Genomic DNA, 115,343 nt, shown 5'->3' on the forward strand with positions numbered 1-115,343 from the left:
AGTAATAACAAACGAAGCTGAAGGTAAGAAATGGGGCTTTGGTTCTCCATTACTATTCCCTAAAGTATCTATACTAGATCCCACTGTTCAAGCAACACTTCCTACAATTCAAACAGTCAATGGAGCTGTAGATGGACTAAGCCACGTATTTGAAGCTTATTTTGGTGGAACTTCTAATACAGATATGGAAGATGAGCTTTCTGAAGGTATAATAAGAACAATAATGAAACATACAAGAGTTCTTATAAACGATCCATCAAACTATGATTCAAGAAGCGAGCTAGCTTGGTCTGCAACTTTAGCTCTTAACGGAATTAACGGAGTAGGTAGAAGAGGAGATTGGTCATCCCATGGAATAGAGCATGGTGTAAGTGTATTTAATGATATAGCTCATGGTTCTGGACTTGCGATAGTTATGCCTGCTTGGATGAAGTATGTTCATAGCTGCTGGCCAGAAAAGTTTGCAAGATTTGGAGAAAATATATTTGGAATCACTGAAGGATCTATTGAAGAAAAGGGATTAAACGCAATAGAAGCCTTAAGAGCCTTCTATAAGGAGATAGGCGCTCCTATAACACTTAAAGAGGTTGGAGTAGCTAAAAAGGATTTAGACTTTATAGCTGACACTGTAGCTAAACAAGGCCCTCTAGGTTCTCTAAAAAGCTTAGATAGAGATGATGTATATAAAATACTAGAAATAGCATTCTAGTAAACCGCATTCTAGAAAAAGATTATATATAAATTATCCAAAACCAATCAAAATATATACTTTTAAAATAAATTTAAAACAGCCTCCAAATTAATTTTTGGAAGCTGTTTTCTATGTAATAGATGTTATATACATACACTATAGTATGCCATAAACTTTGCAATACTATATGTTTTTTAATCTCTCTAATATATCTTCATCAATAAAATTCACATGATTTTTAGTTACTAAATCTTCATACTCGGCGGAACTTATAGGGTATAATATTTCCTTCTTTACCACTAATCCTTCTTTTTTTATGGAGGCATAAAATGTGTCATTGGTACCTATCTTAAACTTTCTTGTATTTTTATTCTTAGCTATTAATAACTTGTTATCCAATACATCTTTTCCAATGAAATGCTTATCAGTTTCTCCAACTATAGTGCACCTATATAGCTTAAGTTCATCCATTAATATTTTACACCTCCATAAACCAGCGTCTATTATATTATCGTAATATATTCTATAAAATATTTAATACAATTAAATATTTAACATAATATTAACAATTATATTTTACACATTTTTTTTATAGATTGCAACTTAAATATATATTTCTACATATTAATACTAATATTCACATCTCTACACGACAACAAATTAATATACAAATTTATATATCAATATTTTTTTCCCATATGCCTTTCCGAATGTATATGAGAAAGCTCTGACAGGAGACATGTTTTTTACTCTTCACTCTTTGAAGCCAAATTTTTATATTGTTTTCATATAAATTAAAATAAAAAAGCTGCTAACAAATCGTTACAGCAGCTTTTTTACATCCAATAATCTTTTCAAGTGCAAGTGGTTATTTTTAAATACTACCTACTAAAATATCTAGTTTAACACAAAAACTCTTATGCCTTAAAGCTTCCAAAAGTATTTCTTCTAAAATCTCTGGCGCCTTTGATAATCATCCTAATCTTTTGTATTTTATTAGCCTCAAAAAGTATAATTTTAATTGTCTCATTTCTAAAACAAGCTTTATCAGTGTCAATATACTCTTTATCAACATTATTATACTTGCTCCATACATAAAATCTATTTCTTGTTATATAATATCTTCTTAAAGGTGAATGATTTGTATATTCTATTCTCTTACCTAATATATATCTTTCTTTAGATACTCCTAATGAATGAAATAGAATTGCATTCTTACATTGTATAAGCTTATATCCATGTTCAATTAATCTTAGACAAAAATCATGATCAACGTAATCTATAAATAATTTTTCCTCAAACTTTCCTACTGCGGTAAATACACTGGTCTTTACTAAATTGCCAGAGGTTATTTCCTCATTTATGTATACGAATTCTTTACTCTGAGTGTAGTTTGCTTTGCTTATATCATTGCCATTTATATAACCCTTCTCTACATATGTCGGAAAAATAGATACAACATTTTCTCTTTCACTTTCTGGAATAGAATTATATATTTCAAACATATTTGCAACCATATTTTTTTCTGCTTCACTGTCATGGTCTAAAGTGATTACCCAAGGGTAGCCCTTTTCAATGGCATACTCAACACCTATATTTAATGCTGCTGCTATACCTAAGTTAACCTTATTATTAATAACTTTAACATTAGAATCTTTTATCGAGTCAAGAACCTCTAAAGTTTTACTATTTGACCCATTATCTACGATAACGACCTCATCAACCTGTGTTTTTATAGCATCTAAACATTTAAATATATCTTCAGCTATATTATAAGTTACTATAATAGTACATACTTTATCCAAAATAATCACCCATTCAATAAAATTAGAAGAGATTTAGTTAAATTTAACATAATCTCTTCCTTGTTTAAGACCTTCTACCATTGCTGTTGCTCTTTCCTTATCACCGCTCATAATATACTTGAAATATTTTATTAGCCTAGATAAATAAAAAAAGCTTCTAGCTTTTAAGAATCCCATTCTTCCAAGCTTATAAGAATATTTATTCATCAATATAACCCTATTTCTATTTCCATACTTAACAGAAAATGCAGATTCTTCTCCACCAGTAGAAGCACTAACCTTGTGGTATATCTTAGCATTAGGATTATACATAATCTTGTATTTCTTTTCAGCCAAGGCAATACAAAAATCCAAGTCTTCTAAATACATGAAATATTCCTTTGGTAAAAATCCAACCTTTTCAAATATTTCTCTCTTTATAAGCATGCAGCATCCAGTCATAAAGTCAATTTGCCTTATTTCCTTGCTACCAGAATCAGCTTCCCCTTGTTGCTCATGAGCACCAGAAAATCTATCCCATTTTATTTTACCGCCGCCAAACCAAATTTTATCGGTTTCTGGGTAGTAATTTATTTGACTTCCAACAATACCTATACTTGAATCTGTACTAAAAGTATTAGCCATCTCAGTTAGGAAATCCGGTTCAACCAAGGTATCGGTATTTATAAGAAGTATATACTCAGCTCCAGCCTTCAATGCATGCTCTATTCCCAAGTTGTTACCTTCTGCAAATCCACCATTTTTACCAGATTGGAGAACAACATATTGTTCTCCAACTGCTCTCCTAATTACTTCCTCAGAGTCATCAGTAGATTTATTGTCAACAATTACTATCTTATAATTTTTATATTTAATCTTTTTAAGACTTTCTATACAGTCCAGAGTATCTCTGGCTCCATTGTAGTTCAATAACACTATATATATTAATGCTTCTTCCATATAATCCTCCTATATTATAGCTTATATCTCTCAGCTATACCTACAAACTTCTTAGGAAGTAAAACTATAAAAGAAAGTACCAAAAGTGGATATACATCATGGAAACCAGAAGAAATAAATATAGCCTTAGCAAATGTTATCCCACAGGTTGCTAAAATGAACTTAAACTCGAAACTTCCCTTATTTTCAAATATATTTCTATAAAAAGATCTTTCACTTAAACCATATATAATTCCTGCTATTATAGCTATAAGAACTACACCAAACCAGCCAAAGTTTAGATATGGTTGAAGAAATAGTCCTCCTCTTAATCCATAATGGTCCTCATATCCTACAAGAGTCTTTGCTGTAAAGTTCCCCCAAGACCACTTTTGTCTATACTCAGATAAGGCCGATGGAACAAAAGACATTGTATCAGCTAGATAGTTCTTACCATTTAAAAATCCTTCAAAATGTTTCTGATCATAATTGTATAGTATAAATGCTCCATCTCTTATATCAGAGAAGGTATTTCCATACATTATTTCCTGCTGCATTTTTTCTTCAAAGTTTTTATCGATTTTATTGCCATGTCTTACAAAAAGCATACCTATTCCAAGCACTAATGTAAGTGCCAAGGCAGAAATTATCATTAGGTTTGGCTTTCTAAATCTATCTTTATTAGAATATATATAGAATAGTGTAAGGTTAACTATTATATCTACAAAAGGTCCTCTACTTCCTACAAGTAGAACTACAATTACACCAAGAATCGATAGACCAATTAAATATTTCTCCTTAGACTTTAAATATCTAATAAACATATACTGCGCTAGAGTAAAAATAATTATATTCAAAGCCAAGTAAATTGGCCTAATCTTGTTATTATCAGATGAATCAAAGATCATTCTGTTGCCAAACAGCGGAATAGCCCAAACTTTCACTATAAGAGCCACCCATAATATCAAGCAAAGTATATAAAACTTAACTATAATCCTATGTTTAATAAGATTATCCTTTTCAATTGCTTTTAAGGAAATTTCCTTTTTGTAGAACAGCTCAAACAATGCCATAGTCAATATAAATATAGCAAAGCCAATACTATTAATTACCATACATTGATTTAAATAATCTATATAGTAAGTTGAATTGAAGCTTCCAAGAGCCTCCCATGCTTTATTATTGTATTGAAGCATAGAAATAAAAAGCAACGCCACTGATGATATAAAAATGAATATATTAAAAGGTGAAAATATATATTTATTCTTTATATACTTATAAACTAGATATGTTAAAAAAATTAATATATCAGCTATCATCAATGATTTTACAGCTATAGTTGAATAATTCATAAAATTAACGAAGTATTCCAATTCAATCACCAACTCCTTTAGGTTTTATCTTATAACTTTCCAGTGGGAAGCGTCCTTGAATTCCTTATACTTAGTATTTATGAATTCTTCTATCTTTTTCTTAAAAATCTCTTCATCAAAGGTTTCTGCATGTGTTCTTATTTCCTGCTTATCAAAGCTTAGTTTCTCGAACCTCTTAACCGCTTCAACCAAGGATTCAGTACTTTGCTCCTCAAAGAATAATCCAGTCTTTCCATCTACAACAGTTTCTAGTGCTCCCCCTCTGCCATATGCTATAACTGGCCTTCCACAAGCTTGAGCTTCTAATGGTGTTATTCCAAAGTCTTCTTCTCCAGGGAAAACAAATGCCCTGCACTTTGCATAATAATCCTTAATAACCTCATCAGACTGCCTTCCTAAAAATTTAATATTATCTTTAGCAATAGCCTCTAGCTTATCTCTTTCCTCGCCATCTCCAATTATAACTAATGGTAGCCCCAACTCATTGAAAGCCTTTACTGCCAAATCTATTCTCTTATATGGAACAAGTCTAGATAGAATTAAGAAATAATCTTCATCTTCATCTACGATATTGAAAAGCTTACATCTTACAGGCGGATGTATAACTACAGACTCTCTTCTATAATGTTTCCAAATACGCTTTGCAACATTTTCTGAATTAGCAATAAAATAATCTACTCTATCAGATGCAAGTTTATCCCACATTCTCATATAATTCATAAAATATTTCAAAAATACCTTTTTAATTTTTTTCATGCTAGTTTTATCTGCATATTCATAATAGAATTCCCAAGCATACCTCATAGGCGTATGACAATAACACACATGCATCGTATTAGGGTTAGTAATAACTCCTTTTGCGCATGATGAACTGCTGCTCAAAACTATATCATATTCATTCAAATCAAAACTTTCAAAGGCCATTGGCATGAATGGAAGATATCTTTGATGACCGTTTTTCACCTTCTTTTGAAGAAAAGAAGTTCTTACATCTATTTTTTGTAATTCTTCGTCTAAGTTTTCTGGATTGTACATGGTGGTGTATATAGGAGCCTCTTTATACAATTCTTTGAAGTTAACAACAACTCTTTCTGAACCTGCCATATTCGTAAGCCACTCGTGCACCAATGCTACGTTCATAAATTACACCTCATTATTCTAAATGCTCTTTAGCAATCTTAATTTCTTGCTCATTTTTCTTTGATGAAATCATTATATGTTCATCTGTTTCTACAATTATTAAATCATTTATTCCATTCAATAATATCTTTTTCTTTGTTAGTACTATATTATTGTTTGACTTAAATGGATATCCACTGGCATTAAATACATTACCATTTATATCTTTATCTGAGTATCTGTCTATACTAGTCCAGTTTCCAACATCATCCCATCCGAAATTACACGGTATAACATATATCCTGTCATACCTTTCCATTATAGCATAATCTACAGATATATTATCAGTCTTATGATAGTTATTGTCTATATATTTCTGAAGTTTTTCTTCCTCAAGTATTGGTACTTCTTTTAAGGCATCATATGTAAATGGAAGGTATTTTTGTACCAGACTAATTATATTCTTAGCTTTCCACAAAAACATTCCACCATTCCACAAGTAATTACCTTCTCGGAGATATCTTTCAGCTTTTTCATAGTTTGGTTTCTCTACAAAAGACTCTACTTTAAATATTCTTCTATAATCACAATTAAAAAATTCATTTCCTACCTTTATGTATCCATAACCAGTTTCAGCTCTACTAGGCTCCATACCCAAAGTAACAATTGCATCTTCTCTCTCATCTAAAAAGTTAGAGGCTATATTTATAGTATCGATAAAGTTAGCTTCTTCTTCTATTAAATGATCTGATGGTAAAACTACTATATTTGCATCCTCATAATACCTACTTATTACAAGAGATGAAAGAGCTATACAAGGCGCCGTATTTCTTCCTTCTGGCTCAACTATAATATTTTTCTCACATATTTCTGGCAACTGTTCCTTAACTAAATCTATATATTTTTCACCGGTAGAAATAAAGATTCTTTCCATAGGAATCAATTTTTTAATCCTGTTTACAGTCATTTGTATCATCGTTTCATTTCCTAATAACTCTAAGAACTGTTTGGGCCTATCTTCTGTTGAAAGAGGCCAAAATCTAGTTCCTTTTCCCCCGGCCATTATTAAAGCACAAATCATACCCATCTTCTCCCTCTTAAAGTATTGTCTAAGAATAATAGTTCCGCATAGAAATGATTAATTACATAATATTATAAACTAGCTTCAACTCTTAATATCCATCCATATCTTCTCATATTCAAATACGGTTTCATTAACAAGTTTATCCCAATTAAAATATTTTGCTCTTTCTATTCCATAGCTAACATATTTATTATACCTATCCTCATCCCCCAATAGATAATCGATCTTATTTGCTAGATCCTGTTCATCCTCAGATTTAAAGGTTAAGCCTTCTTCTCCTAATACTTCTGGTAAAGAAGATGTATTAGCCACTATTGCTGGACATCCACAAGCCATTGCTTCAAGCGGCGGCAGTCCAAATCCTTCATACAACGAAGGAAACACAAACATCAATGCAAGATTATATATCACAGATAAGTCCTTCTCATCTATAAATCCTATAAATTGCACTCTATCAAATAAATTATTGTCTTTTATTAACTTTGTTAGTCCTTCATTAGGGCTACCACCTATAATTAATTTTAAAGTTTCATCACTCTTTATGTATTTAACAGCCTTTACTAATGTTTCTACATTTTTGTGAGGTTTTAAGTTACCAACATAAAGCACGAACTTCTCAGGAAGTTTATATTTAAGTCTCACTCTACTTAAAACATCTTCTTCTTCTATAATTCTAAACTTATCACCAATCCCATTATAGGTAACTACCACATCGCTAGGCTCTAAGTCTACCCAGGACAAAATTTCTTTCTTAGAGAACTCTGATACAGTTAAAATGCATTTACTTTTCTTAGCTGAAGTTCTAACTATATATTTATAGTAATATTTATGAAAAGGCGAATAAAACTGTGGCAATCTTACATGATTAAGATCATGTATAGTCATTACCATATCTGTTTTTATAAAAGGGCTCGCCACAAAGGATGGCGAATGAAATATAGCCTTCCCCCTATACCTATTCAAAATTTTAGGAAGCTCAATCTGCTCCCCAATAGAAAGAAATTTATTCTTCATTAAAATAAAATCTATATCATTAAAACTTCCAAAAAGCTTCTTAGCAATCTCCATATCATTAACTAGAAGAGTATAGTTCAGCTTGTCAAGCTTAATAGAATTAACAATTAATTCATACGTATACCTAGCTATCCCATGAAGCTTCTCGTCAACCATCCTGGCATCAATTATTACGTTAATTTTTTCTTTCATAATAAAACCTTCCAAGTTTAATTTATATAGCCCCTTCTTTTCTTAAAACAGAAACAAAGGTTTTTATAATTATTTTAAAATCTAAAAATAATGATCTATTATCAATATAATACATATCCATTTTAACTCTTTCTTCATAGGTAGTATCACTTCTACCATTAGCCTGCCAATACCCAGTAAGTCCAGGAGTCACAGAAAATAACTTCCCAGCATATTCACCATACTTTTCAATTTCTTTCTTAACTATAGGTCTTGGTCCAACAATACTCATATCACCTAAAAGTATATTTAGAAGTTGTGGCAATTCATCTAAACTTGTTTTTCTTAGAAAGTTACCTACTTTTGTTATCCTAGGGTCATTGTCAAGCTTAAAATTGATTTCAAACTCTCTCTTTTGCTCTTCTGTAAAGTTATTAAAGACCTCTTCCGCATTACTAACCATAGTCCTAAATTTATAAACTTTAATGTTGTTTCCACTTTTTCCTAATCTAGTGTGAGAGAAAAATACCGGACCTTTTGAGTCTATCTTTATTATTATGAACAATAAAATAAATATAGGCGACAAAATTAACAACCCAATTAAAGATAACAAAATGTCAAATATTCTTTTTAATACTATGTAATATAGCTTAGAGTTTATTTCCTCACTATCAGTATTCTTTGGTATATCTAGGTTGTCTGACATTTGCATATAAATCCTCCTAATTTGCTAATAACTTATAAATAGCAAAATAATTAGTATAATTTGTTTAATAATAAAACTAAAAAAACAAATATGTCATTCTCTTATGATATATTAGCAAAAAGACAAGATATCATCTTAAGAACGACTCAAATATGATTATATCATTAAATCTTCCTATGGAAAATAAATAATATTAATTTTAAACGTAATACGTATTTAGTTAAATAAGATATGACTAAAAATTAACATAAAATAATAAGTCACTACATGGGTTACTTTTATATTATTATATATACATATATATTAATTGTCCATAAAAATAATCCAATCTATAGTTTGTTTATACAATTTAGCCAACTATTTATTGTCAATTCAAATAAAATTATAAGTTTTTTTAAAAAATCTAATTTAATCAAATTCTGTAACAATATATTTTTTAATATTTATAAGTTATATATTTGGAACATCGCTAACTCTCTTTTTAAGTAAAATAGCTTTTATTTTTTCAATTATTATAATTTGGGTATCATCCTTAAGTATAAACATCATAGCAATATATATTACACCACCAACTATAACTTGAATTATATTAGCCAAAATTGCCTTATTAATAAAATCCCCTACCTTCATGACTACTATGCACATCACTATTGATCCAACGAGGAACTTCCATGTAGCAAGTACCATTTTTAGCACTGGTAATTGCTTTCTTGTCAATACTAATTGAACAATTGATCCTACAAATTCTGCTACAATAATAGCTACAACAGCTCCTAGAGCTCCAAACTTAGGTATTACTATTAGATTCATGATAAAATTGATGACTGCTGCAATAACAACAGATTGAGTATATTTATTCTCCTGTTTAGTACCAATTAGATACTGAACACCAATAATATTTGCCCAGCTAACTGCGATTATTATAATTGAACTAATAGCAATTAATCCTCCAACAGAACTATAGTCCTTTCCTAAAAACCAGGATACTAATATTTTAGATATAGCCATCACTCCAAAAGCCATTGGAAAAGCTACATATGAAACAATCTTAAAAGCTTGCTCTACAATCTTATTTACTTCTTCTCTTCTTCCTTTACTTATTATATTGGATATCATAGGAAGCATAACTATACCTATAGAAGATATCAAAGAAAGAATAACCCTTACAATCTTCTGGGAGTAATCATAAAAAGCTACCTGTTCATTAGTTGATAGAACTCCAACTAAAGTTCTTGATAGCAACATATAAACTTGTGATGCAATTTGAGGCAAAAACAGACTTATTAAAGGCTTAATTGTCTTTTTTATTATATCTATATCAACCACAATCTTACCAATATTTTTAGGTACATATATCCACATAGTTAAAAAGCTTATTCCATTTATTATTATAGTCAATAGTATGTACAATACTAAATCATCTGAGCTTCTTACAAAAACAAATATACTTACTAAGCCCAATAACTTAGCAATAGAATTTCTTATTACAACTTTCTTAAAATCTTCTAGTCCCATGAATAACCAAGATATATCAAAAAACACCGTTAACATATTAAGCCCTTGGATAATATATACAAACTTATCTTGATTAACAAATGTTCCTACAAATACATAATAGGCTATTAAAGCAAGTAAGCTAGTTATGCCTTGAGTAACATATAAACTCCAAAAATATCTTCTAAGCTTTTCCTTATCATCTCTAACAAAAGCAATCTGTCTATTACCATAAATCTGCATTCCCAAGGTACCAATTAACATAAAATAATTAACAATTGATAATGTATATGAATTTAATCCTAATTGACCTGGCGTAAATATTCTTGTAAGATACGGCATAGTAAGTAATGGAATTATTAAAATTAAAACTTGATATACCGTATTATAAAAATAATTTTTTATTACACTCATTTAAATTTCCTCCAAATTGTTATATCTAGCAACTCTTATATAATATAACTTTTATTCATCTGTAGCAATTAAAAAATATAACATAATTAAGGTAATACATCAGTAATCATATATCTTTTAAGAATGTTTGTCTTTACAAAAAAGTTAAATTAATTTTTGCCAATCTATTTAAAAGAAAAAACTACGACTTAGCGTAGTTTCTTTATCTTTATTAAGTTTAATAGTACATGAAAATTATAATTGTAGTTAATTTGAAAGTAAATAAAAACTTTCATCAAGTTTTTATACATAATGATCCATTACTTATTTCTTTTGTATATTATCAATAAACTCTTTAATAGCAACTTCCCAATCTCTCATTTCATCACCAACAGTACATCTTAGCATCATGTTATCTAAAGATGAAAATTCTGGCCTCTTAGCCGGTCTTACAAATTGCTCAGATGTACATGGTCTAATCTCACAATCTATGCCTGATAACTCAATTATTTTCTTAGCAAAATCATACCAAGTACATTCTCCACTTCCAGTACAATGATAAGTTCCATATTCTTCTGTTCCAATAAGTTTTAAGATATGATGTGCCAAATCCTCTGCATTTGTAGGATTTCCTCTTTGGTCATTCACTACATCTATAAAGTCCTTTTCTTTTCCTAACTTCATCATTGTATACACAAAATTATTACCATTATAACCATAAAGCCATGCAGTTCTTACTATAAAGTATTTACTTGAAAACTGCTTTACAAATTCTTCTCCTGCAAGCTTTGTTTTACCATAAACACTTACAGGTCCTGTTAGATCATATTCTTTTAATGCTTTACTTCCAACTCCACTAAATACGTAATCAGTAGAAATATGTATAAGTTTAGCACCTAACTCTTCGCAAACAATAGCAAGATTTCTTGGTCCTATAGCATTAACTTTAAACGCTATATCTTCATTGGTTTCACAAGCATCTACATTAGTATAAGCAGCACAATTAACAACTACATCAGGTTTAATTGCTCCGATATAATCTCTTGTAGCCTCAAGGTTTGTTATATCAAGCTCCTGAACATCTATACCTATTATTTCTGATGCAACAACTTCAGATGGTACATTACCTAGTTCTGACTTACCACTCTTTATTATGTTAATTATTTGAGTTCCTAATTGGCCTTTTGCTCCTGTTATTAAAATTTTCATAATTATACCTCCAAAATAAATCTCATTTTTAATTATATCAAAAAATATTAGTTATTCCTAACATATATATAATTTCCTAAATAATTAAAAGACTCTATAGAATATTACTTCCATAGAGCTTTAATTATTAAAACAACTTTCTTATCTCACCAGCTATAACATCAGCCTTCTTTTGTTGCTCATCTTGGTTTGCACATCTCTTTGCTTCCTCTGGATTACTTATAAATCCACATTCTATCAATATAGATGGTGTATTTATATTTCTAGTTACATATAATCCATGATCATGTGCCCTTAAATTGTTATAGCCTAAACGGCTTCCAAGTGCATTAACCACATTGTTTGCTAATTGTTTGCTTAACTGTGCCTGAACCGTTGGAGTTGTATCGATCTTTAGATCATCATAGCTCCACCCACCTGGATCAGAACCTGAAACAATACCATCATTGTCAAGACTAGGTCTATAACTGCTATAATGGGTACTAACTCCATTAGTTGTCGAGTTGCTATCACTAACATCATGATGTATACTTACAAAAAGATCAGCTTTTAGATCATTTGCCAGCTTAGTTCTACCTTGTAAACTATCATCAAGTGAATCAGTAGGTCTTTGCCAAGGCTGTCTAGTCATAACCACTGTATACCCCATGGATGTAAGAGTTGCTTGAAGCTTTACTGCAACCTGCATATTTAGTTCTGTCTCCGAGTATATAACTTTGTCTATAGTTCGCTCTGCACCATAATCTTTACCATAGTTATGACCAGGGTCTACAACTATTAACCTTTTACCATTGTATACATTTAAACTCTTTTCCTTTACTGTTCCATCGTTTCCTATAGCAACTACCTTCAGATTATGGATTCCACTTGATTTATCCTGCATATTTAGAGTGTAGTTAAAGCCACTACTCTCTGCTTGATAGTATTTAGGGTAGGCAGCTTTTACATCTGGTCTAGAGAACCCTATGTTAGCATCACCTAAGTAGTTGTTATCCAAATAAACTTTTGCAGATCTTACACCTGAGTAATTAACAGCCCAACCACCTAAATTAACTTGGCCTCTATTCAAGTCCTGACCATCTCTTACTGTGTCTATATTTATTTCTGGTTGAGGTTTAATTATATTTACTTTTCTAATTGCAGTAGAGCTAGTACCATCACTTCCAATTGCTTCTACCTTTACTTCCCTTATCCCAGGACCTATTCCACTCTGCCTTAAAGTAAGAATATATCCACTCTTATCTGCATCAGGATAATTAGGATAAGCTCTTTTTACATCTTCTCTAGATTGTCCTAGTGTTGCTGTTCCTACATTTGCATTATCAACATAAACATTTACTTTTGTTATCCCAGAGGCATTTAAAGCCCATCCTCTAACTAAAAAATCGTCGCTGATAGTAGCATTATCTGAAGGCTCATCTACAGCTATTCTAGGCTCTCCTCTATACACATAGAAGACTCTCTCATCGCTAACTTTGCTGCCATCTGTTCCAACAGCTTCAATTCTAACAACATTTTGCCCTTCATTTAAATCTTTGTTTTCAATTATATAATTTATCCCACTATTTTTACCAGCTGGATATCCTGGGTATGCTGCGTCAATGTCAGTTCTGATTTCTCCTATAGTAGCATATCCCTTAAATGCATTATTTAAGTACACACCTACATACCTAAGTCCTGAAGGATTAAGTGCCCAACCTCTAACCAGTAGGGATTCCTTTGATATATGCGAATTACCTACAGGACTATCTAGATTAGCAAGAGGCTTCCTAACCTTTTTTTCAATATTCTTAGAAGATATCTTTATAGAACCATCAGCTGAAACAGCTTGTACAGAGACCTTATGGTTTCCTTCTTTATATTTAGATAGATCTACAGTAAATGCATAACCTGATATATTAGAGTTTACATAGTTAGGGTAAGCTTTTCCAACATCAGGCCTTGCTAGTCCTAAACTTGCATATCCTTCTAAATTATCATCAATATAAACCTTAACTTCTTTCAAACCTGACTTACTAATCGCCCAACCTCTAACTAACATAGAACCATCAAATGTAGAGAAATTTTCAACTGGATCATCTATTACATTCATTGATTCCTGTGCTTGTTCTGCATATACCTTTGTAGCTGAAAATAGATTAGATATAAACAAAAAAACACAAATTATAGAAAGTACTTTATTTAATTTTCTCATTAGAATTCTCCTATTTATATGCCGGTACCTCAAAATACAATGTAGGATTAGACATCTTATCAATAAGTTTCTTTATATTTGTAGTTTGTGCCTTTGCCCAGTTAACATCAGTTGCATATTCGTGATATACATCCTGATAGTTCCACTTCATTTTATATAATGTATTTTGCTGATATTTTAGACTTGTTATATAATCAGTTGATATAAAGCTAGCTCCACCAATTATTGCACTATCAACTGTGAACCACCCTTGTTTATATGCATATTCTGATCCTAATCTTTCAGGGTCACTGTTTTTAGCACCAATGCCATACATATTATATACAATCCTTGGTTCAACAGTTTGTCCATCAACTGAAGTAACTAAAATACCATTTGCTAACCTAGATAATCCATTATTAGTTTCATGTAATGAATGTGATACTAAGTATATTGGATTGATATTGTATCTCTTACCTCCATCAAGAAAAGCTTGACCTTTTCCATCTAAAATTCCTTGTCCTTTTACTGCATTGTTTAAATTATCTACTGATATTCCTTCAGCATAATTTAACTTCAAGAACATATATCTATAGGTATCATTATTTAAGAAATTATTTACATCCATATAGTATCTAACATCTTCATTGGTAGCAGGAGTATTATCCCAATAAGTATTGCCACCTTTTTGAATTTGTTGATTTACATAATAATCAAATGTATTATCGTATTGCTTATAAGTAACTATTCCTTTTAGGTAGAATGAAGTAAACTTATCTAAAATAGAACCATCCTTACCACATATAGAGATCTTTATATCATGCTTGCCAACAGACATTCCATTTGTAGACAGAACATAATTAAATCCGCTATTTGAACTTTCTTTGTAGTTACTATAAGCACTACCAACATCGTCTCTTCTATAGCCTATTGCTGCATCTCCTACGTAGACTCCATCAATATATACTTTAACTTGAGCTACACCAGCAGCATTTACTCCCCATCCACCTATCAGAACTTGATCAGATAATATGGTACTATTAGGAGCTGGTGAATCAATGTTGGCTTTAGGTTCTGGTTTAACTATATTTATATTGAATTGTCTAGTTTCACTACTTTGATCATTATTGTTAAATCTAATTTGTATTAAATGATTTCCTGGTTTAATGGTATCAAATCCCACCGAGCACTGATATCCACTTTTCAATGAATTATCATAATCAGGGTAAACTTTATTAACATCTGGTCTCATTAGACCTATGGTTCCTTGTCCAACATAATTACCATCAATACTAAGCTCCACTGACTTAACACCTGACGGACTTAAAGCCCATCCTCTTATAGCAAAATCGCTTGTTATATTGCTTCCGTTACTTGGCTCGTCTATCTGATACATAGCACTTCTAATATAATAGTTAAAACTAACAGTATTTGCTTTAGAAGTTCCATCAGCTCCGTTACCTACAACCTTTATTGTATGACTTCCAGGTGAAAGATTTGCAGTATCCACAGTATACTTATATCCACTTCTATCTCCATTAGGATACCCTGGATAAGCAGCTGCTACATCAGGCCTCATATCTCCTAGAGTAGCATACCCTTTAAACATATCATCTAAATAAACTCCTACAGACTTCATTCCTGAGCCATTTAATGCCCATCCTGTAACTAATATGTTTTTTGAAAGATTTATGTTCTGTGTAGGATAGTCTATGTAGGTAATAGGATCCTTTTGAGTTTTTTGAACAGTTACACTAGTAGATTTTTGAGAGTTATCCAATCCTATCTGTTCAACTGTTATCGTATGATTGCCATTGGATAACTTTGCTGTATCTAGAGTTAAACTGTATCCACTTCTATCTCCAGATGGATACCCTGGATAAGCACTGTTTACATCAGGTCTATAGTTGCCAATATATGCATTGCCATTAAAGTTGTCATCTACATATACTCTTACCTCTCTCAAAGCAGCTGGATTTAAAGCCCATCCAGTTACTAAAGTATAGGGTGAAAGCTGGCTATTACTTGTAGGCGAATCTATGCACATCAGCATCGGCTTAGTACTTGAGGCAGCTTCATTTTGACCAGATTGAGTAGAACTCAATGCGTACACTGGTGTAGAATACATGAAAAAAACATAAATACATACAGTAAAGGACAGTACTTTTCTAATCATCCTATTCTTTAAAAAATTCATTAATTATCTCCCCCTTTTTTTTAAAACTTCTTTAATTCTACCTATATTCTTAAGATCATTAAAGAAAAACAAAACAACTATTACGGAATATATGATTAGGTAAGATAAGAATCCAAGATACCACTTATCTATATAAGCGCAAAGTACAAATCCTACACTTAAAATTATACCAGTTATAGTTTCCTTAAACAAACTTATATGCATTGTTTTAACAAAAAAAGCATCAGAATATATATTCCAAATTAAAAAAGCTAATAAAGTGGCCCAAGCTATTCCCACTGGCGTTTTTATAATTACACAAGCTAAAAAGTTACAGATTATGGCCAATACAAATGCAAAGATATTGTTCTTGGTATATTCTTTATTTAACTTCAAAGCTTTATAATAGTTTAGAGCTAATATAGTTATTTGGCCACTAAATAAAACCGTAGGTGTTAGCACTAGGACTAGGGGTAGTGAATCCATATATTTAGGCAAGTAAAGCTGTATTATAAATTTTATAAAGAAAAAAGCTAAAAAAGATAAGGATAAAACTAAATTTAAGCCCTTCTTAATTGTTGAGTATGCTTTTCCTAATTTATCCCCCTCAAGTCTCGCTATATAAGGAAATACCACTGTAGAAAATGAGTTAATTAATAAATAAAATAATGTTATTATGGAATATGCAAATGAATACATCGCAAAATCTCTTAAAGTGAAATACTTTTCTATAAATATTCTGTCTAACCCAAGTATAATCAATGTAATAAGATTACCGATCATCATTAAGAATCCTGAAGAAAAGTTTTCCTTTATATCATCCTTCAAATCCATAATCCTTTGACTCTTAGCTTGCAAGATATCTTTGTTATAGTATAAGAATATGATCAATGTAAATAGATTTGCACCAGTAGTAAGCATTACAAATGCCATATGCACATCTATTTTTAATATAAATAATACAATACACCCTACAATATATAATAGCTTTGATGCTATCATACTATATGAATACAACTTAAACTTCCTAGTAAATTGACTTATAAATGAAAAGAAGGTTGATAGATTCAATATAAATCCATTAAATGCTAACAAATAGAATAAATCTCTCTTTATCGGCTCTTTTATCATTATAAACGAAGCAACAAAAATAATTACTGCTGTTATTAGTTGAAATAATAAAAGAAAGTTAAAATATGTCTTAAACTTCTTTTTCGGAATGTCATCATATTCATAACTACCATAGTTTACAAGAACTCCGTCATTAAATCCAAATTGAAATATACCTACATAGGTAACGTAGAGTGTAAAAATTCTAAAATATGCATATTCATTTATGTTTAGTATTTTTGGAATAACCAATGCAGTTATTACTCCACCTAAAACATTGATAGAATTAGCACCTAAAGTATATGCAAAATCTTTGATATTTTTATTTTTCATAACCAATCCTCTTATTATATATATATAATATTATTCTATAAAGAATTGGGAATACAAGCTGCATACTCATTCCTGCAAATACAATCATATTTGAAAAAGTACTTAGAACAACCATATTGCACATCATACTTATCGCTACTATTCTTAACTTATTGTTTTTTCCAACTAACTTCATATAAATAAATATTACTGCCATAAGATATATAAACTGAAGTATTACACCAATCCAACCTAGATAATAAAAACCACCCATGTATAGAGTTCCAACAATCAATTCTTTCTTTATTAGCTTTACATGATCACTTATCTGAAAAGGTTCTTCTTTTACCAATCTTCTCGCTACTATATCAGGTAAAACTTCTCTAGTTACAAAGTTTTTAATATTAGTTGAATTAATTTCAGTGTTATTATCATCGATATTTAGCTGCAAATTAGCTAAAGGCGAAGAAATATATATATATGACCAAAAAAACGGCTTAGGAATAATCTTATTATTTCTAAAGCTTTCAGACGCCCCTCCTATGTCCAGTATATATTTGCTGCTAAATTTATCGTAAGTATGATCTGATAGACTTACTCTATAGTTTCCAAAAAAACCAAATAGATATAGAAAGGCAATACCTATAACTGCTAATGAAATTATTATCTTTTTATTTAGTAATCTCCTAATACCTATCATACTTAAAAATACAAATAAGCTTCCCAAAAATATATTTATTATCAATCCCCTAGATACAATTAGTAATGCAGGAACATAATTTAATAAATATAAAACTAATACAATTTTGTTTTTAGTAGATAGGAATAAATGAAATAAATATACTCCATAGAATATTGTGAAGCTAAATAGAAATATGTGAAAAGTAGGTATACCTGAAAACTCCAAATAATTTATTTTTGAGTTTAATAGTGGCGCCCCTCCCGCATATATAAATTCCGCAATATAACCTAAGAAAATTAGCACAGATATATATTTAATCTTTTTGTTATATTCTATAGTTTCATACCTTAGCTCACCTTTTTTATGGCTTCTTATACCCAAAAATGCTGAAATAGCAAAAGATAGAACAAAAAATAAAACTGTCCATATTGTTAAACTAGGATAAAGGTTGGACCATCCAAGTAAATAAACAAGTAAAACAGACAAAAAGCTTATAACATATACTAAGAAAGGATTCGTCATATATTTACCCCCTAATCTTTTTTATAAAATCTTCCTTTTTTGTAATCACTAAAGCCTTCTACAATCATGCATAACTTTTTTAACTTATTTTTCTCAAATAGGGTAAGCCTAGCAATCTCTTGAAAAAACAAATTTTTATCATGCTTAACCCATTCTGGGAAGCTTTGCTTATATTTCTTCCATATATATAACCTGTTTCTAGTCATATAATATCTTCTTAAGGCTGAGTGATTACTAGACGTTATATTCTTACCAAAAAGCTTATAAACTTTGGTATCCCCAAGACTATGAAGTAATATGGCATTATTGACTTTCAATATGGCATAATCATTAAGTTTTACCCTTAAGCAAAAATCATGATCTACTAGATCTATAAATAATTTTTCATCGAAATCCCCTATCTTATCAAATACACTCATATCAATAAGACTTCCTGAACTAATTTCAGTTAGCACATATTCATATTCTGTATTTACAGAAACTTGGTTAGCATAATAAGCTTGCTTTTCTACATGATTAGGAACTAAAACTTTAATTTTCTCTTTATCCTTATCATTTAAGCCTTCATAGGTCGCAATCATATTATAAACTAAATCTTTTGTACAAATACTATCTTGATCTAGTGTAATTATAAACTTAAAGTCATTTTTTCGTGCATACTCAATTCCTATATTAAATGCCTTAGCAATGCCAACATTTTCATTATTATAGATAATCTCAATATCTTCCTCAGCTTTAAAACTTTCTAATATTTTTAAATTTTCCGGGTTAGATCCATTATCTACAATTAAAGTTTTCTTCACTTGATTTCTTATTGCCGCTATGCCATCAATTATACCTTGTCCTGCATTATATGAAACTACAACTGCGCATATTGAATCGATATTTATCATAATACTCTCCAATCTATTCTCACAATAAACATATTTACTTTAATAACTATCTTTTTATTAAATGATTAATATCCTCAATACTCGGATGATTGTCCATAAATATCTTTCTCTTTTCTCTGATCTTAGGAATTAGTCTTTTAGCTTCCATAGTGTATTTAAATACGAATCTCTCATACATCAACGAATATATTATCAGCGCAAAGCTTCTACATATCTTTTTTAAAACCTCCATTGGAGGCACCTTTTCGAATTCATTCTTTTCTAAAAGAAGTATATGGTTTCTATGAGAAATCCCCCTTAGGAACTCTGATTGGGTTTTTCTATGTTTAATAAAGTTCAAAACTCCACCTTTAGATCCTCCAAGACCCCTTCCATGAAAGGCTACAGCTTCTGGATAATACATGCACTTAAATCCTGCTAAGTTCAATCTCCAAGAAACATCTATATCTTCTTTGTATGCAAAAAAGTCTTCATCGAAATACTCGTTTTTCACCTTTATATCTTCCAGAGAACTTCTTCTATAGAAAGGTGCTGCACCACATACGCCGAAGATTCTTTCTATAGAGTCATACTGCCCTCTATCCTCTTCGTTTTGACCTCTATCCTTAAACTTTCTATTACTGTAGAACTCAATACCAGCACTATCAATATAATTTAATTTCTTATCGTTTTTAAAATCGTATTTCAACAACTTTCCAGATAGAGCGGCAATCTTAACATCTTTTTCAGCATAGCAATACAATTTGTAGATGAAATCTTCTTCTAAAATAATATCTGGATTTAAAAGCATTATATATTCACCTTTTGAAACTTCTATCCCTTGATTTGCCGCTCCTGAATAACCTTTATTATCACTATTGTTTATTTTCACTATGTTTTCTGCATCATACAATTGATCAAACAGTTCAAAAGATCCATCTTTAGAGTTATTATCTATAAAAATAATTTCTAGATTTTTATAGGTTTGATTAAGTATAGAATTCATACATCTTTCAATATAGTCTTTATTATTAAAATTTATTATTACCAAGCTAACCAATTTATCCATAAGCTTCATCCTTTATTATAATAAACTAACCTCTTTGTATTAAGCTTTTTAAAGCCTTAAAAATACAAAGAGGTTTATTTTGGTGCTAATTTCTACTATCCTATAAATCGCTGGTGGATTCTAGATGATAATAACTAATTAACCCCTCTAATAATTTAATTGTACATCTTATCATAGTACTTTTGATATTCTCCAGAAGTAACGTGTTCCATCCATTGTCTATTATCTAAATACCATTGAATAGTCTTAACTATACCTACTTCAAAAGTAGTTTCTGGGTACCAACCTAATTCTTCTTTTATCTTGTCAGGAGCTATACCGTATCTTCTGTCATGACCTTTTCTGTCTTCAACATACTTAATTAGCTCTTCTGTTACGGATGCATCTACATTGTCATGAACATATGCAACTACAGTCTTTACTATCTGAATATTAGTTCTTTCATTATGACCACCAACATTGTAAACTTCTCCAACTCTGCCATCTCTTACAACCATGTCGATAGCCTTACAATGATCTTCTACATAAAGCCAATCTCTTATATTAAGCCCATCACCATAAACAGGAAGATCTTTATGATTTAAGCAGTTATTTATAAGTAATGGTATTAGCTTTTCTGGGAAATGATATGGTCCATAGTTATTAGAACATCTAGTTATAGTCACTGGCATGTTATAAGTATCAAAGTAAGCCTTAACCATGAAATCAGCTCCAGCTTTACTTGATGAATATGGACTATGAGGATCAAGTGGAGTTGTTTCCATGAAGTAACCTGTTTCTCCAAGAGAACCGTAAACTTCATCTGTTGAAACTTGATGATATCTTACTCCTTCTTTCCATCCATTTTCTCTTTCCCATGCATTCTTAGCACAATTTAGTAAGTTTACTGTTCCTAAAACATTTGTACTTGCAAATATCTCAGGTTCTTTTATACTTCTATCTACATGTGACTCTGCTGCAAAGTTAACAACATAGTCTATATCATACTTTTCAAAAAGTCCTGTTACAAGCTCTTTATCACATATATCTCCTTGAACAAATATATGGTTAGGATTTTCCTGTACATCCTTTAAATTCTCAAGATTTCCTGCATAAGTAAGCTTATCTAAGTTTATAATCTTAACATCATTGTATTTTTTCAACATGTAAAGTACAAAATTTGAGCCTATAAATCCTGCTCCACCAGTTACTAAATAAGTTTTCATATAATTACTCTCCTTTATATTCAAATGGTACATCTAATTCCTTCAATGGCTTTTGCTTTTTATCCTTTTCTGATAAAAGCAACTCTTCTATTCCTTCTAGAGGCCACTGAACTGCTACATCAGGATCGTTCCATAAAAGTCCACTATCATATTCAGGTGCATAGTAATCAGTACATTTGTAATTAAATACGGCTTCATCTGATACTACTAAGAAACCATGAGCAAAACCTTCTGGCACATAAAATTGTCTTTTATTTTCTTCAGTAAGAAGCACACCTTCCCACATTCCAAAGGTAGGCGATCCTTTTCTAAGATCTACAGCTACATCATAAACCTGTCCTTTAGTAACTCTAACAAGCTTTCCTTGAGTATGCTTTGTTTGGAAGTGAAGACCTCTTAAAACACCTTTTTTTGATTTAGATTCATTGTCTTGAACAAAGTCCATCTTTAAACCTGCTTCAAAAAAGTCCTTCTTATTATAACTTTCCATAAAATAACCTCTGTTATCTCCAACAACATTAGGTTGTATTATGTATAAGTCCTTAATCTTTGTTTCAATAAACTTAAACTGTCCCATACAAACTCACCTTCTTAATAAATATTATTTTATCTGTTTTTCTTCTCAATTTCTTCAACAACATCAACAAGATATTGACCGTATCCAGTCTTCATAAGAGGTTTTGCAAGCTCTCTAACCTGGTCAGCACTAATCCAACCTTTTCTAAAAGCTATTTCTTCTAGACATGCAATGTAAGTACCTTGTGTATTTTGTACCGCTTCTACAAAGTTAGATGCTTGTAGCATAGAGCCGTGTGTTCCTGTATCTAGCCATGCAAGGCCTCTTCCTAAAAGTTCTACCTTTAGAGTACCTTCCTGCATATATACTTTATTTAAGTCAGTTATCTCTAGCTCTCCTCTATCAGAAGGCTTTAGATTTTTAGCTTTTTCCACTACTGAGTTATCATAAAAATAAAGTCCTGGAACCGCATACTTTGACTTTGGTTTTTCTGGCTTTTCTTCTAAAGATATAACCCTATCTTCACTATCGAACTCAACAACACCGAAAGCCTTAGGGTTTTGAACATAGTATCCAAATACCATAGCACCCTTTTCTAAAGCTGCTGCTCTCTTTAAATTATCACTAAATCTTTGTCCATAGAAGATGTTATCGCCTAATATCATAGCAACATTATCATCTCCAATAAACTCTTCTCCTATTATAAAGGCTTCAGCAAGTCCATTTGGAGCTTCCTGAACAGCATATTCAATCTTAAGACCTAATTCTGAGCCATCTCTGAATAACTCCTTAAAGTTAACTATGTCTCTTGGTGTTGATATTATTAATATCTCTCTTATTCCAGCAAGCATTAACACAGACATTGGATAGTATATCATAGGCTTATCATATATAGGAACCATCTGTTTTGACATTGCCTTTGTTACTGGATAAAGTCTAGTACCTGACCCACCAGCTAGTATTATTCCCTTCATCTTATATATCCTCCTCAAACCTTGTCCAATATTTTTTATCTAAAGAATATTTAATTCTTTTTTTCGACGATAACTTTTCATATTTCTGCCCTAAAATATTTCCTATATATCTAGTAGCAAAATTAGGTATTAAAATTAATAAAACTTTAAAATTCATTTCTTTTACAGCTCTTAATAACACATGTTTAAACAAAGCCATTCCACTTTGATTACCCTTATAAGTTAGGAATATAGAGTTTATCTTAAAAAACACTCCAGTATCAAAATACCTGTTAAACAATTGTCTTAATGTAAATGTATGTGAGTGATACACCTCTGAATCTGCACAATACTTTATCCTAAATCCATTTTCTATTATTTTATGAGCTAAATACATATCTTCATTTATTATTAGATGCTTTCCGTCGTATCCATTTAATTCTTTGTATACTGAGGTTTTTACAGCTGAAGAAGCATCTGAATAAAAAAAGGTCATAAGACCTAACTTATCAATATCTTCTTTTGATACAATCCTTGATTGTTCAGGGTAATTTTTCTCTCTTATGTATTTCTCTATAGAGTTATTTTCGCATATCTGTCTACTAAAAGCAGCCTCACAAACTCCATTGATTATAGGATTCACTAAATTACTTAACCACTTATCATTTTTCATCATAACATCTTGAGATATAAACACTATGATATCACTTTCTGAATCCATAGCCATAATTTCTCTTGTTCTACTATGTGAAAATTCTTCTTTTTTTATAAGTACATATTCTAAATTAAGTCCTTTTAAAATCTCCAAGGTATTATCAGTTGATTCTGTAAGTGCATATCTAATACTTACATCAAAATCCACTGTCTGAGACATTAAACTGCTATGTAATGAATTTATATAATTACTAGCATTATATAAAGGACATATTATGTCTACTTTCATTTTCATTACCCCTTATTTTTTAGTAAGTTGCTTTATCTACATTGCGCCCTCTTTTTTTATAACCGATACAAAGGTTTTACCGATTATCTTTATATCTAAGATTAAGGACCTGTTATCTACATAATACATGTCCATAGCTATTCTTTCCTCATAAGTGGTATCACTTCTACCATGAGCCTGCCAGTATCCAGTAAGGCCAGGTGTAACAGAGAAAAACTTTGGAGCAAACTTGCCGTACTTTTCTACTTCCTTCTCAACTATAGGTCTAGGCCCCACAACACTCATATCTCCTAGTAATATATTTAAAAGTTGAGGCAACTCATCCAGGCTTGTCTTCCTTAAAAAATTACCTATCCTAGTTATTCTAGGATCATTATCAAGCTTAAAGTTTATAGCAAACTCTTTCTTCTGCTCTTCTGTAAAATTAGCAAAAACCTCATCCGCATTTGAAACCATTGTCCTAAACTTGTAAACCTTTATAGTCTTACCATTCTTGCCAAGTCTGTTATGACCAAACATTGCTGGACCCTTAGAATCTAATTTTACTAAAATAATAAGAATTACAAAAACAGGTGAAAGCAATATAAGTCCAATGAAAGCACTTAAAAAATCAAAGAGTCTTTTTATACATATATACATTAAATTTTCCTTTTTCACACTAATCTCTTCATCAGATACTACTTTTGTATTATCTATCATCTGCATATTGATCCCCCATCTTGGTTACTTTTTTACACATAAACATTATATATGCAATGAGAATTTATGTCCATAATAATAAAACGCCGTCGTTTAATAAACCCAGATAATATTTTACACTATTTAATAACAATAATAAATTATAATTAACATAAAAACCAAACATTCCATCAACAATTATCACGGTTTTTCACATTTTTATACATAACAATATATTATTTTTTTAATCAAATTAAACAACTCATAAAAACATCTTTATAATTTCAAAAGTTTGTATTATAGTCTATAAGTTGGTTTTACACAGTTTACAACCATATCTTTTTATATTATTTAATTATAAACCAAATCATCCACAAATTCACCTAGTTTGAGAATTATATACATTTTTTTTAATAAGTTCACGATTGCTTAACTTGTATCAAAATAAATTATCTGTAGTTTCGTAAACTACAGATAATTTATAACAAATCTAAGCTTCAATCAATTCCTATATCCACCATTCCTATACCAGGTATCTTTATACTCCATTTCTAATTTAGTAACACTGCTCCTCATGGTAATAAAACCTTTCTCTTTTAACTCTATAAGCTCTAACTTTTCTTTTATCCTTTGATTCTCAGAGCTAAGCCTATGGTTATCTATACTGAGCATTATGTTATTTTTCAAAAGTTTCTTTATTGCTCTTTCACTGTCTAAAAGCTCTCTTTCATATAAAAGAATTTGAAAGTATTCATACCTATTCATACCCATCCCCCCTTTATTTTATATAACATTTAGTTATTTATAACCAATTGATAATACATAGCTGTACAAGTTAAGTTTTATAACGCTGAGTTTACAATTCTATTAGCCATATGTGTTAACAACTTTGAGTATTTGGAATATTTTTCATAATAATATAGTATTTTATACAGCTTTTATAGTCAATAAGCTAATTGCTTTCTTAATAAGTTTGTAATAATATGTAAATAATTTCTTAATAATTGGCCTATTTTCTATGGTAATATAACTCTTCTAATATTTTTGTGTAAACTAAATATCATAATTTCAGAACTTCCATTTAGAATACAGAATAAATAATCCTTCTTAGGAGAAAAATATTACGTACTACTTTCTGAGGAGCTGATTATTTTATATGAAATTAGATAGATACATGTCCATCATTCTAGGATTTCCAAAAACCTTATACTTCAATTTTAAATATTTCAATTTTAAAGACGCAGTTAAACTTCCAGTTTTAATCTCTCATAGAGTATATCTGAAAAGTCTTAAAGGTTCTATTGCTATAACCAGCAATATACGTAGTAAGATGATACAAATAGGCTTTGGGGAGGTAGGTATCTTCGATTTTAAGCGACGAAGAACTATAATTGATATAGAAGGGAAAGTAATATTCAACGGAAAGTGTACATTAGGCCATGGCTCAAAAATTTTCGTCTTAGGTGAACTAACCATAGGAAAAAACTTTAATATCAATGCAGAAACTTCTATTATATGTGCAAAAAAAATAACCATCGGAGATGATTGTTTATTTTCTTGGGATAACTTAATCATGGACACTGACTTTCATTATATTAAACAGCTAGAAGATAACATCATAGTAAATGAAGATAAAGAAATATATATTGGCAATAAGGTTTGGATAGGCTGCAGATGTACCATATTGAAAGGTACTGTAATTGGAGATGGATGCATAATTTCAGCAAACAGCGTAACAAGAGGTAAATATGTAGCAACCAACTCTATACTTAGTGGAAGTCCTTGTAAGGTTGTAAAAAGTGATGTTTACTGGACAAGATAAAATTTCTAGGCTGTTTCATTAAATAGACTGTTCATAGTATATTTTAGAATTCATTAAAGCAACAGCCTTATAGATTTATAAATGGTAGTATTATATAATTTAGTAAAACTTTATTACAATATACTTTATTATATCGCTTTATATTACTGATCTATTTCCTAAGCAATTTTATAAGTTTATATCTATACCTTCCTATTATACTAGTTAATAAATGATTGATTTCTTCCTTCAATAAAACTAGAATTATAACATATACAGCTGCACCTATTATGCTTTGTATAAAGGTTGTAAAGATTGCTGGTCCAAGAGAACATCCTATCAATCTTACAGTAACAAACATAAAAAATGCTGCTACAATATACTTAACAATATTAATAATCATAGAACCATCTATGCTTTGCTTTATAAAAAGATATTGTATGTAGGCCACTAAAAATTCAGATATTAAAGTTGCTATGCATGCTCCTTGAGCCTTATACTTTTCTATTAACAGTAGATTTATAATTACATTTGAAATAGCTCCAACGGTTACAGCTACAGTAAATTCTCTTGTTCTGTTAGACGGCAAAAGATAATGCATTCCAAGCACGTTTCCTATAGCTATAAACACTAAGCTAGCAGAAGAAAGTATAAGCAAATAGGAGACTTCATAAAAATCCTTTCCAAAAAACCATGGTACAAGTTCTTTAGAAATAGCTGCTAAGCCAGTAGCCATTGGAATTGAAATATAGGCAATAGCCTTTAGACTTTTATTTAGGTATTCCTTCAATTTGTTATTGTCCCCTTTCGAGAAGGTATTACTCATTCTAGGAAGCATAACGACCCCTAGCGAAGTCACTATACCAAGCACTAAGCGGATGATCTTTTGAGACTGCTCATATAACCCAACCTCTCCAGTATTGGATAGTATCCCTAACATGGTTCTGTCAAGTACAGCGTATATTTGTACAGATATTTGTGGTATAAAAAGCTTTATTGCAGGTATAAAATGCTGTTTCATATCTGTATAAGTCACCATAATAAAACTTACAGTATTAGGTACATACGCCCACATAATCAAATTACCTAAGACAAGCATAAGCCCATTTATAGCTACATATTCATATAAGTCATCATAGCTTTTTATAAACAAAAATATACAAGCTACTCCAATTAATTTTATTAATAAGTTTCTTGTCACAGTCTTTTTAAAATCTTCTAGCCCCATATAAAGCCATGATATATCTAGCGCTGCAGCAACTATGTTTGTTGACTGAATAAGATATATTAAACTATTTTCAGTGTTTATACAAAATATAATTACGTATACTATCAAAGCAATGGCTGTAGTAATAAATTTGAATAAAGTTATGGACCAAAATACCCTAGACATCTTTTCTTTATCATCTCTCACATATGCAATGCTTCTGTTTCCATACAAAGAAATTCCTACAGTTCCTATAATTATAAAGTACTGCACTATAGAAAGAGTATAGCTATATATTCCTATTCCTTGCTTTCCCAATATTCTTGAGGTATAAGGTACGGTTATTAATGGTATAAATAGTGTTACCATCTGAAAGACTAAGTTGTACATAAAGTTTTTTACTAAACTTTTACTCATAAAAAACCTCTATCATCTCTAAATTTTTTATAAAAACTCTCTATATTCTTGAAGTAATCTGAGTTAGCTTTTATCCACTTAAAATCTTTCTCCCACCACCTGAAAGATTTTAAGAATTCCACTTGATCCATGTTATACCTGTACTTTAGGTGCTTTGCAGGAACACCTCCACACACCGAGTAAGGTTCTACATCCTTTGTTACAACAGCACCAGCTGCTACTACTGCACCATCACCAATTGTTACTCCTTCAAGTAACCTTGCACCATAACCTACCCATACATCACTGCCTATTACAACACTTATTTTATTATCAGTATCAACAAATTTATGTTCTTTATATATATCAGCAGCTGTAAAAGTAAAACCCGCTTGCTTTTGTGTAGAGAAAAAAGCAGGATGAGTAGATACGAATTCATTTGTTGGGTGAGTTCCATAAATAACCTCAACAAAAGGAGCTACTGATGAAAACCTTCCTATATTGCAGTTAGCCAAATTGCAATTCCAGCCTACATAACTTCCTAACCCAATAACAGAATTAGTTATATTAGAATTCTTATATACTATTGACCGTCCTTCAAACCTAGTTCTTCTATCTATTTTCACTCTAGAACCAATGGTGCAATGTATCTTTTTTATAGTGAGTTTAAAGTAAATGGTATATATACTATTAATCAACCCTCTAATTATTCTCTTCATATCAATTAGCAACTCCAAGTTAGTTTTTAATTTTCCGGCTATACTTAACAATACTGTTGAAATTAAGTGGTTATACGGGAGATGCTATATATGCCAGCAATTAAAATCATATGATTCTTTTCACAAATCTTGCTGGATTACCTGCCCAGACTTCCTTGCAAGGGACATTTTTTGTCACCACTGAGCCTGCGCCTATAACACTATAATCTCCTATGCTAACACCTTTTAATATAATAGTTCCAGCTCCTATAAAGCATCCCTTCCCAATGATCACAGGCGCTGTTTTGATGTCTTCAAAACCGCTTATCCTTTTTTCGTAGTCAATAGAGTGGAAATCCGTATCAAAAATTCTACAATCTCCACCTATAAAACAGTTCTCACCTATATGTACATATTTAAATGCACATATTGCGGTATTTGAGATACCCACACCCTTTTCAATGACCAATTCCGCATTATCTTTTACAAAAAAGGATGTAAAGGTCTGACCTCCTATAGGATTAGCCGAGTATCTACTTCTTATAGTAACATTATCCTTTATTACTATGTTTCCTAAACCCTGCACAAACAACTTACCATATATCTTAACATTATTTCCCAATGCTATTCCATGCTGTTTTATTGTTAATTTATTTAATACGCTATTCTTTATATTAATAGCTTTTCTCAAGACCTTCATCCAAAGATTAAACATAAGTTAAGCCTCTTATTTAAATAGATTTTTACTTTGCTCTAATATTTCCTTGTAGTTACTCTTGCTCAGTATATATCTATAGGCATTATTGCTATATTTATTAAACTCCTTTTTATCCATGCTTAACAAAGTAACTATAGCTTCAACGAATTCTTCTCTATGGCTTAAGCTGATATCCCAGCCAACTTCTTTATCCCTAAGTTCTCTCCAAGGGGTTTCATCACTTATTATTGGAACACAACCAGCCAGCATAGCTTCCACAATCACATGCCCGTAGTTTTCTCCTAAGGTTGGAAAAAGAAAACCATGATATAAAGCTAAAGTATCTACAACCTCAGATTGGTTCAATTCACCTTTATAACTAACCTTTATATTACCTTTAATAGATTTTATAAGCTCTTCACATTGCTTCCAGTATTCTAAACTTTCTTTTGGGCCGTATATATGAAAGTCTACCTTACCTGTATTAATATACTGCAAGCACTGCAATGCAAAGGCCAAATTCTTTTTCGGTACTAGTCTTGAAATAAACACTAATTTCAATTCATCCTTTTTCTTCTCTTTTTCTATTAATTTATCGGCTAAAGGCTTTTCATGAGGCAGATTAGAAGCCACTCTTATCTTAGCATTGTTATAAAAGTTCAATATGTGTTTTGTTTCTAATTCGCTAGTAGAATGCCATATTACTCCGTTATATAAGCTAGTAAGCTTTGCAAAAAGGATATATCCATACTTCTTTAAAGCCTTTATTTTTAAATGCCCGGGCGAAAAGTCTCCCCTTGGACATACTATTGCATTCTTACACTTTGTAAACCCAAGTTTTCTAAGTATCATAGGCTTAATGGTGAAAGTAGGTGAAAAAAAACCGTTCATATATATATAAGAAAAATCTACTGAGTTCATTATATTTTTATATTCACTAAAACTTATATGTTTTGCATCTATATAGCATATCTTATATATGTCCTTATCAATCCACTTATTTATCTCTATTCCTGCATACCTTTGTTCATCATTAAGATCCCTATCACTGGTCAGTATATAGAAATTAAATTCCTTATATAGATTCTTAACTATATTGTTTATAGATTTCACTGGTCCACCACCTTTAAAACCAGGTAAAAAATAGGAATTTAATATCAATATATTATTAGCCATATCTATACCTCTCTAGATTATCTTTTGTTATATTTTCACTTTGTTGAGTCTTTAATTTGGAACTATAAAACGCACTCTGGTATAAGACCATAAAAAACCAAAAGGTTGGAGTGTTATATTGCCCATTTCTTAAAGAAAAAATCAATATGGACAAAAAGGCCATATTACTTATTATTTTTGAAGAAGATATATCTTCTTTATCTCTAACTCTATATCTGACAAAATACATAATAAATAATGCTATTCCTAAAGCTCCAAATTCTGATATTATTCTAAAGAACATATTTGAAGCATCTACATAGTTTAAATACATATATATTTGGTTAGGATTATAAAAGTTATATATATTGCTCCAATAATTAAATCTATGAGCAAAGAAGCCTACTCCAAATAGAGGGTGTTCAAAAAAAGATTTTTTAACTATGAGATAATTAGATATAATTGCAAACACAGATAAGTTCTGAGTTTGATAAGATAGCTTTAAGGCATTTATAGCTGAAATTCTCTCTCTTATGCTAGGCACATTGATCATTATAAATAAGAAGATAATCCCTAAGATAATTACCTTTAGCTTATTTGATCTGACCTTTTTAACTCTTGATTTCCTAAACAAAAAACTAATTACTAATATTAAAATCGCAAGGTATCCATTCAATGAAAAGCTCAGCATGGAAGCCACCAATATTACTACAACCTTTTTTCTTGTTATAAAGTTTTTATATTTAGTTTTATCAAAAAGAAATCCTATAGAAAAATATATTGCAGGCAATATATAATAAATAAACCATGAAGGTTCCGTAGCTATAGAGGTTATTCTCATAAAAGGCCCTGTTACATTAAAAAGCATATTTATGCCGTATATTTGAAAGTCATACAAGTATCTAAACTTAATTAAGTATCCCAATTCTTGTATTATTCCTATTACACATATTACAAAAGAAAAGTTCATATACTTTTTTACAATACTCTCTACATCATTTACATAAAAGTAAAAGTAGAAGGAAAGAGGATAAACTATCATATTTACTAATTGCTTTTTGGCAAAGTTATCAAAGCTAGAGTAGGAAAAAAGTATAGAAAATATGATAAATACAATAAAAACTATGTACCATAATGGTAACTTTATCTTCTTCTTACTTGAAAGTGCATATATAACGCTAAAGAAAAATAATAAATATATTAAAAGCTGTGACGGATAAAAAGGCAGCTTTTCATCTAGATTTCCAAAGCCATAACTAACGAATATGCTTATAAATATCACATTTAATAAAATCATAGTTTACCTCTTATCGCTGACTTTTTTATATATTTGAACCTCTTTTTTTATGATTTCCTTCCAATCATATCTTTTAGCATTATCCAAAAGTTCCTCAACTTTTATCGGTGACTTTAGTACGTCTATTACCTTCTCAGCAAATCTTTCTTCTAAATTATTATTAACCGGAATTAATAGCCTTTTATCTGATATTACTTCAGGTATTCCACCAACTTCAGCTGCCACGCAAGGCACCCCACAACTATTGGCTTCTATTATGACCATCCCAAAGCCTTCATTTCTACTAGGCAGTATCATAACATCCATTTTATTTATATAGTCAGGCACAAGCTCTGGCGCTACTCTACCAACAAAATCAACCTCTAGCCCTAAGTTATTAAAGTTACTAGATATATCATGTTTTAACTCGCCATCTCCAACAATAACAAATCTAATACTTTTTAATTCCTTGCTTATTAACTCAAATATTCTTGGAAGTCTGTCACTGCCCTTTGTATAGTTAAGATTACCTACATACCCCACTGTTTTATATGTCTTTAGATTATTCTCTTCTTTTGTTTTTAGTTTAAACAAATTTATATCTACACCATTGCCTATAACTAGTATCTTACTAGAATTGATATTATATATATCTATTAGTTTTTCTTTAAGTCCTTCACTGACTAAGGTTATATAGTCTGCATATTCTAACTCTTCTTTTATGGAATTCCTTATAAAAGAAGACTTCCTATATATGCTATGTACATCTGAACCATGTCCTGTAACAATTAGCTTTTTATCATACTTTAAAGCAAGCTTATAAGCAGCAAAACCATGGGGATATAGCCAATGACAATGAATGATATCATACTCTTTTATATTAAGTTTTCCCTCTACCTTTTGTATTATGTTGTTTATATATAAAGTAGGAAATAATCCCTTTAGTATCAAATTGAACATGTTATTTCTTATATATACTATTTGTTTAAAAAACTTATCATTGTTACTATTCACTTTTATATTTATATCCGTCTTCGTTAATCTCTTTATAGCTCTAACAGCATAACTATCAATCTCTACTATATTACAGCCCTCTAATTCTATATTTGAATCTATAGATTTTAATCTTATTAGTCTGTTTATTATTGAATTGTACAGTCCCCCAATCTTACAATTATAAATTCCTGAAATAAAAAGAACTTTCATACACACACTCTCCTAGAAATTCACCTAAGCGAACTTCTTCAGTAGTTTTTGTACATCTTAATTTTCTTAACATAGATTTCCTATAGGTATCCAGCTTCACATTTTTATTAATCTACTTATTACTTATAGACTCAAAAAACTCTTAAACTTAATCTTCATTATCTGTAGGTTTCTTCTCTTCTTATCAATTTTTTTATGATTATATCTAACATTAATAGACTCAATTGCAGCTTCTATATTGGTATGAGTAGCTCCACCTTCTCTATAGTTTGCTATTATGTCATTAGTAAAAGTAAACCTATAGCCTTTATCCTTTAGGCTTAGCATATAATCGTAATCAGCCGCATATCTATATTCAGTGTTATAACCGCCTTCTTTACTGTAAACAGCTTTTCTTATAAAAGTAGTAGGATGGGGAATCATCTTTTCATTAAGAAAGTCATAATTAGTTCGCTCAATTCCATATTCTTTTTCATTTCTTATTACTCTTAAGGTTCCATAAATTATATCCACAGCATTATCTTTCATATGCTGGTTATATATTTTTTCTAAAGCATCGCTCTCATACCAGTCATCACTATTTATTATTCCTACAAAGCTCCCTTTTGACATATTTATGCCTTTATTCATTGCATCATATATACCTTTATCCTTTTCACTTATGTATGCTAGCTTTCCTTGAAACTCTCTCTCATAACTTTTTACTATATCCAAGGTTTTATCCGTAGAACTTCCATCAATAATTATGTATTCATAACTTTTATAGGATTGATTAAGTACAGATTCAATAGTATCTTTAATGGTTTTTTCACTATTATAAGATACAGTTACAATTGAAAAAAAAGGGTCATTATTTTCTTTCATTTTCCTTCCCCTTCATCTTTAACTTCATAAGTTTCTTATTACTTTTGCAGGGTTTCCTGCCACTATAACATTAGCTGGAAAAACACCTGACACAACACTTCCCGCTCCAACTACACAGTTGTCACCAAGTTTTGTTCCCTTAAGTATTATTGAGTTCACCCCAATAAACACATTACTTCCTATAACTATTTCCTTCTTTTTTATAAGTGCTTTATCATCTATTTTTCTTGCCTCAGGATCTAAAGGATGAAAGTCGTTGTCAAGTATCTTCACATTTCCACCAATGTTTGTATAATCTCCAATAGTTATTTTATCTCTAGCATATATTGTTGCTCCTGACATACCAACGTTGTTTCCTATTATTATCTTACCAGTTTCTCTAGCCACTATTATGGTTCTCTGATATAAGCCCACTAGATTAGATAAAAAGCCGCTTTTTATGGTGCAGTTGTCTCCTATTTGAAGCTGAGCTTTTTCTTGCTTAAATATAACTGGTATCCCTATTATACTTAGATTTTTTCCGTATCTAACTCTGTTGACCTTCAAAATAAGCTTATAAAAATTTGTTTTTAGCTTTAACAACACTTTATCCTCCGGTGAGCATCAATTATAATAATAGGTACTTTATTTTAATCCTTGTAGTTCCTCATCTTTAAACCAATCATAAGCTAGATTTATGCCTTCTTTTAAACTCACAGAATGATGCCAGCCTAATTCATGAAGCTTTGTCACATCTGTAAGTTTTCTTGGAGTACCATTGGGCATATTGGTATTAAAAAATATATCACCTTCAAAACCTACTATTTTCTTAATAAGATTTGCAAGGTCACCTATAGATACCTCTTCACCAGTTCCTATATTTACATGCTCTTCGCCCTCATAGTTTTCCATAAGATATACACAAGCATCTGCCATATCATCTACGTATAAGAATTCTCTTAAAGGAGTTCCATCACCCCATATTTCTACCCTATCAGCTAAGCTCTGCTTTGCCTCATGAAACTTTCTTATAAGCGCAGGCATTACATGAGAATTATTTAAATCAAAATTATCATTAGGTCCATAAAGATTTGTAGGCATACAGCTTATAAAATTATCCTTATACTGCCTTTTAAAAAACTTACACATCTCTAAACCAGCAATCTTAGCCACTGCATAGGCTTCATTAGTAGGTTCAAGCAGTCCTGTGAGAAGGTATTCTTCTTTTATGGGCTGAGGTGCCATTTTGGGATATATGCAAGTACTGCCTAAAAACAGTAGTTTCTTTACCTTAAAGTCATGAGCTGCCTTTATTACATTGCACTCCATGATCAAGTTGTCATAGATGAACTCCGCTGGATATATATTGTTAGCATTAATTCCACCTACTCTTGCAGCAGCAAAAAATACATAATCAATTTTTTCCTCTTGAAAGAACTTCCTGACAGCTTCCTGATTGGTCAGGTCTAATTCCTGTCTAGTTTTACCAATTACATTGTTATAACCTTTACTTCTCAAATTCCTTACTATAGCTGAACCTACCAATCCTCTATGGCCAGCAACGTATATCCTTCCTTCTTTGTTCATAAGTATCACCTCGTAGAAGACTTTTATACCTGCACATACAAGGACTTCTTAGCCCTAAACTCCTCTGTAGACATATTAGCTATTTCCTTCATATCTACGTTTACCATCATCTTAACTAAGTCTAAGAAGCTAACCCTTCTATTCCAGCCGAGTTCCACTTGAGCTTTTGTTGCGTCACCCCATAGGAGCTCTACCTCCGCTGGCCTGAAGTATCTTGGATTCACCTCCACCAAAAGACTTCCAGTATTTTTGTCATAGCCTTTTTCATCTACTCCGCTATCTCTCCATTCAAGCTCTACACCAACTTCTTTGAAAGCTAGCTCAGCAAACTCCCTTACAGTATGAGTTTCATTAGTTGCTATAACATAGTCTTTTGGTTTTTTCTGCTGCAGCATAAGCCACATGGCCTCAACATAATCTCCAGCAAACCCCCAATCTCTTTTCGCATCCAAGTTTCCCAAAGACAGCTTTTCTTGCTTACCAGCCATTATACTTGCTACTGCTCTTGTGATCTTCCTAGTTACAAAGGTTTCTCCTCTTCTTGGAGATTCGTGATTAAACAAAATTCCATTACAAGCATATAGGCCATAAGACTCTCTATAATTAACTGTTATCCAGTAAGAGTAAAGCTTAGCTACTCCGTAAGGACTTTTAGGGTAAAATGGAGTTCTTTCACTTTGAGGCGCAGTTTCTGGAATTCCTCCAAAAAGCTCCGAGGTAGAAGCTTGATAAAATCTGCAATCAACTCCTGTCTCTCTTATGGCATCAAGCAATCTTATCGTTCCTATACCAGTTGCTTCTGCAGTATATTCAGGTACTTCAAAAGATACTGCAACATGAGATTGGGCCGCTAGGTTATATATTTCTACAGGCCTTATCTTCTCAATAAGTCGATTTAAGTTGCTCGAATCAGTCAAATCCCCATGATGGAGAAACAATCTTTTATTACCTATAGCCTCATTTTCAAATAAATGATCTATTCTGCTAGTATTTATTGTGCTATGTCTTCTTACTATTCCATGTACCTCATAATCCTTACTTAATAAAAGTTCAGTTAAATAAGATCCATCCTGACCTGTTATGCCTGTTATCAAAGCCTTCTTCATATCAATCATGACCTCCTAAGTTTCTAAAATAGCCTTTTTATACTTAACTATTGATTTCTCTTTTGTAAGATTCTTTTCTAGATACTCTCTTCCATTGATTCCTCGCTTTTTTATAACGTCACTATTGGTAATTATGTCTTTTACTACTTTATACAAGCCTTCATAGTCACCAGGCTCAACACAGATACCACATTGAGATTCTTCGATTATGAGCCTTGCTTCTGAACCTTTTTCTAAAACCCCTATCACTGCTTTTCCTGCAGCCATGACCCCATATAACTTGCTAGGCACCGAGACGCCTTTTATACCTTTTGCATTTACAACCCAATGTATATCTCCAGCATTTAAAGAAAAATTCAACTTATCTTTATCCTGGTAAGGTATGAAGATTACGTTATTTATGTTGTTACTACTAACATATTCAACAAGTTTTTTCTTCACTGCTCCTTCTCCTACAAAAGCAAAAGCCACATCTCTTTCATCTTTAAACCTTCCAATAACCTTTATTATATTTTCCAGATCATAATATAGACCTATATTGCCAGAGTACATTATCACTAGCTTATTAAAAAGCTTATATCTCTCCTTAAAGGCTTTCACCTCTGGAGTATCTTGTGATATTGGAAATATCTCTTTTTCATTAATCCAGTTGTTTATTATTGAAACCTTTGTAGGTATTCCTTTCTCAAACCGTTTACTTAAGGTGTCCTTCATATCTCGTCCTACTAAAATTATCTTACTTGACTTTTTACAACTATATTTGTCAATAGCCCTAGCTATCCCCAGTAGAACCTGGCTTTTAGAATATCCAACTGCTTCCACCTGTTCTGGGTTAAAGTCCTGTATATTGTATATAAGCTTCGCTTTTTTTAACTTGCTTCCAATAACCCCAAGAAGCCCTCCTAGTATGGGCGGCTGTGATATGGTAAATACATAATCCTGTTTACCTATTTTTAACGTTGCCAGCAATGAGTTTAAAAAATATACTATTATGTTTTTTATCCTACTAATTTTATTAATTTTAGAAAACTCAGGTACCCTTACCCTTATAACCTTTAGCTTTTCAAGCCTTTCAAAATAAAATCTTTTGCTTTTGTACTCTGGATCCACGGTGCCTCCATAGCTTGGTACTGCACAAATTACAGTCAAATCAAAATATTCTTCCAGTCCTTCCGTGAGCTCTGTTAAAATCTGTCCCGTTGATGCCACATCAGGATAAAAGTAGTGAGCATATACCAATAAGCTTCTTTTCATTACCTTACCTCACATCTATAAGTTTCTTAATTGCTTTATCTTATCTATACTATGCCTTGGCCCTATAACTATTTGACCTTGATTTTCTATGACATAGATATCACTTAACCCATCTATTATCACATTATGATTATTGGTAATAACTAAATTGTTGTAACCTGATATTGAGTTAACACTTCCAATATATATGTTACCTTCACTATCCTTTTCTCTATACCTGTCTACAGACTCCCAGCTTCCGACATCATCCCAGCCTATAGTGCTTGGAATTACATATATATTGTCACAATGCTCCATAATACCAAAGTCTATTGAAGTGCTTTCAGTATTTCCATAGTTTCTAAACACTATCTCATTAATTTCTTCTTCTCTTGAAGTCTTTATAAGTACTAAAGCTCTATAGGTCTTTGGAAGTAATCTTTCTATAAGAGTTAGAATGTGGTCTGTCTTCCAAATAAACATTCCACCGTTCCAAAGATAGTTTCCTTCCCTTATATACTGTTCTGCTTTTTCTCTATCAGGTTTTTCTACAAATCTTTCTACTTCTATAGCGTTATAATCATCGATATGAACTGTATTCTTCGAAAGTTTTATATATCCATAGCCTGTTTCTGGTCTGTCTGGAGTTATCCCTAGTGTTACGATAGCTTCTGGATAATCCTTTAAGAATGTTTCCCCGGATTTTATTATGCTCAAAAACCTTTCCTCATTGTTTATCAAATGATCAGAGGGAAGCACCACCATTGTAGAACCTGCATAGTACCTATTTATTAAAAAAGCAGAAAGAGCTAAACAAGGAGCCGTATTTCTAGCTTCAGGCTCTAGTATAATGTTTCTATCATCTATTTCTGGCAACTGTTCTTTAACTAAGGATATATACTTTTCGCCAGTACAGATAAATATTCTCTCTAAAGGTATAAGAGGTTTTATTCTGTTAACAGTCATCTGAAGCATTGTCTCTTCCCCTAACAGCTTCAAAAATTGCTTTGGCTTTTCTTCTGTTGAAAAGGGCCAAAATCTTGTTCCCTTACCTCCCGCCATTATTAAAGCACACAACATAATAACTTCCTCCTATACTTTACTTTCTTCCTATAGAGTAGTATTGTAAACCTGCCTCTAAAGCTTCCTTCATCTTATAACAATTCCTACCATCAAACACTACAGGCTTCTTCATTAACTGCGCAAACTTTGAAAGCTCTATACTTTTTATTTCCTCCCACTCTGTGAATATAAAAGCTAAATCAGCATCTTCCAATGCCTCCTCTGGAGTTAAGGCATACTCTATTTCCTTAGGATAAAGCTTTTTAAAGTTCTCTACTCCCGCAGGATCATAAGCTGTAACTTTGGCCCCTTCCTCCAAAAGCCTTCTCACATTAGGTATGGATGGAGCCTCCCTCAAATCATCAGTGCCAGGTTTAAAAGTAAGACCAAGCACTGCTACCTTCATATCCATAAGAGAACCAAACATACTAATAGCTTTTCTTATTAGCTTAAACTTTTGGTTCTCATTGACTTCTACAGTAGCTTTCACAGTTTTAAGCTCGTATCCAAAATCCGAAGCAAGCCAGTGAAGAGCTTTGGTATCCTTAGGAAAACAAGAACCTCCATAGCCTATACCAGCTTTTAAGAACTTTCCTCCAATCCTCTCATCATAAGCCATACCTGTTGTAACATCTTCGATATTGGCTCCAACAATCTCACAAAGATTGGCTATTTCGTTAATGAAGGATATCTTTAAAGCTAAAAAGTCATTAGAAGCATACTTTATCATCTCAGCACTTCTTCTGTTTGTTGAAACTATTGGCTGATTAAAATTTTTATAAAGTTCTTTAAGCAGCTGCTCTGCTTTTTCTGATTCAGTTCCTATTACTATTCTACTAGCATTTAAGGTGTCACTTACCGCTGTGCCCTGAGATAAAAACTCTGGATTTGAAGCTACTTCTATATTTACTTTGTTTTTTAAATTGTTTTTTATAAATGCCTCAAGCTTATCATTAGTTCCTATTGGAACTGTGGATTTTATAACAATCAAGCAATCCTTCTCTACGCTTTCTGCTATTTCTTTGGCTACATCATATATATAACTTAAGTTTGCTGATCCGTCTTCTCTTTCAGGAGTACCAACTCCTATAAAGATAATATCTGCATCTCTATAGGCATTTATGTAATCTAAAGTAAAATCAATTCTTCCCTTCTCATAATTACTCTTTATAAGCTTTTCCAAGTCCTGCTCATATATAGGAGATACACCTTTTTTAAGTAGCTCTACTTTTTTCTCATCTATATCAACACAAACTACACTATGGCCTATCTCAGCAAGACAGACTCCTGTAACTAAACCCACATATCCTGTACCTGCAACTACTATGTTCATCTTCGCCAGTTGACAAAACATTATAAAATTCATTCCTTTTTCATTGAACCCGAGCTTGCTAAAAGCTACTTACGTTTGATGTAGTTCTCCAAAGGCTTAAATTCCCGTACAACGCACGGTACATACTCGTAAATGCTTGATAGTGCTTAATTTACGAGGTGTCAACTTTCTCCTTTCTTAATATTTATAAAATCAGCTTTTCTCTCTCTATACGGTGCTAAACACTCTCAAGGTTCTACCCTATGATTACATCACTTTTGCAATGTATGGGAATCACAATAAGCCCCACCGACCTCAAAAAAATGAGGTTTTTGTAAAGCCATATCATAGTTTCATAAACTTTTTAGATTAAACTATAATTTAATTATTTGCAAAAAAATAAAAGCCATGCATTGCATGACTTAAAATGTTGAAGATTTTATGAAATTTATTTGATTGTAGGCTCTAAAAAAGATAGTTTAGATACTATATACAGATACGTAATAGCACTAATGTTTGCGATTACAACTAGCTTGCGTGCTTGTCCCCAAAAAGCACCTTAATAGTTTGAAGAATAAGTTTAATATCTACTAAGAGGCTTCTTTCTGACACATACTTTATATCAAGCTTCATCCAATCAATAAAATCTATATTATTTCGTCCTGATACTTGCCAGTAACAAGTTAGTCCAGGCCTTACCTTAAGTCTTTCTAACATCCAAGGCTCAAACTTTTCCACTTCCTTTGGTAGGCTTGGTCTAGGTCCAACTAAACTCATATCCCCTTTTAATATATTGATAAGCTGAGGAAGCTCGTCTATGCTAGTCCTTCTTATAAATCTCCCTATCTTAGTAACCCTTGGGTCTTCTTTAATCTTAAACATAGGACCACTCATCTCATTATGTTTTTCAAGCCTTTCCTTAAGTTCTTCAGCATTTACAATCATGGATCTAAACTTGTACATTTTAAATCTTTTACCATCTTGCCCAACTCTCTCTTGAGTAAATATAAAATTTCCCTTCGAATCAATTTTTATTAAAAGAGAAATAATTATAAATATTGGCGCAGTTATAAGAAGGCCCACTGATGCTCCTAATATATCTACAAATCTTTTTATAGCATTATACATTATCCTACCTTCAGTAAATGCCCTAATATTAATAAAATCACCCTTATTCAAGTCTGTTCTTTTATCAAGCTTTGCCCCAATAACCTTTTTTTCTGTAATATCCAACCTAATCCCCCCTTCTACATAATCCCCATCACAACATTCTAATTAACATATATTAACTTTATTATTTCTACTTCTTTAACTAAATTATAATATATACTAACATATTTGTTCTAGCGGGAATTAAAGGTATATTAATTATGGATTATGTTACTTTTTTAAGGTTATTATATTAATCTCAGGAGTATCAAATACTCTAAAAGCTAAAAACTTTGGTCCACTAGAGCCTAAGCCTCGGCTTACATACTGCCTAAAGTTCTTCTTCTCTTGAAGCCCTGAAACTTCTTTTTCGCTTGGTAAAAACCCTTTCACTCCCCCCTTAGGAACATATAATGCGCCAATTAACGGAATTCTAATCTGTCCACCGTGATAGTGTCCTGCAAGCAACAAATCATATCTTAGCCCCTTCAATGCATTATGTAATTTGTACTTTTCTTCAGTGAGAGGATAATGACTTAATCCAATTCTTATATCTTCTTTTTTTATTTTCCTATAATCCTCATTGTCTTCCTCACTAAGAAGCAGATATTGCAGTACCCAAAGTGTATCTTTATCTCTCTTTATAGCATAAGGTTTATCAAGCAATATACACCCATCTTCTTTTAATCTCTTTCCGAAGGAAGTCACTCCATTTTTGTCAAATACCTTTGGGTCGTTATTACCTCCTACAAAAAACACCAAATCCTTTTTCTTTATTCCCTTAATTAAATCTTCAAAAGGCTTCATATTTACTGTTTCTTTATTCACTATATCTCCTGTAACCACTATGATGTCATAGTCAAGTTTATTTATACCATCTACTAATTGCTTTTGATTTTCTCCAAAACTTTTTTCATGTAGATCTGTTATTTGAAGGATCTTGAAATTATTAAAGCTTTGAGGTAGGCTATCTATCTTCGCTGTTTGTTCCTCAACTTTAAATCTATTATTATCATATATATTATAGATAATCGAAAACAAAACTATTGCAATAATAATTGGATACATATATCTTTTATTCACTTTCTTAATCATTATCTTTATAAGTATAATTCCCTTCTTCTTTAAATTTATAGCATATAGCTTAAGTAATTGATAACAAATGCCCTATTAATCAATTAATAGGGCATTTATGTAATAACTTGCATAGATTAATTATTAAATTCATAATTTGAAAACCTTGCTACTTCTTTAAAATTTGCCGCTTCTGCTGCTCCAGTAACTATATATTTACCACACCTAAGCCAAGCATGGGCTAAAAGATTATCCTCATTAGCTTTTCCTACACCTAAATATAAAGTACTGTATATCTTTCGTCTCTTTAACATCCTTTGAGCTACAAGCGCTTGGACAAGACACATGCTTTCCCAAGGAGTGTATCTTACTGCTTTATTTAGTGCAGTTATAACCTTCCTTATTACAGCATATTGTTCTTCGTCTATATATATATCCATAGGTGATTCTTTCTTATAATCTCCCATATAATTTTTTAGCTTCTTAAATGGCAGGTGAAGTATAGCCAGCCTTGCTATACCGCTAAGCAAGAATGCTTCAAAGAATAGAAACTTTTCCTTTAAGCCCATTTTTAAAAAAGCTTTTAGCTTTTTAAAAAACTTGTATAATCTCTGCATCTTTCATACTTCCTAAGAATTCATAGACAGCTTCCCTGCAGCTTTCTTCATCTATTTCATATTCCTGTAGCAATTCAGAAACCACTTCACCAATTGACTTTGGAGCTTGTATCAAGTCCCATATTCTGCTTCCTACTTCGTTAAGTACGAAATATTGTCCCTTATCTAAGTTCATCATTACCTTTTCACCATTAAGTTCAGTAGCATCAATACCTTCAAGCTGTGCTACTTTAGTCTGTAAATCCATATTATCGCCTCCCTTTATATGACCTTTTCATCTTTAATTAATTTATCTTCTAATACAGATATGATTTCATCTATAGTATTTTCTCCTTTAGGTCTGACTATCTTATATATAGGAATCTCCTTAGCAACTTGTACACAATTACTGAAATATTTCCTACTTATACCTGTAAACTCTGAGATTTCTATCCTATATATGTTCTTCATTAAAGTTATTAGCTTTTCACTTCCAAGCACCTCTGAAATCTCTAGCGATGCATTATTCCCTATTGATAGCTCAACTAAGGCTCCTAGCTTAAGAGGTTCTTTGTAGAAACTATCTTGAACCGGTATTATATACTTGTCACGATCATCATTGAGCTTTCTAAAATCAGTATGGCTACCACCTAATTTATTTATTGTATCTTTGCACAGCTTTTGCTGCGGATATGCTGGATGAATAACTATGCCATCCTTACTAATATCTCTAAGAACAGAAACATCATCAGCCATAAACCTATACCCCCTCTGCCTTAAAGCAGCTGTAAGAGTGGATTTACCTGCCCCTGTGTCACCGGTAAAAATAACAGCCTTGCCATCAATAACTATGGTTCCACCATGAATTGCAATCAAATCTCTTTGGTAAAGCAACATTCCAAAGGCACTTCCAAGCAGAAAGGCCTTTACATGCTCACTGTCTGCAGCTACAAAGGGCTCTACAACAATATTTCTTCCGTCATATATGTAATAGGTTGCAATATTATCTATTGAAAACCACATTTCATTTGCATTAAACCAATGATTTATTCCTTTTTCTAAGCTTTCTATTATCTCTCTTTTCATATTTCCATAAGATATTTCTATATCAATATTAGTACCCTCAGTTTCACCAATGTTTATTAGTTCAGGTAGTAATACTTCTGATTCAACATTTAGCCCATATACTCTATAATAACTTTTTTTATAATTATCACTCAATACCATGTATATCCTCTCATATTTTAGAATATTTTATATTATTACATATTAAAAATACTATATATAATCTAGCTATCTACTCTAATAAAAAGAATAAATATATGCCCTAAAAGTAAATCTTTTAGGACATATTATGTTTATCTCCTTAATTGTTAGGAGAATGAGTAGAATGTAAACTTTCCTACAGTTATTGTTGCATCTGGCTTCTTTGTTATTGTTGTTCCATGGTTTGTATTTTCTACACCAAGGTTAACTAACTTAGGGTTCTTCCATGCTTTTTTCATATAAAATCACCTCCTTAAATTGAATTCAAATATTCAAGAACAACTATTTTAGCGTAAAAATACATAAATATTCCTTAAGAGAATGAGTAGAATGTAAATTTACCTACAGTTATTGTTGCATCTGGCTTCTTTGTTATTGATGTTCCATAGTTTGTATTTTCTACACCTAGGTTAACTAACTTAGGGCTTTTCCATGTCTTTTTCATAAAACTTCACTCCTTTCAAAAAAAAACTATATTTATCTTAACAGCAAGACCCTTACCATAGAGTAAAAGTCCTGCTATTAATTACTAAGAGAATGAGAAGAAAGTAAACTTTCCTACAGTTATACTTGCGTCTGGCTTTTTTGTTATTGTTGTTCCATGCATTGTTTTATCTACACCTAAATTTGAAACCTTAGGTGCCTTCCATGACTTTTTAACCATATATAATCCCTCCATAAAAATTTATATATTAACTATGTAGACTTAATTAAATTATTAAATCTATTAGTAAATACCAAAATTAATCAACTTGTGCATAACTTTTGCTTTTCACAAACTTAGCGAATACTAAAGAAATAAGCAGCATTAGTATTGTGTCAGATTTTTCTTCATCAAAAGAATCTTCTATTTTAGAAACTTCTTTATTTATCTTATCAATATCTAAGTATGTCTTTAAACTTTCGTCTTCTGCTATCCTTTTAAACTCTTTTAATACCTCATTCCATTTTGGTTTAAGCCTGTTTAACCAATCAGCACTTTGAAGCCCGTAGGCTGTCTTATTTAATCTAACCTTATCAGGTAATATATCTTTCATAGCTCTTCTTATTAAGATTCTATCTTCTCCATTTCTTACAAACTGGTCGCTAGGCAAACTCAAGCAAAATTCAATAAGCCTCTTATCTCTTGTTGGATCTCTTAATACAAGCCCATAATATAAGGTAATTTTTGTTTCAACTGTAGCTATATGATTCATAGGAAGAGGATCAACTAAACTTTTCCTATATGCCTCTATATCAAGAAACTTATCTGTCAAAAGATTAAAGCCCTTTTGATCAAATCTACTTTCCACATCCCACTTTCTTATTAATTCTGGATTAACCGAAACAGAACTAAATCTATCGTTATCCTTTGACTTTTTAGCTATGAAGTTTCTTATTGAAAAAGGAATAGCTGCTTTTGCTACTACCTTAACTATATTCCTTCTAGGTACATTTATGTCTCTACTTAAAAGTTTAATTTCTTTTGCTAAAGTAAGTAGCTTCCCTTGCTCAATCAGGGTCTTAAAATGAGTCATAAACTCCCCATTCGATATGGTACTATTACCAAACTGTCCATTTAGTATTATGCTACATCCATTTTCAGCAGCTTTTTTAATTATCTCTTTATACCAAAATATGTTTTGGACAATTTTATAAGGTTGTTCTAATATATCTATTATTTCATCTATATCTGTAAGGGAGTCTTTCCCCTCACTTCTACAGTAGTTAACTTCTATATTTTTATATTTATTTACTTCCGACTCAATATATTCGCTCTCATTTACAGTTAGTCGCTTTGTATTTTCCTTATCAAAGCCAACCATAGGTATTGAGCTAAAAGCATGTATAACTTTTTTATCTTTTTCAAGTTCTCTTGCTGCAACGCAAGCAACGGAACCAGAATCTAAACCACCACTTAGCATCATACCTACTTCACCAGTTGTCCTAAGCCTACAACTAACAGCTTCAAAAAATATCTTTTTAAACTGCTCTATACACTCTTCATCAGATTTAAATTTAGCTGGCTTAATATCTCTAAGGGGATTCCAATACTGTTCTATTTCTAGTTTATCATTTGTCACAGTAATACTATGACCTGGAAGGATCTGATATACATCCTTATATACTGTATCAGTAGGCTCAAACTCATGTAGTAAACCATCTAACGCCAGATAGTCCGTAATCCATCTTTCATTAAACTCTATCTTATTATTCATTAACTTCAATAAAGGCTTTATAATAGTTGAAAAAGAAAATCTCTTCTTTACATAACTATAATAAAAAGTCCTTTTACCTACATGATCCCGTGCACAAAATAATTCCTTAGTGACTTCATTCCATATAGCAAAGGCAAAATCTCCAATAAGATACTTGGGACAATTCTTCCCCCATTTTGAGTAAGCTTTAATAATTAGCTCACTGTCACTAATTCCTTGGAATTTATCTTTATCAAGATTAAGTAATTTGAATAGTTCTTCTCTATTATCTATAATTGCATCAGCTGTAATTATCAAGTCTCCATCCTTATATTTATTAGGAAGTACCTCATCTAAAGACTCTTTAGTTACTCTTTGCAATCCACAGCCCATAAAGACGTTATTAGAAGATATATACTCTATAGAATCAATTTTGTATTTTTCAAAGCACTTATTCATACTTTTCCCAAGTTCTTCATCTGACCTAAGGTAATCTGTATTTACAAATCCCCAAATAGCACTCATTAATTTATCCTCCACTTGTAAGAATTATTACATTTTTTTCCATAAAGAAATTATATACACTTTCCCATAATTTGTAAATATATTTTTCTTTTTATTTACATTTTTTACCTATTTGCCTATAATTATTTATAGAATTACATCTTATCAATTAAGGAGGACCAATATTGAGAAAATTATTTAATAAAAGCGTATGGATATTTAAACAAAGTAAGTCAATAATGTTGTATCTGATTATAATTATTGCACTTGGAATCATCAGTTCCTTTGCTAATGTATATAGAGCATTGATCACTAAAAACTTGGTAGATACTGCTGTAAAAGGATCTTTTTCTGCTATTTATAAATATCTAATAATCTTAGGAGCATTGATTTTAGCAGATATACTTCTTAATTCAAGTATATCTATAATCTCAACATACTCCTCAACTAAGCTATCAAACAATCTTCAAAAGAAGCTTTATTCACATATTACCTTTAGCAAGTGGCTCGATACTACCAAATATCATAGCGGTGATTTACTTTCAAGACTTACAAATGATATATCAACCTTGGTAAGCTTATTGGTAACTACTCTACCAAACGTAATATCCCTAGCAACATTGTTGTTTTCATCCTTTTTTATACTTCTGTCCTACGAACCAATAGTTGCGGTTATTACAATAGTTCTCGCGCCAATATCATTACTTTTTAGCCGAATATATGCAAAGAAACTAAAAAATATACATTTAAGGACACAAGAAAATGAATCTAAGTATATAAGCTATATGCAAGAATCAGTGCAAAATATATTGATTACCAAGTCCTTCTGTGTAGAAGCTGATACCTTAGATAAGTTTAGTAAGCTTCAACATAACAAACTAAAACTTTCAGTATCTAAAAGTGGTATTAGTGCTTTTTACAGTGGCTCCATAAGCCTTGGCTACTGGCTTACTTACTTTATAGTTTTTGCTCTTGGCGCTTATAGACTTTCCCTAGGGGCACTAACCTTCGGTACCCTTACTGCGCTGCTTCAGCTTACAGGTAATGTTCAGATTCCACTTTCAGGACTTGCCAGTTCACTTTCACAGTTTATTACAGCCTACGCATCTACTGAAAGGCTTATGGCTATAGAGGCCTTAGAGTTAGAATCTGCTCCTAAAAAACATGACAAACTTGATACATTCTTGCTTCCTATTATCCAGTACGACAATGTCTCCTTTGGATATAAAGAAGCTTTACCTATATTAAAAAATGTCTCTTTTACCCTGTTTCCAGGTGAAATAGTTGCACTAGTAGGACCATCTGGTGAAGGAAAAACAACCTTAATAAGGCTATTGCTTTCTCTTATTAATCCAAAAGAAGGTTCTGCCAAGATAATATGCAATAATGAAGCTATAGATATTTCTCCATATACACGTAACAATATTTCTTACGTTCCTCAGGGAAATACTTTATTTTCTGGAACCATAGCAGATAACCTTAGGTATGGCTTTCCAGAAGCTACAGATGAAGATATAGAGAAAGCTTTAAAAGCAGCTTTTGCTTGGGACTTTGTAGATAAACTGCCAGAAAAGATAAGCACAGTTATTGGGGAGCATGGCAGCGGGGTTTCTGAAGGGCAAGCTCAGAGATTAGTTATAGCAAGAGCATTAATAAGAAGAAAACCCATCTTGCTTCTAGATGAAGCAACCTCTGCACTTGATATGGATACTGAAGTAAATGTCCTTAAATCTATTAAAACCTTAGAATATCATCCTACCTGTATCATAATCACTCACAGGCCATCAGCCTTAGCAATATGCAGTAGGGTACTAAAATTAGAGGATGGAAATATACATGAGATAGATAGAGCTTCTATCCAAGAATCTGCCCTCGAATCATTACAATAAATATTCACATGTATGGAGGCTAAGTTTTGAATAAATATCATTTTAAAAAAATTATACCCTTTGTTTTCCTTACTATATTAATATTGCTTGTTACATTTATCTATACTTATGCTAGATCATACACTAACATAGAATTTTATGTCTCTGAAAATGGTGATGATAAGAATTGTGGTAACAGTGAATATCCATATAAAACTATAGAAAAAGCTGTAAATCAAGCTTTATATGAAGCTCGTAATACAAAAAAAGCTTTAAATATATCAATACTAATAAAAAAAGGGACCTACTACTTAGACAACTCAATAATTGTTGATGGTAAGAATATAAATAAAAATACTTCGCTTAAAATAACTGCCTATAGTAACGACATTGTTAATATTAATGGTGGAAAAGCAATCCCCTTGTCTGAATTTAAGAAGATAAACGATAAACTATATACTTATAACTTTAGCACTATAAATAACAGCTTAAATATGAAAAAAAACTCCTCATCTGAAACATATAGGGTTTATATGAGCCAAACGCCTTCTATATTAGCCAAGTATCCTAATAACAAATTCTTACTAACTGGCAAAATTATAAGCAACGAGCCTGGCCACTACAGCTTTATATGTGATGATCCATATTTATATAAACTTAAAAATCAAAAAAACTTATTTGTATGTGGCTATTTATACTATGATTGGAGTTTTTCATCTATCAAAGTTGATAATATTGATCTTTCTAAGAAAGTTGTAACTCTTACAGGAAAACTCCCTTATGGCATAAAAGAAAATCAAAGATTTTACTTTTCTAATTCACCTAAATTATTAGATAATGAAGATGAATATTATATAGACTATAACACTAATACTGTTTATTTAATTCCTCCCAAAGATACTACATCAAGCAGCACAATTCAGATAGCTTTTTTAAAGCAGCCAATGTTGCAAGTATTAAATATGAATAACCTAGAAGTATCAAATTTAAACTTTTCAAACTCTAATGGTGATGGTATTACACTTAAGAATTGCTCTAATTGTACTATAAAGACATCAAAAATCTATGATATATCTAATAACGCTATTTTTATAGAACAAGGTAATAACAATCAAGTGAGCAATTGCTCTATATATAACATAGGAGAAAGTGGAATCATCGCAAACGGTGGAAATCGTAACTCTCTAAAATCTTGTAATTACAAGATTGATAATAATGAAATATATAACTTTGCATACATTAAAAAAACCTACTGCCCTGCAATAAATATTGGTGGGGTAGGAATTACAATTAGTAATAATAAAATTCATGATAGTACTCATAATGCAATTATCTTTGGAGGTAACGACCATACCATTGAAAAAAATGAAATTTATAATATAGCTACAGAAACAGATGATGTTGGTGCAATAACTTCTAGTAGGGATTGGACCTATAGAGGAAACAAGATTATGTACAATTATATTCATGATATAAAAGGTTCTATAAACAAGGTTGGCGCCTTCGGCATATATCTTGATGATTGTATGAGTTCAGCTGATGTTTATGAAAACACAATAGAACGTGTATATTGTTCAATGATGATTGGTGGCGGAAGAGATATTTATATTAGAAATAATACAATAACTGACTGTACCAAGAGTATCGTGTTTGATGATAGAGGTACAACTTGGATGAACTTGGATCAACTATACAATAACTTAAAGGCTGTACCATATTCTAGCTCCTTGTGGATAAAAAAATATCCCGAAATAAAGACATTAATTAATAACCCTGATCCCGGAATTCCTTATGGAAATAAAATTTATAACAATAAAATAGTTAATAGTGGCAAAATAGCAATATCTGAAGCAGTAAAAAGATATGGCTATATAAAATAATAGTAATAAGTAATTATAAGGAGGTACTTATAAATGAACTCAACGCAAAGCGTATTAATTAAATTTTTAGTTTGTTCTTTAACTAACTCAAATATTGAAAATATAAATTATGAGCAAATAGATTGGACTGATTTACTGGATGAGGCAAAAAATCATGATATTCATACTTTATTATATCCTTTGATAAAAAATATTTCTTTATCAAAGGATATCGATCAAAAAGTTTTATCCACATGGAAAAAGGAAACTATAATATACTCCGTTATGCAACAGCAAAACATAGATCAAATGCAGCTAGTATTTAAACAATTTGAACTTAATAACATTCCAGTTATCGCTCTAAAAGGCTTGGCATTAAGATCATTTTATCCACATCCAAACTTAAGAAACATGTGTGATACTGATATATTAGTAGATAAAGAAAATATTGAATTAGCAGAGGCTATTTTACAAACTATTGGTTACTATAGATCAGGTGAAGTGAAAATTCACAGCAGTTTTCAACATCCAAGCTTGTTAAGTATAGATCTACACTGGTCACTTGTTAATGAAGCATATATAAAAAATGCAAGTGACATAGATAGTTCGCTTTGGGATAACTTACAATATGAGCAGTTAGGTCAATGTAAGATTCTAACGCTGAATTTAGAATATCAATTACTTCACATTTTAATACATCTAGCATCACACTTGATTAAATCTGGATTTGGACTAAGGCAACTGGTTGATTTATATGTTTTATTAAGCGCAAAAAAGGAAGAAATAGACTATGATAGACTCTCTAAATTAATTATTCACCATAATATAGAGAAATTTTCCACAATAATCTTCTCAGTTTGTCACAGGCTATTTGCCTTAGATGTTCCACAACTTAAGGACTATATACTAGAGGATGAACCTAACTTAGACTTATTTATAGAAGAAATACTAAACGATGGAGTATTCACAAATAGTGATGAGTCTCTAAATACGAGGAATAGACTTCTATCCTTTAATTATAAATCAAACTCTGAGCATAAATTTAAATACTTACTAGCCTTCTTATTCCCTAGTAGTTCAAACCTAGAACCTAAATATAATTATGCAAAAAAGCATAAGTACTTACTGGTATTTTCTTGGATTCATAGAATTTTATATGTACTATCAAGAAACGGATTAAAGATACTTCCTAAAATTATTTTCTTCTATAAGTCATCATCCTCGGCAAGAAGAAGAGTAGAAATATTACGTTGGCTAGAATTATAAAAACAAAGGTTGTCTAGATAAATATAGACAACCTTTATTATTTTACCAGCTTTGTAGAGGAACCCTCTTCCAGGAATTTGTCCCTACACATACATATATATAATTATTATCTATTGCAACATCATAAGCTGTACCTTCAGAAGTGCTAGAAGCTGGTGTTGAAACAATCCTAGGCATATAGTTTCCATCACTACTAGAGGTTGGTGCACCATCTTTTATCTTCATTCTTCCACTATTATCAACCCAAATATGATAGTTTCCCATAATTAAGTGTGAGAATTGCCAATTTCCATATCTAAACTTCAAGTTGTCTTCAATTCTTATATTATTTCCACTTGTATCTAGGTAAATTTCATTATCTGTAATGTTGGCACCAATATTTAGATTTACTTTCGATGATGAGTTATCCTTATTTACTACTTCTATTCTTAAAACATTTATATTGTTGCTAACTGAAGCATTTTGGATTCCGCATTGTAGTAATGCTGCTAGATTCTCAGAATTATTATATATCCAAACTGGGGCTACCGTAGCATTAGGATCTGTACCTATTCCTATAGCACTAGATTTTAAATTATTAAAGGAATTTACAACACCATCTGCTAAAACCACAACCTCTTTTCCATCTTTATCAGAGGTTGGAGCACCATCCTTTATTCTCATCTTGCCATTAGCATCTATCCAAATATGCTGATTGCCCATGATTAAATGTGAAAACTGCCAATCTCCATTTCTGAGCTTAAGATTGTCATCAACTCTTATATTATTACCACTTGTATCTAGATATACTTCATTATTGGTAATGTTAGCACCAATGTTCAGATTAACCTTTGATGAGGTATTATCCTTATTTACTCCTTCTAATCTTAAGATATTGATATTATTACCTGCAGATGCATTTTGAATAGCACTTTGTAATAACACTGCTAGATTTTCGGAATTATTATATATCCAAACTGGAGTCACCGCAGCATTAGGATCTGTACCTATTCCTACAGTACTAGCCTTTAAACCATTAAAGGAGTTTACCACGCCATTTGCCAGTACCAAAACCTCTTTTCCATCCTTATCTGAGGTTGGAGCACCATCCTTTAGCCGCATCTTGCCGCTGCTATCTATCCAAATATGCTGATTGCCCATGATTAAATGTGAGAACTGCCAATCTCCATTTCTAAGCTTAAGATTGTCATCAACTCTTATACTATTGCCACTTGTATCTAGATATACTTCATTATTAGTAATGTTAGCACCAATATTCAGATTAACCTTTGATGAGGTATTATCCTTATTTACTCCCTCTAATCTTAAGATATTGATATTGTTACCCGCCGATGCGTTTTGAATAGCACTTTGTAATAACGCTGCAAGATTTTCAGAATTATTATATATCCAAACTGGAGTAACTGCAGCATTAGGATCAATGCCTATTCCTACAGTACTAGCCTTTAACCCATTGAAAGTATTTACTACGCCGTTTGCCAGTACAACAACCTCTTTTCCATCCTTATCCGAAGTTGGCGCCCCATCCTTTACTCTTAACTTACCACTGCTATCTATCCATATATGCTGATTACCCATAATTAAGTGTGAGTATTGCCAATCTCCATTCCTGAGCTTAAGATTATCATCAACTCTTAGGTTATTGCCACTGGTATCTAAATAGATTTCATTATTTGCTATATTAGCACCGATGTTCAAATTTACTTTTGATGAGGTATTGTCTTTATTTATTGCTTCAACCCTTAGAACATTGACATTATTACCAGCAGACGCATTTTGAATACCACTTTGTAGTAAAGCTGATAAGTTTTCAGAATTATTATATACCCAAAGTGGGCTGACTGTAGCATTTGGATCTGTTCCTATTCCTATAGCACTAGACTTTAAATTATTAAAGGAATTCATAACACCGTCTGCTAGTACCACAACCTCTTTCCCATCCTTATCAGAAGCTGGTGCACCATCCTTTATCCTCAGCTTACCACTACTGTCTATCCAAATATGCTGGTTACCCATGATTAAATGAGAAAACTGCCAGTCTCCATTTCTAAGCTTGAGATTATCGTCAACTCTCAAATTGCCACCATTAGTATCAAGGTACATTTCATTATTAGCGATATTAGCGCCAATGTTTAAATTTACTTTTGAGGAAGTATTATCTTTATTTACTGCTTCAACCCTCAGGACATTGATATTGTTAGTAGTGGAGGCATTCTGTATACCACTTTGTAGTAGTGCTGCTAGATTCTCAGAGTTGTTATATAACAAAAACGGACTAACTGTAGTATTAGGATCTGTACCAACACCAATAGCACTAACTTTTAGGTTATTAAAGAGGTTTGTTCCACTATCATTTAGTACTAAAACCTCCTTGCCATCCTTATCAGAAATTGGTGCACCATTCTTTATTCTCAGCTTGCCATTACTATCGATCCAAATATGCTGATCACCCATAATTAAGTGTGAGTATTGCCAATCACCATTCCTGAGCTTAAGATTATCGTCAACTCTCAAGTTGCTTCCATTTGTATCTAAATACAATTCATTATTAGCTATATTAACACCAATGTTTAAATTGACCCTTGATGAGGTATTATCTTTATTAATTCCCTCTAACCTTAAAAGATTAATATTATTTCCTACCGACGTATTTTGGATACCACTTTGTAATAATGCTGCTAGATTTTCAGAGTTGTTATAAACCCAAAGTGGGCTAATTGTAGCATTAGGAGATGCTCCAATTCCTATGGCACTAGCCTTTAAATTATTAAAGGAATTCACCACACCTTCTTCTAAAACAACAACCTCTTTTCCATCCTTATCTGAAGTTGGATCCTGGTACTTGATTCTTAGCTTACCAGTAGAATCAAAAAACAAATGCTGATCTCCTAAGCTTATATGTGGTAAATCCCAGGTTCCTCCTGTTATTTTCATCGTAGCGTCCCATTCTAACCATGCATTATTTGATGTAGCCAACTTAACTATATTTTTATCTATATAGGCACCTATATTTAAGTTTATATTATTAGATTCATTATCTTTATCTGTTGCTTGGAAGGATACTATATTGTTATAGCCGGTTCTGTCCATAGTTTGTTGGAAAAATCCTGCTAACATATTGGTATTATAGTTACCTTTAGCTACCACACTAGCTAAAGATTTATTTGGTTTTGCATTTACCCCCATATATCCGAACTTACCAATACTTATAACATTTTGATTGCTTACACCATTTGTAACCCTAATATAGTTCCTATACTCATTGCCACTATTATCAATCATATAAAAAGGCATTACTGGGATATTATTACACAATATATCAATTACATTATCTGTGGACCACCCACTCATTAATACTCCATAATCCTGAGCTATATTAGTATCTATATTTCTTGAAATTCCTTGTATAGTGTTTATGCTAGAATTATTAAGGTGATATCCACCTCTCCCTTTATACTTTACATTCTCATGCTGACCATTTACATCACTGACTAAACCACAGCCTATGCAGTTTGAGCAGTTATCGAAATAAAATCCGTCATTATAATTCCCCTGTGCTTCACAACATACAAAACTTACACTACTAGCATTAACATACCATCCATATCCATCTGAATCATCAGTGGTATTTCCATTATTCCAAGACTTACAGTTTACATATCTACTTCCCATTGTAATGTATAGTCCTGTTTTTGCATTAGCCCCGCTGGACAATCCATCATAAAAGTTATCAAAGGCATTAAGTTTCATTCCATAATCATCTGAACCTACAACCTGTATATTTGTAAAATGACTTTCTCCTCTACCGCTTGTCTCAAGTCCAACTCCTTTTGTATCCTTTATATAGATATTAAGAGCTACATGTCTAGAATCCCATTCTCCAAATTGTGGATCAGAGCTAGTAAATTGTTCTGAATTTATATATGAAATTCCTTTAGCCTCTTGCGACGTTTGATTTGCTTTATTACCTTGTATACTGAAATCTCTTATAAAGGTAAAATTAGTTGAATCATTTTGTAAGGAAATTACTGGAGCTACAGAATTACTCTTTTGTTTAAGTATAGACCTTCTTCCACTTCCCACTAAACCACAATAACTAGATAATTTTAAGGACGATACTATAGAAGTACCAACTGGTATAAGAACCAATCCCCCTCCTCTGCCTTTACAGTAATTTAATGCATCCTGATAGGCTTGAGTATCATCATCTATGCCATTGCACTTTGCTCCAAACTTTTTAACATCAACAACAATATTATCTAACGTTGATAATATATAATCTATTCCATTATCCATAAAGTTCACCACCCTTATACCTCTTGTGTTTAATATCCGTAAATAGTTCTCAGTCTAAAAATTATACAATCTTATAAATACTGTACTGAAACTTTCTAATCCTGCTAAATATTATTACTGTCTATTAAAATTTTTTGAATACTTATCCACTCCAATCTTAAACACTTAATTTCTTAGTAATTATAGAGCTCATAACTCAACTAGTAATTTATAAATGCTATAAGATGATTAAGACCTGAAGTTTCATAACATATATAGACAAAATTTCTAAACAAAAACTCTTTATTTATCTAAACTCTAATCTATTATATGTATATGTACACTCAATTGTACTTTATAATAGTTATAATCTTACATTTTTATTCTTAATTTATATGCATCCATAAGATATTGCAGAGTCAAGGCTTAAAGTTTAAGAGAAATCAGTTGAACTTTTAAAGGTTTACATAACCTAAGCTTATACTTCCAATTAACATTATAAAAACAAAAAAAATATTACTCTATAAAGCTTTTTCATTTTATGCCTCTTAGAGTAATAATTTCATTTAAGATTTGATAATATTTACTATTCTTATATAAAACTGAGTTGAATTAAGATTACTTAGTATGTTATTACTTACTAACTTACCAACTTTGCAAAGGAACTCTCTTCCAAGAATTATTATTTACACATATATATAAATAATTATTATCTATTGCAACATCATATGCTGTTCCTGGTGAGGTACTTGTAGTTGGCACTGTCACAATCCTAGGCATATAGTTTCCATCAGTATTAGAGGTTGGTGCACCATCTTTTATCTTCATTCTACCACTATTATCTACCCAAATATGATAATTACCCATAATTAAATGTGAGAATTGCCAGTTTCCATATCTAAGTCGCAGATTATCTTCAAGTCTCAAATTAGTTCCACTTGTATCTAAATAAATCTCATTACTAGTAATGTTAACACCTATATTCAAACTTACCTTTGATGCTGTGTTATCTCTATTAATTCCTTCTATTCTTAAAATGCTTATATCATTTCCTGCTGAAGCACTTTGGATACCACTTTGTAATAACGCTGATAGACTTTCAGAATTGTTATACACCCAAACTGGTGCCACAGAAGTATTAGGTGCTGTACCTATACCTATAGCACTAGCCCTTAAGTTATCAAATGTGTTTACTACACCACTTGCTAATACAACAACCTCTCTTCCATCTTTATCAGAGGCTGGTGCTCCATCTTTTATCCTCATTTTTCCATTAATATCTATCCAAATATGCTGATTGCCCATAATTAGGTGTGAGAACTGCCAATCTCCATTTCTAAGTCTAAGATTATCATCAATTCTTAAGTTATTGCCGCTTGTATCTAGATAAGTTTCATTATTTGCTATATTAACACCAATGTTAAAATTAACTTTCGATGCTGTATTATCTCTATTTATCCCTTCTATTCTCAGCATATTAATATTATTAGTAACTGAGGTAGTTGGAACAGCACATTGTAGCAATGCTGATAGATTTCCCGAATTACTATATACCCAAAGTGGGCTCACTGTGGCATTTGGATCTGTTCCTACTCCTATGACACTTGCTCTTACGCCACCGAAATTATTTGTCACACCTTCTGACATAACAACAACTTCTTTACCATCCTTATCAGAGGTTGGATCCAGATACTTAATTCTTAACTTCCCTGTCGAATCAAAAAATAAATTCTGATCACCTAAGCTTATATGTGGTGAGTTCCATTGTCCACCTGTTATTTTCAAGGTGGCATCCCATTCTAACTTGGCATTATTTGATGTGCCAAATTTAAATACATTTCTATCTATATAGGCTCCTAAGTTTAACCTTATATTATTAGTCTCATTATCTTTGTCAGCAGCTTCAAAGGATGCAATATTGTTATATCCACGCCTATCCATAGTTTGCTGAAAATATGCAGCTAAAGTGTTAGTATTGTAGACACCTCTAGATAATAGACTAGCAAAGGCCTTATTCGGTTGTGTATTTATGCCTACATACCCAAATCTACCATTACTAGTAACATTGTTACTGTTGGTTCCATTTGTGACTCTAAGATAGTTTCTAGCCTCGTTTCCACTATTATCCGACATATAAAAAGGTAGTACTGCAATGTTATTACATACTATATCAATTACGTTATCTGTTGACCATCCGCTCATCAACACACCATAATCTTGAGAAACATTTGTATCTATATTTCTTGCAATTCCTTGTATAGCGTTTATGCTAGAACTATTAAGGTGATAGCCAGCCTTCCCCTTATAAGTAATATAGTTATGTTGACCATTTACATCACTTATTAGGCCACAGCCTATACAGTTTGAACAATTATCAAAATAAAAACCATCATTGTAGTTTCCTTGAGCTTCACAACTCACGAAGCTTACTCCATTGGCATTAACATACCAACCATATCCATCTGATACATCAGACGCATTACCATTATTCCAGGACTTACAGTTTACATATCTACTTCCCATTATAATGTATATGCCTGTTTTGGCATTATCTCCACTTGATAACCCATCGTAAAAGTTATCAAAAGCATTATGCCTCATTCCATAATCATCTGCACCTGTGACTTGAATATTGGTAAAATGGCTTTCTCCTCTTCCAGTTGTTTCAAATCCTATTCCTTTTGTATTTTTAATATAGATATTAAGAGCTACATGCCTAGCATCCCACTCTCCGAACTGCAATTCTGCTTTATATTGATTAGTGTTACCATATACTATTCCCTTAGCATTTTGCGATGTTTGGTTAGCTTTATTCCCATCTATGCTAAAGTCTCTTAAGAAAGTAAGCTTTGTCGATTCATTTTCTAAAGAAATCACTGGTGCCGAAGAGTTACTCTTCTGTTTTAGGATTGAGCCTCTTCCACTGCCGACCAAGCCACAATAGCTTGGTAATATTAATGAGGATACTATAGAAGTCCCAACTGGTATCAGTACTAGCCCTCCACCTCTGCTCTTACAATAATTCAATGCACTCTGATATGCCTGAGTGTCATCATCAACTCCATTACACTTTGCTCCAAACTTTTTAACATCAACAGCAATATTATCTAACGTAGATAATATATAATCTGTTCCAGTATCCATATAACTCACCACCTTCTAACTGTTATATTCATTGTAAGTACTTTGTAGGCAGTTTATCACTGTATACTCCTATAAGTGCGCCGTTTGAATATTTGTCTTTTTACTAACAACATGCAACTGACTGTTATGCCCTTAGTATATTTTCTCCTTCATTTTATGTCGCATATTTATGCATAATAGAGTTAGAAGTTTCCTCCTATGAGTCTTGATTCATTATATGTAAATAAACACTTATTTGTACTTTGTAATAATTATACAATTTTAGACTTTTTTATTATGTAAACAAGTTACTAAAAAATCTTTCTTCAGTAACTTTAGCTATAAAAACTCCCCCTTCTAAACAGTAAAAGCATAAGAGGTAGACAACTTATAAGTTGTCTACCTCTTGTAAATTAGAGTAATATATTATTTAATTTTACAAATACCTCTAGGCATTTTTTGATTTTAGTTTTTTAATATAATCTCTATATTCTATTATAGAAGGGAGGGATTTGAATATAGGAATACTCTTTATCTTTCTATTAAACTCAAACAACCATTTATGATTATCTACGTAACTACCAACCTTGTACTCTCTAGATGTGTTCTTATTATAAAAAATTTCTTCAAAAAGCTCAATCCACTTTCCCAATACTTTATCTACACCGAAATTATTATATACAAACTCTTTGCAACAGTTACATAAGTCACCATACTCATTTTTCTCCTGCTTTAATAGTTTAATTATCTGTGCAGCTAATTGTTTTTTGTTGCTACATAGATTCTTTTCCTTCATATTATATATAGTATCTATATGACCGTTTTTTCCTTTTGAAACCACAGGAATACCTAACGCCTGAAACTCAATTGCTCCTATACCAAAAGTTTCAGTTCTAGCTGAAGGATTAACTACTCCAACCTTAGCCTTTGACATTATGTCCAACTTTTCAGTACCACTTAGTACACCAAAAAACTTTATATTATCTGATATATTATCGTCTCCATCGGTTAAATAATTGATAAACTGTTTTTCATAAGAACTACTAGCTATATTGTATTTACCTAACTGGCTGTCTCTATCATATAGTTTACCTGAGCCTATAACATATAACTTTGCATCAGGTACACTCTTCACTATATCTGGCCAAACCTCTGCTAATATGTGAAATCCTTTTTCTGGAATAATAGAACCTATATAGCAAACTATATTATCTTTCTTATTATTTCCTTTTATAGCTTTGTAGACATCGAAATCAAGAAAGTTATATATATAGGTAGCTTTATCAAATATCTTATGATCTCTTAGCATTGCTAATTGTTCTTTACCTACACATACATACTTTTTTAAGTAACTGCAATTTTTCATAAGCTCTAACTGCTTGGAGTCCCCGAAGTTATGTCCCCATGCTACTGAATTTAATCTATTGGCATCAATCAATTCATATACACTAGCATCGGTTATGCTTCTAAAAACAAAAATATCTATTGAATGTGAGCTTGCAAGCATAATTGCGTCCTTCAAATCTTTAGCCTCATAATTTTTTGTAAGACTATATAAATTCTCAATTCTATTGGCATATATATATACCTCTAATTCTTCCCTAGCCTTTTGCAAATAATATGCTAACTGCCAAATCATAAATTGAGTACCACCTATTCCAGGGTTACCATTCTTAGGATTTGATAGATCTACATCTCTTAATCCATTGTTATCTAAGTAAAAACCAATCTTCATATAACTTCTCCTTACTGAGACTTCACAAACTTTAATCTATATCTCCTTACCTTCTTTAATGCTTCATCTTTTATAATAGTAAACTCTTGTACATTAGTTAAATTAACAAATATCACATATACACTTACTCCAACTACAAATGATATTCCTAAAGAAATAATCAATTCTTTAATATTATTGTAAAATCTATTCAGTAATAATTTATTAATTAACCAAACTGAAAATCCCATTGCAATAGAAGAAAAGGCTATTTTTGAAAAAGGCTTAAATATACTACCTATACCAAATTTAATATGTTTATTTACCGATATTATGAGCAATATAGTTATAGTAACTCCAGATATTGTATTAGCTAAAGCCAACCCATATATACCTAGATAATTCGCTAATAATAAGTTTAATGCTATATTTATAACTACTCCAATAATACTATTAATTATTGGTACTAAGGTATTATGAATGGAATAAAAAGTCTTATTAACGATATCCCTTACCCCATAAGCAATTACCCCTGGCGCATAGAACAGTAAAACACTTGCTGTAAGCAAAGTAGCTTTGCTATTGAACATACCTCTTTTAAATACTAGTGTTATTAATGGTACCCTAAGCAGCATCATACCTAATATTGTCGGAATAATTATGAGATTCATGAGATTTATAGCTTTTATTACTGTCTTCTTTAGCTGCTCTCTATTATTTTGAGCAGAATAAAGTGATAATTGTGCATATATAACTGTAGTTATAGCAGAGCCTATAATCGTGTAAACATACATACTTAACTTGTCTGCATAGTTTAAGGTAGCTATGGTGCCCTCACCTATGTTTGATGCTAGCATTCTTGTAATAATAAAATTAATTTGCGCTACTGAAGTACCAACAAAAATAGGGATAACCTTTTTAAATATCTTTCTCAATTCCTCATCCTTAAAATCAACTATAAACTTATACCTGTATCTAACCTTACGCATTGGAGGAAATGTTATCAACATCTGAACAAGACATCCAACTACCTGTGCTACTATTAACCCAGTAGATCCAAATTGCCTTCCTCCAGTTACTAAGTATAGTATAACTATAACATTTGATGAAATATTAATAACTGAAGAGATTAACAGTTTCTTATGGACAAACAAAACACTTACAAAAACATTCTGTACTCCAATGAAGATAAGAGAAATGAACATAATTCTTGTGGCTTCTATTGCACTACTTAATTGTGCCGCATTACAGTTTTTAACAAAGCCAGGGCCGAATATACCAACCACTTGTTTACTGAATATAATACATATAACCATTACAGGTATAATTATTAATAAAACTATATTTAGAACGTTATTTACCAAGTTATTAATGCCCTCATCATCATCTTTTTGCAAGATAGCTGCAAGTGTTGGTATAAAGGCTATACTTAAGGCTCCTCCAATATTACTAAATATCATATTTATCAATCCGTTAGTGAAAACATAAATGTCACTGGAAAAAGTTATTCCAAATACTGATGCAATTATACTTTCTCTTACAAACCCAAGTAAAGAGTTCATTATAGTAAGTATACTGATCATCACTGCGATTCTTGCATTATTATTGCGCTCCATTTAATATCCCCTTTCCAATACTCCTATCTATAATTGAACCTCCTCTTGCTTTATAGCTCTCCTTAATTATAAAAACAACTATCATCATCCAATACAAATTGTTAGTATTCAAAAATGAAGTTTCAGTAATATTATTGAATATGAAAAAGTAAAAATAAATAACCATAAAGCACTTTTCGTATTCACCAATACCAATTGTTCTATTACTATATAAGAAGTTTACTACCATTAAGATCATAATCCCTGAACCTATAAGACCAATCTCAGCAGCTGTATTAATAAATCCGTCATGGGCATGGGTAATATTATTATCTATTTCCTTTATATAAACATATTGTGATTCATCAGCCTTAGTTGGCCAAAAAGCTTTATATCCATATCCAAGTAAGGGCTGTTTTTTTATTTGATTTATGGCATATTTCCATATATAAGTTCTTCCTGTAAAAGTAAGATCCTTATTCATATAACCCATGCTGTCACTTAAGATTGAACTGCCAGCTGTTAGTCCAATAACTATTAATAATGTTGGAATACCTGTTACTAATAGTATATTAATTCGTTTCCTATATTTTAGCAGAAGTAATAATAGAATCATTATGGCTAATATTACATAAGAAGTTCCGCTTTTTGAAAAATACAGCGCTACTAGACATACTATAAAGTTTAAGATGCTAGCTTTTTTATTGAATATATAGTAAAAGATAGAAATAATACAGCCTAGTGACATGCTTCTTCCTAAAAAGTTCTTATGTGAATATACTCCTTCAAAGTTAGTTAAGTACATGTTATTACCAGCTGCTAGGCTAGGATGGAATATTATAAGATATACGCTCAATATAGCTCCAAGGAATATTACGTAAAATACTAACTTAATTAAATCAACTGTAGAATATCTCATATATATGTATATACAATATATAATATTAAGTAATAATATAAAGTCATACTTTAGCGTTATACTTCTATACTGAGTCCATATCAACGATAAAAAGCATATTAAACATAACCCTACCAAAGTAATATCTATATTTACTTTAGGCCTTTTCTTGTACAAAGAATATAAAATTAAAAAGAAGCAAAATAAATACCATGCAATTAACAAAAAATTTATAGCACCCTTAATTCCATGATCTGAGAAAAATCTTTCAAAGGCTCCAGATAAAATAAAAAGAACTATAAAATTTATATACATCTCTATCTTTTTCATATAAAACTCCTATAACTCTTAGATAATAAGGCTTATTCTAAAATTATCTATACTACTTCTACCCTAGTCCAGCTTTTTGGTACAATATCGCTAGTATCTATATCTCTATCACCAAACCAAATAGATGGAGCAATAACTACTTTATCGGTATTACTATTTAACCATGCCCCCCACCAACTAAAGGAACTGTTAGCAATAATATTATGTTTACATAAACTCATCAACTGCATATCTAAATAAGAATCCTTACCTTTGTTCCAATCTACAATTATATAATTATCAAGATTCATATTTTCCTTACACCATACAGGGTCATTGGTAAATATATAAAAGAATGGGTTATCAACTTTATCCTTTATATAATTCACAGCGTTCTGATAATATTTTAAAGAACATACCGAGCCAAAGGTTTTATAATATCTTGGCGTAAAGTAATCACCTCTTCTTACATGTATCGCTACAGAATTAGAATTAATAATATCCTCAACCAGCTTACTATTCTTCTCAGATAAAGCTTGTTTAAAACTAAAAATTTGTCTTATCTCAGCCTCCATACCAGAAAAAAACTTTTCACTTTGCCAGTATCCATCAAGAAGAACTTCATCTAGCTTAAAATAAGACTCATCATATTTGAAATTTTGCTGTAAATAATGAGATTTTCTTCTACCAATGACTTTTCTTCTTATCTTTGCAGTAAGCTTATTGCTGTCATCTGAAAATCTTTTAACTTCACTTATATCACAAAACTCCTCGTTAATATTGAACACCCTATTCAGTTCATAACCATTGTGATCTGAAACCATATCATACAATGATACATCCAACTTCACGTTATTATTAATAGTTTTTAGCTTTTTGTAAAAAGCATATTGAAACATTTGGTTTCCTAAGCCTGACTTAATTCTTAGTATTATCATATAAATTCAACCTCTAAACTCTTTTAATGTTATAACTTATATTACTCGCATATATTATTTAATCCCGAATCATACCTTATTGTAAAAGCTCCCAAAACTCTTCCTGCACCCCTTGCAATTATCCTAGTAGCCATAACCACTCTTTCATATCCTCTAAAAATTGATACTATCAACTTAAATAGGCCATAGAGTATGTTGTAAATTCCTTTAATAATAATAGCAAGGTTGTATATTGCTCCCTTATTTAGGCTTTTTAGGTATAGCACATTAGCTTTTCCACCTTTAAAAGCTCTTGAGTTCAGCCATTTAACTGTTGCTCTTTCCTTAGGAACGAATTCTTTAACTATTGCTGTTTCACACCATTTAAACAAGCATTTCTTGCTTTTGCTCATATCATCAAAAAACTTTGGGTCTTCTCCACCTATAAGGTTAAAGTTATTATCAAAAGAAATATCCTTTATATATTGCATATTTATTATTGCATTGCTTGTTCTATAATCAGAGAAACTAATTTCTTCATTAGTATCTTCCTTATATTTTCTAAAAAAGCCACCGTTCTTTACCCAATTAGGAATGTCCTCACCATATATAGGCTCAACTGGTCCAAATACAACAGCTGCTTCATTTTTAATAATTGACTTCACTAATTCATTTAGCCAATTTTCACTTGGTATTTCATCATCATCTATAAAGGCTATGAAATCAAACCCTAATGACTTTGCAACGTTTATGCATTTATTTCTTACACGTGCATAGCCTTTTTTTTCTTCTACATCATAAAGTACTTTTCCAGTTTCACTATACTTATCAAATATATACCTTGAAGATTGTGTTTTATCATTATCGATTATTATTATGCTATAATCAGTGTCAAGACTCTCTTCTATTTTCTGCTTCAATAATAGATTAATTAGATTTTCTAAATACTGTTGTCTATTTAATGTTGGTATAGTTATGCAAACTCTTCTATTAATTATCTCCACATCCTATCCTACAAATTATATGTTATCTAACCGTTGCCTCAGTTAGATTTATAAAATTACTTACATAATCATCTATATTTTTATTCCACCATTGTTCATCACTTAAAAGTCTAACTATTTCCTCTTTAAATCTGTATTTTATCACCTTTGCAGGTACCCCGACAGCTATAGCATAGTCAGGGATATCTTTAGTTACAACTGCTCCAGCACCTATAATTGCCCCATTACCTACCTTAACTCCATCTAGAATAATTACTCCAGTTCCTATCCATACATCATTACCAATCTCAACATGCTTAAACTCTTCAGTATAGTTGTAAGAATTAAAGCATACCCCAATAGGATTCTTATTTGAGTAAAATACCGGAGAAGTTGACAATTGTGTTGTAGGATGAGAACCAAATCCTATCTTAACAAAGGGGGCTATAGAGCAAAACTTTCCTATATTGCAATTATTTATTGTGCAATTATTAGCTATATAACTATATTCACTAATACTTGAATTTCTAAATACAGTCATCCTTTTTATGGCAACATTCTTATCCAATTTAGAATTTATAACTAAGCTAAACAAAGATATTCTTCTATTTTTTATTTTATTGTTTATAAAATTATACTTAAATAAACTCTTTATTAACCTAATTATTTTCATATATTTCTTAACTCAATTCCTTTTTTAGATTCAAGAATTATACCAGTCAGCATATATAAAACTGTCTTTATTTGCTCAGTCCTCTTATGCCCCATAAAAAACCTTCTAAATTCTCTAATAGTAAACAGCTTATAAGACAAATCCTTGGTAAATCTTAATGAATTATTCCCCGTATTGTCCTTATATTTTTGATTAAATCTATCAAATCTCACTCTATGCGCTCCGCTTCCATCAAATCCGCTGTTCTCTATATAGCTCTTGTAGCTCCATACACATCTGCCTGAGTTTTGAAATATATAAAAATACCATCTGATTAGCCATGAATCTACCTGTCCATTCAATTGTTTATTTAAAAATTCTGAAAAACCTTCTCCAGCATAATTAAACTTCTTAACTAAATTTTTATCAGATAATAAAGCTTTATATTGGTCATATTGAGTGAAGTCACACTTTTCCCAATACTTTTTCCAAGTTCCCCATCCCCATGAACAAGGATATGGAGTAAAATACACATCACAGTCTTCTCTATTCTTAATAGGTAAGCCAAAGCCTGAAATATGCATAACATCATCTATATCTTCATAGTAGTCAAAAGCCTTCTCCATAAAATCAATAAATCCATCCTTGGGAACACAGTCTTCTTCAACTACTATTACTCTATCATAACCAGAATTAAATACCTTGGTTATTCCATTTATTACTGAGTTTGCAAGCCCCATATTCTTCTCTTTGTAATCCGCCTTTACATCACACCAATCTATAGCCTTTATCAGCTCCCTAGTCTTCATCACATCTTCTAGATCTTCATCTTTCTTGGCTCCATCAGCAAATACATATAGTTCCTTAACGCCATTTTTCTTCAATCCTTCTAGTACCTTCTCAGTGTGATCTGGTCTTTTATATACAAATAATATTACTGCATTTTGCAACTAACTCACCTCTAATTAAATATTTAAGAAGCTTTCATAAGCCTTCTTTATTCCTTCACTTAAACCAACACTATGCTTCCATCCCAAATCATGAAGCTTATTTACATCGCATAGCTTTCTAGGTGTACCATCAGGCATTGAAGCATTGAATACTATATTTCCTTCATATCCAACTACCTCTTTAACTATTTGTGCAAGTTCACCGATACTTAGTTCTTCACCAGTACCAATGTTTACATGTTGGAGGCCATCATAGTTTTCCATTAAAAATACACATCCGTCAGCCATGTCATCAACATATAAAAATTCTCTCAGTGGTTTTCCTGTGCCCCACACTTCTACCTTAGGGTTGTTATTTACTTTAGCTTCATGGAATTTTCTTATGAGTGCTGGTAGCACATGAGAATTGTTTAAATCAAAATTATCATTAGGTCCATAAAGATTTGTAGGCATACAGCTTATAAAGTTATCTCCGTATTGCTTCTTATAAAACTTGCACATTTCAAGTCCTGCTATCTTAGCAACCGCATAAGCTTCATTAGTTTCTTCAAGTGACCCTGTTAAAAGGTATTCCTCTTTTATTGGTTGAGGTGCCATCTTTGGGTATATACATGTACTACCTAAAAAAAGAAGTTTTTTGATTTTGTAGTCATGTGCAGCTTTTATGATATTGCTTTCAATCATTAGATTTTCATATATAAAGTCAGCCGGATAAGTGTTGTTTGCATTTATCCCGCCTACCTTAGCTGCTGCTAAAAATACATACTCTGGTTTTTCTGTTTCAAAAAAGCTTCTCACTTCTGCTTGATTGGTTAAATCAAGATCCTGATGAGTTTTGTATATTAGATTGTTATAACCTTTTTTTAATAAGTTTCTTACTATTGCAGATCCGACTAATCCTCTGTGTCCTGCTACGTATATCTTGCTATCTTTATTCACTATAAATCTCCTCCCATTTTTAAATATATTTATATTAAACTTGTAAAATTTTCTCTCTATATCTTGCAATTGACTGTTCCTTCTTTAGATTTTCCTCTAAGAATCTTCTTCCTAGCTTACCAGTCAATCTTATATCTATGTTGCCTTTAATAATATCTTGTAAAGCATTATATATACCCTCGTAATCCCCTGGATCTAAGCATACACCACAACTAGACTCCTCAATTATTCTTCTAGCCTCAGAGCCGTCTTCTAGTACACCCAGTACACTCTTTCCCGCTGCCATGACACCATATAACTTACTAGGGACCGAAACTCCTTTTATTCCTTTTGCATTTATAACCCAATGAACGTCTGCAGCATTTAAAGAATAATTTAAATCAGCCTTATCTTGGTAAGGGATAAATATAACATTGTTTAATTGATGCTCATCAGCATAAATTGCAAGCTTGTCTTTAATAGACCCGTCCCCTACAAAAGCAAAGATCAATTGATTATTTTCCTTAAACCTATCAGCTATTTTAATTATATTTTCTAAGTCATAATAAAGCCCTAAGTTGCCAGAATACATAATCACAAGTTTATCCATAAGATTATATTTTTTCTTAAAATCTAATACCTTATGGTTCGATTCATCTAATGGATAAATTTCATTTTCATCTATCCAGTTATTTATTATAGCTACATCCTTAACCTTTTTTTTATTTAATCTTCTCAATAAGGTTTCCTCCATATCTCTTCCAACAAGAATGATTTGTGAGGCACTTTTACAGCTAATACAATCAACCTTCTTAGCAAGATTTAATACAAACTTGTTTTTTGAATAACCTACAGCTTCAGTCTGCTCAGGATTAAAATCCTGAATGTTATATATAAGCTTTGCTCTTTTTAGCTTACTTCCAATAACCCCTAGAACTCCTCCAAGTATCGGTGGTTGAGATATAGTAAATACATAATCCTGCTTATCCAATTTCGTGGTAGCTAGGATTGAGTTAAAAAAGTACGCCATTATATTTTTTATTCTGCTTATTTTATTTCCCTTATGAAACTCAGGAACTCTTACCCTTATTACTGATATTCCTTTATAGGTTTCATTAAAAAATCTTTTCTTTTTGTAGCGAGCTTCAATCTTTCCTCCATAACTTGGAACAACACATATAACAGTGATTTCAAATTCACTACTTAAGCCTTCTGTTAGCTCAGTTAGTATTTGTGCTGTTGAAGCTACATCAGGATAGTAATAATGAGCGTATATTAGTAGCTTCTTCATACTGACCTCCTTGCTTCATATTAGCATGATATTTTACCATTATTTTCCTGCATTGCTTAAATTTTATAAAACTTTTGCTTTATTGTCAATATTTTACATTAGTATTATTTTATGTAAAATTAGTAATTTTATTGTTTACACTTTAAATAATATATATTATTATTAAATTACATATTTTTACAATAAAGTTTATAGTTTAAGAGGTGTTTTATTTATGGAACTAAAAGAATTTCTATCTATCATCAAAAAGAAATTGTGGCTTTTGATATTAGTAACATTACTAACAACAGGAGTTACTTATGGGGCAACAAAACTTTTCTTTCAGCCACAATACAAGGCCTCTACCTTGTTAATAATCGGCGATGATAACCTACTGTCAACTTCAAAACCTAGTGCTAATAACTTGACAGTATATCAGGAAATGGCTGAAACCTACGCTCAGTTTGCCTCTACTAGAAAAGTAGCTACAGATGTTATTAAATCTCTTAGTTTAAAAATGTCAGCTAGTGAACTTCAATCAATGATAGATGCATCAACATCTAAAGACTCTAGGTTCTTGACAATAACTGTAACTTCATCAGATAAGACTCTTGTAGCACCGATAGCAAATCAAGTTGTTACTTCCTTAAAAAGTGTTACAAAAGATTTAGTGCAACCAGATACTTTAAATGTTATAGATGAAGCTCAAGATCCTAAAATTCCATTTTCTCCAAACACAAAACTAAACGTAATCGCTGGCTTTTTTATAGGAATAATACTATCAATAGGGATAATATTCTTATTAGAATATATTGATAGTACAGTGAAAGATGAGGACGAACTGTCAGAACTACTTGATGCACCAGTATTAGGAACAATTCCACGCTCTACTAAATAGGAGGTATAGATTCATGTCATTAAAATCTAAAAATAAAACTTTAAAAATTAGACAGTTAGATAGTGAAGCTTTTACTACTCTCAGAACCACCATACAGTATTCTTACTTAACTAACTCAATGAAATCATTGGTTGTTACTTCATCTAACTCAGGAGAAGGTAAAAGTACAGTAGCCTGCAACCTTGCTACTTCCTTCTCTCAAAGTAATAAAAAGGTATTACTACTAGATTGTGATTTTAGAAACCCAACCATTCATAAACAATTCAACCTACGGAATAACATTGGTTTGTCAGATATATTATTAGGAAAATATAAGTTTCAAGACTGCTTACAATCATGTGATATAGATAATCTTTATATAATAACCTGTGGAAGCATTCCTAACAATCCAGCTGAGCTGCTTTCTGGTATAAATATGTTACAATTCATAACTGAGCTAAAGGAAGACTTTGATCTAATAATTTTGGATACGCCACCTATTCTAGGCTTTGCAGACGCACAGATTCTTTCTGCAATTAATGATGGGACCATAATAGTATCTAAGTATGGCAAAACTAATAAAAAATCTATAATAAAATCTAAAGAAATAGTTAGCAAGGTTAATGGAAAGATTATAGGTTCTATAATTAACGACATACCTAGAAAAGCTTCTTATATATCCTCAAAAACTTCAGACAAAATCAAAACATTTTAATTTAACTAGGCTGAGTTAACGCTTTATTGTCTTAACTCAGCCTTTATTTTATGTATTTATTAAAGCTAATAACATATTTATATCCTTGCAAGCCATTATTCCTAGCACATTTCAATACTAAACCTCTATTCATGTCTCCCTTAGATTTTACTTGAATACTTTCAAAACATACCTTCTATCATATTATGTTGATCATATATCTACAAGTAGCCATTAGTCTTAAATCTTTAGTCTGTAATTTTGAAAATTATATATCCTTCTAATAACTTATATGAAAATAAGCCTTATACTTATTAGTGTTTATATAAACTATTAAGTATAAGGCTTTTATACTATGACAATTATGCTATTTTGCTGCTGCAACCTCTCTCTCAGCAAGGTAGTCCTCTATGCTCTTACCTGCTATTTCCTGCATATCTCCATCTACCATCATTCTTACAAGCTCTCTAAAGGAAACATTTCTCTTCCAGCCAAGCTCACTCTCAGCCTTTCTAGCATCTCCCCATAGAAGCTCAACCTCTGCTGGTCTAAAATATCTAGGATTAACATCAACAAGTACCTTGCCTGTAGCCTTGTCTATTCCTCTTTCATCAACACCGGTACCTGTCCATTCTATATCTATACCTACTTCCTTAAAGGAAAGCTCTACAAACTCTCTTACTGTATGTGTTTCGTTGGTAGCTATAACATAATCTTGAGGCTTTTCTTGTTGAAGCATAAGCCACATAGCTCTTACATAGTCTCCTGCAAAGCCCCAGTCTCTTTTAGAATCAAGGTTTCCTAAAGATAGCTTTTCTTGTTTTCCAGCCATTATAGATGCAACTGCTCTTGTTATCTTTCTAGTTACAAAAGTCTCTCCTCTTCTTGGAGACTCATGGTTGAAGAGCACTCCATTACAAGCATAAAGATTATATGACTCTCTGTAATTAACAGTTATCCAGTAAGAATAAAGCTTAGCTACTCCATAAGGACTCTTAGGATAGAATGGTGTTTTTTCACTTTGAGGAGCAGTATGAGGAAGTCCTCCGAAAAGTTCTGAAGTAGAAGCCTGATAAAACCTACAGTTAATTCCTGTCTCTCTTATAGCATCTAGTAGCCTTATAGTTCCTACGCCTGTAGCTTCAGCAGTGTACTCTGGAACTTCAAAGGATACTGCTACGTGAGACTGTGCTGCTAAGTTATAAATTTCATTTGGCTTAATCTTTTCTATAAGTCTATTTAAATTACTTGAATCTGTAAGATCTCCATAATGAAGAAAAAGCTTCTTTCCACCTATCTCGGGATTTTCATATAAATGATCTATCCTTCCTGTATTTATAGTGCTATGTCTTCTTATTATTCCATGTACTTCATAGCCCTTTTCTAGTAATAATTCTGTTAAATAAGATCCATCCTGTCCTGTAATTCCTGTAATTAATGCTCTTTTTACCATATCAATAAATCCCCCTACCCTATCTTTTCTTTCAATACTTTTATTTCATTCATTTTTTCTTTTTTAGTTACAACTATTAATTCATCAGTTTCAATGTAGAAAAGATCTTCAAGTCCATAAAAAACTATTGGCTTTTTATGTCCTATACCGATGTTATTAGTCGAATCAACTATTCTTATATTTTCATCACAAATATTGTGATTTTTATCTTTTTCTCTATATCTCTCTAAGGAATTCCAACTCCCCACATCATCCCATCCAAAGGTGCATGGGATAACCTTTATGGAATCACACTTTTCAAGTATTCCATAGTCTATGGATGTTGCCTCTGTTTTACTGTAGTTCTCACTGACATACCCACTTATTAAATCTTCACTAACATGTTTTAAACCTCTAAGTGCTTCATAAGTAGATTCCATATGTTCCTTAATAAGCTCTAATATTAATTTTGTTTTCCAAAGGAACATACCTCCATTCCAAAGATAGTTTCCAGCTTTTAAATACTGTTCTGCCTTCTCTTGGTTTGGTTTTTCAACAAAAGCATCTACCCCTACTACCTCATTGTCATTGACTCTTGTTACTTCCTCCGAAACTCTTATATATCCATACCCTGTTTCAGCCCTATCAGGAGTCATACCTAAGGTTAAAATCTCATCATTGTGATAATTTAGATACAAATTACCGTCACTGATAACCTCTAAAAACTTCTTCTCATCCTTTATCAACTGATCTGATGGTAGCACTACCATAGTAGAATCCTTATAGTAGCGTTCTATTATAAAGGAAGAAAGAGCTATACATGGAGCTGTATTTCTTCCTTCTGGCTCTACTATTATGTTTCTTTCAAGTATCTCTGGAAGCTGCTCTTTTACCAAAGGCACATATCTTTCTCCAGTGCATATAAAAATTCTCTCTAAAGGAATAAGTGGTTTTATCCTATTTACTGTCATCTGAATCATTGTTTCATCACCTAACAGGTTCAAAAACTGCTTAGGCTTATCTTCGGTAGAAAGTGGCCAAAAGCGTGTTCCTTTTCCACCAGCCATAATAAGTGCACATAGCATAGCGTTTTCCTCCATATTATTAAGCAATTATATCTTTTCTTCCTACAGAATAATATTCAACCCCTGCATCTAAAGCCTCATCTAAGTCATAACAATTTCTTCCGTCATATATAACAGGTCTATTCATAAGTTCCTTATATCTTTTAAGATTAACTTTCTTTATCTCATCCCACTCAGTGAATACAAATGCCACATCAGCATCCCTAATAGCATCCTCTGGTGATGATACATACACTATATCCTTAGGATATATTCTTTTAAAATTGTCAACTCCTACAGGATCATAAGCTCTAACCTCGGCACCTTCTTCAATTAATCTTCTTACATTAGGTATTGAAGGAGATTCTCTCAAATCATCTGTACCAGGCTTAAAGGTCAGTCCAAGTACAGCAACTTTTAATCCTTTAAGAGAGTCAAATCTTTGTATTGCTTTTCTAATCATTCTAAACTTCTGATTTTCATTTACTTCTATTGAAGCCTTAACAGTCTTCAGTTCATATCCGTGATCTGCAGCAAGCCAGTGAAGGGCCTTTGTATCCTTTGGAAAGCATGAACCTCCATAGCCTATACCAGCCTTTAAGAACTTATTGCCTATTCTATCGTCATAAGACATACCAGTTGCAACATCCTCAATATTGGCACCAACAACCTCACAGAGATTTGCAATCTCATTTATGAAGGATATCTTTAATGCCAAGAAATCATTAGATGCATATTTAATCATCTCTGCACTTCTTCTATTGGTTACAACTAAGGGCTGATTGAATCTCTCATATACTTCTCTAAGAATCCCCTCAGCCTCCTTAGATTCTACCCCTATAACTATCCTCTTAGCCTTTAAAGTATCTTTAACTGCAGTTCCCTGGGATAAAAATTCTGGATTGGAAGCTACTTCAACCTTTATTTTTTTCTTCAAATTTTCTAATATATATTCTTCTATCTTGTCATTGGTTCCTATTGGAACTGTTGATTTTACAACCACCAAGCAGTTCTTCTCTAGACTTTCAGCTATCTGCTTTGCAACACCATAAACATACTGTAGATTAGCAGAGCCATCTTCTCTCTCAGGAGTGCCAACACCTATGAATATAACATCTGCATCCTTGTATGCATTCTTGTAATCAGTTGTAAAGTCCAGTCTACCTGCCTGAAAGTTTGATTTTAGAAGTTCGTCTAAACCAGGCTCATATATAGGTGATATACCTTTCTTCATCTTTTCAACCTTATTCTCATCTATGTCCACACAGGTCACCTTGTGACCCACATGTGATAAGCAAGCTCCTGTTACTAAACCTACATATCCTGTTCCAGCAACTACTATTTTCATAACTTCATTCCTCCTCATCTTGCATTATCATCACCAAATAAAACTCTTATAGTCTTAAAAATAAGTTTTATATCAATCCAAAGATTTCTTTCTCTCACATATTTAATATCAAGTCTCATCCAGTCCTCAAAATCAATATTATTTCTACCAGATACCTGCCAGTAGCATGTAAGTCCTGGCTTAACAACTAATCTCTCAAGCATCCAGCCTTCAAAATATTTGACTTCTTTAGGAAGACTAGGTCTTGGACCTACTAGACTCATCTCTCCTTTAAATATATTTAATAGTTGAGGAAGTTCATCTATGCTTGTTCTTCTGATAAAGCGTCCAACTTTAGTTATTCTAGGATCATCTTTCATCTTAAACATTGGACCGCTCATCTCGTTCTTCTCTTTTAACTTTTCCTTTAGTTCCTCTGCATTAGTAACCATTGATCTAAACTTATACATTTCAAATTCACGACCATCTTGTCCAACTCTCTTTTGTTTAAAAAGTATCGGTCCTTTGCTTTCAAATTTTATGAACAAGGACACAACAATTAGTATGGGGCTAGTTATTATAAGACCAAAAATAGCTCCTAGTAAATCAATAACTCTCTTTAATATAAGATAAAGAGTTCTCGATTTATCCTTTGTAGTTTCAGTAAAAATTTCTTCATAACTTGCTGCTTCTGAAGCTTCAGACGTAAGTAGAGATTTTTCTTCCATACAAACACTCCCCGAAAGTTCAATAATTTTAAAATCTATTAAGTTTTTATAATCAATCCATAAAGCAGTTAATAAATAGGCTCTTTGCAAGTTACTAAATAAAAAAATTCATTGTTTTAAAATAAAAATGATACTAATATTCCTAATGGTCTTTAAATATAGCAATTGAATAAAGGTTTTATCTATATATTTTTCGCTTTATGAATTTTTTATTGTGGTTAATGCCATATGAAAATTTTATTCCACTTTTTGGAAATTTTCTTCCACAAAAAGTATACTTTATTTCGGCTTAAAGTAGTAAAAGGTATGGTACTTTAGTACCATACACCTTCCTTGAACCCAGCAATTTCAATACATTACGTTTTTTTTCATATTACTTCAGTAAAAAATATTTAGCATTTTCTTAACAGTAATCGTTATATATTTATATTTTGTTAAATAAACTATTTTAGGTATACTTACCAATAACCAAATGTGTTTCATTTCTTAACAAAGATATTATTAACTTTTAATCTACTCACTAAAAAAACGTTTAAGTGCCATTCTTAAGTGAACTTATTTCGGATATTCCTTTTATGAACATATGTTAAAAATTTTTGGCAAGTGACATAATTTTATTTTTTACTGTTTACCCTAAACATCTACTCCAAAGCCTTGATATTGCTAGATTAAGCCAAAAATATAATTGCCTATATATACAGTAAAAAAGAACCACTAAAGCTAATTCCTCCAGTAGTTCTTTTCTCTTCATTAATTTACGCAGTCTTTAAAACTAATTATCTTACTTTTTTATGTATACCTTAAAAGCTATCTCAGAAGCTTAAATTTGCTTGCTTTAGATAACCAAAATTTCTATATTTCTATGCATAGTAATAAGGTAGATTTCTCTACCTCCATTATCCATAATGTATTGCAATAATAATGCTTACCTTACCTTTCATACTCATTATACAAAAAGCAAATTACTTCAGCTCTATTCCGAAACCCTAACTTATTCAATATATTAGAAACATATTTCTTTACAGTACTCTCAGAAATAAAAAGCTTAGAAGCTATTTGGGCATTACTTAAGCCCTTGCCAACTGCATCAATAACTTCTTTCTCCCTATCAGAAAGTTCTAAAAGCTTGTCCTCTTTATTATTATTTATAGTCTTAACTACTTGAGAATCGTAATATTTTCTGTCTCTTAATACACTGTTTAAAGCAAAAATTACATCCTCAGCCAAAGCATCCTTCATAACATATCCACTAACGCCCAATTCCTCACATTTATTAAAATCATTTTTAGTTATAGCAGCAGTGAATACTAGGAACTTTGCTTCTCTTAATATATCCTTTGCTTTAAACATAAGATCAATCCCACTCTCATAGTATAAGTCTATATCAAGTATAATAACCTGTGGCTTTTCCTTCTTTATTATATTTAAGGACTCATCAACACTTGATGACTCGTGTATAATATAATCTGGATAATAACTTGAAATTATAGCTCTTAGCCCACTTCTAATCATAGGCTGCTTATCAACTAGAAGCAGTTTCATCTTCATGTCCCCCCTTGAATAAATACATATATGCTGCGATGGAGTGGTTTCACTACTAGCTCCCCATACTCAAAGTGACCAAATAAAGAGTATAGATCTACGCTTCCATAGATTAGACACATAAATTTGCATAACAATATTTTACAACTACTTCCATAATATGTAAAATACTTTTTTCTTTTATATTTTTATATTTTCAAACAAATAAAAACATTTTATTACATATAACATTGCAAAAAACATAAAAAGAAGTGATATATCCTAAAACTTATTAGGTTTATATCACTTCTATTATTAATATATTGATCTATGCGAACTTATAATAAGTGTTGCTATTTATAATAAAGACTAAATTTATGCTCTTTGTTCCTTGTAATTTAATATATTTTATCTTTATTAATAAATAGGTATATCTATTATAGTAATTATATATATTCTGAAATTATCTTCATAAAGCTTTCTATATCTTTTAGATGATTTATTATTATATCATAGACCATCTCTCTATCTAGGCTTACATAGTCATGTACTAAAATATTTCTAAAGCCAGCCATGTTGGATAAATTACTGCTTAGGATTTTATCTATAATATTATTATCGCATAGTATTTGAAATATCTCTCTATTGCTCTCAGGTCTTCTAAATCTCATGTCAGCTATAACATGATTAGATATATCTAACACACATTCTATGGATAAATGCAGAAACCTTTCACTAGCTCCATAAATAAAAGGGTCTCTTAAATATTCTTCCTTCGAATGTTTTTTTATATTCTTTAAAAAATCTATATACTCTTTAAGTTTATTTAGTCTAGTGATAACTATTTCTCTCTTTACCAATACACCTATACCTCCATATTCCTAATGTCTTCAAGTAATTGATCATCATAGTATTTAATAAAATATTTATAATCAAAATATTCTCTTATTGATAAAGATTCAAAAGAAATTCTTTCTTCATGATCTTTTATGACAATGCCATCTTTTATTATCTCATATTTTAATACTGGAGCATCTATATTTAGAAACACTACATCGCATTCTCTTTTAAATATTGATTTACCTATCTCTATCAGGTTTCCTCTTAATAAAGTATCTTCAAGCTTGCCTAAGCTATTTTTAGGCATTATTGCTATATCAACATCACTGTTTTTATTATTTTCTTTTCTTGCATAAGAACCAAAAAGGTACGCAAACTTTATATCGCAAAGCTTTTCTGCTTCTATTATAAATTTATCAAGCATAACTTCTATATCATTCATAAAATTACTCCTAGATATAACTAAATTGAAGAATTTAATTATAATAATTCTTTAATTTAATTATATCATATACCTTCTTTACTATTACAATCATAACTTCTTAATTATATTCTAAATGTATCTTGTTCTGAAAACCTTCTCCTTGGAGAATCACGAAGGTCTTAGGTACATATATAAATACTAACTTTTCATTTCCCTTTACTTCACTTGTTTCTCCTACAAACCATTTATCTACAGGGCCATGTTTAGATACATCTGTATCTATGTCATTATCTGCATAAGGAAAGTAATTCGTAGCAGACTTATCTACCCAAAAGAACACACGAAAATGAGGCAGGTGATCATTACCAATTATATAATCATAGGATGGCTCTCCCCTCTTTTCATTTAATATCCCTCCATTAATAGCTACATCTAAAGCCTCATTAGATGCTGTGTTCGCTTTAACATTTACGAAAGTATATAAGCATAAAGTGTTAAGTATTAATACGCTTATAAGAAAAGCCATCTTTTTATTTCTTGTCATTAGGGACACACCTTTCTAAATCAGAAATTCCATACAAGAAGTATTGACTAAATCAATTTTAAATATTCCAAGTGGGACACGGGGACGGAGCTTCTGTCCCACTTCATGGCAAGCCTTATATTAGGGCATGGAAGTAGAACCTCTTTGTAAACTATATTTATATGTAATGCACATATAATAGTTGTTTATCAACCTAAAATTTCTCTTAACCCCGCATGTCTCCAATAAATTCTTAACTTCTTTACTTTTTATAAAGCTTTATTGTTTAGAATTAAAGAAGTTAACTTCTTAAATTCTTAAATTCTAATATTCTTTAAAATTTTACTTTTTAACTTCTTAAAAACTTAACAATTTAAAAAGCTAAAAATTACATTGAAATACATATATCCTATATGAAAAGGTTATACATATTACTTTTATTTAACGGAGGTAGACACATGGCAAGAAAAAAGACTTTGCCTTCAACTTTTATATCCCAAGATGATCTTGGTTATGAAGAAGATGATGAAATAACAGGATTGTGTGAAGTAACTAATGATGATCCAAATCAAATTGTGATTTCAAACTTCGATTTCAGTAATTCTTCCAATGCCGATCTACAAGCACAAGATACAAGCTCTATATCTAAGAAAACTATAGATAATTCTATAAATAAATCCAATGGTAATATTTCTTCAGTACAACTATCAGATACATCAAGCACAGACAATAGAACTACCAAGTCTGTTCCTAATGGAATAACTCCTCCCATAGATGGTGAATTCTTTACCATAAAAAGAACTTATACCTTAAGAAAATCTACAATTAAAATGTTAAATCACATAAAGGCTTTAGATGATGATATAAATGTATATATGAATACCTTAGTGGATGCTGCTATTAGACATTATTATAAGCATATTACAGGGGAGAGCGGTTCTGCACCACATCACTAATATGTATTGCTTGGGAAGTTATATGTTGCCCATAGCATAAATCACAATTAGTTAACTTATTATAGATTATATGTTGTATTTAATTTATAGGTACAATTTATCAAAACTTAGTTTATAAATATTCGATAATATCTTCATATGAGGATTATCAGGCATGTACAAATTAATAGTTGAAGTTGTTTACCTATAGGTAGTAACATAGTTATAATAAAATTACTATATACTTATTTATGAAAGAAAGGACTAACTATGCTATATATTATAAAATTTATTACAAACCTACTACTTCCACCTAGTTGTTTCATTATTCTTTTAATAGTATCAGCTATAATCCAGTATAGAGGAAAAAAGAAAGTATCAAAACTTACAATATTAGTTTCAGTACTTATATATATAAGTTCCATCCAGCTTACATCAAATTTATTACTGCATCCACTGGAGTATAAATTCTTACTACCTAATAAAATAGATGGAGATGTGATAGTTATGCTAGGTGGTGGTGCTACCCTTGACACTCCTGACTTTAGCGGAAAAGCAAACCTTTCTGGACATGCAGCTAATCGCTTACTGACTGCTGCTCGTATATACAATAAGACAAAACTTCCTATAATAGTGTCCGGTGGTAAGGTATTTGAAAATACAGGAACAGAAGCTGAGATAGCTAAACGTCAGCTTTTAGACCTTGGAGTGGCTGAAAAAGATATAATTGTGGAAAATAAGAGCCTCAATACAACAGAAAATGCGTTATATACAAAAAAGCTAATGGAAGAAAATAACCTATCAAGACCAATACTCATAACATCAGCCTTCCATATGGAACGGTCAATGATGAATTTTGATAACGCCCATGTGAAAAACCTTGTGGCTTACCCTTGTGATTATTCTACTAATACTAGATTAAGTTTAAGCATTAATACTTTTGTTCCTAATTATGATAGTATAAATGCTGTTGGAACTGCATTAAAGGAGTATCTTGGCATATTCCAACTTTGGATTAAGAAAATATTTTAACCTTTAGTAAAAAGCACTAAAGTAGACTTCTTTAGTGTTTTTTCGCATCTAGATTTTCTCAACGTATGTGAAAAAATCCTGGTAGTCGACTAAAGTTTCTTTTTTTACTGTTTACACTAAGTAGCTGAAGCAACCTTCTTTTCTTTACTTTGGGACATAAGCTCCGTCCGAAACCACTGAAAAACATATTATAAATATTTGAAAATATGTAAATTAAATCAGAAAAAGGTAGAATAAAATAGAAAAACCCCCCTTAAAATGGTATAATGGAATTGCGACAACCATAACCAAAAAGGGGGTTTCAACCATATGTTAAGAAATCAATCAAAACAATACAGTCTATATTCTATATTATACCACAAGATTCCTGATAATCATATATTGAAACTAATTGATCAAGCTGTGGATTTTAGTTTTGTTAATAAACTTCTTGAAAGTTCTTATTGCAAATATTATGGCCGTCCCGCAAAGGAACCGGAAATGATGATAAGATTGTTGATTTTACAATATTTATATAATCTATCGGATAAAAAAATAATAGAAGAAACTTCTTTAAATCTTGCATCCATGTGGTTTGTTGGCTTAAACCCAGAAGAGGAACTTCCGCATCCAAGTCTTCTTGCTAAATTTAGAGTCCATAGACTACAAGAAGTTACAATGGATGAGATCATAAAAGAAGTTGTAAGACAATGCGTTGAAAAAGGAATTATAAAAGGACATAGTATAAGCATTGATTCTACTCATACACATGCTAATACAGGTAAGTTAGTTCCTGAGAGAGTATTAAAGCACTTAGCTAAAAAAATCCTAAAGAACCTGGAAGAAGAAAAAGGGGCAATACCTGAGGATATTGATGCAAACATTCCTGATTATAAAGCAATCGATGATCACAAAGTAGCCAAAGAAACAATGAAAGCATACTTGGAAGATCTTATGGAGAAAGCAGAAAATCATATAGAAAATCCTGATACTTCTGCTACCGCAGCGGTTATTAATAATGCTCGTGAAATCATATTCGATGAGAAATTTATTCAACAAAAAAGAGTACGTTCATTAGTAGACCAAGATGCAAGAGTGGGAAACAAAAGTAAAACTGATAGTTTTTTTGGATACAAGACAGAATTTATAATGACTACAGGTTCAGAACGTATAATCACTGCGGTAGCAGTACATGATGGAACTTATGTTGACGGAACAGGTTTTAAAGAATTATACGAGCTAACGAAAGAAGCAGGGATTGAAGCAGAAGAAGTTTATGGTGATAAAGCATACTTTAGAAAACCCATTTTAGACTTAATTAAAGAAGATCAAGCAGAAGCTTATATACCTGTTAGTGAATCTGTATATCGTATCGATGAGAGTAAATTTAATTATAATAAAGACTCCGACCAATGGTATTGTAAACATGGAAACAATACAGTAAAAAAGAAAGCAAAAATCAATAAAAGTGGTAAAAAAAGTTTTAGATATACTTTTGACAAAGAAATATGTAAAGATTGTCCACACCGTTCTGAATGTATTAATGGTAAAATGTCCGCAAGAACTTTAGAAGTTGGAGTAAATGCACACGAGTACTACGAGTATAGTCAACGTGCAAAGACTCAAGAGTCTTTAGAAAAATATAAAAACCGTTCCTGTCAAGAGTGGAAAAATGGTGAGATGAAGAGATTTCATGGGTTAGACCGTGCCAAAGGGTATGGTCTAAGAAGCATGGGCATGCAAGCCCGGTTAACGGCATTAGCGGTAAATTTAAAGAGGATAGCCAAGCTGGTATCCTCTTTTTTATTAGATATACTGAAATTTTTGACAAATAAAGGATGTTTAATCTATCTTTATTGAATAAGCCATTTTTTATTGTCTAAAAGATGCTACTTTTTCAGTGGTTTCGCTCCGTCCCCCTGTCCCTCACAACTAACAAAACAACCAATTTTTCTTCAAATAATTAGCAATTTAACATTTTTTCTCTTTTTACGAGCATTTGGTGTAATATTAATGTATAATTTCTAATATATGTATCTAATAGCTTTGGTTATAAGTTAATGTACAAGGGGGGAATTGATTTGGAATTTCTAAATCCAAACGAGAAAATTAGACTAATGAGGAAAAAGTTTCGAGTAAACCAGTCAGAGCTTGAAAACACAAATATGACAAGAGCTTTCATCAGCATGATGGAAAGCGGAAAAAGAAACGTAAGTAAATCCAGTTCTAAGCTTTTAGCAGAAAGATTTAACGAAATAGCTAAAAGGATAAGTGTCAATCTAGACTTAGATGCAGAGTATTTTTCTAGAACTCCAGAGGAGGATGCTAGATACTACTGCGAGAACGAACTTAGAAGTAACGATGGGCTTTCTCTTAAAAAGCTGTACGAGCTTATTGAAATAGAAAAAAGGTTTAATCTAAGAGATTTATTAGCTGAGTGTTATAAAATTGCTGGGGTAATGTACAATAAGGAGAAGGATTACACCAATGCTTTTATAGAACTAAATAATGCTTTAGGGCTTTATAAAGAGTTAAAGGATGAACAGAGTCAAATCACTATTTACCTAGAACTAGGTAGTTGTAAGTATATGAAAAGTAGCTACGAAGATGCAAGTCTTTATTATAAAAATGCTACAACTTATGCCTTAGCGCATAAGGATTACAGAGCTTTTTCAAGATCAAGCAGATCACTAGCCTTATGCTATGCTCGTATGGGAAAATATGATGAGTGTCTATCGATAATAGATAATGAAATATTAAATAGTTCTATAACTCCTGAGGACGACATATTAATAGCTGCAAAATCAGATAAAGCTAATGTCTTATCACTAATTGGTAAAAGCGATGAAGCTGCCAAACAATGCTTTGAATTAATTGAGTTAATAAAAGATAAGTCCCCAAGCAAGTACAGCTCTATGCTTTCATCACTGTACGCTAATATAGGTGAATATTATTACCATAATAAGGATTACGAAAAAAGCTTACAGTACGTAAGCCAAGCTCAAAGCTTAAGGCTGAAATATAATAAAGAAAAACTTTCGATACCATTAACATTAAAAGCAAAGGTATTATATGCTCAAGGGTTGCTTGAAGAAAGCTTGATGCTATTCGATTTAGCTACTGAAATGGCAGAGCAATACAATAGACTAGATCTATTATTAGAGGCCTATAAGGAATTAGCAGATGTCCTATCAGAAAATAAATTATTTGATAAATTAAAACTAAGCATGGAAAAATTGTTAGAAACCTTAGAAACATGTGACACAAAAGAAGGAAAACGTTTCGCACTTTATAAGCTAGTTGAAGCTGCTAATGAAAAAGGCGATCAAACTCTCTGTAATAATTACCTAAAACAATTAAAGGAATTTATATAGAAATTATATTTTCACTTATATAGTGAAATATTGATATAAATGTAATATAATAGTAACATAAATAGTTTGGAGGGATGTTAGTTATGAGAAAGAAATTATCAACTATTATGCTTAGTGTTCTAGTTCTGGGAATTTTAGCTATTCCCGTCAACAATATTACACCTACCAATGGTGGACATATATTCCACACACTGATTGACTGGGTAGACCCAATATAGTAAACATAAAATTAAAGGGGCTGTCGCATTAGCGGTTAAAAACCGTTGATGCTCAGCCCTAATTTTCTAAGAATTTATAAGAGTTACAACTATATTTTAAAACATTTTTTCTGAAAATCTAAAAAATGGCGTACTTTAATAAGCCTTTAAGGTTAAGGCTTATTTTAAAATAATTAGTTTCTTAAAATTTAACTTTATGCACCTTTTTTTAGTGAAAAAAGGTGATTTCCAGTTCTCTCTGATTGTATTTTATTATGTAGCTTGTTTACATTATGTGCCATTGCTAAAAGAATACTTTCGGCCCAAACATTCTGTTTGCCCTTCGAGAGGAATCTTCTGAAGCCCATATCTTGTTTTATCTCTGCAAAAGAGCCTTCAGCTTGAATGCTTCGGTTCATTCTAAGTTGGCAGCCTTCTTCGCTTACAACTCTTTCTAAATCTTTCTTTCTAAGCTTATTAAACAACTTTGAGGTTTCAAGATTTTTAGTTCTTTCTTCCAAAGGTGTCTTGCTGTTATTTCCTTTTATACATTTGCTTTTGTAAGAACAAGAACTGCAATCTTCGCAGGTATATATTGTTTTTTCGCTTATGTATCCAGTTTTACTCTTTCTTTTTATAGTCTTACTAAACATTAACTTTTTATTATTCTTGCAGATATAGTAATCTCCAATTTCATCATAGTCCATATTCTCAATTCTACTAATATCCCTTTGGTATTTTCTTGTTTTAGATATCTCATAGTTTGATGGTTTAATGAAAGAGAGTTGTCCGTTTTTTTCAATAAATAGATAGTTCTCTTCGCTTTCATAGCCAGCGTCAGCAACTATTTTTAGATATTTAAAACTTAGAGATTCTTCCATACTCTTAATAAATGGAATGAGTGTAGGGGTATCCGTTGGCTGATCGCATACGGTGAGCCATACAATATATTCTGAATCAACGCCGTGTTGGACATTGTATCCAGCTTTTAACTGACCATTTCCCATAGCGTCTTCTTTCATTCTCATAAACGTTGAATCATTATCTGTTTTTGAATAGCTATTACGGTTACCGCAAATGTATAACTTTTGCGTGTATTCTTTTAACTTGTTAAGATACTCTTCAAGAGTTTCAATAGATCGCTGTAATGGCATTTTTCTTTTCCCTGATCCGTGCACAAATTCAATATTTCTCTCATATTTCAGAGCGTAAAGCTTTTTTCGCAACTTTTTTATATGCTTCATCTTCACTTTGTCATTGTATATTAGCTTAATTCCATATAGTTCCTCACAGTTAGCTACTAAATTAGCAAATTTAACAAGAAGCTTTTCTAAATTCTTTGTAACTGCCTTTTTACAAACAAAAGTGTATTTATTAGCACAAGCCTCAATTTTTGTACCATCAATAAATATAGCATCTCCAGATATCTCTCCTGCAGCATGAAGACATTCTGTCATTTCGGCTAAGATTCTTTCTGCACATGGTGCAAAATGCAAGCTTCTAAATCTAGCAAATGTTGAATGATGAGGTATTGGTGAATTTTCAAGAAGATACATGAAGTTAATATCACGTCGACAATATTTTTCCATATCTCGTGAAGAATAGATATGGTTCATGTAAGAATAGAGTACAATCTTCAGCATCTGTCGTGGCGTAGCTTGATTTTCCCTAAGTCGGGAATAAGTCGAATATAAATCTGTTAAATCCATCTCCTCTACAAATTGACTTAGCAAACGCACCGAATCATTATCTGAGACCATATAATCAATATTAAATGGAAGTTTTAATTGATAACTTCCTCTATTTAAAGTATAATCTTTATGTAAATTAATATGTTTGGTCATATATTAATTTTACAATAAATCCAGCACTCTTGTGAATGCTGGATTTATTTTTATGCAAAAAAAGAAGCTGTGCACTAAATACTTAGTGCGACAGCCCCTTTTTTCTGTATTCAAAAGTTTAATTTTACTATAATTCGTAAGCGTAAAAATTTTAGTATCTTTAATAACTTCAAAAATAATATTAAAATATCCTAGTAAGGCAATAAGATGCTTTACTAGGATTAATTTATGGCCTATCTTTAATTTTCATATTTTCAGGGATCTTTTCTGACCAAGGCATAAGAGCTTCTAAGCTTTCTCTGTCGGATACATCTATCTTTGATAGATTATCAAATAAATAAACTAAGTACCTTTCAATAACTAGTTTATTAGCTTTGGCAGTTTCAACAATGCTATAAATATTAGCACTATAAGTTGCTCCTTTAGCAGTATTGGCAAAAATAAAGTTCTTACGACCGATAACGAAAGGCTTAATTGCTCTTACAGCAGCATTATTATCAACCTCTAAAACCATCCAATAAAACATTTTTTAATCCTAGTAAGTGTTTTTCAGCATAATCAAGTGACTTACCTAAATGACTTCTTGGAAGAGCATCTTTAATTTCTCTTTCAACATATTCAATAAAGTTGTCTAGAACTGGAGCTAGCTTTTCAGATCTTGATTTAAATCTGATATCATAGTAATTTTCTTCATTCGAATAAGCCTCTATATTGTCTTTATCAGTGCTTAATGAAACTTCATGAAAAATAGTTGTTGAAGAGTTGATTTTTTCTAATCTCCTTCTATGATAATAAAATTGGCTTCTGGTAAGCTCATTTTCTATACAAAACTCTTTCAATGTTACTGTACCTTTATATGAATCAAACTTATTAACATATCGCTCCTAAGCGGCATTATCTAATTTTCTAGACATAAATATCCTCCCATTGATAATCTTTTTCCTTGATTTTATCAATAGGAGGACATGTTATCTAGGTACTTAATTTTTTACGCTTACAATTATATATTGAAAAAAGGCAACATAAAAAGTGCATAAATCCCTACATTTTGATGTTGGAACTTTTATGCACTTTCATATTAACATTTACACTATTTACAAAGAAAGATTATCATCATTAACAATTCCATTCTACATCAATTTTAAACACAAAAGATTTAGCTTTTACCGATAAACAAACCATGGAAAGATTATTACAAACCTCAGAAAGATATGATATAAGGAGAAAGACTCTTCCCACTTTATAAGCTAGTCGAAGCAGCTAATGAACAGGAGAATCAACCGGTCTGTAATAATTACCTAAAACAATTAAATAAATTCATATAGAAATTATATTTTCATATATATATAGTGAAATATTGATAGAAATATAATATTCCTTTATCCAGACTTTGAATATCAAAGTCTTAGTTTTTTAACAAAAGCCAACTAACTACCAACATTTTTGAATTAATTCCGATTTGCATAATTATAATTATTATTAAGATTATATATGTAAATTCAAATGACTTATAACTGTAATTCTTTGAATTTTCATATATAACTTATATTTAAAGAAATTTTATTCATCAAAAATAATATTCTCGAAAATTACGACAAAGCAATACTACTTTGTCAATTTTATAATTATAAAATTCTAGTATTTATCAAAACTTCGCTTATCTTTGAAGCTATGATACTATGGCCCTTTTCCGTAAAATGTATTCCATCAAAAATAAATATTTCCGACTTCTCTTGTTTTAATAATTCACTGTTACAATTAACTAAATAAAAATTATTATTTTTTTTCAACAAGTCACTAAGTTTATCTATGTATCTATTAATTCTTACATTAGTAAGATAATCCAATTGAATAAAAGGCGCTAATACCACAACTTTTATCCCGTGAGAATTTAAAGATGTTATAATTTCCTCCATAGAATCTATGTAATCCTTTATATTTGTAACAGGTTCAACCCTTAATATTTTAGCAACTAAGTGTTTGATAAAAGATTTAAGCAATAATTTAAATCTATTAAAATAACTATAGTTCAGTCGTTCTACATTTCTTAACTTCATATCTATGTTAGAGCTTGAATACTTTAAATTAAATCTCCTGCTTAATGTTTTCTTTATTTTTATATCCACATCAGTAGTTCCAAATTGCAGTATTACTATGTCTGGTTTCACTTTAATTACTTTTTTATCTAAATACTTCTTTGCTCTAGTAATAGGGAATCCCCCTAAACTTACAATCTCATTATCATAAATATTATTTTTACTAGAAAGACTATCGAGTAGTTGATTAAAAAAAGATACATTAGATTCATGTGGAAACCCCTCAATTAGACATGCACCAAATCCTACAATTTTCATATAAATGTTGCCTCCGTAATAAAATAGCTTTTTGTATAATTAAAATTATAATTCTAATTATACAAAAAGCAATAAAATATTACAATATCACACAAAATAACACATTATTTATTTTATAGCATATTAAAAGAGCTACGATGGATTACACTATTCCCCAAAATTATAATCATAGAATATCTCTCATACCTACTAAACTTACAATTCTAAAAAAAATCTAAAATAAACTTCCAAACTCTCTACTTAAAGCTTCTAGAGCATGGTATATAACATGATGCATATCATAGTATTTATAATCAGCTAATCTGCCGCCAAATATAACATTCTTCTCTTTATCAGCAAGATCTTTGTATAATTTAAAAATGTTACTGTTCCTGTCATCATTCACAGGATAATATGGTTCATCTCCAACTTTCCACTCTGATGGATATTCTTTTGTAATTACAGTTTTCTCTTGATTTCCAAATTCGAAATGTTTATGTTCTATTATTCTTGTATATGGAGTCTCTCTATCAGTATAGTTAACAACAGCATTTCCTTGGTAATTTTCTTTTTCTAATATTTCATGTTTAAATTCCAGACTTCTGTACTGCAAGAGACCAAATTTATAATTATAGAACTCATCAATCATACCTGTAAAAACTATCTTATCTGCCATCATTTCAAACTTTTCTCTATCACTAAAGAAATCGGTACTCAGTTTCACGTCTACATCTTTAAGCATCTTTTCTATTATAATATTATATCCGCCTTCAGGAATCCCCTGATATTTATCATCAAAATAATTATTATCATATGTAAACCTAACAGGTAGTCTCTTAATTATAAAAGAGGGTAAATCAATTGTACTTCGTCCCCATTGCTTCTCTGTATATCCCTTTATTAGCTTCTCATAAATATCAAATCCAACAAGTGAGATAGCTTGCTCCTCTAAGTTTTTAGGTATATTTATAGAATACTCTTTTTTCTGTTCCTCTATCTTATTTTTAGCTTCCTGTGGAGTTATAACTCCCCATAACTTGTTAAATGTATTCATATTAAATGGTAAGTTATATATTTCCCCTTTATAATTAGCTATAGGCGAATTAATATATCTATTAAACGTTGCAAACTGATTGATGTAATCCCATATTTTTTTATTACTTGTATGAAAAATGTGAGCTCCATATTTATGTACATTTATTCCTTCTATGTTTTCGCAATAAATATTTCCACCTATGTGATCTCTTCTATCAATTACTAAACACTTCTTGTTGAGTTTACTAGCCTCATATGCAAAAACTGATCCGAATAACCCAGCTCCTACTATTAAATAATCATATTTTTTAGCCATTTATATACACCATCACTTTCTAAGAAATTATAACAACTTATCTAGGGAACTTACTACTTATTACTAATCAATAATATTCTTATGCAACATCGGTTTTATCCTTTATAATAACAAATAAACGTGAAATAAGTTTAGATTTTAAAGAAATTATACATGTAATATATACAAAAGATCCAGCTATTATTTGAACAATAGTCGTTACCATACCAGATCCAAGTTTATTTCCAATAATTCTTATGGCAACAAACATAATAACCCCACTAATAAAATATTTAATTATTTCACTTAAAGTTTTAAATATGTTTACCTCTTTCCTAATTATTATAACTTGCACTGTTGTAACAACTGCTTCAGAAATAACTGTTGATATTGAAGCCCCAAATGACTTATACAGTCTTATAAAAAAAACATTTAATATTATATTCACAATAGCACCAAATGTGACAGATAGTGTAAAAGCCTTATTTTTACCTGTAGGCACCAAATACTGTATTCCCAACACATTACTCCATGCTATGAAAAAAACTATTGGACTTATAATAATAATATTATTAGTGCATTGTAAAAATTCTTTTCCAAAAAACCAAGGAACAAATTCTTTAGCTATTCCTGCTAACCCAAACATAATTGCAATTGATAATAAAGAAACGAAATTCAGTGATTGAATTATATAATAGCTTACCTTTTTCAAGTTTCCTTTTGCAAATGTATTAGATATCCTTGGCAACATAACAGTCCCAAGTGATGTAACTATAGCCAAGGTCATCTTAACTATCTTGTCTGAATTCTCATATATCCCCACATCACCCTTAGTGGCAATAGATCCAATCATTGTTTTATTTAGAAGTACATATATTTGAATAGCGATTTGTGGGATAAATAGTGATAAACATGGAATAAAATGTGACCTTATCATTTTGATATTTATCTTCACTAAACTCACAGTACTTTTTAAATAAAACCACATTATAGCCTGTCCTAAAATAGCTGTTGAACCAAGAATTAAGACATATATCCATAGATCCGAACTTTTTTTAACGAATACAAATGCTAAAACAAGCCCAATTATTTTTATTATAGTATTTCGTGTCACTGTCTTTTTAAATTGCTCTAACCCCATAAAAAGCCACGATATATCTACTGCTGCAGCAATTAGATATAATGATTGAATTAAGTATATATACCTATCCTCTTCTACAAAATATATAGTAAACACAATATACCCTATGCTTGCTAAAGTACACATAAAAAGCTGTAAGCAATATATACTAAAAAAATCTTCACTTAACTTTTTCTTATTCTCCCTAACAGTAGCAATTACCCTATTACCATACAGCGTGATTCCCATCATTCCAAACAGTACAAAATATTGAACAATAGATAACGTATAGGAATTGGTTCCTACACCTTCTTTTCCAAGTACTCTTGATACATATGGCACTGTTATAAGCGGAATTATTAGAGTTACTATTTGGTATAACATATTGTAAATATAGTTTTTTGCTATTTCCATTCTGTTACTCCTATTAAAATAAAATATTATCAAATATCTTCTGGGAACTCAATCTTTGGGTTGAAAAAGATGCCTTTTATAAAACCTTGTAAAATAACTTTTACTTTTTTTATTTTGGAATCATTTTTTCTTATAATGACCTTTGTTATACTCTTAATAACATAATTTAAGTAATTCACATAGCTACTTAAACCACTTTTTCGAGATGTATATGATTTATTTCTATACTCATAAAAGTACCTGTCAACCCTAGACTTTTCCTCTGAAACTATATTCACATCACAATTTTGATTCATTTTATGCGTTACAACACTATCAGTAACCAAATACCCTGGTGCTAAAGTCGCTAATCTCTTTGTATACTCTACATCATCACCCCAAATAAAAAACTGACTAATTGGATATCCCACCTTCTCTATATCTTGTCTCTTTATTAACAACGATACAAAAGATGTACTCTTTAACTTAGTCAATCCAAATTTCAGCATATAATTCCAATCATGTGTAACTTCTGGAATATTCATTAAGCAAGCCTTATTATCTTTCCAAACTACATTACTACAAAGAAAACTCCAATTTTCTAGCTCATTCAAACTAACTTTACCTAATAAGTTTTCAAGTGCATCAGGTTCTGGTATTGTATCATCATCCATAATCCATATGTAATCACAATTGGACGCATAAGCAATTTTTAATCCTTGATTAAATCCGCCTGCTCCTCCAATATTTTTTTCCATATTATAAGCTTCTAAGTTATTATATTTTTTACTAAGATCATTTAGCAATTTATCAGTTCCATCAGTGCTACAATTATTCACTACTAGTATCTTATCAATACTGCATGTTTGATTTACCAATGCACTAATGTTTTCTTTAAGTAGTTCTTTTCTATTATAAGTTACGACAACTACGCATGTAGATTTTTTAATCAAAAATATACCTCCTTATAGTATAACAAATATATAGTCTCTAACACTATTATATTATTAATTCAATCGAAAAAGTAAGATTCTATACTTCATCAGGCATTACTTATATAATTCGATAAAATTTAATTTCTGTTTTAAATTTAAAACTTCTAACCAAAGAGGACAAACAAACAATGCTATACTCTTTGGTAAAATAGTAACAATAACTTCAAATCAGTTATTTTATAATTAGTGTATTATTAACACTTATAATATCTTAGTGGTAGTATATTTATTGCTAGTATTATTAATTTTATAATTATTTGCAGTAGGCAAATCATGATGTATTAACAACATCTAATAACAAAATAGGTCATAGAATGCTACCCTATTTACGTACAATACTTTTTTTACATATAAAAGATATTAATAAATATTACTCTTCCTGCTTCTTATTTTATCTTCTACTAGTGCCGAAAAATTATAAATAAAAAAGTAACTTGCAAGAATTACACTTTGTACTTTATGAAAAATACATTTTTTCGGCTCTATTTTTAAAAACATCATAGTACCGTATTAAGATTCCATAAACAACAAAAAAGATTATTAACCTGTTATATTGTATTGGTTCTGAAATCAAAAATAAAATTAACCACGAAAGTAAGATTAGACTTCCAATTTTATTTTTTAAATATAAATCTTTAAAGTAATAATAAATACCTGTAACGTAAACCATCAAGAAGTAAAGTCCACCTTGATACATTAATAGTGTTAATCCATTACTACTTCCCCAGTTAGAACCTAAACCATTTCCTCTAAGGTCAGAAGATTCCAAAAAAATTATAGCATTAAGATTATCGAACCCCCATCCTGCAATAATCCTTTCTTTAAATAACTTTAATCCTAACAAAAAATCTTCTTGTCTTATTCCATAAGATAATTTCCCAAAGCCTTGCACTTTCGATATATATATATATATCGCAACAACTCCACAAGCAAAAGTTATTATAGGAATAAAGATATTTTTTAATAATTTTATTAATCTATTATCAAATTTCAAAGTATAGAACTTCACCAAAAAAATCGCAACTACAAAAATTAAAGCTGTTGTCGACATTGTTGTAAACAAATTAAAACATGCCACTATAACTGCTATCAATCTTATTTTATCTCTATAAAATAATTCATTAACTAAAAATAAAGATATGTACATGCCAAGATAACATGGTTCGTAAAAAATACCATTATTTCTAATAAACAACTTATCACTAATATATACAATCTGATGGTAGTATGATAAGTTCATATATGAAGTATAGGTATTCACATTAAACCCACTATTCTGAACAATATTATGAGGTATATTTATATTCAATATAAATATAATTATATAGAGAATGAAACATATATAATTGTAGTGATATAACACTTTTGTAAGACAGGTTAATATGCTTACTTTTTTCTTATAAAGAAATAATGCAACCAAAAATAATAATATTAAATTTCTCAAGAAGTAAGTATACCCATCAAAAGATTCACTATAAAATACCAACTCAAATGACAAATAAGCAATAACAAATCCTACAGGAATTAATAACTTAAAAGTGTCAAGCAAATAATCTTTAATTAAAACCAATAAAATTACCATCGCTACTGCTATATATATTATTTCAAAATACTTACCATAAAAATAAGGCCATATTCCACCACTAAATATTATTATCAAAAAGCCAATAATATAGACTATCATATTATCCGTCTTATCCTTTAGCATGTAACCTTTTCCTCTCCATAAATACTTTTATAATTAAAAATATAAAAAGCTATAATTATTTTAGCTTTTTATAATTTTCTCATAAACATTAACTAGTTTTTCTATGTGTTTATTGATAGAATAATCTTTACTCCAGAACTGGTCATAAGAATTTCTGCCTAACCTGTCAATTAAAGAGTCATCATTACATAGTCTCATCTTTTCTACTAAACTATCTAAATTATTTCTCTCAAACAAGAAGCCATTCTCATTATCCTTAACTACCTCAATAGCTGTACAAGTATCTGATAAAATTACTGGAATTCCCTTAGCCTGACTTTCTAGGACAGTCAGCGGCATCCCCTCATACCATAATGCAGGAAAAACAAGCGCTCTAGCCATAGAAAGATATTCTTGAACCTTATCCTTATCCACCCAACCAGTTATTTCTGCATTAGGATATATTTCCTTTATCTCATCTGCGCAATCGCCTTCTCCTACAAATATAATATTACATCCAATCTCTTTTGCAGCTTTTGCTAAAAGTATAACACCTTTTTCTTTTGAAAGCCTTCCCACGAATATAAAGCAATTATTTTTACTAGCATTAACTCTATTTTGTTTTGAGATATTTATAGGGTTATCTATAGAATAGTAATTGGCATCACTGGGTAAATATGGTTTTAATACATCTCTACCAAGCTGTGATATATATATATAATTCTTTATCCCACTAGGACTATATGCTAATTTATTTTCTACAAATGTCCTAATAACCCTCCAAAACTTATGAAAGTAACTTCTAGAATCACAGTGGCATACTATACACTTCATAGACATTGGTTTTATATTATTGCATATCTCATGCTTTTGATAATTATAAAACCCTCCATTAGGACAGACAATAAAATAATGATGAAATGTAAATGCTACCTTAAATTTATTCTTTATAGCCTCTCTAATGATACTCGCTGATATTGCTTTCTGCCATAAATGCAGATGTATTACAGTGTCTTTTGGATTAAACTCTAATAAAAGTTTCTTAAATTCTCGCCTAGCTTCGAAATTCCAAATTCCTTGAATAGAAGCCGCTGCAATATTTTTTTGTTTTACCAACGATTGCTGATTTAAACATACAACTTTAATATTCGGATGAACTAATTCCTTACAAACCGGACCAACTGCTGAAAAATAAGTAACTTTAACACCTCTCTCAGCCAATCCCACAGCACTTTCTATAGCTACTTTTTCTGACCCTCCGCTTGGAAATGCAAAATCACAAATTATTATTACATTTAAATTTTCCATATTATTTTCCTCATCATTAACAGTAATTTTTTATGCTATAAAATCTAATAATAGATATAATAAATGAACCATCATAAAATACCTATTACACTTCTTAAATATATAATTTCTTAAATTTATGAAGTTTTATTATAGTACACTAATTCAACATTTTGAATCATATTATCAATCGTAAATTTAGAGCTATACATCTTTAAGCTTTCTTCTGAATATCTTGTCAGCTTTTCTTGATCAGTTATCATTCCTACTAGTTTATGAAAACCTTGCTCTATATTTCCTTTTTCAAACAATTCCCCATTTACTCCTTCTATTACTATTTCATTATTTCCTATCACATTAGTAGCTAATATTGGTTTTCCACATGCTATAGCCTCAACAAGAGAATATGGCAACCCTTCATATAACGATGTTATCATATATATATCAAATACACTAATAATTTCTGAAATATCATCTCTGAACCCTAGTAGTTTTATTCTATCTTCCATATTGTTCTGCTTCAATATTTTCCTAATGTCCAATGATAACTCTCCGTCGCCTACATATATAAATTTAACATTGGGCATATGATTGCATACTTTTATAGCAATTTTTATAAAAGTAAAAGGATCCTTCTGAACCTCTAGTCTTGAAGCAACGCCAACTATAAAATCTTCTCTTGAAAGTCCTAATTCATTTCTTTTACTATGTATATTACCTATATCTGATATTATATTTTCTATCCCATTATATATCACTTTAGACTTTTGTTTTTCTATAAGTTTTGATTGAACCGCAAACTGTTTTTCTCCATTTGATACATTTATTGTGGTAGTAGTAAGTCTTGCTAAAAGTTTTTCTATTATATAGAAGATATTTCTTTTAAGATTACCTATATTAGGGTTTTGAATCACATAAGCATGAGGTGTATATATAATCTTAGGAACTCTATTGATATATGCAATTAACCTTCCAATTCCACCAGCTTTTGAACTATGGCAATGAACTATATCTGGCTTAACTTTCCTAACTATGTTATTTATTTTCAAAAAACTTTTTATATCTTCAAAAAAGTTTAGATTCCTCACCATTTTCACATTATATGTACTTATATTTTTGGATAGTACTTTTATATTATCTATAAATATATCATCAGCCCTAATATCTGAATATATAAAATGTACTTCGAACTTATCTTTATCTATGTTATTAATTAGGTCTAAAACATTTTTTCTAACGCCTCCACTTGTGGCTTCAGAAATATACAACAACTTTAACTTTCTATCCAATTTAACAACCTCTTTCTATCACATAAAGATAAACTTACTATCAATTACCCTACATTGCTCCATCCTTCTTAATAACTGACATTACAGTTTTAAATATAAGTTTTATATCAAGCCAAGTAGTTCTATTGTCAATATAGTACATATCCATTTTTACTCTTTCTTCATAACTAGTACTACTTCTTCCATTAGCCTGCCAGTAGCCTGTAAGACCTGGTTTGACAGTAAAAAGTTTTTCAGCATGTGCTCCATACTTTACCACTTCCTTTTGTACAATAGGTCTTGGTCCAACAACGCTTAAATCACCTTTTATTATATTAATAAGTTGTGGTAACTCATCTAAGCTTGTCTTCCTAAGAAATTTTCCTAGCTTTGTTATCCTAGGATCATTATCTAACTTAAAATTTTTTTCAAACTCAGCCTTTTGTTCCGGTGTGAAATTATTAAAAACTTCAGCAGCATTATAAACCATTGTCCTAAACTTATATACTTTAAACAATTTACCACACTTACCCAATCTACTGTGTTCAAAAAATATTGGTCCTTTAGAATCTAGTTTTATTGCTACGCATATAATTAATAGTACTGGCGATATGGTTACTAAAAGTATCAACGCACTAAAAAAATCAAATAATCTCTTAATATATAAATAAATGAATTCATTTACCCCTATATCAGAATTATCTTTAATCTCATCATAATGTTTCTTTTCATTAAAATCCACTTCATCTTCTAATAAAGAATTTTCAATACCTGAAGCCATGTAATCATCCCCCTGCAAAATTAAATATTTCCTATTTAAATCTTATCTATCTTATAAATTTATATTTTTATATGTCATATTTTTTATTATTTTATTTCATTTAAATTATAAGCTCATATTTTGCAGCTGTCCAACCACAACGAAGCTCTATTTTTGTCATTTTTTTCTTTTATTACGTTATTTTTTTTAATTTAATTATATTTAAAACTCACTAATGTATCTTACCATGAAAATACTACATTTTAAAGTAAAATTATGTACCTGATGAAATTTCTATAATAAAATCTCATAAATTTCATGTCGAATCTTTTGTGTTTATTCATAATTATAAGGTTATCTTTTTGTACAAAAGCACAACAAATTATTATTCCACATTCTACTATTTTACAATAAAACACATACTTTTCCTCTCTATCGCAATTAACTTCCAACCACTTACAACATATTAAACTATAGCAACTGTTGTGTCACATCTACGAATGTTGTTATGTCAATATTGTTATCTTTTCATCTCTATAGTATCAGAAAGACTTTCCTTTAATTGATTTTTTAGATATTTACTTTTCGTATTTAAAGAATCGTAGGCTTCTCTATGTCTTGCCGATAGTGCTTCTAGTTGCTTTTTGTAACTTGCACCGTCCTTAGCTTTAATATCTTGTAAGTAATCATAGTAGGTTTTATAAGCATCAAAGTAGTACTTTTCTCCATCTACAACCTCATTCCAAAGACTTATTGCATCTTCCTTCTCTCCAAGCTTCCCTTTTATATAAGCCATGTCCCACTTAAGGTTAAGATTTTCTCTATCACAGCTTATTGCTTTTTCTAGATTTATTTCAAGCTGCTTAAGCAATTTAGAGTCTTGGTTATATGAGTATTGCTGTTTGTAACTATCACTTATCACTTCATAATATCTACTATCTTTAAATAATGCTGTTTTTGTAATGTTTCTTCCTGTAGAGTAATTACCATATTTAGTAAAATAATTCCCTAATTTAATAATTCCTTCATTGTATAGTATCAATACTAAAAATATACTCAAGCTGCATAGTGAAGCCATTGCTACCTTATCACTTACATTAAATTCAAAGTCGTTTTTCAGCTCTAAAGATAAAGGAAGTAGCCATAAGGCAAATATACTCGCAAAAGAAAAATCGAAATCTAAAAAACTATGGAGAAAAATCAGTACAAATATGACTAAGTTTAACACTTCAAGAGGCTGCCTATCTGTTATCTTCTTAAAACTTTTTACAACTCCATATATAAGTAATAATAAAAATGGTATAATGCCTAATATTCCTATATCAAAGCCTATCTGAAGCAGTGAATTATGAACATACTTCACATCGTAGTATGCGGATTGAAGGTAATATTGATATTTACTGAAGGTATTAATTCCGTGACCTAAAGGTTTGGACTTAATTGCCCTCATTGTGTCCTCAAAGATTATGAATCTTTCTTGCATTGAGCCATTATTTATGGATATATTTCTTACTCTTTCAATACTGTTACTTCCACTTATTGAAGCTATAGCAATTATTAAAATAATTGATGCTACTAAAATAACTACATTTCTACTTTTTTTAGAATTATCACTTATTTTCTTCTCAAAAAGCATATATAGATAAATTAATATTGGTGCAAGAAGAAACCCAATAATGGATAGCTCGGCTACTAATATGTACAAAATAGTTGATACTAATATATTGCAGATATGTGTTATGCTTTTAGATTTCCATGCTGCAAAAATTATGTAGACAAACATATAAACTAAAGTATTTCTTGAACCCGTAAAAAGTATTGAACTTATAAAAATAATATCAATTGGGACTTTGTAACCATCATATTCCCTTATATTGTTTATATGTATAAGGATCAAAAGTGATAGTGCAAAAGTATTTGCGTAACCGACAAGTCCAAAGATTCTCAGCTTCAAAAATACACCTTCATATACTATGAATATAACTGATAACACAGCCATTATGTAAACAGTATATTTCATTATGTCATCTTTTCTCTTGTGATCCTTTAAATATGAATAAATCACATAATAAAATATTGGTGCTAGATATAGACTAAGTCCGTTTAATGCTAGTATTGAAAATTTAGTTACAGCAGAAATTACTGATAAAAAAAGCAGTGAAATCAATAAAAATATTATTACTTTATTTAGCCTAATCTTTTTTCTTCTTAGCAATATATACATTAGTGAAACAAGTGTTAACAATATGTTTCCACCATCAAAACCTATAATGGTGTACGGAATTATAAATGGCATTATAAAAATCAATAGTTCTATAATCAATGCATGTCCCCCTTTAAAAGTCAAAATCATATAAAATACTTTAACATTATTATTTCAAAGCCCTTTAAACACAATTATATAGTAAAAAGAGGTGGATTTACCACCTCCTTCATTATTTTAATGTTAATTTAATTGACAGCTAAATAAAACTAGTTTAATTTAGCCACTCTTTTAAATCTAGTGATTGCAAAACCAAATAATACAAGTACTACACCTAATATAACTAAAGACATTGTTCCAAAGCTTGATCCAGTCTTAGGTAATACTTGTGCTGAGTTTGATGAATTTGAAGATTTTTCTGCTATTATGAATTTACTAAAGTGTGGAGTCTTGAAGGTCACTTTGTTGCCATCAACTTTTGTATCCATTAACTCAAACTTCTTTGTATCTTCATTATAATAGAATACAGCTAAGTTATTCTTATCTAAGCCTTTTAATTCTTCATCACTCAGATTTATAGCTATTTCTGCTGAACCATTGGCAAACTTATGTATAGCTGTTCTCTTATCACCATCTACTAATGTAAGATCAAAACTATAAAGTTTCTTTACAGCCTTTAGCCCTTTAACTATGTCAGTGTTATCTGCAACAGTTGTATCTAATACAAGCTTTGAACTGTCTGTTATTAAGCTCTTATCAACCACTGAGAATGGTAAGTTTACTATCTCATTTTGTCCAGCTTTTAATTGAAGAGATCCATTACCTTCTTTTATTGCTTTTGTATCTGCTATTGTAACTTCTACCTTGTTGCCAGAAGCTGCGCTTGTAGCATCAACTACATTTGCTGCATCTTTATCTAATTTGTTTACTGCTACTGGTAGCACTCCATTTTTTGCTGTACCTACTACTGTTTTGTTAGTAGTTGATGCTGTGGTTGTATTTTGTGTTGTTGATGAAGTAGCAGCAGTTGGAGTTGAAGTTCCTGTAGCAGTTGGAGCTGTTGACCCAGCACTTCCTGATGCACCTGTTGTGATTCCTGGAGCTGTTGTTGAATTATTGCTACCACTATTTCCTGTAGCACTTCCACCTTGTCCATTTCCTGAAGCTGGTGTTTCTGACTTTGTTTCTGGTACTGATGCATTATTTATAATTTTATATATACCAACATGATCCTTTTTATCTTCATTGTAAAAATAACCTGATAGGAATATATTGTTATCATCGTATACTGCAATAGAATCCATATTCTTATCAACTTCATATTTATTTACCCATTTACTATCTACAAACTTCTTAACAAATCCATTTTCTACAGTCCAAAAGTCGCCATTACTATCTTGTGCAAAATCATTCTTTGTTCTTGAAAATAAAACATCACCTAGCTTAGCAGTATTATTTTCAAAATTAAATTTTGAAGCAGTAACTTCGTGTTTTGAATTTTCTACTAAGGCACACAATGAGTTATTCTGAACATATAATCTAAGAATGTTATAGTTTGTTTCTCTTGGATTATCATTTATAGTGTATTCCTTTATAGAACCATCCTTATTAATTATCTTTATATATTCATCAACTGAACCATATCTTGTAAATAACCCATAAATATTATCTCCAGATTTATCAGTAGCGCTATTTTGTAGACTATACTCACTACCATACTCGATTACCTTGTTTGATGGTGAAACTAAACCATGTACATATTCAGATTTATAGTCACCATAATACTGATACCATCTGTCACCATAAATATGATATACATCTATTTTCGCATTGTTACCATACTTATTTTTTGTAGCATTTTTTTGTTCTTCAAAGCTGTAATCGCCTACAGTTTCTCCCTTTTCTAAATCATAAACATATAAATGACTTCCTTTTTCATCTTCTTTATCTAGAACATATTTTGATCTTCCAAGATAATCAGATATATAGCCATCAAGTTTTTTAGCTTTAGTATCTTTAATATAAGTTAAAGATACTTCTCTATCGCTGAAATCAATCGTAGCAAGAGAATTATCCTTATAAATCAGCTTATCCATTGCATATCCCTCAGTATAATCTAAAAACTTAGGAACACTCTCTTCTGCATTTACTATTTTGCTAATTAGGCTTGTAGGAATAACCGTTACAACAAAAAAGTAAACTAAAAGCAAACTAAACACTTTCTTAAAATTTTTCATTTCTTTTCCCCCTATTATATAATTTACCATAATATTATATTATATTTCATATTATTACAAAAGTTGACATAACATTTAAAAACTCCTCTTTTATAGTTCTTTTTATTATTTATCTCAATTTCTCATTTAATTTCTTATCAGTTCTTTTTTTTGTACAGCTATTATAATAAAACCTAATATAATATTAAAAGACACTTCATATACTATAAATTTTCTAGTGAAAACTTTTAACCATTGATTTTTAGAAAAAAATACTGAAAGAAGTGCATTCCAGCGCCTTTTTAACCGTATACATTTTATACTAATACATTTTTTTGTACTCAATAACTTTATTTAAATCTCATTCCATAATATACCTTATTCCAGTTTTTTTTACTGCTTCAGTATTTACCGTAAAATCCATTCTAAACCCTTTAAGTTACCAGCTTTAGCTATCAATTGTTTATAACTGTCTAAACAGTAAAGAAGCTGCTGGCTCATTGCCAACAGCTAATAAAAATCCTAATTTAGTTGTTTCACAGATCTTCCTGTAGCCCAGGGTATGTTATTGTTAAATAGTTTGAAAAATAGCTTTTGTATTACTGCAGCCTTTAAAACTGCTATAAGTATCTTATATATTACTTGTCCTGTTTTTAATTGTATCCCCATAAAACCTAGCACTTGAAAAACTATTATCATAGAGACTCTTTCAAAACCACATAATATAATAGTATTTTTACCCATATCAGCTAAATACGTAGATTTGCTCAATGAAAAGGCTACAATTATATTAGCAGCAATTAAAATAAATGTTATGAATAAAGTAATTATTTGAGCAACTGTAGTATTTATAAACGCAATTGATGATATATCAGAATGTCTCCTAATAGCCTCATCTAATACAGAGAACTTACAGTAAATATAGAATGTAACTATCAAAGTTATGATACCAAACATTTTAATAATTTTTTTAGTTTTATCGTCAGTCTTACTCATCGATAAGCTTTCTAACTTAGGATAAATTAAATCACCTATACAATAAAAAAACGTATAGTATATAGCGCTATCTATATTTAAAAACATTGTTGTATTAAAAGGCATTTTAAGAAAAAATGCACTCATAATAGTCATAGTAAATGTTATTATGACTATTAAAATAGATTTTTTCAAAATTCTATTTAATATGTAATAAATTATTTGTATTGAAAATAAGCAAGTTAAAAACCATAATTGAACGGCAAAATCGATATGATCCCTAACTCCAAACAAACCTTGTGTTAAAAAAGCAGGAATCTTACTTACATCTCCATTATTAACAACTATTTCAACAACTATATTAATAGCACAAAAGAACATATAAGGCACTAGGGTTCCTTTTATACATTTTATAATATAATCTTTTGCTGTTAATACTTTTCTCCTAGAGAAGAAAAAACCTGATAAAAAAAAGAATAGTGGAACATGATATCTAAATACGAAAGTTGTAATTATGTCTTGTGGTCCTATATGACCGATAAAAATAGCTAATATTGCAAGTCCTTTACAAACATCAACCCATTCTACCCTTTTAGTCTCCATTATAATGCCCTCCTGTATATGTCAGCTTCTCTTTCATTTAGATTATACATTAGAAAACTCATCTTATCAATTTTCAGCAATTATCTACAATAATTTATATTATACATCAAAAAGAGCCACTAGCAACATTTACGCCATCAGTGGTCTCTTTCGCAGTTTAGTAGTATTATACTTTCTATAATATAAAATATTATATCTTAAATTAATAACAATACTCCTATATTTAATTATATTGTACAAGCTCCTCAAAGCATCAGATACCTAACCACTTAATTTCAACACAAAGATTTTACAGCGCCTACCGTTATTTAAATAAATCCTTAAGAATACCTAAATTATTTTTAATATATTCCCTCAAATCTACTTTTATCTTTATAGAACTGCCTTCTACCTTAGCTTCATTAATCTTTATTTTCTGTAGCTTTAATATTATCTTACTCTGTGCTTCATCTATATAGATAAGATCATTTTCATGGTTCTTAAGCTCTTTCATCACTGTACTGTTTGATATTTTTATCTTTCCTATCTGAGCACTTTGCAAAGCTAATACGATGTTATTATTCTCTGTACCTACATCAAATACCATCTTGTATTGAGAGTTTAAAGAACCTATTAAGTTTACTTTTTGATAAAAAACTATGTTATTATTTTCTATTTGAGCCTTAAAATCATGGACATTATTGTTTGCAGCAATTAATGTATTTAATTTAGTTTCATCTATGGAAAGATTTAAGGAAAAGTTTTTAAGATCTAAAGCCTTAGTGTCTAGTAAATTGCTATCCGAGGCATTTACCTTACTTTTATCGAAGTAATCCACTTCTTTTTCAGGCTTTATTAAGAATATTCCTACCCCTATAAGTATAATTAATACAATTATTATCGTAGAACCTGCTATTTTTGTTCTTCTTTTCATAAAAGACCATCCAATCTTATTAAATTTTGCTAGTAGCCTACGTATTGCCTAGGCAATTATCGGCTTTGCAATCAGCTTAATATTCACTATCTTTGTTTCACACATAATTATATATATGTCATTATACACACTTTTTATTTATATTATCAATGCTCTGCTTCTTATGTTTATTTTAGCATTTTAACAGCCATACTAATCTAGAAAGTAATAGCAGTTAGTAATTTTATATCTCCTAGATCTATAGGCAATAGCATTAACGAATAAATAGAATTAACGTTTATAGAAAGTTGTTTCATATAAAAATATACAGGATTTTAGCTGATGTCCATTGGAAAAAGATGAGTCCAAGTTTTTTAATATTTTAAATAACACTATCAGATCCAGCTCATTAGAATACAATTATGATGGGAACAAAGTTCCCATGGGGTTTGGAATAAACAAATCTAAAACAAAAATAAAAATTAAAAAACCATATAATAACAACCTAACCTTTGATATAAAAACACAAATAGATGCTGCCTTAGAAGAGGTCAGCGAAGACTACAAAGATACAAATCGTATTGAAGAAGAGCTTGAACTTTATATTAAGGATAAACTAACTCATCTTTGCGAAAAACTCAAAGAGAATAAGTTGGATACTCTTAATCTTCAGCGGATATATTGGGCTAAAAACTCTTCTTACAACCTTTCAGATGATTGGCTGGAAGGTAAGTATAGCAAAGTTAACTTCAATATAAGCGTTAAAGTTGATATAAACTCATCTGGTGTATTAAAGATGAGATATTAATTTCAATAAAATGAAAAGCTGCTACCTTAGCTTAACGCCTTGGTAGCAGCCTTCTATAATTTTTCTAACTACTTTTTACTTAAACTTCCTATTATAAGAATAACCTTTTTAATATGTTAAGCTACTACATATTAGTCTTCTTGTTTCTTCTCATAACTACATATCCTAGAGCAACTAACATGAATCCTGCTAGAGCTACAGAACCTGTATTGATTGGTGATCCAGTCTTAGGAAGATTGTCAGTAGTAGTTATAGTTGTTGGCTTTGATAATGCATTTGACTCTACAACAAAGTAATCTGAACAGTGATTTGTCACGTAAGACACATAACCTTCGCTATCAACTTGTACAGTTTTAGCTACTATATCATAGTTGTTCTTGTCTGTATAGAATCTACCAACATCAACAGTCTTATTTGCCCATTGCTTTCCTACATAAACCTTAGCAGTAGCCTTACCTGGTAAGTAACCATCGTAAGTATATGAGAATGTAGCATACTCAACTTCTTTTCCTGCATCAGATTTAAGTTTATTTCCAATGGTGCTTATAAGCTCAGCAGATGGTTCCTTTAAGGATAAATCTATCTTGTCCATTCCTGCAAACTTATCTGCAGTTATGTCCTTACCATTAAATGTCCAACCTACCTTATTTCCAACAAAGCTTAAGGAAATATCTTTACCATCAATTGCACTAAAGAACTTAGTATCAACTACTGGTTTTTCTTCTATACCTACTTTTACTGTTTTTCCTTCATAATTTGTGTTTCTCTTTTCGATAGACATTATGAATAGATCTACTAGGTAATCTCTGTTTCCACCAATATTAAGTTCATTTGCTTTAGTTATACTTGCCTTGTCTTTGTCAGTTGGATCAATAAGCTCTCCACCGCTGTTTAAGTCATAAAGCACTGGAACGGTTCCTTTTAACTTAATACTAAAGTCCTTAGTATCGCTTATCTTTCCTTTTGATATAGTTGCAGTTAACTTAACATCTGTGTCAAATAGTGGTCTTGCAAGTGTTCCGTCCTTAGAAACTAAACCTGATGGATTAGATGCCCAAGTTATAGCAGTTCCATTTGAACCATTGCCAGATAGTATAAGTGGTTTAGTAACACTAGTTGCACTATCACCATCTGCATATTTCACTTGTAAGCTGTCCTTATCTGAACTTACTGACTGAGTATCATTAAGAACTACAGTCTTATTTATAGCATTATCAGCCAAGGTTACAAACTTAAAGCTTACCACCTTATTGTTTCCATCTAACTCATAAACTCCTAAGTATTTATTCTTAGTGTAATCACCAAGAGCTATATCACTACCTGAGGTATATGGATTAGTAACAAATGTTCCTGTTGGTGCTGTATCTCCTACATTAGGTGTTGTTACAGTGCCGTCTAAAACTTTAACTGCTAGGTGGTTTCCTTGTGCTGCTGTTCCAGTTATCTTAGTTGTTCCTGTAGCTGTTCCTACCGCTGAAGTTAAAGTAACTTCTGGAGCTGTTCTGTTAATTTGTTCATTTGTTAAAGTTACTGCTTTGAAGCCTACAACCTTGTTGTTTGAATCTAATTCATATACACCTAGATATTTATTCTTAGCGTAATCTCCTAAGCTAATATCTGAACCTGAAGTATATGGATTTATCTTTACAAGAGCTGATGGAAGTACATCTCCCTTGCTAGGAACTTTAACTACTGTGTCTGATACTATAACTGCTAGGTGATTGCCTATAGCTGCATTTGCCAATACCTTAGTTTTTCCTAAAGTAGATCCCTTTGCAGCAGCTGCTGCCAAGTCATAAGAAGCTGTATTGATATCTTCATTTGTTAAAGTAACTTGCTTAAAGCCTACTACCTTACCATTTGCATCTACTTCATAAACTCCTAGGTACTTGTTCTTTGTGTAGTCTCCAAGGTTTATGTCGGTTCCAGAAACGTATGGGTTTGTTACTCCTGTTCCTGTTGGTGCTGCATCTCCTACATTTGATGTTGGAAGTGTAGTGTCTGATACCTTAACCACTAAGTGGTTTCCTTGCCCTACTGTTGCTGTAACCTTAGTTTCTCCTAAAGTTGTTCCCTTCTGAGGTGCTACAGTCACTTCTGGAGCTGTTCTATTGATGTCTTCATTGCTTAAAGCTACTAATCTAAAGCCTACAACTTTGTTGTCAGCATCTAATTCGTATACTGCTACGTACTTGTTCTTTGTGTAATCTCCTAAGTTTATATCTGAACCTGAAATATATGGATTTATTATTCCAAGTCCTTGCGGCATTGCATCACCTTTGTTTGGTATTGCTACTACCGCATCTGATACCATAACTGCTAAGTGGTTACCTATTGCTGATTGTGCTATTATCTTAGTCTTTCCTAAAGCACTTCCCTTATCTGCTGCTGCAGCTATATCAGCTGAAGTTCTGTTTATATCTTCATTTGCTAAAGTTATTAGCTTAAAACCTACAACTTTATTGTTTGAATCTACTTCGTAAACTTCTAAATATTTATTCTTAGCATAATCTCCTAAGCTAATATCTGTTCCTGATACATATGGGTTTGTTACTCCTGTTCCTGTTGGCACTGCATCTCCTACATTTACATTTGTAGTTGCTGTGTCTGAAACCTTAACCACTAGGTGATTGCCATTGCCAGCTGTTGCTGTAACCTTAGTATCTCCTACCTTTGTTCCTGACTCTGCATCTGCAGTTACTTCTGGAGCTGTTCTGTTTATGTCTTCATTTTGAAGAGTGATTGTCTTGTAACTTACTATGTTTCCATCCTTGTCTACTTCATAAACTCCTAGATATTTATTCTTAGTGTAATCTCCAAGGTTTATGTCAGTTCCAGAAACATATGGATTAGTTACTCCTGTTCCTGTTGGTGCAGCTTCTCCCTTGTTTGCAACTGGAAGTTCTGTATCAGAAATCTTAACTAAAAGGTGGTTACCATTTCCTGCTGTAGCATTGATCTTAGTCTCACCTAAAGTAGTTCCTTTTTCAACTGTTGCAGTAACTTCTGGTGCAGTTGTATTTATATCTTCATTAGTTAATACAACTTCTTTAAAGCCTACTATCTTGCCATCTTTATCTACTTCATAAACTCCTAGATACTTATTCTTTGTGTAGTCTCCAAGGTCTATGTCAGTTCCAGAAACATATGGGTTTGTTACTCCTGTTCCTGTTGGTGCTACATCTCCTACATTTACTACTGGAAGGGTAGTGTCTGAAACCTTAACTACTAAGTGGTTTCCTTCTCCTACTGTTGCAGTAACTTGAGTCTTACCTCCAGTTGTTCCTTTCTCTGGAGCTACAGTAACTTCTGGTGCCGTTCTATTGATCTCTTCATTTGTTAAAGTAACTTGCTTAAAGCCTACTACCTTATCATTTGAGTCAAGTTCGTAAACAGCTAGATACTTATTCTTAGTGTAATCTCCTAAGTTTATGTCTGCTCCTGAAGTATAAGGATTAGTTACCCCTTCACCTACTGGTGCTGAATCTCCTATATTTACCGCTGGAATCTCTGTAGCTGAAACCTTCACTGCAAGGTGATTTCCGTTTCCTGCAGTTGCTGTAACCTTAGTATTACCTAAAGTTGTTCCTTGCTCAGGATCTAAAGTAACTTCTGGTGCTGTTCTGTTAATATCTTCATTTGTCAAAGTTACTGCCTTAAAGCCTACAACTTTGCCATTTGAATCAACTTCATAAACAGCTATATACTTATTCTTAGTGTAATCTCCAAGGTTTATGTCAGTTCCTGAAACGTATGGATTAGTTACTCCTGTTCCTGTTGGTTCTTCATCACCTATGTTTACTGTTGGTATTTCTGCATCAGAAACCTTAAGTACTAAATGATTGCCAGTTCCTGCTGTTGCAGTTATCTTAGTTTCTCCAGTGTTTGTTCCTTTTTCTGGAGCTACAGTAACTTCTGGCGCTGTTCTGTTTATCTGCTCATCATCTAAAATTATAGTCTTAAAGCCTACAATCTTATCATTCTTATCTAATTCATAAACGCCTAAGTATCTATTCTTAGTATAATCACCTAAGTTAACATCTGTACCTGAGGTATAAGGATTAGTTACTCCTTCTCCTACTGGTGCTGCATCACCTATGTTTACTGAAGGCAATGCCTTGTCTGAAATCTTAACTGCTAAGTGGTTTCCTGTTCCTGCTGTTGCAGTTACCTGAGTCTTACCAGTGCCAGTTCCTTTTTCAGCATCTGCAGTAACTTCTGGTGCTGTTCTGTTTATGTCTGCATCACTTAAAGCTATTAGCTTAAAGCCAATTACATTATTATCTGAATCTAATTCATAAACTGCTACGTATCTGTTCTTAGTATAATCACCTAAGTTAATATCTGTACCTGAAGTATATGGATTAGTTATTCCAAGGCCTAACGGCATAGCATCACCTTTATTTGGTGCTGAAACTGCTATTTCAGATACCATAACTGCTAGATGATTTCCTATTCCAGCTGTTGCATTTATCTTAGTTCTACCTAAAACATCTCCTTTTTCAGGACTTGCTACTATTTCAGGAGAAACTCTATTTACATCTTCATTTGTTAAAGTTATAAGTTTGAAACCTACCACTTTTTCATTTGAATCTAATTCATAAACACCTAAGTATTTATTGTTTACATAGTCCCCTAGGTTTACATCTGTTCCTGAGGTATATGGATTTGTTATTCCTAAACCTGTTTCCATATAATCTCCTGTGTTTGGAGTTCCTAGAGGTACGTTTGAAACCTTAACTGCTATATGGTCACCGATTCCTGGAACTACGTTAACCTTTGTGCTTCCATTGTTAGTTCCTTGTCCAACATTAGCCACTATAGCTTTAGCTTCTCTGTTTATATCTTCATTTGATAAGTTTACTAGCTTAAAGCCTACAACTTTTTCATTTGTATCTAATTCATATACTGCTATATATTTGTTAACAGTGTAATCGCCAAGATCAATATCTGTGTTTGAAGTATATGGGTTAGTCACTCCTACTCCTGTTGGAGCATCATCGCCTATGTTTGCAGTTGATACAACTGTTGAAGAAACTTTAACTGCTGTATGGTTACCAGGTTGAGGTGATGTTATAAGCTTACTTTGTCCTGTAGTGCTGCCTTTTTCTGGATCTGCTGTTATAGCTGGAGCTGCTATATTTATTTCATTAGTTGTTAGTTCTAGCAATCTGAACCCTACAACCATATTATCTCCGTCTAATTCATATACACCTACATACTTATTTTGAGTGTAATTACCAAGATATAAATCAGAACCTGGAACATAAGCATTAGTAACTCCTTCTCCTGTTGGAGCTGGATCACCTATATAAGGTGTCTTCAGAGTAGAGTCTGAAACCTTTACTGCAATATGATTGCCAAAGCCTGGAGTAACATTTATCTTAGTATCTGCAGTATTACTGCCTTTTTCTGCACTAGCATTTATTAGTTTAGCAGTAGTATTTACTTCTGCTGCTGATAACTTTATTAGCTTAAAGCCTAGAACCTTATCATTTTGATCAAGCTCGTATACTCCTAAATACTTATTTAAGGTATAGTCTCCAAGATTTATATCTGAACCTGAGTTATAAGGATTGTATACTCCTCCACCTATTGGAGCATTATCTCCTTCTACTGGAGTTTCTATAAGGTTATCAGAAACCTTAACTGCAATGTGATGAGTTACATCTGAAGTATTTACCATAACTCTAGTTTCCTGACTATTAGTTCCCTTTACTGCTGTTGCATCTACTGAGCTTGGTATACCATAGATCTGGCTATCTTGAAGATTAATAAGCTTAAAGCCTACAACCTTCTCACTGCTGTCTAGTTCATATACTCCTAAATATCTATTTATGTTGTAATTATCTAAATTAATATCATTACCTGCTACATATGGATTAGTAACTGCTGTACCTGTTGGTGCTGCATCTCCCTTATTCGGAGTAGCAATCGTAGCATTTGAATATTTCACTGCTAAGTGATTGCCATCAGCTGGAGCTGCATTTACTTTGGTGTCCCCTACCTGTGTTCCTTTAGCTGCAGTGGCAGTTAAAGCTGCTGCTGGTTCTTGAGTTGGAGTAGGCTGAGATGAACCACCAGTTGATGCTTCTCCCCCATCTAAAGCTCCATTGAGGCTTATTATTCTTTCCTTTGTTGGACTTCCATAAAGTATAGATATCTTACCTGCACTTGTTGGATTTTCAGAGGTATTATAGGTTACACTTATCTCTCCCGTCTGCCCTGGGCTAAGAGTACTCCCCACACCAGTTCTGTTTACAGTAAAGTCTCCTGTAGCTTTAATGTCTACAATATTTATAGACTGCTCTGATATATTAGTTATAGTTACTTTCTTAGTTAGTTCGTTAGTAGCTGCATTAAAGAACAAGCTACTGTTTGATACCTTAAGATCATAGCCCTGAAGCTTTCCTCCAAAGACTTTAAGATATATTTGTCCATTGCTTTCATATAAGAATAATACATCTCCGTTTGTTGAGTTAATTGATGCGTTAGCTACTGTTGTCTGAGCAACCTGCTGTGCAGCTCCAAAGGTTTCTCCTAGATCACCGCTTACCGCATAGTATACATAGCTTCCATCTGAGAATCCAGTTACTACGTTTCCATACCAGTCATCACTTAAGGATCTACCTTGAGAAACTTGGTTATTACCCATATCTGGCGTTGTTGAAATTCCAGTTGACAAGTTAACCTTTACACCACTACTGCTTTGACCTGCGATAAGCAAGTAGCTTGCGTCGGCTGTTGCAGCAATGCTTCCAACTGAGTAGAACACTTGATTTCCTGGCATATGTGGTGCACTAAAGGTCTGTCCATGATCAGTACTTATATAATAAGTAATGCTTGGATTATCTTTTTGAACTATTACATTGTGAGTGAATGGATCTACATGCACATCTGAGAATACATATGACTCATTAAAATCATAATGAGAGAAAGTATCTCCTCCATCTTCACTCTTATAAAAGTTTTGTCCATTTTTATCAATGAAATATAAATAGTTACCATCTGTAGTCATATGTACACTCGATCCCATACCCATCATTCCCATACCATTGGATGCACCTACATCTACTGGTTGAGAGAAGGTTGCTGCATGATCAGTACTTCTTGAAAGCTTAATCATGCTGTTTTCTATCCAGGTTACATATACTATCCCCGATGATGATACTGCTACTTCAGCTTCATAGTTAGAGTTATAAACACTTACACTTGGGATAAAGCTTGCACCATTATCTGTGCTTTTGGCTACTCTGATACCTTCATTACTTCTGTAAACTGCATATATAGTTCCATCAGAACCAACAGCAAGCTTTCTTGAAGTATTTCCGTTTTGTAGTGTTGGACTACTTCCAACATCACTGACTAAAAGCGCCCCATAAAGGCTGCCATCAGTGTCTGCTTTTGCAATAAGTGATTTGTTTATTCCAGATAGTTGTACTACATCTACCAAAAGCATAGCAAGTACAACAAGGAACGTCACAAATCGTTTAGCGCTTTTGCTCCTCATAAGATCCCCCTTACTTCAAATCTTTATTTTTTTATTATAAGTAAACTTTATCAAAAAGTTCTCACAAAATTCTCACAAGAGCATATCTCACAGATCAAATTATTACTAGTAATTGTTTACACCTTTAGAAGTATACCTTTGAGTATGCTAAAATTACAAAAATGCATATGGGCAAAGTGTGGCAGGCTTCATAATCCCTCTTTTTTTATTTTTTCTCCTATGCCTGCATCTAAGCGTTGTACACATCCTTATCCAAAGCTTTATCCACAATATATTTTCCTAGGAAAAACACAAGGTTTTTCATTATACTTTTGTTATGACTTTAAATTTTGTAATGTATTCTTAAAGAATAAAAAAAACCAGCATTATTATAATGCTGGCTATCTAACCTTATACAAACTAATTTTTAATACTTTTGAGCTCCGCACTGTAATAAAACCTTATCGAATATTTCAGCACAGTCTATTGTATCCTTTAATGGTACTATATCACTCTCTAATTTATCTTCTTTATATAAACTGACAAAATGCTCTATCTGATAGATAAATCCATCCTGGAATTCCTCTTCAAACACTTCAACTAGATTATTCTGCCTATCGTATCTCTCACATCTTTTAGGCCCTAAGAAATCATATACTACTATATGTCCATTTGAACCATATATATGTGCATCTCTATTAGTTTCAGCTGTAAATCCGCAGCTTAATGTAGCTAATGCTCCGCTTCTAAACTTCATGTTCATCACCACAAAGTCATCCACTCCACTTTTACTCATAGTTGCTAGACTGTTTACGGTGTCAGGCTTTTCACCTAGTATACCAGTGGTAAATTCTATTGGGTACACACCAGCATCGTACAAGCTTCCTCCTGCAAGTTTAGGATTGTATAATCTATTTTCAGCATCAAAGGGAAAATTGAAAGCAAATGAAGCGCTAACAAGTTTTACTTCACCTATCTTACCTTCATCAACCCACTTCTTGGCCATCCTTGTTGTTGGAATGCATCTTGACCACATAGCTTCCATTAGGAGAACCTTTTTCTCTTTAGAAAGCTTACATAATTCCTCTGCATCCTTCTTATTTGTAACCATTGGTTTTTCACATATTACAGGTTTATTGTTCTCTAAACATAACTTAACCATATCAAAGTGAAAATTATGAGTTAGAGCTATATAAATAACATCAACTTCCTCATCTTTTATTAGATCAATATAACTATTATATGCCTTCTTTGATCCAAACTTTTCTTTAAAAGCTTCAGCTCTTTCTCTACTTGAAGAAGCTACTGAGTTAAGTTCTACCCCCTTAGTGTTAACTAAAACCTTTGCAAACCTAGAAGCTATAGCTCCTAATCCTATTATCCCAAATCTAACAACCATATACCCATCTCCCTTTTTTATGAATCCTCTACACTCCTATTAAACCACAAATTTCAATTTTCTATAATGGGTAATGTTATTATGAACTTAGTTCCTTCACCAATGTTGCTTTCAAAGGTTATAGTTCCTTGACATATTTCCACTATCCTTTTTACGATAGCTAGACCTAAACCATTACCTTCCTCAGCTCTTGAGGTATCTTCCTGATAAAACTTTTCATAAATTCTACTTTTACCTTCCTCTGATATACCTATTCCGTTATCCTCAATCTCTACTATAGCCTTTTTATCAAAAGTCTTTAAAGAAATATTTATCTTCCCCTTAGAGTTTGAAAACTTTATAGCATTGCTTATCAAATTAAGCCAAATTTGTTGAATGAGCTCTTCATCTCCGTTATATGTAAGTTCTTCTAATTCAATGTTAAGCTCTAGATCCTTTTGGGTCCACTGATCCTCTAATAACAATATAGTCTTCCTTATCTGCTCATCCAATGAAAATCTTTTTATTTCATTTTGAATCACTTGATTGTCAAGTCTAGAAAGCCTAAGTATGTTTGAACACAGATTGTTAAGTCGTTTTGTTTCTTCTATTATAATGTCTGTATATTCTTCAAATTTTTCTCTTGGAAGATTTTTATCCTTTAATATCTCCACAAAGCCTTGA

General features: G+C 31.3%; 94 protein-coding genes and 1 riboswitch (2 of these 95 cut by a window edge). Of the genes, 13 read left to right on the plus strand and 81 right to left on the minus strand.

The features are described from left to right. Positions 1–709, plus strand: the 3' portion of a protein-coding gene (locus tag GXK57_RS08335) for an iron-containing alcohol dehydrogenase (RefSeq protein ID WP_160674294.1). 452 nt of this gene lie to the left of the window's left edge; 709 of the gene's 1,161 nt are visible here — the last part of the coding sequence; the start codon falls outside the window, past its left edge; the stop codon is at positions 707–709. Between the two features lie 165 nt (positions 710–874). Here the strand turns inward: GXK57_RS08335 and GXK57_RS08340 are convergent, their stop codons facing one another. The 22 genes from GXK57_RS08340 to GXK57_RS08445 form a co-directional block, all read right to left on the minus strand. After that, the gene (locus GXK57_RS08340; protein ID WP_160674297.1) at positions 875–1,162 is read right to left on the minus strand and encodes a hypothetical protein; all 288 of its coding nucleotides are present in this window, start codon (positions 1,160–1,162) and stop codon (positions 875–877) included. 446 nt (positions 1,163–1,608) lie between these two features. Next, entirely contained in the window at positions 1,609–2,496 is an 888-nt protein-coding gene (locus GXK57_RS08345; protein WP_160674300.1) for a glycosyltransferase family 2 protein, read from the minus strand. Positions 2,497–2,529: 33 nt separating this feature from the next. Continuing rightward, the gene (locus GXK57_RS08350; protein WP_160674303.1) at positions 2,530–3,435 is read right to left on the minus strand and encodes a glycosyltransferase family 2 protein; all 906 of its coding nucleotides are present in this window, start codon (positions 3,433–3,435) and stop codon (positions 2,530–2,532) included. Between the two features lie 14 nt (positions 3,436–3,449). Then, positions 3,450–4,787, minus strand: coding sequence for an O-antigen polymerase (locus GXK57_RS08355; protein WP_160674306.1), 1,338 nt, complete (start codon positions 4,785–4,787; stop codon positions 3,450–3,452). A 24-nt stretch (positions 4,788–4,811) separates the two neighbouring features. Further along, positions 4,812–5,927, minus strand: a complete 1,116-nt coding sequence (locus tag GXK57_RS08360) for a glycosyltransferase family 4 protein (protein ID WP_160674309.1) — start codon at positions 5,925–5,927, stop codon at positions 4,812–4,814. 13 nt (positions 5,928–5,940) lie between these two features. Further along, positions 5,941–6,987 carry a mannose-1-phosphate guanylyltransferase gene (locus tag GXK57_RS08365; protein ID WP_160674668.1) on the minus strand — a complete coding sequence of 349 codons (1,047 nt, stop codon included), beginning with the start codon at positions 6,985–6,987 and terminating at the stop codon, positions 5,941–5,943. A gap of 84 nt (positions 6,988–7,071) precedes the next feature. Continuing rightward, the gene (locus tag GXK57_RS08370) at positions 7,072–8,196 is read right to left on the minus strand and encodes a glycosyltransferase family 1 protein (protein WP_160674312.1); all 1,125 of its coding nucleotides are present in this window, start codon (positions 8,194–8,196) and stop codon (positions 7,072–7,074) included. A gap of 22 nt (positions 8,197–8,218) precedes the next feature. Further along, positions 8,219–8,881 (minus strand): sugar transferase, encoded by a 663-nt coding sequence (locus tag GXK57_RS08375; protein WP_160674671.1) that lies wholly within the window; start codon positions 8,879–8,881, stop codon positions 8,219–8,221. 450 nt (positions 8,882–9,331) lie between these two features. Further along, complete coding sequence (locus tag GXK57_RS08380) at positions 9,332–10,789, minus strand: flippase (RefSeq protein WP_160674315.1); 1,458 nt, start codon at positions 10,787–10,789, stop codon at positions 9,332–9,334. Between the two features lie 303 nt (positions 10,790–11,092). Further along, positions 11,093–11,977 carry a dTDP-4-dehydrorhamnose reductase gene (gene rfbD, locus GXK57_RS08385; protein WP_160674318.1) on the minus strand — a complete coding sequence of 295 codons (885 nt, stop codon included), beginning with the start codon at positions 11,975–11,977 and terminating at the stop codon, positions 11,093–11,095. Between the two features lie 127 nt (positions 11,978–12,104). Then, positions 12,105–14,171 (minus strand): N-acetylmuramoyl-L-alanine amidase, encoded by a 2,067-nt coding sequence (locus GXK57_RS08390; RefSeq protein ID WP_160674321.1) that lies wholly within the window; start codon positions 14,169–14,171, stop codon positions 12,105–12,107. Positions 14,172–14,181: 10 nt separating this feature from the next. Continuing rightward, on the minus strand, positions 14,182–16,347 hold the full coding sequence (locus tag GXK57_RS08395) for an Ig-like domain-containing protein (protein WP_160674324.1): 2,166 nt from the start codon (positions 16,345–16,347) through the stop codon (positions 14,182–14,184). A gap of 3 nt (positions 16,348–16,350) precedes the next feature. After that, positions 16,351–17,769 carry an oligosaccharide flippase family protein gene (locus GXK57_RS08400; protein ID WP_160674327.1) on the minus strand — a complete coding sequence of 473 codons (1,419 nt, stop codon included), beginning with the start codon at positions 17,767–17,769 and terminating at the stop codon, positions 16,351–16,353. Then, positions 17,759–18,952, minus strand: a complete 1,194-nt coding sequence (locus GXK57_RS08405; RefSeq protein WP_160674330.1) for an O-antigen polymerase — start codon at positions 18,950–18,952, stop codon at positions 17,759–17,761. Before GXK57_RS08405 ends, GXK57_RS08400 begins: the two co-directional genes overlap by 11 nt. Positions 18,953–18,963: 11 nt before the next feature. Continuing rightward, entirely contained in the window at positions 18,964–19,845 is an 882-nt protein-coding gene (locus GXK57_RS08410; RefSeq protein ID WP_160674333.1) for a glycosyltransferase family 2 protein, read from the minus strand. A gap of 46 nt (positions 19,846–19,891) precedes the next feature. Beyond that, the gene (locus tag GXK57_RS08415; protein WP_160674336.1) at positions 19,892–20,893 is read right to left on the minus strand and encodes a glycosyltransferase family 2 protein; all 1,002 of its coding nucleotides are present in this window, start codon (positions 20,891–20,893) and stop codon (positions 19,892–19,894) included. Positions 20,894–21,048: 155 nt separating this feature from the next. Beyond that, positions 21,049–22,098: a dTDP-glucose 4,6-dehydratase gene (gene rfbB / locus GXK57_RS08420; protein WP_160674339.1), complete on the minus strand. Its 1,050-nt coding sequence runs from the start codon at positions 22,096–22,098 to the stop codon at positions 21,049–21,051. Between the two features lie 4 nt (positions 22,099–22,102). Beyond that, complete coding sequence (gene rfbC, locus GXK57_RS08425) at positions 22,103–22,675, minus strand: dTDP-4-dehydrorhamnose 3,5-epimerase (RefSeq protein WP_160674342.1); 573 nt, start codon at positions 22,673–22,675, stop codon at positions 22,103–22,105. 29 nt (positions 22,676–22,704) lie between these two features. Continuing rightward, positions 22,705–23,589 carry a glucose-1-phosphate thymidylyltransferase RfbA gene (gene rfbA, locus GXK57_RS08430; RefSeq protein WP_128215415.1) on the minus strand — a complete coding sequence of 295 codons (885 nt, stop codon included), beginning with the start codon at positions 23,587–23,589 and terminating at the stop codon, positions 22,705–22,707. A gap of 1 nt (position 23,590) precedes the next feature. Then, positions 23,591–24,511 carry a glycosyltransferase gene (locus tag GXK57_RS08435; RefSeq protein ID WP_160674345.1) on the minus strand — a complete coding sequence of 307 codons (921 nt, stop codon included), beginning with the start codon at positions 24,509–24,511 and terminating at the stop codon, positions 23,591–23,593. Between the two features lie 36 nt (positions 24,512–24,547). Continuing rightward, positions 24,548–25,216: a sugar transferase gene (locus GXK57_RS08440; protein ID WP_160674348.1), complete on the minus strand. Its 669-nt coding sequence runs from the start codon at positions 25,214–25,216 to the stop codon at positions 24,548–24,550. 474 nt (positions 25,217–25,690) lie between these two features. After that, positions 25,691–25,954 carry a hypothetical protein gene (locus GXK57_RS08445; RefSeq protein WP_160674351.1) on the minus strand — a complete coding sequence of 88 codons (264 nt, stop codon included), beginning with the start codon at positions 25,952–25,954 and terminating at the stop codon, positions 25,691–25,693. Between the two features lie 391 nt (positions 25,955–26,345). Between GXK57_RS08445 and GXK57_RS08450 the strand changes: the two genes are divergently transcribed. Continuing rightward, complete coding sequence (locus tag GXK57_RS08450; RefSeq protein WP_160674354.1) at positions 26,346–27,011, plus strand: acyltransferase; 666 nt, start codon at positions 26,346–26,348, stop codon at positions 27,009–27,011. 151 nt (positions 27,012–27,162) lie between these two features. Here GXK57_RS08450 and GXK57_RS08455 read toward each other — a convergent pair whose 3' ends face one another. The 22 genes from GXK57_RS08455 to GXK57_RS08545 all read right to left on the minus strand — a co-directional run bounded on the left by GXK57_RS08455 (position 27,163) and on the right by GXK57_RS08545 (position 47,555). Further along, positions 27,163–28,614, minus strand: a complete 1,452-nt coding sequence (locus GXK57_RS08455) for a flippase (protein WP_160674357.1) — start codon at positions 28,612–28,614, stop codon at positions 27,163–27,165. Beyond that, on the minus strand, positions 28,611–29,312 hold the full coding sequence (locus tag GXK57_RS26835) for a DapH/DapD/GlmU-related protein (protein WP_160674360.1): 702 nt from the start codon (positions 29,310–29,312) through the stop codon (positions 28,611–28,613). Before GXK57_RS26835 ends, GXK57_RS08455 begins: the two co-directional genes overlap by 4 nt. Before the next feature lie 106 nt (positions 29,313–29,418). Next, positions 29,419–30,006 carry an acyltransferase gene (locus tag GXK57_RS26540; RefSeq protein ID WP_160674363.1) on the minus strand — a complete coding sequence of 196 codons (588 nt, stop codon included), beginning with the start codon at positions 30,004–30,006 and terminating at the stop codon, positions 29,419–29,421. Between the two features lie 12 nt (positions 30,007–30,018). Further along, positions 30,019–31,164: a glycosyltransferase gene (locus GXK57_RS08470; RefSeq protein WP_160674366.1), complete on the minus strand. Its 1,146-nt coding sequence runs from the start codon at positions 31,162–31,164 to the stop codon at positions 30,019–30,021. Beyond that, positions 31,157–32,440, minus strand: a complete 1,284-nt coding sequence (locus tag GXK57_RS08475; RefSeq protein WP_160674369.1) for an O-antigen ligase family protein — start codon at positions 32,438–32,440, stop codon at positions 31,157–31,159. Before GXK57_RS08475 ends, GXK57_RS08470 begins: the two co-directional genes overlap by 8 nt. A 3-nt stretch (positions 32,441–32,443) precedes the next feature. Then, positions 32,444–33,625 (minus strand): glycosyltransferase family 4 protein, encoded by a 1,182-nt coding sequence (locus GXK57_RS08480; protein WP_160674372.1) that lies wholly within the window; start codon positions 33,623–33,625, stop codon positions 32,444–32,446. Positions 33,626–33,748: 123 nt separating this feature from the next. Beyond that, positions 33,749–34,489 (minus strand): glycosyltransferase family 2 protein, encoded by a 741-nt coding sequence (locus GXK57_RS08485; RefSeq protein WP_160674375.1) that lies wholly within the window; start codon positions 34,487–34,489, stop codon positions 33,749–33,751. Between the two features lie 24 nt (positions 34,490–34,513). Further along, positions 34,514–35,071, minus strand: a complete 558-nt coding sequence (locus GXK57_RS08490; protein WP_160674378.1) for an acyltransferase — start codon at positions 35,069–35,071, stop codon at positions 34,514–34,516. 42 nt (positions 35,072–35,113) lie between these two features. After that, the gene (locus GXK57_RS08495) at positions 35,114–36,055 is read right to left on the minus strand and encodes a GDP-L-fucose synthase (RefSeq protein ID WP_160674381.1); all 942 of its coding nucleotides are present in this window, start codon (positions 36,053–36,055) and stop codon (positions 35,114–35,116) included. 23 nt (positions 36,056–36,078) lie between these two features. Continuing rightward, entirely contained in the window at positions 36,079–37,161 is a 1,083-nt protein-coding gene (gene gmd / locus GXK57_RS08500) for a GDP-mannose 4,6-dehydratase (protein ID WP_160674384.1), read from the minus strand. A 15-nt stretch (positions 37,162–37,176) separates the two neighbouring features. Beyond that, the gene (locus GXK57_RS08505) at positions 37,177–38,415 is read right to left on the minus strand and encodes a glycosyltransferase family 4 protein (RefSeq protein WP_160674387.1); all 1,239 of its coding nucleotides are present in this window, start codon (positions 38,413–38,415) and stop codon (positions 37,177–37,179) included. Between the two features lie 15 nt (positions 38,416–38,430). Continuing rightward, a complete protein-coding gene (locus GXK57_RS08510) occupies positions 38,431–39,474 on the minus strand; it encodes a mannose-1-phosphate guanylyltransferase (protein WP_160674390.1) in 1,044 nt (347 codons plus the stop codon). Positions 39,475–39,493: 19 nt separating this feature from the next. Beyond that, a complete protein-coding gene (locus GXK57_RS08515; RefSeq protein WP_160674674.1) occupies positions 39,494–40,789 on the minus strand; it encodes a UDP-glucose/GDP-mannose dehydrogenase family protein in 1,296 nt (431 codons plus the stop codon). A gap of 507 nt (positions 40,790–41,296) precedes the next feature. Next, the gene (locus GXK57_RS08520) at positions 41,297–41,929 is read right to left on the minus strand and encodes a sugar transferase (RefSeq protein WP_279285491.1); all 633 of its coding nucleotides are present in this window, start codon (positions 41,927–41,929) and stop codon (positions 41,297–41,299) included. A gap of 219 nt (positions 41,930–42,148) precedes the next feature. Beyond that, a complete protein-coding gene (locus GXK57_RS08525) occupies positions 42,149–43,000 on the minus strand; it encodes a metallophosphoesterase (RefSeq protein ID WP_160674393.1) in 852 nt (283 codons plus the stop codon). Between the two features lie 128 nt (positions 43,001–43,128). Continuing rightward, positions 43,129–43,608, minus strand: a complete 480-nt coding sequence (locus GXK57_RS08530; protein ID WP_160674396.1) for a lasso peptide biosynthesis B2 protein — start codon at positions 43,606–43,608, stop codon at positions 43,129–43,131. Next, positions 43,583–43,855 (minus strand): lasso peptide biosynthesis PqqD family chaperone, encoded by a 273-nt coding sequence (locus GXK57_RS08535; protein ID WP_160674399.1) that lies wholly within the window; start codon positions 43,853–43,855, stop codon positions 43,583–43,585. Before GXK57_RS08535 ends, GXK57_RS08530 begins: the two co-directional genes overlap by 26 nt. Before the next feature lie 14 nt (positions 43,856–43,869). Next, complete coding sequence (locus GXK57_RS08540; RefSeq protein WP_160674402.1) at positions 43,870–44,814, minus strand: hypothetical protein; 945 nt, start codon at positions 44,812–44,814, stop codon at positions 43,870–43,872. Between the two features lie 146 nt (positions 44,815–44,960). Next, positions 44,961–45,092, minus strand: a complete 132-nt coding sequence (locus GXK57_RS26840; protein WP_279285487.1) for a hypothetical protein — start codon at positions 45,090–45,092, stop codon at positions 44,961–44,963. 74 nt (positions 45,093–45,166) lie between these two features. After that, positions 45,167–45,298: a hypothetical protein gene (locus tag GXK57_RS26845; RefSeq protein WP_279285488.1), complete on the minus strand. Its 132-nt coding sequence runs from the start codon at positions 45,296–45,298 to the stop codon at positions 45,167–45,169. An 84-nt stretch (positions 45,299–45,382) separates the two neighbouring features. Beyond that, positions 45,383–45,517, minus strand: a complete 135-nt coding sequence (locus tag GXK57_RS26850; protein WP_279285489.1) for a hypothetical protein — start codon at positions 45,515–45,517, stop codon at positions 45,383–45,385. 79 nt (positions 45,518–45,596) lie between these two features. Further along, complete coding sequence (locus tag GXK57_RS08545; RefSeq protein WP_160674404.1) at positions 45,597–47,555, minus strand: asparagine synthase-related protein; 1,959 nt, start codon at positions 47,553–47,555, stop codon at positions 45,597–45,599. Between the two features lie 164 nt (positions 47,556–47,719). Here GXK57_RS08545 and GXK57_RS08550 point away from each other — a divergent pair, with 164 nt between their 5' ends. The 3 genes from GXK57_RS08550 to GXK57_RS08560 are packed head-to-tail and all read left to right on the plus strand — an operon-like array spanning position 47,720 to position 52,527. Then, entirely contained in the window at positions 47,720–49,423 is a 1,704-nt protein-coding gene (locus tag GXK57_RS08550; protein WP_160674407.1) for an ABC transporter ATP-binding protein, read from the plus strand. Between the two features lie 26 nt (positions 49,424–49,449). Then, positions 49,450–51,282: a right-handed parallel beta-helix repeat-containing protein gene (locus GXK57_RS08555; RefSeq protein ID WP_160674410.1), complete on the plus strand. Its 1,833-nt coding sequence runs from the start codon at positions 49,450–49,452 to the stop codon at positions 51,280–51,282. Between the two features lie 33 nt (positions 51,283–51,315). Then, positions 51,316–52,527, plus strand: a complete 1,212-nt coding sequence (locus tag GXK57_RS08560) for a nucleotidyltransferase family protein (protein ID WP_160674413.1) — start codon at positions 51,316–51,318, stop codon at positions 52,525–52,527. A 42-nt stretch (positions 52,528–52,569) separates the two neighbouring features. Here GXK57_RS08560 and GXK57_RS08565 read toward each other — a convergent pair whose 3' ends face one another. The 11 genes from GXK57_RS08565 to GXK57_RS08615 form a co-directional block, all read right to left on the minus strand. Continuing rightward, positions 52,570–56,823, minus strand: coding sequence for a hypothetical protein (locus GXK57_RS08565; protein WP_160674416.1), 4,254 nt, complete (start codon positions 56,821–56,823; stop codon positions 52,570–52,572). Between the two features lie 624 nt (positions 56,824–57,447). Next, on the minus strand, positions 57,448–59,946 hold the full coding sequence (locus tag GXK57_RS08570) for a hypothetical protein (protein ID WP_160674419.1): 2,499 nt from the start codon (positions 59,944–59,946) through the stop codon (positions 57,448–57,450). Positions 59,947–60,373: 427 nt separating this feature from the next. Then, complete coding sequence (locus tag GXK57_RS08575) at positions 60,374–61,660, minus strand: glycosyltransferase family 4 protein (protein WP_160674422.1); 1,287 nt, start codon at positions 61,658–61,660, stop codon at positions 60,374–60,376. A gap of 11 nt (positions 61,661–61,671) precedes the next feature. Next, the gene (gene murJ / locus GXK57_RS08580) at positions 61,672–63,255 is read right to left on the minus strand and encodes a murein biosynthesis integral membrane protein MurJ (RefSeq protein WP_160674425.1); all 1,584 of its coding nucleotides are present in this window, start codon (positions 63,253–63,255) and stop codon (positions 61,672–61,674) included. Then, positions 63,242–64,462 (minus strand): O-antigen ligase, encoded by a 1,221-nt coding sequence (locus tag GXK57_RS08585; RefSeq protein WP_160674428.1) that lies wholly within the window; start codon positions 64,460–64,462, stop codon positions 63,242–63,244. The genes murJ and GXK57_RS08585 overlap by 14 nt, the downstream gene beginning before the upstream one ends. A gap of 47 nt (positions 64,463–64,509) precedes the next feature. Beyond that, positions 64,510–65,379: an alpha-1,2-fucosyltransferase gene (locus GXK57_RS08590; protein WP_160674431.1), complete on the minus strand. Its 870-nt coding sequence runs from the start codon at positions 65,377–65,379 to the stop codon at positions 64,510–64,512. A gap of 41 nt (positions 65,380–65,420) precedes the next feature. Further along, positions 65,421–66,362, minus strand: a complete 942-nt coding sequence (locus GXK57_RS08595) for a glycosyltransferase (RefSeq protein ID WP_160674434.1) — start codon at positions 66,360–66,362, stop codon at positions 65,421–65,423. A gap of 22 nt (positions 66,363–66,384) precedes the next feature. Further along, positions 66,385–66,936, minus strand: coding sequence for a CatB-related O-acetyltransferase (locus GXK57_RS08600; protein ID WP_160674437.1), 552 nt, complete (start codon positions 66,934–66,936; stop codon positions 66,385–66,387). A 74-nt stretch (positions 66,937–67,010) separates the two neighbouring features. Continuing rightward, on the minus strand, positions 67,011–67,943 hold the full coding sequence (locus GXK57_RS08605) for a hypothetical protein (RefSeq protein ID WP_202127697.1): 933 nt from the start codon (positions 67,941–67,943) through the stop codon (positions 67,011–67,013). 15 nt (positions 67,944–67,958) lie between these two features. After that, on the minus strand, positions 67,959–68,882 hold the full coding sequence (locus tag GXK57_RS08610; RefSeq protein ID WP_160674440.1) for a GDP-L-fucose synthase: 924 nt from the start codon (positions 68,880–68,882) through the stop codon (positions 67,959–67,961). A 34-nt stretch (positions 68,883–68,916) separates the two neighbouring features. After that, complete coding sequence (locus tag GXK57_RS08615) at positions 68,917–70,152, minus strand: glycosyltransferase family 4 protein (RefSeq protein WP_160674443.1); 1,236 nt, start codon at positions 70,150–70,152, stop codon at positions 68,917–68,919. Between the two features lie 214 nt (positions 70,153–70,366). On the opposite strand from GXK57_RS08615, the gene GXK57_RS08620 reads away from it, so the two are divergent. After that, positions 70,367–71,029, plus strand: a complete 663-nt coding sequence (locus GXK57_RS08620; protein WP_160674446.1) for a Wzz/FepE/Etk N-terminal domain-containing protein — start codon at positions 70,367–70,369, stop codon at positions 71,027–71,029. A gap of 13 nt (positions 71,030–71,042) precedes the next feature. Next, positions 71,043–71,723 carry a CpsD/CapB family tyrosine-protein kinase gene (locus GXK57_RS08625; RefSeq protein WP_160674449.1) on the plus strand — a complete coding sequence of 227 codons (681 nt, stop codon included), beginning with the start codon at positions 71,043–71,045 and terminating at the stop codon, positions 71,721–71,723. Between the two features lie 346 nt (positions 71,724–72,069). Here GXK57_RS08625 and gmd (GXK57_RS08630) read toward each other — a convergent pair whose 3' ends face one another. The 8 genes from gmd (GXK57_RS08630) to GXK57_RS08665 form a co-directional block, all read right to left on the minus strand. Further along, positions 72,070–73,155 (minus strand): GDP-mannose 4,6-dehydratase, encoded by a 1,086-nt coding sequence (gmd, locus tag GXK57_RS08630; RefSeq protein ID WP_160674452.1) that lies wholly within the window; start codon positions 73,153–73,155, stop codon positions 72,070–72,072. 14 nt (positions 73,156–73,169) lie between these two features. Then, complete coding sequence (locus tag GXK57_RS08635) at positions 73,170–74,219, minus strand: mannose-1-phosphate guanylyltransferase (RefSeq protein ID WP_160674455.1); 1,050 nt, start codon at positions 74,217–74,219, stop codon at positions 73,170–73,172. A 19-nt stretch (positions 74,220–74,238) separates the two neighbouring features. Continuing rightward, complete coding sequence (locus GXK57_RS08640; protein ID WP_160674458.1) at positions 74,239–75,546, minus strand: UDP-glucose/GDP-mannose dehydrogenase family protein; 1,308 nt, start codon at positions 75,544–75,546, stop codon at positions 74,239–74,241. A gap of 14 nt (positions 75,547–75,560) precedes the next feature. Next, entirely contained in the window at positions 75,561–76,253 is a 693-nt protein-coding gene (locus GXK57_RS08645) for a sugar transferase (protein ID WP_160674461.1), read from the minus strand. A gap of 930 nt (positions 76,254–77,183) precedes the next feature. Continuing rightward, the gene (locus GXK57_RS08650) at positions 77,184–77,795 is read right to left on the minus strand and encodes a response regulator transcription factor (protein ID WP_160674464.1); all 612 of its coding nucleotides are present in this window, start codon (positions 77,793–77,795) and stop codon (positions 77,184–77,186) included. 33 nt (positions 77,796–77,828) lie between these two features. Continuing rightward, a riboswitch (cyclic di-GMP riboswitch) is annotated at positions 77,829–77,911 on the minus strand. Between the two features lie 309 nt (positions 77,912–78,220). Next, positions 78,221–78,634, minus strand: coding sequence for a DUF86 domain-containing protein (locus tag GXK57_RS08655; RefSeq protein WP_160674467.1), 414 nt, complete (start codon positions 78,632–78,634; stop codon positions 78,221–78,223). Between the two features lie 5 nt (positions 78,635–78,639). Continuing rightward, positions 78,640–79,056, minus strand: coding sequence for a nucleotidyltransferase domain-containing protein (locus GXK57_RS08660; RefSeq protein ID WP_160674470.1), 417 nt, complete (start codon positions 79,054–79,056; stop codon positions 78,640–78,642). 100 nt (positions 79,057–79,156) lie between these two features. Beyond that, entirely contained in the window at positions 79,157–79,582 is a 426-nt protein-coding gene (locus GXK57_RS08665; protein WP_160674473.1) for a hypothetical protein, read from the minus strand. A 437-nt stretch (positions 79,583–80,019) separates the two neighbouring features. Here GXK57_RS08665 and GXK57_RS08670 point away from each other — a divergent pair, with 437 nt between their 5' ends. The 5 genes from GXK57_RS08670 (at position 80,020) to GXK57_RS26855 (ending at position 85,099) form a co-directional block, all read left to right on the plus strand. Continuing rightward, a complete protein-coding gene (locus GXK57_RS08670; RefSeq protein WP_160674476.1) occupies positions 80,020–80,517 on the plus strand; it encodes a hypothetical protein in 498 nt (165 codons plus the stop codon). A gap of 249 nt (positions 80,518–80,766) precedes the next feature. Continuing rightward, positions 80,767–81,528, plus strand: a complete 762-nt coding sequence (locus GXK57_RS08675; protein ID WP_128215466.1) for a YdcF family protein — start codon at positions 80,767–80,769, stop codon at positions 81,526–81,528. A 309-nt stretch (positions 81,529–81,837) separates the two neighbouring features. Continuing rightward, positions 81,838–83,367 carry an IS1182 family transposase gene (locus tag GXK57_RS08680; RefSeq protein ID WP_160674479.1) on the plus strand — a complete coding sequence of 510 codons (1,530 nt, stop codon included), beginning with the start codon at positions 81,838–81,840 and terminating at the stop codon, positions 83,365–83,367. Between the two features lie 221 nt (positions 83,368–83,588). Then, entirely contained in the window at positions 83,589–84,881 is a 1,293-nt protein-coding gene (locus tag GXK57_RS08685) for a helix-turn-helix transcriptional regulator (protein ID WP_128215468.1), read from the plus strand. 83 nt (positions 84,882–84,964) lie between these two features. Further along, positions 84,965–85,099 carry a hypothetical protein gene (locus tag GXK57_RS26855; protein ID WP_279285490.1) on the plus strand — a complete coding sequence of 45 codons (135 nt, stop codon included), beginning with the start codon at positions 84,965–84,967 and terminating at the stop codon, positions 85,097–85,099. Positions 85,100–85,293: 194 nt separating this feature from the next. Here the strand turns inward: GXK57_RS26855 and GXK57_RS08690 are convergent, their stop codons facing one another. The 15 genes from GXK57_RS08690 to GXK57_RS08760 form a co-directional block, all read right to left on the minus strand. Further along, positions 85,294–86,922, minus strand: a complete 1,629-nt coding sequence (locus GXK57_RS08690) for an IS1182 family transposase (RefSeq protein WP_128215469.1) — start codon at positions 86,920–86,922, stop codon at positions 85,294–85,296. Between the two features lie 226 nt (positions 86,923–87,148). Next, a complete protein-coding gene (locus tag GXK57_RS08695) occupies positions 87,149–87,448 on the minus strand; it encodes a transposase domain-containing protein (protein WP_128215470.1) in 300 nt (99 codons plus the stop codon). Continuing rightward, on the minus strand, positions 87,420–87,761 hold the full coding sequence (locus tag GXK57_RS08700) for a hypothetical protein (RefSeq protein ID WP_128215471.1): 342 nt from the start codon (positions 87,759–87,761) through the stop codon (positions 87,420–87,422). Before GXK57_RS08700 ends, GXK57_RS08695 begins: the two co-directional genes overlap by 29 nt. Before the next feature lie 786 nt (positions 87,762–88,547). Further along, a complete protein-coding gene (locus GXK57_RS08705) occupies positions 88,548–89,276 on the minus strand; it encodes an SGNH/GDSL hydrolase family protein (RefSeq protein ID WP_128215472.1) in 729 nt (242 codons plus the stop codon). 214 nt (positions 89,277–89,490) lie between these two features. Then, positions 89,491–90,606 carry a UDP-galactopyranose mutase gene (glf, locus tag GXK57_RS08710; RefSeq protein WP_128215473.1) on the minus strand — a complete coding sequence of 372 codons (1,116 nt, stop codon included), beginning with the start codon at positions 90,604–90,606 and terminating at the stop codon, positions 89,491–89,493. A gap of 79 nt (positions 90,607–90,685) precedes the next feature. Next, entirely contained in the window at positions 90,686–92,119 is a 1,434-nt protein-coding gene (locus tag GXK57_RS08715; RefSeq protein WP_160674481.1) for a flippase, read from the minus strand. A 29-nt stretch (positions 92,120–92,148) separates the two neighbouring features. Further along, positions 92,149–93,051, minus strand: a complete 903-nt coding sequence (locus GXK57_RS08720) for a glycosyltransferase family 2 protein (RefSeq protein WP_160674484.1) — start codon at positions 93,049–93,051, stop codon at positions 92,149–92,151. 499 nt (positions 93,052–93,550) lie between these two features. Further along, positions 93,551–94,801: a hypothetical protein gene (locus tag GXK57_RS08725; protein ID WP_160674489.1), complete on the minus strand. Its 1,251-nt coding sequence runs from the start codon at positions 94,799–94,801 to the stop codon at positions 93,551–93,553. A gap of 60 nt (positions 94,802–94,861) precedes the next feature. Continuing rightward, the gene (locus tag GXK57_RS08730) at positions 94,862–96,088 is read right to left on the minus strand and encodes a glycosyltransferase family 4 protein (protein ID WP_128215477.1); all 1,227 of its coding nucleotides are present in this window, start codon (positions 96,086–96,088) and stop codon (positions 94,862–94,864) included. Between the two features lie 116 nt (positions 96,089–96,204). Beyond that, complete coding sequence (locus GXK57_RS08735; protein WP_160674492.1) at positions 96,205–97,356, minus strand: glycosyltransferase family 4 protein; 1,152 nt, start codon at positions 97,354–97,356, stop codon at positions 96,205–96,207. A 49-nt stretch (positions 97,357–97,405) separates the two neighbouring features. Next, a complete protein-coding gene (locus GXK57_RS08740; RefSeq protein WP_128215479.1) occupies positions 97,406–98,116 on the minus strand; it encodes a sugar transferase in 711 nt (236 codons plus the stop codon). A gap of 499 nt (positions 98,117–98,615) precedes the next feature. Continuing rightward, entirely contained in the window at positions 98,616–100,418 is a 1,803-nt protein-coding gene (locus GXK57_RS08745) for an O-antigen ligase family protein (RefSeq protein ID WP_160674495.1), read from the minus strand. Positions 100,419–100,567: 149 nt separating this feature from the next. Beyond that, positions 100,568–102,535 (minus strand): LPXTG cell wall anchor domain-containing protein, encoded by a 1,968-nt coding sequence (locus GXK57_RS08750; RefSeq protein ID WP_160674498.1) that lies wholly within the window; start codon positions 102,533–102,535, stop codon positions 100,568–100,570. A 501-nt stretch (positions 102,536–103,036) separates the two neighbouring features. Next, positions 103,037–104,092 (minus strand): acyltransferase family protein, encoded by a 1,056-nt coding sequence (locus GXK57_RS08755; protein ID WP_128215482.1) that lies wholly within the window; start codon positions 104,090–104,092, stop codon positions 103,037–103,039. A gap of 304 nt (positions 104,093–104,396) precedes the next feature. After that, positions 104,397–105,005, minus strand: a complete 609-nt coding sequence (locus tag GXK57_RS08760) for a hypothetical protein (RefSeq protein WP_128215483.1) — start codon at positions 105,003–105,005, stop codon at positions 104,397–104,399. A 328-nt stretch (positions 105,006–105,333) separates the two neighbouring features. Here GXK57_RS08760 and GXK57_RS08765 point away from each other — a divergent pair, with 328 nt between their 5' ends. Then, positions 105,334–105,792: a Ger(x)C family spore germination C-terminal domain-containing protein gene (locus GXK57_RS08765; protein ID WP_128215484.1), complete on the plus strand. Its 459-nt coding sequence runs from the start codon at positions 105,334–105,336 to the stop codon at positions 105,790–105,792. A gap of 124 nt (positions 105,793–105,916) precedes the next feature. Here GXK57_RS08765 and GXK57_RS08770 read toward each other — a convergent pair whose 3' ends face one another. The 3 genes from GXK57_RS08770 to GXK57_RS08780 all read right to left on the minus strand — a co-directional run. Next, on the minus strand, positions 105,917–113,302 hold the full coding sequence (locus tag GXK57_RS08770; RefSeq protein ID WP_128215485.1) for an immunoglobulin-like domain-containing protein: 7,386 nt from the start codon (positions 113,300–113,302) through the stop codon (positions 105,917–105,919). 406 nt (positions 113,303–113,708) lie between these two features. Continuing rightward, entirely contained in the window at positions 113,709–114,680 is a 972-nt protein-coding gene (locus tag GXK57_RS08775) for a Gfo/Idh/MocA family oxidoreductase (RefSeq protein WP_128215486.1), read from the minus strand. A 53-nt stretch (positions 114,681–114,733) separates the two neighbouring features. Then, positions 114,734–115,343: the 3' portion of a HAMP domain-containing sensor histidine kinase gene (locus GXK57_RS08780; protein ID WP_160674501.1), read on the minus strand. The gene runs 449 nt beyond the window's last position; the window shows 610 of its 1,059 coding nt (coding positions 450–1,059); its start codon lies beyond the right edge, outside the window — the gene reads right to left on this strand; its stop codon occupies positions 114,734–114,736.

Origin of the sequence: Clostridium sp. C8-1-8 (assembly GCF_009928445.1) — a bacterium.
Lineage (GTDB): Bacteria > Bacillota > Clostridia > Clostridiales > Clostridiaceae > Clostridium_AR.

Bases quoted from the DNA above. Each gene is read 5' to 3' on its own strand.
- GXK57_RS08340 (WP_160674297.1), bottom strand. From the start codon at position 1,162: ATGGATGAACTTAAGCTATATAGGTGCACTATAGTTGGAGAAACTGAT.
- GXK57_RS08350 (WP_160674303.1), bottom strand. From the start codon at position 3,435: ATGGAAGAAGCATTAATATATATAGTGTTATTGAACTACAATGGAGCC.
- GXK57_RS08360 (WP_160674309.1), bottom strand. From the start codon at position 5,927: ATGAACGTAGCATTGGTGCACGAGTGGCTTACGAATATGGCAGGTTCA.
- GXK57_RS08365 (WP_160674668.1), bottom strand. From the start codon at position 6,987: ATGATTTGTGCTTTAATAATGGCCGGGGGAAAAGGAACTAGATTTTGG.
- GXK57_RS08370 (WP_160674312.1), bottom strand. From the start codon at position 8,196: ATGAAAGAAAAAATTAACGTAATAATTGATGCCAGGATGGTTGACGAG.
- GXK57_RS08375 (WP_160674671.1), bottom strand. From the start codon at position 8,881: ATGTCAGACAACCTAGATATACCAAAGAATACTGATAGTGAGGAAATA.
- GXK57_RS08380 (WP_160674315.1), bottom strand. From the start codon at position 10,789: ATGAGTGTAATAAAAAATTATTTTTATAATACGGTATATCAAGTTTTA.
- rfbD (WP_160674318.1), bottom strand. From the start codon at position 11,977: ATGAAAATTTTAATAACAGGAGCAAAAGGCCAATTAGGAACTCAAATA.
- GXK57_RS08390 (WP_160674321.1), bottom strand. From the start codon at position 14,171: ATGAGAAAATTAAATAAAGTACTTTCTATAATTTGTGTTTTTTTGTTT.
- GXK57_RS08395 (WP_160674324.1), bottom strand. From the start codon at position 16,347: ATGAATTTTTTAAAGAATAGGATGATTAGAAAAGTACTGTCCTTTACT.
- GXK57_RS08400 (WP_160674327.1), bottom strand. From the start codon at position 17,769: ATGAAAAATAAAAATATCAAAGATTTTGCATATACTTTAGGTGCTAAT.
- GXK57_RS08405 (WP_160674330.1), bottom strand. From the start codon at position 18,952: ATGACGAATCCTTTCTTAGTATATGTTATAAGCTTTTTGTCTGTTTTA.
- GXK57_RS08410 (WP_160674333.1), bottom strand. From the start codon at position 19,845: ATGATAAATATCGATTCAATATGCGCAGTTGTAGTTTCATATAATGCA.
- GXK57_RS08415 (WP_160674336.1), bottom strand. From the start codon at position 20,893: ATGGATAAATTGGTTAGCTTGGTAATAATAAATTTTAATAATAAAGAC.
- rfbB (WP_160674339.1), bottom strand. From the start codon at position 22,098: ATGAAAACTTATTTAGTAACTGGTGGAGCAGGATTTATAGGCTCAAAT.
- rfbC (WP_160674342.1), bottom strand. From the start codon at position 22,675: ATGGGACAGTTTAAGTTTATTGAAACAAAGATTAAGGACTTATACATA.
- rfbA (WP_128215415.1), bottom strand. From the start codon at position 23,589: ATGAAGGGAATAATACTAGCTGGTGGGTCAGGTACTAGACTTTATCCA.
- GXK57_RS08435 (WP_160674345.1), bottom strand. From the start codon at position 24,511: ATGAAAGTAGACATAATATGTCCTTTATATAATGCTAGTAATTATATA.
- GXK57_RS08440 (WP_160674348.1), bottom strand. From the start codon at position 25,216: ATGCAGATGATAGATAATACAAAAGTAGTATCTGATGAAGAGATTAGT.
- GXK57_RS08445 (WP_160674351.1), bottom strand. From the start codon at position 25,954: ATGAATAGGTATGAATACTTTCAAATTCTTTTATATGAAAGAGAGCTT.
- GXK57_RS08450 (WP_160674354.1), top strand. From the start codon at position 26,346: ATGAAATTAGATAGATACATGTCCATCATTCTAGGATTTCCAAAAACC.
- GXK57_RS08455 (WP_160674357.1), bottom strand. From the start codon at position 28,614: ATGAGTAAAAGTTTAGTAAAAAACTTTATGTACAACTTAGTCTTTCAG.
- GXK57_RS26835 (WP_160674360.1), bottom strand. From the start codon at position 29,312: ATGAAGAGAATAATTAGAGGGTTGATTAATAGTATATATACCATTTAC.
- GXK57_RS26540 (WP_160674363.1), bottom strand. From the start codon at position 30,006: ATGTTTAATCTTTGGATGAAGGTCTTGAGAAAAGCTATTAATATAAAG.
- GXK57_RS08470 (WP_160674366.1), bottom strand. From the start codon at position 31,164: ATGGCTAATAATATATTGATATTAAATTCCTATTTTTTACCTGGTTTT.
- GXK57_RS08475 (WP_160674369.1), bottom strand. From the start codon at position 32,440: ATGATTTTATTAAATGTGATATTTATAAGCATATTCGTTAGTTATGGC.
- GXK57_RS08480 (WP_160674372.1), bottom strand. From the start codon at position 33,625: ATGAAAGTTCTTTTTATTTCAGGAATTTATAATTGTAAGATTGGGGGA.
- GXK57_RS08485 (WP_160674375.1), bottom strand. From the start codon at position 34,489: ATGAAAGAAAATAATGACCCTTTTTTTTCAATTGTAACTGTATCTTAT.
- GXK57_RS08495 (WP_160674381.1), bottom strand. From the start codon at position 36,055: ATGAACAAAGAAGGAAGGATATACGTTGCTGGCCATAGAGGATTGGTA.
- gmd (WP_160674384.1), bottom strand. From the start codon at position 37,161: ATGAAGAAGGCTTTGATAACAGGCATAACAGGTCAGGATGGATCTTAT.
- GXK57_RS08505 (WP_160674387.1), bottom strand. From the start codon at position 38,415: ATGAAAAGAAGCTTATTGGTATATGCTCACTACTTTTATCCTGATGTG.
- GXK57_RS08510 (WP_160674390.1), bottom strand. From the start codon at position 39,474: ATGTTGTGTGCTTTAATAATGGCGGGAGGTAAGGGAACAAGATTTTGG.
- GXK57_RS08515 (WP_160674674.1), bottom strand. From the start codon at position 40,789: ATGAACATAGTAGTTGCAGGTACAGGATATGTGGGTTTAGTTACAGGA.
- GXK57_RS08530 (WP_160674396.1), bottom strand. From the start codon at position 43,608: ATGCAGAGATTATACAAGTTTTTTAAAAAGCTAAAAGCTTTTTTAAAA.
- GXK57_RS08535 (WP_160674399.1), bottom strand. From the start codon at position 43,855: ATGGATTTACAGACTAAAGTAGCACAGCTTGAAGGTATTGATGCTACT.
- GXK57_RS08540 (WP_160674402.1), bottom strand. From the start codon at position 44,814: ATGGTATTGAGTGATAATTATAAAAAAAGTTATTATAGAGTATATGGG.
- GXK57_RS26840 (WP_279285487.1), bottom strand. From the start codon at position 45,092: ATGAAAAAAGCATGGAAGAACCCTAAGTTAGTTAACCTTGGTGTAGAA.
- GXK57_RS26845 (WP_279285488.1), bottom strand. From the start codon at position 45,298: ATGAAAAAGACATGGAAAAGCCCTAAGTTAGTTAACCTAGGTGTAGAA.
- GXK57_RS26850 (WP_279285489.1), bottom strand. From the start codon at position 45,517: ATGGTTAAAAAGTCATGGAAGGCACCTAAGGTTTCAAATTTAGGTGTA.
- GXK57_RS08545 (WP_160674404.1), bottom strand. From the start codon at position 47,555: ATGAGTGCTATTTGGGGATTTGTAAATACAGATTACCTTAGGTCAGAT.
- GXK57_RS08560 (WP_160674413.1), top strand. From the start codon at position 51,316: ATGAACTCAACGCAAAGCGTATTAATTAAATTTTTAGTTTGTTCTTTA.
- GXK57_RS08565 (WP_160674416.1), bottom strand. From the start codon at position 56,823: ATGGATAATGGAATAGATTATATATTATCAACGTTAGATAATATTGTT.
- GXK57_RS08570 (WP_160674419.1), bottom strand. From the start codon at position 59,946: ATGGATACTGGAACAGATTATATATTATCTACGTTAGATAATATTGCT.
- GXK57_RS08575 (WP_160674422.1), bottom strand. From the start codon at position 61,660: ATGAAGATTGGTTTTTACTTAGATAACAATGGATTAAGAGATGTAGAT.
- murJ (WP_160674425.1), bottom strand. From the start codon at position 63,255: ATGGAGCGCAATAATAATGCAAGAATCGCAGTGATGATCAGTATACTT.
- GXK57_RS08585 (WP_160674428.1), bottom strand. From the start codon at position 64,462: ATGAAAAAGATAGAGATGTATATAAATTTTATAGTTCTTTTTATTTTA.
- GXK57_RS08590 (WP_160674431.1), bottom strand. From the start codon at position 65,379: ATGATAATACTAAGAATTAAGTCAGGCTTAGGAAACCAAATGTTTCAA.
- GXK57_RS08615 (WP_160674443.1), bottom strand. From the start codon at position 70,152: ATGAAGAAGCTACTAATATACGCTCATTATTACTATCCTGATGTAGCT.
- GXK57_RS08620 (WP_160674446.1), top strand. From the start codon at position 70,367: ATGGAACTAAAAGAATTTCTATCTATCATCAAAAAGAAATTGTGGCTT.
- GXK57_RS08625 (WP_160674449.1), top strand. From the start codon at position 71,043: ATGTCATTAAAATCTAAAAATAAAACTTTAAAAATTAGACAGTTAGAT.
- gmd (WP_160674452.1), bottom strand. From the start codon at position 73,155: ATGGTAAAAAGAGCATTAATTACAGGAATTACAGGACAGGATGGATCT.
- GXK57_RS08635 (WP_160674455.1), bottom strand. From the start codon at position 74,219: ATGCTATGTGCACTTATTATGGCTGGTGGAAAAGGAACACGCTTTTGG.
- GXK57_RS08640 (WP_160674458.1), bottom strand. From the start codon at position 75,546: ATGAAAATAGTAGTTGCTGGAACAGGATATGTAGGTTTAGTAACAGGA.
- GXK57_RS08645 (WP_160674461.1), bottom strand. From the start codon at position 76,253: ATGGAAGAAAAATCTCTACTTACGTCTGAAGCTTCAGAAGCAGCAAGT.
- GXK57_RS08650 (WP_160674464.1), bottom strand. From the start codon at position 77,795: ATGAAACTGCTTCTAGTTGATAAGCAGCCTATGATTAGAAGTGGGCTA.
- GXK57_RS08660 (WP_160674470.1), bottom strand. From the start codon at position 79,056: ATGAATGATATAGAAGTTATGCTTGATAAATTTATAATAGAAGCAGAA.
- GXK57_RS08665 (WP_160674473.1), bottom strand. From the start codon at position 79,582: ATGACAAGAAATAAAAAGATGGCTTTTCTTATAAGCGTATTAATACTT.
- GXK57_RS08670 (WP_160674476.1), top strand. From the start codon at position 80,020: ATGGCAAGAAAAAAGACTTTGCCTTCAACTTTTATATCCCAAGATGAT.
- GXK57_RS08675 (WP_128215466.1), top strand. From the start codon at position 80,767: ATGCTATATATTATAAAATTTATTACAAACCTACTACTTCCACCTAGT.
- GXK57_RS08680 (WP_160674479.1), top strand. From the start codon at position 81,838: ATGTTAAGAAATCAATCAAAACAATACAGTCTATATTCTATATTATAC.
- GXK57_RS26855 (WP_279285490.1), top strand. From the start codon at position 84,965: ATGAGAAAGAAATTATCAACTATTATGCTTAGTGTTCTAGTTCTGGGA.
- GXK57_RS08690 (WP_128215469.1), bottom strand. From the start codon at position 86,922: ATGACCAAACATATTAATTTACATAAAGATTATACTTTAAATAGAGGA.
- GXK57_RS08695 (WP_128215470.1), bottom strand. From the start codon at position 87,448: ATGTTTTATTGGATGGTTTTAGAGGTTGATAATAATGCTGCTGTAAGA.
- GXK57_RS08705 (WP_128215472.1), bottom strand. From the start codon at position 89,276: ATGAAAATTGTAGGATTTGGTGCATGTCTAATTGAGGGGTTTCCACAT.
- glf (WP_128215473.1), bottom strand. From the start codon at position 90,606: ATGGCTAAAAAATATGATTATTTAATAGTAGGAGCTGGGTTATTCGGA.
- GXK57_RS08715 (WP_160674481.1), bottom strand. From the start codon at position 92,119: ATGGAAATAGCAAAAAACTATATTTACAATATGTTATACCAAATAGTA.
- GXK57_RS08725 (WP_160674489.1), bottom strand. From the start codon at position 94,801: ATGCTAAAGGATAAGACGGATAATATGATAGTCTATATTATTGGCTTT.
- GXK57_RS08730 (WP_128215477.1), bottom strand. From the start codon at position 96,088: ATGGAAAATTTAAATGTAATAATAATTTGTGATTTTGCATTTCCAAGC.
- GXK57_RS08740 (WP_128215479.1), bottom strand. From the start codon at position 98,116: ATGGCTTCAGGTATTGAAAATTCTTTATTAGAAGATGAAGTGGATTTT.
- GXK57_RS08750 (WP_160674498.1), bottom strand. From the start codon at position 102,535: ATGAAAAATTTTAAGAAAGTGTTTAGTTTGCTTTTAGTTTACTTTTTT.
- GXK57_RS08755 (WP_128215482.1), bottom strand. From the start codon at position 104,092: ATGGAGACTAAAAGGGTAGAATGGGTTGATGTTTGTAAAGGACTTGCA.
- GXK57_RS08760 (WP_128215483.1), bottom strand. From the start codon at position 105,005: ATGAAAAGAAGAACAAAAATAGCAGGTTCTACGATAATAATTGTATTA.
- GXK57_RS08770 (WP_128215485.1), bottom strand. From the start codon at position 113,302: ATGAGGAGCAAAAGCGCTAAACGATTTGTGACGTTCCTTGTTGTACTT.
- GXK57_RS08775 (WP_128215486.1), bottom strand. From the start codon at position 114,680: ATGGTTGTTAGATTTGGGATAATAGGATTAGGAGCTATAGCTTCTAGG.